Below are 111,895 nucleotides of genomic sequence, written 5' to 3'. Positions count from 1 at the left end.
CGCGACGCTGGCCACGAAGTCCAGGTCTCGGACCTGTATGCGATGCAATGGAAGCCGCAGCTCGACGCCGCCGATTCCACGGCTGCGCCCGCCGACGCGCCGTTCCACCCTTCGCTGCATTCGAAGCATGCCTTCGAAAACGGGCTGCAGAGCGATGACATCGCGCGCGAGCAGGACAAGCTGCGCTGGGCCGACGCCGTGATCCTGCAGTTCCCGCTGTGGTGGTTCTCGATGCCGGCAATCCTGAAAGGCTGGGTCGAGCGCGTCTACGCCTATGGCTTTGCCTACGGCGTCGGCGAGCACTCGGACCGGCGCTGGGGCGACCGCTATGGCGAAGGCAGCCTCGCCGGCAAGCGCGCCATGCTGATTGTCACCACTGGCGGCTGGGAGTCGCACTACAGCGCGCGCGGCATCAATGGCCCGATCGACGACATCCTGTTCCCGATCCACCACGGCATCCTGCACTACCCCGGGTTTGACGTGCTGCCGCCGTATCTGGTGTATCGGACCAGCAAGGTCGATGCGGCGCGCTTTGCGCAGATTCGCGAGGAGCTGGGCGAGCGGCTGGATGCGCTGGGGACGACTGCGCCGATTCCGTTCCGAAGGCAGAACGGCGGGGACTACCTGATCCCGCAGCTCACGCTGCGCGAGGAAGTGGCGCCGCGAGCCGTGGGCTTTGCGGCGCATGTGGACGGCGTGCGGCGCTGAGCGCGCGCCGCCCTCGTTACTCCGCCCGAATATCCGCCCGCGCCGCCACCGCCCGCACCTCCGGCAATTCCTTTTCCACCCGCGCCTTCACCGTCGCCCCATTGCCATAAGCCGGCGTCAACGCCAGCTCGACCATGCGCGCCTTGGTCGTCGGCGCGTTGGCAACGTCGGCCAGCGCCTTCTCCAGCTTCTGCAGCACCGGCGCGGGCAGGCCGGCGGGTGCCATCAGCGCGAACCAGGTGCCCATCTGGAAGCCGGGATAGCCGCTTTCGGCGACGGTCGGCACCTGCGGCAAGGCCGGCAGGCGCTGCGGCGACAGCACCGCCACTGGCCGGATCTTGCCGCCCTTGATCAGCGGCAGGGTTGCCACCACGGTATCGACGGCCACCGGCACCTGCCCGCCCGCGAGCGCGGTCAGGCTGGGGGCGCTGCCGTTGAACGGCACGTGCACCATGCGGATGCCGGTGGCGGCCTTGAGCATCTCCGCGCCGAAATGCACCGACGAGCCGGCGCCGAACGAGCCGTAGGAGAACTTGTCCGGGTTGGCCTTGGCCTGTGTCACCAGGTCTTTCAGCGAGGCGATCTGCGTGTCGGGGTTGGCCACCAGAACCAGGCTCATGTCGGCGACCAGGCCCAGCGGGGTGAAGCTCTTGATGGGGTCGTAGCCAAGGTGCTGGCGGATCGCGGGATTCAGCGTCAGCGTGGTGCTGGCCGCCAGCAGCAGCGTGTAGCCGTCGGGCGCGGCCTTGGCCACCTGGGTGGCGCCGATCACGGTGCTGGCGCCGGGCTTGTTCTCGACCACCACCGACTGGCCGAGCTTTTCGCCCAGGCCGACCGCCAGCAGCCGACCGAGCACGTCGGTGGCGCCGCCTGCCGCGAACGGCACCACCAGCCGCAGCGGGCGCTCCGGCCACGTTTGCGCCTGCGCGGCGGGCGCGGCGGACAGCGCCGCGGCCACGGCGGTGGCGCAGGCGAGAAACAGCTTCGGGGGCATTGCAGTCATCGTGATACTCCTGCCGGCAGTTGTAGGAATGGGAGCCAATCGGAATCGATGCGCAGTGGGGCTCAGCCCAGCCAGGGGCTGCGCACGCGCGAGAAGCCGCCGGCCTGGTCGTAGGCATGGCCCAGTTGCAGCACCGTGGCGTCGGCCTGCGCCGGGCCGATGATCTGGATGCCGGCGGGCAGGCCCTGCGGGCCGAAGCCGGCGGGCGCGGCCAGTGCCGGCAGCCCGGCCATGGTGGCCGGCACCACCGCCTGCATCCAGCGGTGGTAGGTGTCCATGTCGCGGCCGTCGATCGCATGTGGCCAGTCCCAGCCGGCGTCGAACGGGAACACCTGCGCGGCGGGCAGCACCAGGTAGTCGAAGCGTTCGAACAGCACGCGCAGCGCCTGGTACCACGCGCTGCGTTCGGCCATGGCCTCGTACACGCGCGTGCCCGGTAGCGCCAGGCCGCGTTCGATTTCCCAGATCGCTTCCGGCTTGAGCAGGGCGCGCCTGGCCGGGTCGTGGTACAGCGCCGCGTTGGCGCCCGCAACCGAGAAGCTGCGCAGGTCGATCCACGCGCGCCACAGCCGTTCCAGGTCGAAGTCGGGCAGCGCCGCGTCGATGGTGCAGCCGAGCGTACGCAGGTGCGCCAGGGCCTGCACGCAGGTGTCGAGCAGGCCCGCTTCGGTGGGCAGGTGCCCGCCCAGGTCGCCGAGCCAGCCGATGCGCACGCCGGTCCAGTCGCGTTCGGGCGGCAGCGCAAAGGTGCCGGGCGCCTCGTTGCGGCGCGTCAGCGGCAGCCGTGCATCGAAGCCGGCCTGCACCGACAGCAGCAGCGCCAGGTCCGGCACGTTGCGCGCCATCGGCCCGGCCACGCTGAACTGCTGGAAGAACACTTCGTCGCCCGGGCCGTGCGGCACGCAGCCAACTGAGGTGCGCAGCCCATAGACATGGTTGAACGCCGCGGGCGTGCGCAGCGAGCCCATCATGTCCGAGCCATCGGCCACCGGCAACATGTGCAGCGCCACCGCCACCGCGGCCCCGCCACTGCTGCCACCCGCGGAGCGGGTGGGATCGAATGCATTGCGGGTGGTGCCGTAGACCGGATTGTAGGTATGGCCGCCGAGGCCGAATTCCGGCGAGTTGGTGCGCCCGACAAAGAGCGCGCCGCCGGCGCGCATGCGCTCGAAGATCACCGCATCGGTATCGCTGACCTGGCCCGCAAAGATCGGCGAGCCCTTGGTGGTGACCATGCCCGCGGCCGGGCTGATGTCCTTCGGTGCCTGCGGAAAGCCGTGCAGCGGGCCGCGGCTGGCGCCGCGCGCCAGTTCGTCGTCCAGTGCGCGCGCCTGCCGGTGCAGCGCGTCGCGGTCCACCATGGCGACGATGGCATTGACGCGGGGGTTGTGGCGGTCGATCTGGCCGAGGAAGGCATCGAGCACTTCCACGCACGAGACGTCGCGCGCATGGATGGCGCGCGACAGCGCGACGGCATCGAGGTCGGTGATCGGGTCGGTCGAGGTAGCGGGGGTTTGGGCAGGCGCCATGCGCGGGGTCTCCGGTGATGTGTGGGAAAGCATACGGGCGACGCGTGCTTTCCCGCAATCGACGATTTTTTCAATTATCCTTGCGTAAAACGCAAACCGGCCGGAGCCCGCCCCATGTTGTCGCATCGTCTGCAGGACACCTCGCTGCGCTATTTCCTGGAAGTGGTCCGCAGCGGCTCGCTGACCGAAGCGGCGCAGCGGCTCAATGTCACCGTATCGGCGGTGAGCCGGCAGGTTGCCGCGCTCGAGGCCCTGCTCGGCGTGCCGTTGTTCGATCGCCGCCCGCGCGGGATGGTGGCCAGCGCCGCCGGCGAGCTGCTGGCGGCCTACGCGCTGCGCGGTGCGCTGGAAGCCGATCGCGTGGTGTCCGAGATCGCCGCGCTGCAGGGCCTGCGTCGCGGCCGGGTGCGCGTGGCCAGTTCCGCCGGGTTTGCGATCGAGTTCCTGCCGCGCATCATCGCCGAGTTCCGCCAGCGCTATCCTGGCCTGCAGTTCCACGTGCGCGTGGCGCCGCCGGCGGATGTGACCGGCATCGTGCTGCACGGCGATGCGGATATCGGCATCACTTACAGCCGCGCCGCCGAGCAGGGCATCCGCATCGCGCACCGGCAGGCGGCGCCGGTGATCGCCATCATGCGCCCGGATCATCCGCTGGCGCGCTTTCGCAGCGTCACGCTGGCGCAGATGCAGCCGTACCCGCTGGCGCTGCCCGAGGGCGATAACACCGTGCGCCAGCTGTTCGACCTGGCCTGCGGCGAGCGCGGCATGGTGTTCGAGCCGGTGCTGGTGACCAACCATTTCGAAACCCTGACCAGCTTCGTGCTGTACGGCGGCGGCCTGTCGATCTCGGGCAGCGTGACCGTGGGCGACCGCCTGCGCCGCGGCGAGCTGCACGCCGCCACCATCCGCGAACGCGGCATGCGCGGCCGTGCCATCGAACTGCAGACGCTGGCGGGCCGCACGCTGCCGGAGGGCGTGCGCGCCTTCCTGGGCTTTATCCGCGACAAGCTGGTGGCGGAGGCAGCGGGCTAGCCCGCGCGCTTGCGCCGCGCCTCCGGGCCCAGCACCACCCACGCCGGCGCATGGTCGCTGGGGTGGTCTTCGCCGCGCACCCAGCGGTCGACGCCGGCGTCGCGCAGCCGCGGCGCCAGGTCGGCGCTCAGCAGCAGGTGGTCGATGCGCAGGCCGGAGTTGGTCTGCCAGTGCCGGCGGAAGTAATCCCAGAAGGTGTAGATCGGCGCATCGGGATGGTGCTGGCGCAGCGCATCGGTCCAGCCCTGCGCCAGCAGGCGCGCGTAGGCCTCGCGGCTTTCCGGCTGCAGCAGGGCGTCCTTGCGCCAGGAGCGCGGGTTGTAGATGTCCTGGTCGGTCGGCACCACGTTGTAATCACCGGCCAGCACCACGGGGTGGCCGCTGTCGAACAATTCCTGCGCATGCGCGATCAGCCGTTCGAACCAGGCCAGCTTGTAGTCGAACTTGGGGCCGGGCTGCGGGTTGCCGTTGGGCAGGTAGAGGCAGCCGATCAGCATGCCCGCGACTGCCGCCTCCAGGTAGCGGCTGTGGCTGTCGTCGGGGTCTCCCGGCAGGCCGCGGCGCACTTCGACGGGTTCCGCGCCGCGCGCCAGGATGGCGACGCCGTTCCAGGATTTCTGCCCATGCCAGATCGCGCCATAGCCGGCGTCGCGGATCTCGCGCGCCGGGAAGCTTTCGTCGGCGGTCTTCAGTTCCTGCAGGCAGACGATGTCCGGCGCTTCGCGCGCGAGCCAGTGGCACAGCGCGCCTACGCGGCTGCGGATGCCGTTGATGTTGAAGGTAGCGATCTTCAGCGTGGACGTGGGCATGCGGTGCGGGCGGTGGCGGGATCCACAAAAAAGCCGGCGGAAGATTCCGCCGGCTGCTGGCCTTTATGCGCGCCAGGTGCTGCCCGTCGTGGTGCTGGTGGTGCTGCCGCCGGTCGTGGCGGTAGCGCTACCCACGCTGCCAGCGCTTCCCGAGCTGGTTGCGCTGCCCGCACTGCGAGCGCCGCTGGATGACTCGCCGTGGCGCTCGCTGTCGCGGCGCACGCGGATGTCGTTGTTGACGTCCTTGACGCCGTAGGTGCCGTCGGCCATGTCCTCGATGTAGTACTTCTGGCCGCGGTCGCGCACCGTGCCGGTCAGGGACACCACGCCGTCGTTGACATCGACGCTGACATCGCTCACGTCGACGCCGCGGGCGTAGCTGAGCCGCTCGCAGATCTGGTCGCGGATGCGCTCGTCGCTGCGCTGGTAGCCGCGCGGGCCGGAGCGCCGTTCGCGCTCGTCGGGCGTGCCGAACCAGTCGCCCACCACTTCGCCGATGCGGCGGCCCAGGTTGTAGAGCACGCCGTGTTCGCGGTCGTCGTCCCGATCATCGTCGCGATCTTCATCAGTCTCCCAGCCGCGCCGCTGTGCATACTGGCGATAGCCAGGACTGTGGCTTTGCACCGTGTAGCGGTGTTCTTCCTCTTCATCGTCGTCCGGGTCGGTCCAGTAGCGGCGGTCGCTGCGCAGGTCGCTGAAGTAGCGCTCGCGGCCTTCGTCGCGGGATGATCCGCGGCCCTCATAGCGCTCGCGCGACTGATAACGTTCGCGCGGCTCGCGGGCGCGTTCGGCGCTCTGGCGCCATTGCTGTTCCGCGTATTCGTCGTCGCGCTCCCAGGCCTGCGGGTCGCGCCATTCGCCGGCGCGTTCCCAGCCGTAGCCGCCGTTCAGGCCATAGCGCAGGTCGCTGCCGTAGCGCCCCTCGCGGGGATAGTCGGGGTAGCGGCTGGCGCCGTACTGCTGGTTGAATTCCCGGGCCGGGCGGGCGGGGCCGCCGTAGCTGGTCTGGCCCGGAGTCATTTGCTGGCGTCGGCGCTGCGCTTGCCAGCGGTCGCGTTCCGATTCCGGCTGCCAGTCATCGTCGTCCCATGCCTGGCGGCGCTCGCGCTGGTCGCGCGCTTCACGCTCATCGTAGTAGTAGCCCATGCTGATTTCCTGACAAGGTGACGCCCATGTGCGGAAACCGGGACAAAGTCGCGCCGGCACCGCGGGCGGATACCACCAAGGGGCAAGATTCGTACCGTGCGGCCAATTGCCTCGCGGGGCCCAGCGGACGGGAGCCGGGCGGACAGACGTCCGTGCAACGGTTTCAGAGCGTGTAAGGGATGCAGCCTTGGCGTCAGCGTGTGGCGTAGCCAGCACGCGGCGGGGCAGGCACAGGGGCAAGGAGCCCGGCGGCCGGGTCATGCCGGCCGCCGGCGCATTCCGCGCGGAACTGCTTACTTCTTGCTGGTCTTGGTCGATTTCGACTTGGTGCCGGTGGCGGCCTTCGACGGGGCGGCCGTGCTGGTGGCTGCCGTGCTTGCCGGTGCCGCTTCGATCTTCGACTTGGCGAAGGCGAAATAGCATTCCTTGTTGCTGCTGTTGGCCGACTCGGAATCGCTGGTCGCCAGCACGCCGGTCACGTTGATCTTGTCCCCGGCCTGCAGGTTGCTGATCTTCTTCTGGTTGACCAGCATCGCATCGCGCATCAGCGCCTTGCCGGTGCACTGCGGATTGACCGAATCCTTGAAGTAGACCGCGATGGTGTCGTTCGTGATGCTCAGGCCGTCGACCTTGGTGATGCGCGAGACCGTGCCCGATACCAGGATCGCCTGCGCGTCCCACTTCTTCTTCGCCGTGATTTCGTTCTTCTTCCAGTCGGCCCAGATGTCGCCCAGCGAAGCCGGCTTGGGGTCGGCCAGCATGCGGAAGTCGCCGCTGAGCACGTCGCCGGTGCCGTCGAGCACGCCGTTGATAGAGGACATTGCGCCATCCATCGATTCACAACCGGCCAGCAACCCGGCCAGGACCAGCCCTGCCATCAGTTTTCCCGTCTGCATTTTGCTTCTTCTCCAGGTCCGCCAGCTCTATCGGCTGACGCCGGGGCATTGTATGCGTACATCTGGCAAAAACCAACAGAACTGGCAGAAACGCCCTAACGCCGGTAAATGGGAGCAAATCCCCCGAATGGGGCTGGACCCGTGCCCCACGCCTCGCATCCCGCCCGCCACGCGGCCCCCCCCCAGAATATGGGTGGCCAAACGCGTGCGGGTGTGCGATCGGTACGGGCGGCGGCGTTTACCCTGAAGGGACCCGCCGGGCCGTCCGCGTGCGGACGGGATATGTCAGAATCCGCCGTCGTGCCGGCGCAACCTGCCCAGCCAGCGCACCGCGCGGCAACACAGGGGGCAGGGGCTCGCATCGCGGCGTGGCTCGGGAATACAGGCATGGCAAGCACAACAAGAGTCCTCATCGTCGAAGACGACCCCCTGGCGCTGCGCCGGCTGGTGCAGGCCGTCGACCTGCATGCGGCGCATGCCGTGGTGGCGGGCTGCGCCTCGACCGTGGCGGAGGCGCTGGCGTGGCTGGCGCAGCACCAGCCCGACGTGCTGCTGTGCGACCTCGGCCTGCCCGACGGCAGCGGCATCGACGTGATCCGCAACGCGCGCGAGCGTTATCCCGCCTGCGAATGCATGGTCGTGACCGTGTTCGGCGACGACCAGCATGTGCTGGCCAGCATCGAGGCCGGCGCCATCGGCTACCTGCTCAAGGACGAAACCACCGACCGCATCGCTGCCTCGATCGGCGAACTGCGCGCGGGCGGCTCGCCGATGAGCCCGCTGATCGCGCGCCAGGTGGTGAACCGGCTGCGCGGCGCCCCGCCGGAGGCGGCGCGCGATGCCGCCACCGGTGCACCTTCTGGCGCGGTGGTGCTGTCGGTGCGCGAGAACGAGATCCTGGACCTGATCTCGCGCGGCTATACCTATGCAGAAACCGCGCGCTACCTGGGGCTGAGCGTGCATACCGTGCAATCGCACATCAAGAATATCTACGGCAAGCTCGCGGTGCGCTCGCGCGGCGAGGCCGTGTTCGAGGCAGCCAAGCTCGGCCTGCTCAAGTCCCTGTAAGCGCGCCATGCCGTGCTGGCCGCCATCCCTGCGCACCGTGCTTGCCCTGCTGCTGGCGTGCGCCAGCCTGCTGCTGCCCGGCATGGCGGCGGCGGACACCATGGCGCTGGCCGAGGCCACGCGCTCGGCCACGCTCGCCGACGGCACGGTGCTGCCGGCGCGCGCGCTGACGCTGCCCGACTACTGGGACCGGGTGATGCCGGGCAAGTCCGGCACCGTTGTCTACGAACTGCGCTTCGACCGCAACTGGCCGGCGGCGGCCCCCGGCGGGCTGTTCGTGCCATGGGCCGGCGGCAGCTACGAGGTGCGCCTCAACGGCGTGCTGATCGCCGCCGGCGGGCGCCTGGACGCGCCGGCGTCGGCGCTGGCCAAGCGCCCGTATTACGTGGCGGTGCCGCCCGAGCTGGCCAACACGCACGGCAACCTGCTGCGCATCACCGTGGCCGCGCGCGCCTATGCGCGCTCGGGCCTGCTGCCAGTGACGGTGGGCCCGGCCGCCGAGGTGCGCGCGCAGTATGAGCGGGCGTTCCTGCTGCGCGTGGTCGGGCCGCTGATCGCGGCGGTGCTCAGCGTCGTGCTGGGCGGGCTGGCGCTGCTGATCTGGTGGCGCCAGCGGGATCCGCTGTTCGGCCTGTACGGGCTGGCCGAGGTGGCCTGGAGCGTGCGCCTGCTCGACTATTTCGTCGATGACCTCGCCATCCCGGCGGAAGTGCGCGGCTATATCGTCGCCGCCGCGCGCGAAGTGTTCCTGGGCGCCATCGCCAGGTTCTGCCTGCTGGTGATCCGGGTGCCGTGGCGCTGGCTGCATCGCACCCTCAACGCCTACCTGTGGCTGGCGCTGCCGGTGATCGCGCCGCTGGCCGCCATCTCGAGCCATCCGCTGGTGTTTCCGCTCAGCTGGCTGGTCAAGGTCGGCATCATCCTGACCGTGGCCGGCGCGATGGTGTGGGGCGCGCTGCGCCGGCCCAGCCGCGAGGCCACGCTGCTTGCCGTTACCGTGGGCGTGTCGGCGGTGCTGTTCCTGGCGGACTGGATCAAGGTCTGGCTGACCGGCGACTATTACTGGGTCCATTCGATGACCCGCTATGTCTCGGTGCCGTTCAGCGTGGTGATGGCGTGGATGCTGGTGGAACGCTACACCAGCGCGGTGCAGAGCCTGCAAAACGCCAACCAGGTGCTGACCGAGCGCGTCGCCCAGCGCGAGGCGCAACTGCGCGCGGCCTTTGCGCGCACGCAGAAGATTGCCGCCGAGGAAACCGTGCTGCGCGAGCGTGGGCGCATCCTGCGCGACATGCACGACGGGTTGGGCAGCCAACTGGTCACGACCCTGTCGATGCTGGAGTCGGGCAAGGCCAGCGGCCCGGAGGTGGCCACGCAAGTGCGGCATGCGCTGGATTCGCTCAAGCTTTCCATCGATGCGATGCAGGACACCGGCGGCGACCTGGCCGCGGTACTGGGCAACCTGCGCTACCGGCTGGGGCCGCGCATTGCCGATGCCGGTCTGGAAATCCGCTGGGAAGTCGAACGCCTGCCGGCGCTGCCGCATTTCTCCGCGCGCAAGGTGCAGGAGCTGCAATACCTGCTGCTGGAAGGCATCACCAACGTGCTGCAACACGCGGCGGCGCGCACGCTGACCGTGGCCGCCCAGCCGGACGCGCAGGCGATCCGCATCACGCTCGCCGACGACGGCCGCGGCTTCGATGCCGAGGCCCCGCGCGGCGGGCGCGGGCTGCGCAATATGCAGGTGCGCGCCGCGGCGATCGGCGGCCGGCTGCAGATCCGCTCGGCGCCCGGCGGCACGGCGCTGACGGTGGAGGTGCCGCTGGCACCGGCGCAGGGCGATGAGGCGGGCACGCCCGGCGAAGGGGCCGCGCCCGCGGCATAGGCCTGGTTCCGGCTCACTGCGCCGCGCGCTTCGGCAGCAGCCGCACCGCCAGCGCGGACAGCGCCGCGGCGGTTGCGAGCGCGGCCACGCCGGTCCAGCCGAAACGCGCCAGCACCAGGCTGCCGAGCGCCGCGCCGGCGGCCATGCCGGTGAACATGCAGACGAACAGCACCGCATTCAGGCGGCTGCGCGCGCCCGGGTCGATGCCATAGACGATGGTCTGGTGCGCGACCAGCGCCACCTGCACCCCCAGGTCGAAGCCGATGGCGCTGGCGCCGATCAGCCACAGCTGGGCCTGCGGCGGCAGCAGCGGGGTCAGCAGCATGGCGGCAAACGACGCCGCCGCCAGTGCCGCGCCCGCGCGGGTCACCCGTTCCGGGCCGCTGCGGTCGGCCAGGCGGCCGGCCAGCGGCGCACCCAGCGCGCCGGCGGCTCCGGCCAGGCCGAACGCGCCGGCGGCCTCGCTGCCCAGTTGGAACGGCGCGCCATGCAGCATCACCGCCAGTGTCGACCAGAACGCGCTGAAGCCCACCGAGAGCAGCCCCTGCGACAGCGCCGCGCGGCGCAGCGCGCCATGCTGGAGCCACAGCGCCACCAGCGAGGCCAGCAGGGCGCGATACGGCAGCGTCGTGGCCGGGGCAAAGCGCGGCAGCCGGCGCCGCGCCACCAGCGCGACCGCCGCGATGCTGGCCGCCGCCAGCACGAACATCGCGCGCCAGCCGAAGTGCGCGGCGACGAAGCCGCTGACCACCCGCGACAGCAGGATACCCAGCAGCAGCCCGGTCATCACGGTGCCGACCACCTTGCCGCGCTGCGCGGCCGGCGCCAGCGCGGCGGCCGCCGGCACGATGTCCTGCGCCAGCGTGGCGGACAGGCCCACCACCAGGCTCGACACCAGCAGCATGCCGATGCCCGGCGCCAGGCCGGCCATCAGCAGTGCGCCGACCAGCGCCACCGCCTTGGCCACGATGATATGGCGGCGATCATAGCGGTCGCCGAGCGGCGCCAGCAGCAGGATGCCCAGCGCGTAGCCGAGCTGCGTCAGGGTGGGGATGGCACCGGCGGTGGCGTCGCTGGCGTGCAGGTCCGGGGCCATCACGCCGAGCATGGGCTGGCTGTAGTACAGCGAAGCCACCGCCAGGCCGGCGCCGGTGGCGAGCAGCAGGACCAGCCGCGCTGGCACGGCAGGGTCGGCCAGCGTGGCGGCGGGCGAGGTTGCGGGAACAGGGGACATGGCGGGTTTGTGCGATTCGCAAAGAGGTTGGGATGGCCCGAAGTGTTGTCCACGCGCGCCGATTCTGGTAGACGTGCGGGGTGAACAATGGCTATACGAGACGCGTATGAAAGGCCAGCCAGCCACCAACCCGAGCGCCGCCCCCGCCGCCAACCGCGGCGCGCCCGGCGCCGACCGCATCGACCTGATGCAGACCTTCGTGCGCATCGTCGAGGCCGGCAGCCTGTCGCTGGCCGCCGCGCAGCTGCAGACCACCCAGCCCACCATCAGCCGGCGCCTGCAGACGCTGGAGCGGCTGCTGGGCGTGCGCCTGCTGCAGCGGTCCACGCATGCGATGAAGCTGACCGAAGATGGCGCGCGCTGCTACGAGCGCGCGCGCGAACTGGTGGCCGACTGGGCCCGCTTCGAGGCCGACGTGCGCGGCGTGGGCCACGCCCCCAGCGGCACGCTGCGCGTGGTGGTGCCGCACGCGTTCGGGCAGGAGGTGCTGGTGGGCTCGCTGGCGGACTACCTGCGGCAATATCCGCAGGTCGCGGTGGAATGGCTGCTGCACGACCGCACCCCGGACTTCATCGCCGAAGCCATCGATTGCGCGGTCCATGTGGGCGAGGTGCATGAACCCGGCCTGGTGGCCGTGCGCCTGGCGGAAGTGCCGCGCGCGGTCATCGCCGCGCCGTCGCTGTTCGACGGCAAGCCGCTGCCGCGCCGCCCGCAAGACCTGGAAGGCCTGCCCTGGCTGGCGCTGCGCACGTTCTATCGCAACGAGATCGTGCTGCAGCACCGGCAGACGCAGGCGCGCCAGGGCCTGTCCTTCGCGCCGCGCATGAGCACCGACAGCCTGTACGCGCTGCATGCGGCGGCCCGGCTGGGGCTTGGCGTAGCCGTCGGCTCGTCGTGGATCTTTGCCGACGACATTGCCAGCGGCCGGCTGTTGCACCTGCTGCCGCAGTGGCGGGCCGATCCGCTGCCGATCTACCTGATCTATCCGCATGCGCGCTTCTATCCGGCCAGGCTGCGCCTGTTCGCCGAGGCCATGCGGCACGCCATCCCGGCAACCGGCATGGTCGAACGGACGCGCGTGCCGCACGAGCGCGGCGCGGGCTGGATACCACAAGAGCGACGATAACGCCTATCCTGTATCGGCCACTACATCCGCCGCGGGCAATCCCGCGCCCCCCCACATCATGGTGCCAGCGTGATCCGCCGCGTCTTTCCCGGGTTTCGAACAAGGGGCCGCATGTTCGCGTTTGCCGCTGCCGTCGTGCTGCTTGCCCTGGCGGGCATCGTCGCCTACAACCTGGTGGGGGGCGAGAAACGCATCGAGCGCCGCCTCGACCGTCTCTACAGCCTGGAAGACCCGCAGTTCGCGCGCGAACTGGGCGTGCTGCTGGGCCCGCCGGTGGTCGAGGGCAACCGCTACCGCGTGCTCAGGAACGGCGACGAGATCTTCCCGGCGATGCTGGGCGCGATCCGCTCCGCGCAGAAGACCATCAACTTCGAGTCGTATATCTACTGGTCGGGCGATATCGGTCACGAGTTCGCGCAGGCACTGGCCGAGCGCGCCAGGGCCGGCGTCAGCGTCAAGGTGTTGCTGGACGCGGTTGGCAGTTCCAAGATCGACGAAGGCGCGCTGGCGCTGATGACAAGTGCCGGCGTGGATGTGCGCCGCTACCACCCGGTGCGCTGGTACACCGTCGGCAAGCTCAACAACCGCACGCACCGCAAGGTGCTGGTGGTCGACGGCAGGATTGGCTTTACCGGCGGCGTCGGCATCGCGCCGGAGTGGACCGGCCATGCGCAGGACCCCGGGCACTGGCGCGATACGCATTTCGAGGTGGAGGGGCCGGTGGTCGGCCAGATGCAGTCGGTGTTCCTGGACAACTGGATCAAGGTCAGCGGCGCGGTGCCGCATGGCCCCGACTACTTCCCCGAACTGGCGCCGGTCGGCAATGGCCGGGCGCAGATGTTCAGCAGCTCGCCGACGGGTGGCAGCGAGAGCATGGCGCTGATGTACCACCTGGCGATTACCGCGGCGGCGCGCACCATCGACTTGTCCGCGGCGTATTTCGTTCCCGACGCGCTCACGGAGAAGGCCCTGCTGGCAGCGCTGGCAAGGGGCGTCAGGGTGAGGGTGATCGTGCCGGGCGAGCATATCGACTCCGAAACCGTGCGCTCGGCGTCGCGCGCGCGCTGGGGCGAACTGCTGAAGGCCGGCGCGCTGATCGCCGAGTACGCGCCGACCATGTACCACTGCAAGGTGCTGATCGTCGACGACCTGCTGGTCTCGGTGGGATCGACCAACTTCGACAACCGCTCGTTCCGCCTCAACGACGAGGCCACGCTCAATATCCTCGACGCGGCGTTTGCCGCGCAGCAGACGCGGATCTTCGAGGAAGACCTGAAGCTGTCGCGGCCGATGACCTATGCGGCGTGGATCAAGCGTCCGTGGCGGGAACGCTTGCGCGACCGCCTGGCCTCGCTGATCGGCGCACAGCTGTGACCAGACCGGCAACGACGTAAAGACGGCCCGCCAACAGGGCGCCATGCCCCTGACTGGCGCGCCGTTTGCCCCACTTCAGCGCTTTTGCCGCACCGCATTTGCGCATCGTCAAAAACCCGGACATCTGCGCTTCAGCACCGCCGAACCGGGCCGATAGCAGGGGAAACCAAGCCCCTCTGCGACGATCCATGCCCGCCCTGTTCCTTCCCGCCGAGCGCCTGATGGCGCGCCTGAATATCCGCCGCAAACTGGCATTGATTGCCGTGCTGTTCCTGGTGCCGCTGGTCGGCGCGCTGTCCGTGGCGCTGCGCGACGCGGCGCAAGCGCGCAGCACCACCAGCCAGGAGATACGCGGACTGGCGGTGGTCGGGCACGCGCTTGACTTCATGCGCGAGACCCAGGTCCGGCGTGGCGCCGCGCATGCGGTGCTGTCGGGCAATGCCGCCTTCCGCGCCACCTTCGACAAGGCCGACGAAAAGGCGGCGGCCAACCTTGCCGCGCTGGCGCGCAGCATCGCGCAGAATCCCGGCTTTGAACTGGCGGCCGGCATGCGCCAGCTGGAGCAGGACTGGCAGCAGTTGCGCGCGCCAGGCCTGGACACGACGGCGGGGCCGCTGTTCGAGCGCCACAGCGCGCTGGCGCGGCAGACGCAGGCGTATATCGCCGATGTGGCCGAGCGCTCGCAACTGGCGCTGGACAGCGAGGCGGGCTCGTACTACCTGGTCAGCCTGCTGGCGGGACCGATGCCGCAACTGGCCGAGCAGAGCGCGCTGGCGCGCGGCCGCGGCGCCGGCATCATCGCGCAGGGCGGCTATGCCGATGCCGCACAGCAGGCGGGCCTGGGCGCGCTGGCCGGACAGATCCGCGCAGGGCTGGACACGATACGGCGCGATATCGCTCGCGTCGGCAAGGCAGCACCCGCTTACCGCACGCGCATCGATGCCGCGCTGGCACGGCTGGACGCGATGGACCGCTTCCACCGCACGCTGCAGGTGCGCATGCTGGGGGCGGCGGGCATCGACATCGAGGCCAGGGCCTATTTCGACGAAGCCACCGCCGCCATCGAAGGCGTGGCGGAAGCCAGCCGCGAGTTCGCCGCGATCGCCGCCGGGATGCTGGCGCAGCGTGCCGCGGCGCAGGCACGGCAGATCGCGTGGCTGGCCGGCATTGCGCTGGTGACGGTGGGCGCTGCGTTCTACCTGTTCATCGGCTTCAGCCGCGCCATGCGCGCCGACGTGCGCGAAGTCGCCGCGATGGTCGCGCGCATCAATGCCGGCGACCTGACCGCGGGGCTTGCCGTGCGCGGGCGCGACGAGCTGAGCGAGATCAAGCGGCACCTGCTGGCCCTGGCCGCCGGCTGGCGCACGCTGATCGGCGACACCAAGACCGGCGCGCACAACGTGCTGGCCGCGGCGGGCGAGATCGCGCAGGGCAATATCGACCTGTCGCAGCGCACCGAGCAGCAGGCGTCGTCGCTGGAGCAGACCGCGGCCAGCATGGAGCAGCTCACCGCGACCGTGCAGCAGAATGCCGGCAATGCCGCGCAGGCCAGCGCGCTGGCGCGCGAAGCCTCTGCCGCGGCGCGCGCCGGCGGCGACGCGGTCGGCCGCATGCAGCAGACCATGCATGCCATCGACGCCGACTCGAGGCGCATCGCCGACATCATCGCGGTAATCGACGGCATCGCTTTCCAGACCAATATCTTGGCGCTGAACGCGGCAGTGGAAGCGGCGCGCGCCGGCGAAGCCGGCCGCGGCTTTGCGGTGGTGGCCAGCGAAGTGCGCGGGCTGGCGCAGCGCGCCGGCGCCTCGGCCAAGGAGATCCGCATGCTGATCTCGCAATCCGGCGAGCGCGTGGCGGCGGGCAATACGCTGGCGCTCGATGTTGCCGCGACCATGGCCGGCACCGTCGCCGCCATCGGCCGAGTCACGGCGATGATGGACGAGATCAGCCAGGCCTCGCGCGAACAGAGCAGCGGCATCGGGCAGGTCAACCAGGCGGTGGCGCAGATGGACCAGGTCACGCAGCAGAACGCCGCGCTGGTGGAACAGGCGGCGGCCGCGGCGCAGTCATTGCGGGAGCAGGCGCTGCAGATGCAGCGGGCGGTGGCGGTGTTCCGCACCGACGCGGCGCCGGTCGGCGCCTAGCGCCGCAAGATCCAGATCACGATGGAGATGATCACCGAGACTACGATGCACGTGGTGATCGGAAAGTAGAAGCTGAAGCCGTCGCGCACCACATGGATGTCGCCGGGCAGCCGCCCCAGCGGCAGCTTCGACAACCAGGGCCAGGCGGCGCCGGCTGCCAGTAAGAGGCAGCCCAGGATGATAAGCAGGCGTTGCATGATCGGCGGTGGCGCGTGAGCGGTTGCGGTCCTGATGCGTTGGACCACTATCGGTCCGCGGGATTCCTCAGTGCCCCGCGCCCCGCTCATCCGGCCGCCTGGTGCGCTGCGGTGCACAGCGTGGCAGCTTCGGCCAGACAGGTGGAGTCGCTCTCCGGCACCTGCAGTGCCGTGTGCGCGTCGCCGACCACCGCGCCCACCACGATTACCGCCGGGCTGCCCAGTCCGGCCGCGAGCGCTTCTGCCAGCGTGCCCAGCGATCCGGTCCAGCTGCGCGCGTGCTCGCTGCCGGCGTGCATCACCACCGCCGCCGGCGTGCCGGCCGCCATGCCTGCAGCGAGCAGGCCGTCGCGGATCGCGGCGATGCGGCTCATGCCCATGTAGATCACCAGCGTGGTGCCGCTGCGCGTCAGCGCGTGCCAGTCGGGCGAGCCGTCGGCACTGGTATGGCCGGTGACGAAGGTCACGCCGTGGCAGTGCGCGCGATGCGTCAGCGCAATGCCCAGCGCCTGCGCGGCGGCCATGCCGGCGCTGATGCCGTTGATGATCTCGACCTGCAGGCCGTGGCTGCGCAGGAACGCGGCTTCTTCGCCGCCGCGCCCGAACAGCAGCGGATCGCCGCCCTTGACGCGCGCCACCGCGCGGCCGGCCAGCGCATGCTGCAGCGTCAGCTGCTGGATGCGCTGCTGGCTCACCGAGCAGCGCCCGCCGCGCTTGCCGACCCACTCGACGTGGGTGCCGGGGCTGGCATAGCCGGCCATTTCCGGCGAGACCAGGTCATCGACCAGCCAGACCTCGGCCGCGGCCAGCGCGCGCATGGCGCGTACCGTGACCAGGTCGGGGCTGCCGGGGCCGACGCCGACCAGCCAGACCTTGGCGGGCTTCAGCGGTGCTTGCATGTTGGACTCCTGCATTGGGATCGCGCCACGCGCTCAGTGGCTGGTGCCGGCCGAGCGCGTGGTCTTGTTGAAGACGTTGTACTTGCCGATGGGCTTGTCCATCGGCAGGCGCCTGACTTCCTGCAAGGTGGCGGCGTCATACACCACGATGGCGCCGTCGCGCTCCATCAGGCTGACCAGCGCGTAGCGCCCGTCGCGCGTGAACTCGACGTGCGCGGCGGTGCGCCCCGGGCTGGGCGTGACGCTGCCGACCACGCGCAGGCTTTGCTTGTCGATGACCTGCAGAGTGTCTCGTCTGGCGCTCATCATCGCGTCGGCCCAGGCGTAGGGCGTGCGCTCATGGCTGCGCAGGAAAAAGCCCGGGCCGTTGGTCGGCACGGTGGCGACGGTGTGCCAGTCCTGCATATCGATCACCGTGATACGCCCCTGGCCGAGGTCGGGCGAGGCCATCACCTCACGGCCGTCGCGCTGCCAGGTGATGCCGCTGCCCAGGTGCGGCATGCCACCCAGCGCCAGCGACGCCACCTTGCGGCCCTGCTGCAGGTCGATCACCTGGCCGCCACCCTGGCGCGAGGCCCCCAGGATATGGCGGTACGGCTGGTCGAAGAAGAAGTCGTCGAGCACCTCGTCCAGTTCGATCGCGCGCGGCTTCAGCAGCGCAGAAGGCGGCAGCGGCGCGCCGGCGGCGTCGGCATACGGAATCTCCCAGACCTCGGGGATGTCCTTCAGCGCGGCGATAAAGCCGTGGCGCGGCGCGGCATCGTAGACCGCGGAGACACGCGAACGCGCGCCGTTGCGCCCGGTAACGTCGATCACCCGCGCCAGCGACAGGTCCTCGGCATGCAGCAGCACCAGCGTGCGTGGCAGCGTGTTGCCGGCCAGCACCCAGCGCCCGTCGTCGCTGACGGCCACGTTGCGCGTGTTTAGGCCAACCCGGATCTCGGCCACATACGCCAGGTTCCACAGGTCGTATTTGCTGACCCAGCCGTCGCGGCTGGCCATGTAGACATAGCGGCCGTCGCAGCTGAACTTGGGCCCGCCATGCAGCGCGAAGCGCGTGGCAAAGCGATGGATCGGCGCCAGCCGGTCGCCGTCGAGCACGGTCATGTGATGGCTGCCGGCCTCGACCACGACGAACAGGTTCTGCGGGTCGGCGCTGAACACTGGCCGCGCCGGCAGGCTGCCGGGCGCGTGGTGCACGAGATGGCTGGCGCGGATGGCCTGGTCGTCCCACTGCGGCGTGGCGGCGGGCGCGGTACGCAGCCAGCGTGCCAGCGCCTGCAGCTCGGCCGCGGCCAGCGTGCCAGCGAACGCCGGCATCTGCGTGGCGGCGCGGCCGTCGCGCAGCACCGCATCGAGCTCGCCGGCGCGCAGGCGCTCCAGGCTTTCCGGCAGCAGCGCCGGTCCCATCGCGCCGAGGCGGTCGGCGCCATGGCAGGCGGCGCAATGCTGGCCGTAGAGCGCGGCCGGGTCGGCCGCCGTTGCGGCTTGCGCGACGCAGGCGAGCGCCAGCATGCCCAGCCATCGGATCAGCGCTGTCATGCCGCGACCTCCGCGCCTGGCGCGTGCGCGATCTCGGCATCGCTCAGGTAGCACCCCGGGTCCTCGGCCCATGGGTTGCCCGTCAGCGCAAAGGCGCGCACGCGCGTGTTGCCGTTGCAGATGGCGCGGTGCGCGCAGCCCGCGCAGCGTCCCTGCAGCGGACGCGGCGTGCTGGCCAGACCCGCCATCAGCGGATCGGCGCGGTCGGCCCAGATCTCGCCGAACGGCCGCTGGCGCACATTGCCCAGCGTCACGTGCCACCACATCGTGTCAGGATGGACATTGCCGAGGTTGTCGATATTGGCCACGCCGATGCCGGTGGCGTTGCCGCCCCAGCGCTCCAGCCGCTGGCGCATGTCGGCGACGCGGTGCGGAAAGCGGCTGGCAATCCAGTACAGCAGGTATACGCCGTCGGCGTCGTTGTTGCCTGTGACGAAGTCGCCAGCATGCCCCTGGCGCGCGCGCTGCCAGACGTGGTCGAACAGCCAGTCCAGCGCGGCGCGGGTGCGGGCATGGCGCGCGTCGTCGGCGCGATGGCTGCGCGCGCGCCCAGCATAGTTGAAGTGCGACAGGTAAAACTTGTCGATGCCTTCGCGCTCGGCCAGCGCCACCAGTTCGGGCAGCTGTGCCGCGTTGGCTTCGGTCAGCGTCATGCGCACGCCCACGCGCAGGCCAGCCGCGCGAGCCGTGCGCAGGCCTGCCAGCGCGTGCGCAAAGGCGCCGTCGCTGCGGCGGAAGCGATCGTGCGTGGCGGGCAGGCCGTCGAGGCTGACGCCGACGTAGTCAAAGCCCGCCGCCGCCAGCCGCGCCGCGTGGCCGGCATCTAGCAGCGTGCCATTGGACGACAGCGACAGGTGGAAGCCGAGCGCGCGCGCGTACCCGGCAATCTCGTACAGGTCCTGCCGCAGCAGCGGCTCGCCGCCGGACAGGATCAGCGCCGGCACGCGCGCCGCGCGCAGCTGGCCCAGCACGTCCAGCGCTTCGGCGGTATCGAGCTCGCCCTTGAAGTCGGTGTCGGCGGAGGTGGCGTAGCAGTGCCGGCAGTTCAGGTTGCAGCGGCGGATCAGATTCCAGATCACCACCGGGCCGGCGGGCTGGCGCGACGGCGGCACCGGGTTGGCATCGCGCAAGGCTTCCATGAAGCGGGACAGGCGGAACATGGCTGGGGCTTCCTATTTGTGTGTTTGGTCGGGGCTTGGGTGCGGTGGGGTGTGCGCATCGGCTGGCGCGAGCCGCAGCCCGGTCTTCTTCAGCACGCGGGTGGACCACAGCACGTCGTGCGCGCGGCAGGCGTCGCCCAGCAGCGCCGCGATGGCGGCGACTTGCGGCGCGGCCTCTTCGCGCGAGCGGGCATGGACCATTGCGAACAGGTTGTAGGGCCAGTGCGGCAAGCGGCGCGGACGCCGGTAGCAATGGCTGACGAAGGGCAGGGCGCCGATGCGCGCGCCGAGCGCATCGACGCTGGCATCGTCGACGTCCCACACGGTCATGCCGTTGGCGCGCCAGCCGATCCGGTAGTGGTTGGGCACGGCGGCGATGCGGCGCAGCACGCCGCGCGCCTGCATCGCCGCCAGGCGTGCGATGACTTCAGTCTCGGTCAGGCCCAGTTCCGCGGCGACCGCGGCGTACGGGGCCGATACCAGCGGCAGGCCGGCCTGGGTGGCGCGGATCAGCGCCAGGTCAGTGGGATCGGCAGCGTCGGCGGCGTCGGCGTCGGGCATCAGGCGGGCAGATAGAGGTTGACGAAGAACTCGCGTTCCTTGGGAAACGGCAGCACCTCGACCCCGGCCGCTGCGGCGATCCGCGCGAGCGCCGGCGCGACCTGCTCCGGCCGCGCCACCGCCAGCACGAACCACAGGTTCAGGTGGTGGCTGCGCGCGTAGTGGTGCGCGACCTCGGGGTGGGTGTTGATGGCGGCGATGACCGCTTCCAGCCGCGCGGCCGGCGCATGGCAGGCGCACAGCACGAAGCGGCCGCCCGCGCGCTCGACCTGGTACAGCGGGCCGAAGCGTGTCAGCACGCCGGTGTCCAGCAGCGCGCGCAGCCGCTCCAGCAGCACGGCCTCGCTGATGCCGAGCGCCGCGGCGGCTTCGGCGTACGGACGCGGCACCAGCGGCAGGCCGCGCTGCAGGGCGTTGATGATGCGGCGGTCGAGCGCATCGGGGGGATTGGCAGGATCGATGGCGTCGCAGGACGCGGCGGCGCCGTTCATGCCGGCACCTCGATGGCATAGCGCGTGCCGCGTTGCTTGTAGCAGTGAGTGCCGACCAGCACCGAGCCCGGCACCTGCTCCAGGCCGGCGGCGGCGCGGACCTGCGCCAGCGCGGGCCGCAGGTCCTGCGCGCTGCGGGCGTGGATCATCGCGAACAGGTTGTAGGGCCAGTCCGGCAACCGGCGTTCGCGGCGGTAGCACAGGGTCACACGCGGCTGCTGCGCCAGCCGCATGCCGATGGCGTCGACGCGGCCGTCCGGCACATCCCACACGCACATGGCGTTGTGGCGGTAGCCAAAGCGCCCGTGGCGCAGCACTACCCCCAGGCGCCGGATCACGCCTTGGGCCGACCAGTGCGCCAGCCGCTCGAGCACCTGCGGCACGGCCAGGCGCGCCTGCCGCGCCAGTGCATGGAACGGGCGCGGCGTCAGCGGCAGCCCGGCCTCCAGCGCCGCGACCAGGCGCCAGTCGTCGTCGTCCAGGGCCAGGGCAGCGGCAGGCGCCGCCAGCGTGGCGGCCCGGCGCGGGCGGGTGCCGTGCTGGCGTGCCAGCGGAAAGCCCAAGTCGATGTGGTACTCGCGCGCCATCGGCAGGTCTAGTGGTGGCAGGCCGGTCAGGTCGCCGATCGACGCCAGCGTGGCATCGAGCATGCCGCGTTCACGCGCGCCCGCGACAAACCACAGGTTGTACCGATGGCCGCTGCGCGCGTAGTTGTGGCTGACCGCCGCGCTGGCGCTGACGCGCGCCGCCACCCGGTCCAGCTGCGCCGGCGGCACCGACAAGGCGCCCAGCGTGCTGACGCCGATCACGTTGGGCGCGAACACGGCGCCGACGCGGCTGATGCGGCCGCTGCCGAGATCGCGCGCCAGCAGCGTCAGCAGCGCGTGTTCGCACAGTCCGGCTTTCGCGGCCAGCGCCTGGTAGGGCCGCGGCTGCAGTGGAAAGCCGCGCTGCAGCTGGTCGTAGAGGCTTTGCTCATTGAACATGGCGTGCCCTACATGCCGAAGCGCTGCGCGCGCGCGGTGAAGAAGATGCCGCTGGGATTGTCGGCCGGCAGCGTGGCCACGCGTTCCAGGGTGGCGGTGTCGTAGACCTCGACGCGGTTGTCGTCGCGGCAGGACAGCCACAGCGCCTCGCCCTTGGGCGTGAATTCCATGTGCAGCACGCCGCGGCAGGGGCGCAGCGTGCGCACCACCTGGCGCTTGGCGGTGTCGATCACCTGCACCGTGTCGTTGTGCGGGAAAGCGAAATTGACCCAGACCTGGCGCCCGTCGGGCCGCGCCATGGCGAACACCGGCTGGCCCGCCAGCGACACGCGCGCCGCCTCGCGCCAGCCATTGGCGGGATCGGCCACCAGCACTTCGTGGCGCCCGACCGCTGGCAGCCACGCCATGCCCTGCGCCATGGCCCAGCCGCGCAGATGCGGCATCTTGTAGACCGGCAGCGGCGCATTGCCGCGGCCATAGCCGGACAGGATGCGGCGCGCCTGCGGCGGCGCCTGCCACAGGTCGACCAGCGCCAGGCCGTCTTCGCCGAACAGGCCGGCCAAGTACCAGCGGCCGTCGGGCGTGACCAGTCCGTCGTAAGGCTCGCGGCCGGCGGGCAGGCGCGTGACCTGCGGCTGGCGCGGATCGCTGGCGTCGATGATCCAGATTTCGCCGGATTCGAACAGGCTGGCGGCAAAGCGCCGGCCGGGCAGGTCGGCCAGCCCGACCACCTTGGCGCGGCGCCCGTCGCTGCCGATGGCCGGCAGCTCTGCCAGCGGCGCCAGCGTCTGCGCGTCGAACAGCCGGATGCCGCCCGGCGCATAGTTCTGCGCGGCGACCACGCGGCCATCCTGCGAGATGGCGCCGCCGATGCTGTTGCCGGCCTGCAGCACGCGGTGGGTAATGCGCGCGCCAAGCAGGTCCACGCGCGTCAGGCCGCCGTCGCGGCCGAACACATAGGCGTAGCGCGCATCGCGCGAGAACACCACGCTGGCGTGGGACAGGTCGCCCAGACCTTCGACCGTGGCCAGTCGGGTCATGCCGGTGGTCTCGACGATCTGCAGCCGGCCCGCGGCGCGCTCCACCACCACGCCGAGGTCGCCGGTGCCGCGCATAGTGCTGGCGCAACCGGCGGCAAGCACGGTGATGAGCGCAGTGCACGCCGCCGCGGCCAGCCCGCGCATCAGTTGCCCTGCGGCGTGACGGCCGGCGGCTGGCCGGCCTGGAGTCGATCGATCAGCCATCGGGCTTCATCCTGCGTCATGAAAGGTTGCCAGGGCGGCATCGCCGTGCCGAGCCGGCCGTACAGCACCGTGGCTGCGAGGCCTTCTGGCGGCTTGCCCGCCAGGCTTGCGGATGTCAGCGGCGGGCCCAGCCCCCCGCGCAAAGTCATGCCGTGGCAGGCGCCGCAGTCATCGCGCAGCCAGTGCGCCAGCTGCGCCTGCCGCGCCGGCGCGGGCGGGTCCGCGGATGCGAGCGCGCTGGCGCACGCTGAGGCGACCAGCGCCACGGCAGCGGCGCGCAGCCATGCAATGCGGTTCAGAGGGAAAGAATCCATTTGGCCAGCGTGTTGGCGTCGGCCGCGCTGACGGCGTTGGCCGGCATCGGCACCGGGCCCCAGCGTCCGCTGCTGCCCTTCAGGATGGACTGGACCATCTGTGCCTGCGCGTCCTTCCTGCCGTTGTACTTGCCCTTGATGTCCTGGAAGGCGGGGCCGACCATCTTCTTGTCGATGGCATGGCACGCCAGGCAGGCCTTGCTCGACGCCAGGGCCTGGCTGGCGTGTGCCGGCATGGCTGTGCCGAATGCCAGCAGGCAGCCGAACGCCGCCAGCAGCGCACGCAGCGCGGTTTGTGTTCGCATGATGGTTTTCTCCATGGAAGGAACGCGGGGGACGTCGGCGGCCCTCGCCACGCCGGGGCGCAGCGAGGGCGCGGGCTCAGTAGACGTCGTGCTGCGTGTTGTAGGCGTTGAACTTGCCGGTCGGCGTGATCAGGCGCTTGTCCTTGATCACGGTCTTGAGCGTGCGGGTCTTGTCGTCGACCACCACCAGCGCGGACTCACCATCCTTGGTGCCCCACACCGAGAACCAGACCTCGTCGCCGGCCTTGTTGTATTCGGCCTGCACCACGCGCTTCGCGCCGCTGCCCTTCAGGTCGGCCCACTCGGCGATCGGCAGCACCTTGAAGCCGGCGTCGAGGTTGCGCGTGTCGAACACCGCGACCGACTGGTTGAGCTTGGCATCCGGATTCAGCGGCGTATCGACCCACAGGTTGGACGACTTGGGGTGGGTCTTGATGAAGAGCGAGCCCCCGCCCTGGCCCTTGACCGTCTGCACCACCTTCCACGCCTGCGCAGGGTGGCCGGCGGGGTCAGTGCCGATCAGGCTGATGGTCTCGTCGCCCAGGTGGCTGGTGGCCCAGACCGGGCCGAACTGCGGATGCGTGAAGTTGGCGCCGCGGCCCGGATGCGGGGTCTTGCCCACGTTGACCAGCGCAGCCAGCTTGTCTTCCTTGGTGTCGACCACGGCGATCTTGTCCGAGGCGTTGGCGGCGACCAGGAAGTAGCGACCGGTCGAATCGAAGCCGCCGTCATGCAGGAACTTGGCCGAGTCGATGGTGGTGGTCTTCAGGTTGGCCAGGTCCGAGTAGTTGACCATCAGGATCTTGCCGGTCTCCTTGGCGTTGATGACGAACTCGGGATGGAAATGGCTGGCCACGATCGACGCCACGCGCGGCTCGGGGTGGTAGTCGTTGTCGACGGTCATGCCGCGCGTGGACACCACCTTGAGCGGCTTGAGCGTGTCGCCCTCCATGATCACGTACTGCGGCGGCCAGTACGAGCCGGCCACGGCGTATTTGTCTTCGTAGCCCTTGTACTTGGAGGTTTCGACCGAGCGTGCCTCCATGCCGATCTTCACTTCGGCGACGATATCGGGCTTGGGCAGCCACAGGTCGATCAGGTCCAGCCGCGCGTCGCGGCCGATCACGTACAGGTAGCGCCCGGACGCCGACATGCGCGAGATATGCACCGCATAGCCGGTCTTGACGATATTGATGATCTGCTTGCTGTCGCCGTCGATCAGCGCCACCTCGCCGGCGTCGCGCAGCGTGACCGAGAACAGGTTGTCCAGGTTGTACTGGTTCATCTTCTGCGTCGGGCGCCTGGCCACCGGCACGATGTCCTTGCGGCTTTTCTCGATATCGGCCAGCGAGAACTCGGGCGGCGTCGGCGGGTCGAGCTGGATGTAGCGCGCCATCAGGTCGACTTCCTTGTCGGTGAGATCGCCCGAGGTGCCCCAGTTGGGCATGCCGGCGGGGCTGCCGTACTTGATGAAGGTCTTCAGGTATTCGGTGCCGCGCGCTCGCGTGATGTCCGGCGTCAGCGCCTTGCCGGTGGCGCCCTTGCGCAGCACGCCGTGGCAGCCGGCGCAGCGTTCGAAGTAGATCTGCCGCGCGTGGTCGAATTCAGCGGTGGTCAGGGTGGGGATGGCGGCCTTCTGTTCAGCCTTGTGTTCAGCCTTCTGGGCGGTCTTGGCGTCGGCCTTGGTGGCAGCGTGAGGCAGGCCAGGCCAGAGCGAGAGCGGCAATGCCGCGATTGCCGGATACAGCCAGTTTTTTGCTTTCATGGGGTGCCGTGGATCAGCGGTGGGAAAGCGATTTCGCGGTGCGCAGGCGGGTGTGGCCTGGACCTGTCGTCATGTGGCGATCATGCGCACACACTGCCGACATGGGATTGACTGGCATCAAACGAAGCAGGGAGGGTGGGAACGAAATGCGGAAGGTGGTGACGGTCGTTCCCGGCGGGCAGCGTGTCGCCGTGGCGGCGACACGCTCGATGCGGTGTGGCTCAGGTGCGGCCGAGGCGTTCGCGCGTGCGCGCAGCCACGTTCTGCGTCCACGGGAACGCGGACCAGTATTGCGCCATGAACTGTTCAATCTCGCCGCGCTGCCGCAGCGACAGGCCGATCATGTCGAGCCCTTCGATAAACATGCGGCGATGGCGTGCCGACAGTTCGAATGCGTGGTCGCCGGCAGGCGTGCGCACGCGCATGGCGTCGAGGTCGATGCTGACAGTGTTGTGGCTGTCCGCGTCCACGGCGTCCATCAGGCGCTCGATGACGTCGCGCGGCAGCATCACCAGCAGCAGCCGGTTGTTCATCGCGTTGGAGTAGAAGATCTCGCCGAAGCTCGGCGCGAGCACGGCGCGGATGCCGAACTGCTGCAGGCCCCAGACGGCATGCTCGCGGCTGGAGCCGCAGCCGAAGTTGGCGCCGCCCACCAGGATGCCGGTGCCGGCGTACTCGGGCCGGTTCAGCACGAAGTCCGCGCGCGGCGCGCCGCTGGCGTCGAAGCGGTGGTCGTACAGGATGCCCTGCGCCAGCCCGGATTTGTCGATGCCGCGCAGGAACTGCTTGGGAATGATCTGGTCGGTATCGAGGTTCTCGAAGCGGATCGCCGCCGCCTTGCCGGCGATGCAGGTCGTTTCAGGCATGGGAAATCTCCAGCTGGCGCACGTCGGTGATGGCGCCGGTCACGGCCGCGGCTGCCGCCATGGCCGGGCTCATCAGGTGGGTGATGGCGCCGCGTCCCTGCCGGCCCTCGAAGTTGCGGTTGGTGGTGGAGGCGCAGCGCACGCCGTCGCCGAGCACGTCGTCGTTCATGGCCAGGCACATCGAGCAGCCCGGCTGCCGCCATTCGAAGCCGGCCTCGATCAGGATGCCGGCCAGCCCTTCGCGTTCGGCCTGCGCCCTGACCGCACCCGAGCCGGGCACCACCATGGCCCTCACTCCCGCGGCCACCTTGCGGCCACGCACCACCGCCGCCACCGCGCGCAGGTCTTCGATGCGGCCGTTGGTGCAAGAACCGATGAAGACATGCTGGATCGCGGTGCCGGCCAGCGCCGCGCCCGGCTGCAAACGCGTGTACGCAAGCGACCGCTCGACCGAGCGTTGCCCGGCCTCGTCGGGCTGGTCTTCGGCAAATGGGATCGTGCCGGACACCGGTAACACCTGATCCGGGCTGGTGCCCCAGGTCACGTACGGCTCGACCTCGGCGGCATTGAAGGCGAACTCCAGGTCGAACGCCGCATCGGCGTCGCTGTGCAGCGTGGCCCAGTGGGCGAGCGCGGCGTCGCGCTGCGCGCCCGCGATGTCCGGCGCGCGGCGCAGCACGTAGTCGGTCGCCGCCGCGTCCGGTGCGATCAGCGCGCCACGCGCGGCCGCCTCGACCGTCATGTTGCACAGCGTGAAGCGGGCCTCGATGCTCAGCGCGCGAATCGCCGAGCCGCAGTACTCCACCACATAGCCGCGCGCCCCTTGCGCACCGATCGCGCCGATGATCTTCAGGATCAGGTCCTTGGCGGTGGTGCCGGCGGGCAGCGTGCCGTCGACGCGGATGCGCATGGTGCGGGCCATGCGGTAGACCAGCGTCTGCGTGGCCAGCACGTGTTCGACCTCGGAGGTGCCGATGCCGAAGCCCAGCGCGCCCAGCGCGCCGTAGGTGGTGGTGTGGCTGTCGCCGCAGATCACCACCATGCCGGGACGGATCATGCCGTGCTCTGGGCCGACCACGTGCTCGATGCCCTGAAGCGCATCGTTGGTGTCGAACAGCGGGATGCCATGGCGCGCGCAGTTGGCGTGCAGGTTGGTCGCCTGCAGCGCCGAGGCCGGGTCCGCGATCACGCGGATCGCGCCGGGATGGGTAGGGATGATATGGCTGACCACCGCGACGTTCTGGCCCGGCACCATCACGCCGCGCTGCTGTTCGTGCAGCCCGGCGAAGGCCTGCGGGCTGGTGTACTCGTTCATCAGGTGCAGGTCGCAGTACAGCAGCACGTTGTCGTCGTCGATCCTGGCGACGGTGTGCGCGTCGACCAGCTTCTGGTATAGCGTCTTGGGGGACATGGGGCCTGCCTTGTCAGGGGTTATCAAGGGTTATTCCGCGGTGATGCCGCGCTGCTTGATCAGCCTGGCCCACACCGGCATTTCCTTTTCCAGGCGCTGGCGTGCCGCTTCGGGCGTGGTCGGGTTGGGCTCGAAGCCTTCCCGGACCATGCGCTCGCGCGTTGCCGGCGACGCCAGTGCGGTGTTGAGGGCGGCGTTGAGTTTGTCGATCACGGGCCGCGGCGTGCCGGCCGGGGCGAACACCATGAACCAGGTCTCGAAGGCATAGCCGGGCAGGCCCGCCTCGGCCGCGGTTGGCACGTTCGGCAGCTGCGCCGAGCGCCGCGGACCGGTGACGGCGAGCGCCTTGAGCTTGCCGCCCTGCACATGCTGCTGCGCCGCGGAGATGACCGGGAAGCTCATGTCGACCTGGCCCGCGATGGTGTCGACCAGCGCGGGGCCGCCGCCGCGGTACGGCACATGGACGATGGCGACGTTGGCCACCGACTTGAACAGTTCGGCCGACATATGGAAGGTGCTGCCGTTGCCGGCGGAGCCATAGGTCAGCTTGCCGGGCGCGGCCTTGGCCGCAGCGATCAGTTCCTGCAGGTTGGTGGCGGGCACATGGTTGTTGACCACCAGCACATGCTGCGAACTGGCCACCATGCCGATCGGCGCGAGGTCCTTGAGGGTGTCGTACGGCATGCGCGGGAACAGGCCAGGGTTGATCGCCAGCGACACGGTCTGCAGGCCGATGGTGTAGCCGTCGGCGGCGGCCTTGGCGACGGCGTCGACGCCGATATTGCCGCCGGCGCCGGCCCGGTTCTCGACCACAATGGTGCCGCCCAGGCTTTTGGCCCACGCCTCCGACACCAGCCGCGCGGCGATGTCGGCGCTGCCGCCCGGGGCATAGGGCACGACCAGGCGCACCGGACGCTGGGGATAGTTCTGCGCCGCGGCGCTGCCGATCGATGCGGCGCAAAGCAGCAAGGCGGTGAGGCGGGCAACTTTCATGGGTGTCTCCTGTGGCGATGACTTGTTATGGAAGCCATCGTATCATTCACCTGGAGGCACATAATTCAAACTCGGTTACTTCTTTATTTCCTTTGTTTCACCAATGGACCAGCTCTCCGACGTCGCGTTCTTTGCCTGTATCAACCAGCACGGCAGCCTCGCCGGCGCGGCGCAGCAGCTGGGCGTGACGCCGCCCGCGGTCAGCAAGCGCCTGGCCGCACTGGAAGCGCGGCTGCGCGTGCGCCTGCTGCACCGGACCACGCGCCGCATCAGCCTGACGCCGGAAGGCGAAAGCTACCTGGTGGAAGGCGCCCGCATCCTGGCCGAGATGGAGGCGCTGGAACGCGCCATAGCTGGCACCGGCAGCACCCCGCACGGCTTGCTGAAGATCGGCGCCACGTTGGGATTCGGGCGCAGGCATATCGCGCCCGCGCTGGCAAGGTTCGCGCGCCGCTACCCGAACATCGAGGTCCAGCTATACCTCAGCGACCGGCCCCTGAACCTGGTCGAGCAGGGGCTCGACGCCATGATCCACTTCGGCGAGATGCCGGACGTGCGGCTGAGCGCGCGTCTGCTTGCCAACAACCGCCGGCTGCTGTGCGCGGCGCCGTCGTACCTGGCGGCGCATGGCGAGCCGTCAAGCCCGCGTGAACTGGCGCGGCACAACTGCATCTTCATCCGCGAGGCCGACGAGACCTTTGGCACCTGGCATCTGCGCCATGGTGCGCAGCAGGAGACCGTCAAGGTGCGCGGCACCATGAGCACCAATGACGGCGAGTCGGCGCTGGCGTGGGCGCTCGACGGCCAGGGACTGATCGTGCGCTCGGAGTGGGACGCGGCGGAGCACCTGCGCAGCGGTGCGCTGCGCCGGGTATTGCCGCAGTGGCAGTTCGCGCCGGCGGACATCCAGCTGGTGTTCCCGGCGCGCAATCATCGTCCCGACAAGGTGCGGGCGCTGGTGGATTTCCTGCTGGAGCACTTTGCCGGTCATCGCGCCGCGGGCGGCGGCAACAACGGCGCCAGCGCGTGGTAGGCCGCGGCCGGCTTCAGGTGGCTTCAGGCGGCTACAGCGCCAGTTCCGCGACACACGCAGCGGCGGCGCCCGCGCCCGGCATGAGGGCGGCCTGGTCGCGCAGGGCCAGGATAAAGCCGCCGACCTGCGCGACATCGTCCAGCGCCATGCATGGCAGCACGGTGTCCATGCGCGCGTCGGTGGCCAGCGCGATGATCGAGGGATCGCCCGGATAGTAGGGCGCGCGCCCGTGCGCGGGCCGGTAGACCTCGATGCGCGGGATGGCCTCGCGGCGGAATCCTTCCACCAGCGTGATGTCGGCCGGGCGCAGCCGCGCGACCTGCTCGGCCAGCGTCGGCTCGGCCTCGTCGGCCAGTTCGCGCACGATGGCGTAGCGATAGGGCGAGGCCACCATCACCTCGGCCGCGCCGGCGGCGCGGAAGCGCGCGCTGTCCTTGCCCGGCGGCTCGAGCTCGAGCGGGTGGTGGCTGTGCTTGACCACGTTGACGGTCAGGCCCTGGGCGCGGAACCACGGCAGCAGCGCCGTGATCAGCGTGGTCTTGCCGCTGCCGGAGGTGCCGGTGATGCCAAGGATGAAGGGATGCATGGGGTCAGCGTTCGCAGGGTTCGCAGGTTTCTGATTGGGCAGGCAGCGGGCACACCAGCGGCAGGAAGCTGTCGGCGCGCTGCGAATAGGCCAGCAGCGCGCCGGCCTGGAGATCGAAATACCAGCCGTGCAGCGTCAGCGCGCCGGCTTCCAGCGCGCGCCGCACGAACGGGAAGGTCTGCAGGTTGCGCAGCGACACCAGGATCGCCGCCTGCTCGCAGGCGCGCTGGCGCTGCGCGGCGCTGGCCCCGGCCATGGTTTCCTCCACCTGGGTCCGCGCCCGCGCGGCGATGCGCACCCAGGCGCCGAGGTAGTCGGGATCCTGGCCTTCGTCGGGCGCATGGTCGCCGGCGTCGGCGGGCTGCGCCAGCAGCGCGCGGATGCCGCCGCAGCCGCCGTGGCCCATCACGATGATGCGGGCCACGCACAGCTGCTGCACCGCGAACTGGATCGCCGCGGAGACGCCATGCAGGCTGCCCTCGTGGCGGCCGGTGCAGGGCGGCACCAGGTTGCCGATATTGCGCACGGTAAACAGCTCGCCCGGATCGCAGCCGAGCAGCAGGCCGGGGTCGACGCGCGAGTCGCTGCAGCCGATCAGCAGCGTCGGCGGACGCTGGCCGGTGCGCAGGGTGTCGAACAGCCCGGGCTCGTCGTCGAAATAGCGTTGCTGGAAGCGTTCGAAGCCTTTGAGCAGATGTTCGATGTGATGCACGGCGGCCTCCGTTCGCTACTGCACCAGCGGGCTGTCGGCGCCCTCGAGCTCGATGCCTTCGATGCGCGCGCGGCCGATCAGCAGGCTGGCGTACTGCTTCCAGGCGCGGTCGCGCGCGGCGGCGCCAAGGGCGCGCGCAATCTCGCCGCGCACCGCCTCGAACGGCAGGCGCGTGCCCGGGCAACGCTCGAGGATGCGCACGATATGGAGGCCATAACGGGTCTGCACCAGTTGCGGCAGCACGCCGTCGTGCTGGGCCGTGAACAGTGCGCGCTCGAACTCCGGCGCGGTCTCGCCGCGGAACACACGGCCCAGCCGGCCGCCATTGGCGCCGCTGGGGCAGTTGGACAGTGCGCGGGCATGGTGGGCAAAGCTGGCGGGATCGCCGCGCACCAGTGCCAGCGTCTGCGCCGCGACCTCGCGCAGCGCGTCCAGCGGCACACGGGGCGTGACCTGGAACAGGATATGGTCGGCTTCCACCCATTCGCCTTCGCGGAAGCGCTCGGGGTGGCTGTCGTAGTGGCGGCGGCAGCTGGCTTCGTCGGCTTCGGGCGTGGCGGCCTCGCGCGCCAGCAGCGCCTGCGCCAGCGCGTCGTCGTCCATGCCCTCGGTGTCCAGCCCGGTGCGCGCGGCTTCGGCCCGCATCAGCAGGCGCAGGATTGCCGAGATGGTGGCCAGCCGCGCCGGGTTGGCGGCGTCCTGATGGTGGTCCAGTTCGCGTTCGATATCGGCGTCGCGCAGTTCCACGCCGTTGACGGTGACAGGCATCGGGTTCTCCTTGTGCGGTGATGGCGCTCAGCGGCTGCGCACCAGCTGCCAGGCGCGGCCGAGGTAGCCGAGCGACGCAAAGCCGCTCCACACATGCACCAGCCGCGTGAACGGGAAGATTACGAACAGGGTCATGCCCATGAACAGGTGCGCCTTGAACAGCAGCGGGGCGTCGGCGATAAAGCCGGCGGCGTCGCCGCGCAGCGTGACGATGTGCTGGGCCCAGTTCATCAGCTGCACCATCATGTGGCCGTCCATGTGGCCGGCCGATTCGAAGATGGTGGACAGGCCCAGCAACAGCGTCGCCAGCAGCCACAGCAGCAGCACCTTGTCGCCGGTGCGGGTCATTGCGGACACGCGCGCATTGGTCAGCCGGCGGTGCAGCAGGATCAGCAGCCCGGCCAGGCACATGGTGCCCATCACGCCGCCGGCGGCCATCGCCACGCCCTGCTTGAAGCCGTGCGAGACGCCCAGCGCGTCCCACACCGCCACCGGGGTCAGCAGACCCACCAGGTGGCCGAAGAACAGGCCCAGGATGCCGACATGGAACAGGATGTTGCCGGTGCGCAGGTTGCCGCGGTACAGCACCTGCGAGCTGTCGCTCTTCCAGGTGTATTGCTCGCGCTCGAAGCGGGCGAGGCTGCCGAACAGGAAGATGGCAAGCGCGATGTACGGGTAGATGCCGAAGAGGAATTGGTGGAGGGTTGCCATGGTGTGTTAGCTCGGTAGGTGGACGGCAAGGCCGGGTGGTGGATTGCGTCGGTGGAGCTTGCTTTGCTGTCTTGATCTGCCAATTGGTTTCCCCTCTCCCCTCAGGGGAGAGGGCAGGGTGAGGGGTGGTTTAAGCACGGGCGCTTGGTGGAAGCTCCGGCCCTCTCCCCCGCCCCTCTCCCGCAAGCGGGAGAGGGGAGAAAACCGGCGGTCGGCACAGGCATGTCAGCAAGCCGCCGGAGCCGGCGCCGTGCCGCGCGGATAGAACTTCACCGCCTGCGGCCCGTTTTGCGGGGCCAGCAGCGGCTCCACGCCGTCGGCGCCCGGGCCGAAGGTTTCCAGCGCCTCGTCCATGTCCCGCACCGGCGGCTCCTGCTGCGGTTGCGGCTGCACGTCGGTGAGCGTGCGCAGCACGGCGAACACGCCGGCATAGGGACTCTGGTTGCGCGCGAGCCGGTCGCCGATCGCGGCGAGCACGTGGATGGCTTCGCCCAGCAGCTGTTCGGCGCGTGCCTCGTTGCCGTCGGCCGCGAGCGCGCCGAGGAACTCCAGGAACAGCGGCACGTAGTCGGGCAGCTCGGATGCCGCGGGCTCGAAGCCTTCGCGCCGGTACTCGTCAATCAGGTCGACCATGGCCTGGCCGCGGTCGCGGCTTTCGCCGTGCACGTGCTCGAACAGGTGCAGCGAGTGCGCCGGGTTGCGGTCGAAGGTGGCGACATAGTTTTCCTGCAGCGCGATCAGCGTCTCGCTGCGCAGCATGTCGGTCACCGGCGCCAGCAGTGCGCGCGCCTGCGGCCATTCGCCCAGCGCGGCGTCGATCTCGGGCAGCGCGTCGAGCAGTTCCTGCTCGGGATAGCCGAGCACGGCACTGAGGATGGGATAGAGGGGCATGTTGTTCTCCGGTTGGTTCGCGGGCGTTCAGCTCATCACGGCCTTCTTGCGCGACCTGGGCATGTCGACAAAGTGGACGCTGCCCTGCGGCTTCTTGCCGAACAGCGCGCCGTCCGAAGTGCCGCCCGAGCAGCCGTTGCCGAAGGTGAAGCCGCAGCTGGCCTTGTCGTTGAAGCTGTCCTCGACCATCTCCTTGTGCGAGGATGGGATCACGAAGCGGTCCTCGTAGTTGGCGATGGCCATGGTCTTGTACATGTCCTCGACCTGCGCGGGCGTCAGGCCAACTTGCTTCAGCACGTCGAGGTCCTGCACGCCGTCGACCACCAGCGAGCGCTTGTAGGCGCGCATCGCCAGCATGCGGTCCAGCGCCGACAGCACCGGCATCACGTCGCCCGCGGTCAGCAGGTTGGCCAGGTACTTGACCGGGATGCGCAGGCTCTTGACGTCGGGGGTGATGCCGTTCATCCCCATGTGGCCGGACTCGGCCGCCGACTGGATCGGCGACAGCGGCGGGATGTACCAGACCATCGGCAGCGTGCGGTATTCCGGGTGCAGCGGGAACGCGACCTTCCACTCGCACGCCATCTTGTAGACCGGCGACTTGCGCGCCGCATCGAGCCAGCTTTGCGGGATCCCCTGGCGCAGCGCCTCGGCCTGTACCTTGGGGTCGTGCGGATCAAGGAATACGTCGAGCTGGGACTGGTACAGGTCGCGCTCGTCGGCCACCGACGCGGCCTGTTCGATGCGGTCGGCGTCGTACAGCATCACGCCGAGGTAGCGGATGCGGCCGACGCAAGTCTCGGAGCAGACCGTGGGCTGGCCGGCCTCGATGCGCGGATAGCAGAACAGGCATTTCTCGGCCTTGCCGCTCTGCCAGTTGAAATAGATCTTCTTGTACGGGCAGCCCGAGATGCACATGCGCCAGCCGCGGCACTTGTCCTGGTCGACCAGCACGATGCCGTCATCCTCGCGCTTGTAGATCGAGCCCGACGGGCACGAGGCCACGCAGGCCGGGTTCAGGCAGTGCTCGCACAGGCGCGGCAGGTACATCATGAAGGTGTTCTCGAAGGTCGAGTACATCTCCTTCTGCACGTCGTCGAAGAGCTTGTCGCGGCCGCGCGAGCTGAACTCGCCGCCGAGGTCGTCTTCCCAGTTCGGGCCCCACTCGATCTTTTCCATCTTGCGGCCGGTCAGCACAGAGACCGGGCGTGCGGTGGGCGGGGTCTGCGACAGCGGCGCCTTCTGCAGGTGCTCGTAGTCGTAGGTGAAGGGCTCGTAGTACTCGTCGATCGCCGGCAGGTTGGGATTGGCGAACAGGTTCGCCAGGATCTTCAGCTTGCCGCCCTGGCGCGGCTCGAGCGTGCCGTCGGCGTTGCGCCGCCAGCCGCCCTGCCATTTGTCCTGGTTCTCCCATTCCTTGGGATAGCCGATGCCGGGCTTGGTCTCGACGTTGTTGAACCACGCGTACTCGACGCCGTCGCGGCTGGTCCAGACGTTCTTGCAGGTTACGGAGCAGGTATGGCAGCCGATGCACTTGTCGAGGTTCAGCACCATGGCCACCTGTGCGCGGATCTTCATGTCAGGCTCCTTCCTTTTCACTCAACTTCGCGTTCTTTTCCACGAGCGGCCCTTCCAGCCAGTCGACCTTCTTCATCTTGCGCAGGATCACGAACTCGTCGCGGTTGCTGCCGACGGTGCCGTAGTAGTTGAAGCCGTAGGCCAGCTGGGCGTAGCCGCCGATCATGTGGGTGGGCTTGGTCACCGCGCGCGTGACCGAGTTATGGATGCCGCCGCGCATGCCGCTGGTCTCGGCGCCCGGCACGTTCACGATCTTTTCCTGGGCGTGGTACATCAGGCACATGCCCTTGGGCACGCGCTGCGACACCACCACGCGCGCGGTCAGCGTGCCGTTGACGTTGAACACCTCGACCCAGTCGTTGTCGCGGATGCCGTTGGCCTTGGCCTCGGCTTCCGAGATCCATACGTGCGGGCCGCCGCGCGACAGCGTCAGCATGCGCAGGTTGTCCGAATACGTGGAGTGGATGCCCCACTTCTGGTGCGGCGTGATCCAGTTCAGCACCAGCTCGGGATTGCCGTTGGGCTTCTTGCCCAGCATCGGCGCCACGGTCTTGGTATCGATGGCCGGCTTGTACACGCACGCGCCTTCGCCGAAGTCCAGCATCCAGCGATGGTCCTGCCAGAACTGCTGGCGGCCGGTCAGCGTGCGCCAGGGGATCAGCTCGTGCACGTTGGTATAGCCGGCGTTGTAGCTGACCTCTTCCGATTCCAGCCCCGACCACGTCGGCGCGGAGATGATTTTGCGCGGCTGCGCCTGCACGTCGCGGAAGCGGATCTTGTCGTGCTCGCGCCCTTCGGCCAGGTGGGTGTGGTCGCGGCCAGTGATCTTCGACAGCGCTTCCCACGCCTTGACCGCGACGTGGCCGTTTGTTTCCGGCGCGAAGGTCAGGATCATCTCGGCGGCGTCGATTGCCGTTTCCAGCTTCGGACGGCCCTGGCTCACGCCAGGCTCCGTCACCGTGTGGCTCAGGTCGCCGATTTCCTTCACCTCGTGCTGGGTGTTCCAGTTGATGCCCTTGCCGCCGTTGCCGAGCTTGTCGAGCAGCGGGCCGATCGAGGTGAATTTCTTGTAGATGTCGGCGTAGTTGCGCTCGACCACCGTCATCGACGGCGCGGTCTTGCCGGGGATCAGGTCGCACTCGCCGGCCTTCCAGTCCTTCGGCTCGAACGGCTGGCCCAGTTCGCCCGGGGTGTCGTGCAGCAGCGGCGTGCACACCAGGTCCTTGCGCGTGCCCAGGTACGGGCCAGCGATCTCGCTGAACGTCTTCGCGATGGCCTTGTAGATCTCCCAGTCGGTCTTGCTTTCCCACAGCGGCTGCACGGCTTCGGACAGCGGGTGGATGAACGGGTGCATGTCGGACGTGTTGAGGTCGTCCTTCTCGTACCACGTTGCCGTCGGCAGCACGATGTCGCCGTACAGGCAGGTGGTGCTCATGCGGAAGTCGAGCACGGTCAGCAGGTCGAGCTTGCCTTCGGCGGCCGGGCGTACGGTGACTTCGCTCGGCGTGATCGCGTCGTTCTCGTCGCCGAACACGGCGTTCTGCGTGCCGAGCAGGTACTTCAGGAAATACTCATGTCCCTTGCCCGAACTGCCAAGGATGTTGGAGCGCCACACGAACATATTGCGCGGGAAGTTCGCCGGGTTGTCGGGATCGTCGCAGGCAAACTGCAGCGCGCCCGACTTCAGTTGCGCCACGGTGTAGGCGACCGGATCCTTGCCGGCCTGCTCGGCCGCATCGACCACGTCGAGCGGATTGGTGCCCAGTTGCGGCGCCGATGGCAGCCAGCCCATGCGCTCGGACTTTGCGTTCAGGTCCAGCAGCGACAGGCCGTCGTAGCGCTTGCGGTCGGCGGTCGGCGACAGGATCTCGTCGACGGCCAGCTTCTCGTGGCGCCACTGGCTGGTGTGGTTGTAGAAGAACGAGGTGCCGTTCATCTGGCGCGGCGGGCGCGACCAGTCCAGGCCGAATGCCAGCGGGGCCCAGCCGAACTGCGGGCGCAGCTTTTCCTGGCCGACGTAGTGGGCCCAGCCACCGCCGCTCTTGCCGATGCAGCCGCACATCATCAGCAGGTTGATGATGCCGCGGTAGATCATGTCGTTGTGGTACCAGTGGTTCAGCGCCGCACCGACGATCACCATGCTCTTGCCTTGCGTGCGGTCGGCGTTGTCGGCGAACTCGCGCGCCACCTGGGTTACCAGGCGCGCCGGTACCGAAGTGTGCTTCTCCTGCCAGGCCGGGGTGTAGGGCACGTCGTCTTCATACGACGCCGCCACGTTGGGGCCGCCCAGGCCCTGGTCGACACCGTAGTTGGCCATCTGCAGGTCGTACACGGTCGCCACCAGCGCGCTGCTGCCGTCGGCCAGCGTGATGCGGCGCGCCGGCACGCGTCGGCGCAGCAGCTCGTCGTGCTCCCCGCCGAAGTACGGGAAGCCGACCTCGACCACTTCGTCGCCATGGCCGAGCAGCGACAGGCGTGGCTCGACCGCGCGGCCGCTGCCGCCGTCCTTCAGTTCCAGGTTCCAGCGGCCGACCTTCGCGCCGTCGTTGTGCGCGGCTTCGCCCCAGCGGAAGCCGATCGAGCCGTTGGGCGCGACGATCTCGCCGGTGGCGTCGTCGACCAGCAGCGTCTTCCATTCCGGGTGGTTGGCTTCGCCGAGGTTGTCGGCCAGGTGCGAGGCACGCAGGAAGTGGTCGGGCACCAGCGTGTCGCCGTGCTCGCGCAGCAGCACCAGCATTGGCATGTCGGTGTACTGCTTTACATAGTCGCGGAAGTAGGCGGACTTGCCGCTGGCGTGGAATTCCTTGAGCACCACGTGGCCCATCGCCATCGCCAGCGCGGCATCGGTGCCTTGCTTCGGCGCCAGCCAGATATCGCCGAACTTGACCATCTCGCCGAAGTCGGAGGAGACGGCAACGGTCTTGGTGCCCTTGTAGCGCACCTCGGTGTAGAAGTGGGCGTCGGGGGTGCGCGTCTGCGGCACGTTCGAGCCCCACACCATCAGGTAGGTGGAGTTGTACCAGTCGGCGGATTCGGGCACGTCGGTCTGCTCGCCCCAGATCTGCGGGCTGGCTGGCGGCAGGTCGCAGTACCAGTCGTAGAACGACAGGCAGGCGCCGCCGATCAGGCTCAGGTAGCGCGCGCCGGCGGCGTACGACACCATCGACATCGCCGGGATCGGCGAGAAGCCGATCACGCGATCGGGGCCGAACTTCTTCACGGTGAAGGCGTTGGCCGCGGCAATCATCTCGGTGGCGGTGTTCCAGTCGGCGCGCACGAAGCCGCCCTGGCCGCGCACGCTCTTGTAGCGCGCCGCTTTCTTCGGGTCCTGGCTGATCGATTCCCAGGCTGCGATCGGGTCCATGGTCTTGCGCGCCTCGCGCCACATCTCCATCAGCCGGCCGCGGATCATCGGGTACTTGACGCGCTGCGCGGAGTAGACGTACCAGCTGTACGAGGCGCCGCGCGGGCAGCCGCGCGGCTCATGGTTGGGCAGGTCCGGGCGCGTGCGCGGGTAGTCGGTCTGCTGCGTTTCCCAGGTGATCAGGCCGTTCTTGACGTAGACCTTCCAGGAGCACGAACCGGTGCAGTTCACGCCGTGGGTGGAGCGCACGATCTTGTCGTGCTGCCAGCGGCTGCGGTAGCCGTCTTCCCACTTGCGGTCTTCGTTCACCACCGCGCCGTGGCCGTCCGCATAGGTGGACTTGACGCGCGACATGAACTTCAGTCGATCCAGGAAATGACTCATTTGCTTGTTCTCCGCGAGGCTATTCTGCGGGGCTCCGGCGGTTGCCCGGGAGCATTTGCAGGGACACCTCGAGCTTATGGGGGAGCGGGGCGGCGGCCAATTCGCTGGTGGAACAGCCGCCCGATGGCGATCGGGGGAGGTGTCCGGCGCGGGCCTAGTTCCGAAGAACTAGTCCGGCCGGCAAGGCGTTCAGCAGGGCATGGGGGCGTGGCGGCGCGCGTAGTACCACCACGTCACCAGCACGCAGCTGACATAGAAGGCGATAAAGCACATCAGGGCGGCATCGGGCGCGCCGGTCAGCTCCAGCGAGGTGCCGAAGCTCTTGGGGATGAAGAAGCCACCGTAGGCACCGATCGCGCCGGAGAAGCCCAGCACCGCGGCGGATTCCTTGCCGGCGTCCTGCAGCGCCTGGCGCTGCGCGGCGTCGCCCTGGCCCTTCGCGGCGCGCTGGCGCTCGGTCAGGAAGATCACCGGGATCATGCGGAAGGTCGAGCCGTTGCCGATGCCGGTCAGCGCGAACAGCGTGATGAAGGCCGCGAGGAACCAGGTGAAGTTGCCGCCGGCGCCGTCGTGCGGCAGCGCCGCCAGCACCGCGAACACCGCCGCGATCATGCCGACGAAGGTCCACAGCGTGACGCGCGCGCCGCCGAGCTTGTCGGAGATCCACCCGCCCACGGGCCGCGTCAGCGCACCGACCAGCGGCCCCAGGAAGGCGTAGGCGGTGGGGTTGACGCCGGGGAACTGCGACTTGGTCAGCAACGCCAGCCCGGCCGAGAAGCCGATGAACGAGCCGAAGGTGCCGACGTAGAGCCAGCACATCAGCCAGTTGTGCTTGCGCTTGAAGATCACCGCCTGCTCGGCGAACGAGGCCTTGGCGTCGGCGATGTCATGCATGCCGAACCACGCCGCCAGCGCCGACACCACGATGAACGGCACCCAGATAAAGCCGGCGTTCTGCAGCCACAGGTCGTGCGTGGCGCCATTGGCCTGGTATTGCTGCGGGTCGCCGCCGAGCGCACCGAATACCGCCAGCGACACCACCAGCGGCGTGACGAACTGCACCACCGACACGCCCAGGTTGCCGATGCCGGCATTCAGCCCGGTGGCCAGCCCCTTCTTCGCCTTGGGAAAGAAGAAGCTGATGTTGGCCATCGACGAACTGAAGTTGGCGCCGCCCAGGCCGCACAGCAGCGCCAGCACCAGCAGCGTGGGATAGCCGGTGGACGGGTCCCGCAGCGCGAAGCCCATGCCCAGCGCGGGAATCAGCAGCAGCGCGGTGGAGATCGCAGTGAAGCGGCGCCCGCCGAAGACCGGCACCAGGAAGGAGTAGAAGATGCGCAGCGTGGCGCCCGACAGCGCCGGCAGCGCGGTCAGCCAGAACAGCTGGTTCTTGGTGAACTGGAAGCCGGCGCGGTCGAGGTTGACCGCGACCACGCTCCACAGCATCCAGACCACGAAGGCCAGCATCAGCGCCGGGATCGAGATCCACAAGTTGCGGTAGGCGATGCGCTCGCCCTCGCTTTGCCAGAACGCCGCGTTCTCGGGCTCCCAGCGGGTCAGTACGGATGAGGTCATGATCAGTGTGCCTTGATGAAGAATGCGCGGAGGCGCGCGGGTGGGTCAGTGCCGCATCAGGCCGGCTGGGTCAGGCCGACGGCCTGGGCCTTGCGCTGGCGTTCGGCGCGGTGGCTGTAGTGCATCCACACCAGGCTCACGCACACGGTGCCGTACATCAGCATGAAGCAGCTGCTGCGGATGCCGGTCAGGTCGGCCAGCATGCCGAACAGGATCGGCAGCACGAATCCGCCCAGCCCGCCGGCCAGGCCCACCACGCCGGAAACCGCGCCGATGTTGTGGGTGAAGTCGTTGGAGATGAACTTGAACACCGAGGCCTTGCCGATGGCGAAGGCGATGCCGACCACGAACAGAAGGATGGTGAACAGCGTGGGCGTCAGCGCGATGCGGAAGGCCTGCGGGCCGCTGGTGGTCTGGATGATGAAATCGGTCTGCGGATAGCTGAGCAGGAAGAAGCCGACCCAGCTCACCCACATCACCCACCAGGTGGTGCGATGCGCACCGTAGCGGTCCGAGATCCAGCCGCCGATCGCGCGCAGCACGCCGCCCGGCAGCGAGAAGCAGGCGGCGAGGAAGGCCGCGGTCTTGATGTCGAAGCCGTATTCGCCGATGTAGTACTTGGTCATCCACAGCGACAGGCCGACATAGCCGCCGAACACCACCGAGTAGTACTGCGAGTAGCGCCACACGCGCGGGTCGCGCATCACCGCCAGCTGCTCGCGCCAGCCGGCGCTGGACTTGACCATGTGCGCGGGATCGCTGCGCGAGAACACCCAGAACAGCAGCGCGGTGGCCAGCATCGCCACCGAGTACACGCGCGGCACAATGGTCCAGGTGCCGGCCGCCAGGATCAGCGCCGGCGCGACGAACTTGGTCAGCGCCGCGCCCGAGTTGCCGGCGCCGAAGATGCCCATCGCCAGCCCCTGGCGCGAGCGCGGGAACCAGCGCGCCACGTATGGCGTGCCGACCGAGAACGAGCCGCCCGCCAGGCCGACGAACAGCCCCAGCACCAGCAGCTGCCACAGCGTAGTCGCGTACGAGATCAGCCAGATCGGGACCACGGTGGCCAGCATCAGCACGAAGAACACGATGCGGCCGCCGAAGCGGTCGGTCCACAGCCCCAGCGGCACGCGGATCAGCGAGCCGCTCAGCACCGGGGTGGCGGCGAGCAGGCCGAATTCGGTGTCGTTCAGGCCGAGCTGTTGCTTGAGTGGGATGCCGAGGACCGCGAACAGCATCCACACGGCAAAACAGATGGTGAAGGCAAAAGTACTGGACGCCAGTGTCATTGCGGCGCCGGGCGGGATCGGCTCGGGCGCGCGGGGTTGGGTGGCCATGGCCATGCTCCTGTGTCAACTTTGGCGGGGGTGATGCCAGAGTAGGGGCGGGCGCTGGTGCTGCCTATTCGCCGGCCGCACAGCGCGGGCGGGGGCGCTGACTGCCTTTGGAAGTAGTTCTACCGGGGGAGGTCGCCGGCGTAGCGGCAGTGCTATCGTGGGGACGACATGCGGCGCAGCGTTGGCGCCGCTGCGGCCGAGCGCGCGCCGCACCTTCATTGCTCTCCGGACATGGACACCATTCCCATCCTTCCCGCGCGGCGCACGCCGCCCTCCGGCAAGGCCCCCCCGGGCCCGCCGCCACGTGGCTTTGCCCTGTTCGCGCTGGGCTTCCGGCCGTTCTATCTGGGCGGCGCGGTGTTTGCCGCGCTGGCGATCGCGGCCTGGTCGGCAATGCTGGCGGGCATGCATTCGGTCGGTCCGTCACCAGTGCTGCCTGGGATGTTCTGGCATGCGCACGAGATGGTGTTCGGCTTTGGCGCGGCGATCGTGGTGGGATTCCTGTTCACGGCCGGACGTGCCTGGACCGGACAGCCCACGCCGACCGGCGCGGCGCTGGCCGTGCCGTTCGGGCTGTGGCTGGCCGGACGCGTGGGCCTGTGGGTGGTGCCCGGTATTGCGGCCTTTGTGGTCGCAGCCGCGTTTCTGCCGCTGGCGGCGCTGGCCTTCACGCGCACGCTGGTGCGCGGCGGCAACCGCCGCAACTATCCGCTGGCGCTCGCGCTATGGCTGCTGGCGCTGGCCGATATCGCCAGCCTGTGGTTGCAGGCGCGCGGCCATGACGCCGGCGCGATGGTGGCCTGCCGCGCCGGCGTGGCGCTGGTGACGCTGTTCGTGGTGGTGATCGGCGGGCGCGTGATCCCGATGTTCACCACCAATGCGATTCCCGGCTTCCGCTTGCGCCAGTACCGGCAGGTGGATCGGCTGGTGATTCCCGCTGCGGTGCTCGGGCTGGCGGCCGGGCTGCTGCCGCTGCCGGGATGGCTGGTGGCGGCGCTATCGCTGCTGGCGGCGCTGGTGCTGGGCGCGCGCGTGGCGGGGTGGCGCGGCCATGCGGTTGGCAACCGGCCGATCCTGTGGGTGCTGCACCTGGCCTACGCGTGGCTGCCGCTCGCGTTGCTGCTGCAGGCGCTCGGTGCGCTGGGACTGGTGATGGCCGGGCTGGCGACGCACGCATTCACGGTGGGTGTGCTCGGCGTGGCGATCATTGCCATGATCACCCGCACCGCGCTGGGCCACACCGGCCGCATGCTGGTGGCCGGCCGCGCCGAGACCGCGGCGTACTGGCTGGTGGCCGCGGCGGCGGTGTTGCGCGTGTTCGGGCCGATGGCCTGGCCCGCCGGCTACCTGCACTGGGTGTGGGGCGCGGGGGCATGCTGGGTGGCCGGCTTCGGGCTCTATGCGCTGACGTATGCGCCGCGGCTGGCGCGTCCGCGCGTGGACGGCAAGCCGGGCTGAAGCGCAGGGCGCAAGAAATCCGCGCGGGCGCTCAGGGGCAAGCCTGCGCCATCGGCGCGCGGGCGCGCGCGCCTTGTTCCAGCCTCACGCTCAGCCACGCCACCGCCAGCGCCGCCATCGGCGCCAGTGCGGCAACCCAGGGCAGTGCGGTCAGCCCCGGCCCGTGATCGACCACCACCCCGCCCATCCACGCGCCCAGGCCGTTGCCCAGGTTGAACGCGGCGATATTGAAGCTCGAGGCCAGATTCTCGCCGGCGCCGTGGGCGTGGCGCAGCACGCGCAATTGCAGCGGCGACACCGTGGCAAACGCCGCGACGCCGAGGATGCCGACGAAGGCCACCACCAGCACCTGGTTGTGGATGGCCAGCGTCATCGCCGCCAGCACCAGCGTCAGGGCCGCCAGCGTAGTCAGCACGGCGCGCGTCGGGGTGCGGTCGGCAAAGCGGCCGCCCAGCACGTTGCCGATGATCATGCCGGCGCCGAACAGCAGCAGAATCGGCGATACGGCCGCCTCGCCAAAGCCCGACACGCGCGTCAGCAGCGGCTGCACGTAGGTGATCACGGCGAAGATCCCCATCGACTGCAGCACCGTCATCAACAGTCCCAGCAGCACCTGCGGGCGGCCGATGGTGGCCAGCTCGTCGCGCAGCGCCACGCGCGCGCCGTGGTCCTGGCTCTTCTGCACCAGCAGCGCGATCACCGCCAGCGACAGCAGCCCGACCAGCGTCATGGCCCAGAAGGTCGAGCGCCAGCCCAGGTGCAGGCCCAGCCAGGCGCCGGCGGGCATGCCCAGCAGCGTGGCCAGGGTCAGGCCCGAGAACATCACCGAAATCGCCGAGGCACGGCGGTCCTCCGGCACCAGTCCGGTCGCGACCACGGCGCCGACGCCGAAGAAGGTGCCATGCGTGAGCGAGGTCAGCACGCGCGCGATCATCAGCGTGGTGTAGTCGGGCGCCAGCGCGCAGGCGGCGTTGCCGACGGTATAGATCACCATCAGCGCCAGCAGCACCGCCTTGCGCGGCATGCGGCGCGTCAGCAGCGTCAGCACCGGCGCGCCGGCGAACACGCCGAGCGCGTAGCCGGACACCAGCATGCCGGCCGCGGCGATGGTCACCTGCAGGTCGGCGGCGACCTGCAGCAGCAGGCCCATGATCACGAATTCGGCGCAGCCGATGCCGAACGAACCGGCCGTCAGCGCGTACAACGCCATCGGCAGCCGGGCCCGGGCGGGAGCGGCGAGGGTGGAAGGAGAGGAAGCCATGGTCGGAGAGGGGCGCAAGGGAGGACGAAGCCCGCAGTCTGGCCCTTTCCGGCTTCAGCAAAAACCGGCATGATCCATAATCAGTTTCAATAAATCATTGAGAATCATGGACCGGATCGGCGATATCGGCCTGTTTCTGCGCGTGCTCGACCTGGGCTCGATCAGCGCGGCGGCGCGCAGCCTGGACCTGTCGGTGGCGGTGGCAAGCCAGCGCCTGCAGCGGCTCGAACGCGAGCTGGGCGTGCGCCTGCTGCATCGCACCACGCGGCGGCTGCACGCAACCCCCGAGGGCGCGGTGCTGGCCGAGCAGGGGCGCGCGCTGGTGGATGACCTGGAGGCGCTGGGGGCGTCGCTGCGGCAGGCCGGCACCGGCATCACCGGCACCTTGCGGGTGACGACGTCGTCGTCGTTCGGGCGGCTTTACGTCTCGCCGCTGCTGCCGGAATTCCTGGAGCGCCATCCCGGGGTATCGCTCAGCGTCAACCTGAGCGACCACGTGCTGGACCTGGTCAGCGCGGGCTTCGACCTGGCGATCCGGATCGGCGCGCTCGACGACTCGGCGCTGGTCGCGCGCCGGCTGGCCAACAACCGGCGGCTGCTGTGCGCCTCGCCCGACTACCTGCGCCGACGCGGCACGCCGCGCACGCCGCAGGACCTGGCGGGGCACGATTGCCTGCTGCTGGTCGGCAGCCAGGGTCGGCAGGATGTCTGGCGGCTGGGCGATGGTGCCGGTGGCGAGATTGCCGTGCGCGTGCGCGGCCGGATCGAGGCCAATACCGGCGAGCTGCTGTCCGACGCGGCGCTGGCGGGCTTCGGCATCGCGCTGCATTCGGCCTGGCATGTCTGCGCCGACCTGCAGGCCGGGCGGCTGGTGCAGGTGCTGCCCGATTACCCGGTGGCCGACACCGGCATCTACGCGGTGATGCCGCAGCGGCGGCTGGTGCCGCCGCGCGTGCGCGCCTTCGTCGATTTCCTGGCCGAGCGCTTTGGCGACAACCCGCCGTGGGAGCAACCCCGCGGCGGGTGAGCCCGGCCCTCGCTACGCCGGCGGCTGGGCCGCGGGCATGGCGTGGCGCCGGTAGTCGCCCGGCGTCATGCCGGTCCAGCGGCGGAACGCGCGGAAGAACGAGTTGGCATCGTCGAAGCCGAGCCGGAACGCGATCTCGCCCAGCGACAGCGCACCTTCGCTCAGGTAGTGGCCGGCCAGCTCGCGCCGCGCGTCTTCGCACAGCGTGCGGAAGCTGGTGCCGGCGGCCATCAGCCGGCGCTGCAGCGTGCGCTCGCTGATGTCGAGGTGGCGCGCCACCGCGGCCAGGCTCAGGGCGCGGTCGCCGGCCAGCTGCTGCAGGGCGCTGCGCACATCGTAGAGCGAGGCCGCGGCCGGCCGCAGGTCGCGGCTGGCGGGGGGCGCCGCCGGGCTGGAGCGGTCGCGCGCCATCAGCCGCAGCGCCAGGTCGCGGCGGCCGAACACGATCGCGTCTTCGGGCTCCCCGAAGCGCACCGGGCAGTCGAAGGCTTCGGTATAGCGCAGGTGCCAGGCGGGCCGGCCGATGCGCAGCGATACCCGCAGCGGATGCAGCGGCTTGCGCGTGAAGCGCCGGCCGAAGGCCAGCAGCGAGCACAGCTCCATGTCGATGCGCGGCCGGCTGTCGGGCGCCTCGGGATCGCTCGGGCGGATGCAGACCCAGGCTTCGTCGCCCTGGCGGCGCAGTTCGACGCGGTCGCCGGCCAGCAGCTTCTGGTAGCGCGCGATGCGCCGCAAGGCCGTGCCCAGCGACGGGCCGGCCATCGCGGGCAGGCCGGCCAGGCCAAGCAGGTCGGGCGGCATCCGGCTGCCCAGCCACAAGCCGATGGCGGGGTCGCCGGTGGCGTGATAGACGGCCAGCAGCAGGTGGATGGCCTGTTGCGGGTCGGCCGCATGCGCGGCGGGTTGATGGTCGCAGGAGTCGGAGTCGGTGTCGGATTCCGGGGCAGGCGCGAGTGCCGATACGTCGTAACCGCCTTCACGCAGCGCGTGCAGCAGGTCACGAGGCAACGGCCCGGCCTGGATAGGCTCTTGTTGTGGCATCGTCGTTTTCTGGCTGGCAAGGTGGCGCAAGTGCGCCAGTGCAGCCCCCGGTACGAAAGAGATTACGCGGTGACGATGGCCCCTTCAAGGGCGCGGGGTGGCCGGAAGTGTGTGCCAGGCAGCTTAACGGACGCTCGGGGAGGCATCCCTGGATGCCAGGCGACAGGGAGGGTCGCGCCGCTACTGGCTTCGCGGGCCACTGCAACCCGTTGCCTAAATTTTGGGCAGTCCGGTGCGGTGGCGCACAGACCGGGGTTTTCGGACAGGGCGCGGCAGGATATCCACAGATTCTGTGGATATCACGTCGGAGTTTTCAACATGGGTTTGTGCGGCTGCCGGCGAGCGTCGGAAGCAGGTATGCTGTGCGGTTGACGGCATGGCGGGACGCCTCCGGCCACCGGCAGCCGCCGGCCAGTTGGGGTGGATCGCAGCGCGATCGGACCGCATCCATGTCCCATTTTTCGTCATTCTCCCGCCAACGCTGCACCAAAGCCGGCATCCACCTTTCGCGACTCCACCTGCCGCCGCCATGCGCCATGACCGGTCGTTCGCCTTCCCGCCCCGCCTTGCCGTGTTGCCGATGCTTGCCGCCGCCGTGGCGATGTCCGGCTGCGTGGCGCAGTACCGGGTGCCTGCGGGTGCGCCGTCCGCCAGCGTGAGGCTGGTGACCAGCACCGACGAAAACACCTCGTTCACCGTCGTCGATCCGGCCAGGTGCCCGGATCCGGCCCGGCCGCTGGTGCTGGCCGGGATGGGCAGGCAGTTGTCGGCGATGGGAAGGGAGCGCAGCCTGGACATGGCCGGGCGTTCGCCCGAGCCGGCCGCGCGCACGCGGGAACGATTGGTCGAGGCGGGACGGCGGATCTATGTGGCGGTGTCCTCGGCCGCCGCGCCGCCGCTGCCCGAGATGCGCTGCGCCGCGGGCGTGTCATTCGTGCCGGTGGCCGGCGCGCAGTATGAGATCCGCTACCAGCGGGACGAGACCGCCAGCCAGTGTTCGGCGCGGATATTACGCCTGCAGCCGCTGGCCGACGGCGGCGCGCGGCTGACAGCCGAACCGACGCAGCAGGGTTTCAGGGCGCTACGAAAGGATTATGTCTGCCAGACGTTGTGAAACCCGTCCGGGCCCCCCGGCTGCGGACGGGTTGGCCGGGCAGCGGGCAACCGGCGTGGCCCGCTGAGTCCCGGCGGCAGGGCTGGCTTACTGCTCGATCAGGAAGCGCTCCGGACGCTTGCCCAGCCAGGCCGGCGCACGGCCGCGGCCCGACCAGGTCTTGCCGGTCTTGGGATCCATGTACTTCGGGGGCAGGGCGGCTGCAGTCTTGCGCGCGCTGCTGCCGGCAGGACGGCCGCGCTTGCGCCGGGGCAGGATGTCTTCCGCGGTCAGGCCATATTCGGTCATCAGTTCGCGGATTTTATCGATCACGCCCGCCACTTCGTTCGCGCGCACCTCATTCAACTTGGCTTCCAGCGCTTCCTTCTCAGCCAGGAGTTGCTTGTATGTCGCCATTTATATCCCCTTTCTGCAATTAGGCCGCTGCATGGTACTAGAAATTCAGGTGACAGGGCACCTGAAAAAATTTTACAAAAAATAACGCAAATTGCACGGACAGATTGTCGGGACGCTGGCCGGCATCATTGTCATGCCGAATGCGGGAACGATTGCCGCAACCATGGCCGCGACATTGCCCGGCCAATGGTCGTTTTGCTGTGCCGGGTTTTCATTTTGTTGCCCTCATTCAGGGCAATCGAAATACGCGCGCCGCCCGGCTTTAGCGCCTAGACTGTTTGTCTGCGCCCCGCGCAGTGCCACGTCACGACTACCGGAGCCCCCTATGAGCCAGCAGATCTTTGTCAATTTACCCGTGCGCGACCTGCAAAAGTCGATAGCCTTCTTTACCCAGCTGGGCTTTTCCTTCAATCCGCAATTTACCGACGATACCGCGACCTGCATGATCGTCGGCGAGAACATTTTTGTGATGCTGCTTACCGAAGCCAAGTTCCGCAGCTTCTCGCCCAATGACATCTGCGATGCGCGCAAAGCCACCGAAGTGCTGGTTTGCCTGTCGATGGAAACCCGGGCCCGCGTCGATGAAATGGTCAATGCCGCGGTGCTGGCAGGCGGCAATACCTACAAGCCGCCAATGGACCTGGGCTTCATGTACGGCCATGGCTTTCAGGATCTGGACGGCCATGTCTGGGAGCTGGTGTACATGGATATGGCGGCAATGCAGGCTGGACAATAAGGGCCGGTGCCGGCCTGGTGAATTTCTGGCTCTTGAAGCCTGCAGGCCGGCGGCCAGGCTGGACGCCAGCGCCGTGCGCCATGCTGGCGAGAGGGCCGATCAGAGTCCGAAGTAACGCAGGTTGCCCTCGATGCGCGCACGTTCGTGTGCGGGAACGCGCGCCTCGGTGATCAGCCGCGCCAGGGCCTGCTTGCCCTGCTCCAGCGCGCCCACGTAATAGGCGCTCACGGCAAGCTCGTCCAGGGCGCGCCAGGCATAGACGGATTCGTCCACGAACAGGACGTCCGTGGGCCTGGCCAGGGCCGCAGCCTGCTGGGCAAACAAATGCGCGAGGGCGAACTCGCCGCGCAGGCGGTGGTAGCGCGCCAGCTCGCACAAGGGTTCGGCGCGGCTGGGGCGTGCCTGGTAGGCGTCCAGGTAGCCCTCGCGCACGGCTGCGGGGGCATCGCCACGGCGCTCCCGCAGCACGGCGATCTGGAAACGCGAGAACCAGACTTCCTCGTCCCATCCCCCCATGCCCGCGCGTTCGCCATAGGCCCGGATGCTTTCGTCCAGCCTGCCTGCATCGCGATAGCTCTGCGCCAGATAGAAGCGATAGCGCGCATTGGCCGGTTCCTTGCGAACGGCTTCCTCGAGCAGCACGATATCGCGCAGATAGGTGTCAGCGGCGCGCGCCCGCGCGCCATCGCGGGACACCACGATCGTCGCGCCTGGCAAGGGCTCCCAGCGGTGCGCCTGGTCTTGCGTCAGGTATTCGTGGACCACGCCTTCCCAGCGCCATGGCATGCCGGCAGGTACCAGGGCATTGCGCAAGTAATGCCAGCCGTCGAGTTCGCAGCGGAACTGATATCCGTGCTGGCGGAGCGTCGGCCAGCCGAATCCCGGCTCCATGCGCAGCGTTTCGTCGGCATCGATAAACAGCAGGTAATCGCTTTCGGCTGTCATCTCGGCTTTTGCCAGCGCCATCGCCTCATTGCGATTCTCCGCGAAATTACGCCAGGGCCGCTGGTGCAGCGTGCCGGGAATGCCGGCCATGACTTGCCGGATGCGTTCCTGCGTACCGTCGGATGATCCGGTATCAACGATGACCCAATGGTCGATCCATGCCTTGACGCTCTGCAGGCAGCGTGCAATCACCGGCGCTTCGTCCTTGACGATCATGTTCAGGCAGATGCGGGTCACCAGATGGGCCTCCATGGACGGAAATCGGCGAAAGCATACCGCTGAATCAAAAACAACACCCCTACCAGAGTGTGGACATGCGAGTCGTGCCGGGCGCTACCATGCACGCGCCCGGAACACGTCCACGTTTCCATCCACTGCGCCTTGGCATCCGCCGCAAATACATCCGGACTTTCCGCACAGGGCAGTGTGTCAGGCCGATTGCGGACCCAATGCGCGCCAGCAAACCAACAAAGGGGGTCAGAATCATGCATCAACACAAATGGGCTACCAGCCTGTCAACGGCTACCGCCATCCTCGTCGCAGGCTGCGGCGGTGGCGACGACAACAACGGCGGCGCGCCGGCCGACCCGGGGCGCCTGCCCACCGCCACCATTTCTGGCGTTGCCGCAACCGGCGCTCCCATCGTCAACGCAGAAGTCCTGCTCAAATGCGTTGCCGGCCAGGCTTCCACCACCACTGGCATCGACGGCAGCTGGTCGGTGCCGACCGCAGGCCTGACGCTGCCATGCGCCGGGCGGGTCCTGACCGCGGCCGGCATGCCGCTGCACACCTTGGTGCAGGGGCCGGGCAACACCAATATCACGCCGATCACCGAACTGGTGGTGGCGTCTGCTACAGAAAATCCGGACACCGGCGCCTTCTTCGCGGGTTTCTCGGCTGCTGCTGCCGCCGCCGCAGGCAACCGCCTGCAGCTTGCACAGACGATGGTCAAGCTGCGCCTGGCCAACCTGGGCGTAGAGGCTGACAGCCTTGACCTGCTCACCCAGAAGTTCTCGCCCCGACATGGCGACGCCTATGACGACCGGCTCGAGGCGCTGCAGGCGCGCCTGGCCGCCACCAACGCCTCGCTGACGGACGTGGCGGCGCAGCTGTCACGGGGTGATGTGGGTGCGCCGGGAGCGAGCGGCGCTACGGGCCCGCAAGGTGCCACGGGTCCGCAAGGCGCGACGGGTCCGCAAGGCGCGACGGGTGCGACAGGAGCAACCGGGCCCTCGGGCGCGACGGGCGCCACGGGAGCCATAGGGCCCGTGGGTGCAACTGGCGCACCTGGCGAAACGGGGGCAACCGGGCCAACGGGCGCGACCGGCCCGACAGGCGCGACAGGCGCGACAGGCGCGACAGGCGCAACAGGCACCGTGCCGGGACTTGGCACGCCAGGCGGAGCCGGCTCGTCGAGCGCCGGCGTCGATTGTGTCATCGGCACGGTATGGCTGACTGCCGCCCGCTGGGGCCAGGGCTTGCCGGCCGATGGCCGGATTCTGCCCATCAATCAGTACATGGCGCTGTTCAGCCTGCTGGGCAACACCTACGGCGGAGATGGCACGAGCAATTTCGCGCTGCCTAACCTGGGCGCAGTCACGCCCAACGGGCTGACCTACATGATCTGCGTCGACGGCGTCTATCCCAGTCCCAATTGACGCAAAGCTCCGGGCAGGCGCGTGCGTTGCGCCCGGAGCGCGCTAGCGGCGAAAAAAAAACAGCCCGGGAAAGCAGGAAGCCCGGGCTTGAAATCCACCTGGATCGCGGTGGAGGAGACATCTGGTTGTCAGCGTCCCGGCATTATCCGGGACGCGGTCATGTAGGGTGGCTTCAGATAGCCCAGCCGCCGGCGTAGAACGCCGCCAGCACCACCGCGATCGCCACGGTGCCGAGATTGAGCTTGCGCCATTCGCCGGCCACGATGCGGCCCACCACCAGGGTGCAGAAGCCGAGCATGATGCCGGTGACGATATTGCAGGTCAGCACGATGAACACGGCGCAGACCAGGCCGGCCAGCGCATCGACCAGGTCGTCCATGTGCAGGCGGCTGACGCTCGACAGCATCAGCAGGCCGACGTACATCAGCGCGGGCGCGGTGGCGTACGACGGCACCAGCGCGGCCAGCGGCGAGAAGAACATCACCGCCACGAACAGCAGGCCCACCACCACCGCGGTCAGGCCGGTCTTGGCGCCGGCGGCGACGCCCACGGTCGACTCGATATAGGCCGCGGCCGGGGCGCCGCCGAACATGCCCGAGAAGATCGAACTGACCGAGTCCGCGGTCAGCGCGCGCCCGCCGTTGTGGATATGGCCGTTGGCATTGAGTTGCCCGGCCTGCCCGGCGACGGCACGGATGGTGCCGGTGGCGTCGAACACCGCGGTCATCACCAGTGCCAGCACGCTCGGCAGCACCGCGGCGCTGAGCGCGCCGCGCACGTCCATGGCGCCGATCAGCGACTCGTGGCCCGGTGCGCTCAGCGACGGCAGCGCGAACACGCCGGTGAACTTCACCGCCGGATCGAAGGCCAGGCCCAGCGCCGAGATGGCGATGATCACCAGCAGGATCCCGCCCGGCACCTTGCGCCGCTCCAGCCCGAAGATCGCGGCCAGGCCCAGCACCGACATCACCACCGGGAACGAGGTGATCTTGCCCAGCGCCACCGGCAGGCCGGCATGCGTGTTCTTGACCACCAGCCCGACTTCATTCGAGGCGATCAGCAGCAGGAACAGGCCGATGCCGATGCCGGTGCCGTGCGCCACGCCGGCCGGCAGGTTGCGCAGGATCCAGCTGCGCACGCCGGTGACCGAGATCGCGGTGAAGATCAAGCCCATCAGGAACACCGCGCCGAGCGCGACCGCCGGCGACAGGCCCTGGCCCAGCACCAGGCCGAAGGCCATGAATGCGGTCAGCGAGATGGCGCAGCCGATGGCGATCGGCAGCTTGGCCCACAGGCCCATCAGCAGCGAGCCGAAGGCCGTTGTCAGGCACACCGCGACAAAGACCGCGCTGGTGTCGAAGCCGGCCTTGCCCAGCATGCCCGGCACGACGAAGACGGCGTAGACCATCGCCATGAAGGTGGTGACCCCGGCCACCACTTCCTGGCGCTGGGTGCTGCCGCGCGCGGTGATCTCGAAGAACGCGTCGAGCCGGCCTTTGACTTCCGGAACATGGGGAGCGTGGGGGCGTGCGGGATCGGCCTCCGCCGCGGACGACGGATAGGGTTGTTCGATCATGATGGGCTGTCTCCTTGCGGGCGCTGCAACGTCCGTCGTGCGGAACGTCGTCAGGCGGTCTCACGTGGTTCTGGTCTGGGCTGGAGGCGGAATCCTGGCCAACCCCGCTGTTATCGGTGTGCCGCTTGTCGGTGCCTTCTGTGGGCGTGATCCGGGCAAGGCTGAAGGCTAGGTGAGACGGCGCCAGCCATCATCACCGGCGCTCAATGCGCGGCATGTGCGATAAAGAATATCGAATGTGATGCCCTCGCATCTTCGAATGGCGAAGCCGCGTCAGGTGGCGTTTTCGGCGGCTGCCATTATCAGGCGGCGCATATACGGCCTATAGGGAATGACCCGGATGGCTGGCGGTCGACTTCTCTATACTAGGGATAACCCTGAATCGTCTCGCGATCCGGGCCGAATCCCGGCCAGATGTGCCTCACGAGACACTAAACCTGTTTCCCACCGGAAAGGAAGAACCGCCATGCAAGCACTCGCCGACACCCTTTATCGCCAGCCCGCCCAGTCCCCGGCTGACAGGCCCGCCGCAGCCGAGCCGGCGCGCGATGTCGCCTATTACGCCCGCATGGGCGGCGGCAAGTCGCTGGCCGCGCGCGTGCGCGCCTACTTCGCGCAGGGCTGGACGCTGTACGCGGCCAATGCCCGCGAGGCTGCGCCGATCCGCTGGCTGTAACGCCCCGCACGCTGCGTCAGTACATGCCCGTGCGGGCCATGAACGCCTCCAGCGTCCAGCCGCGCCCGAGCAGCAGCATGCGCGTATGCAGCCCGTCGCGCGTCGCGGCATCGACCGCATCGCCCAGCCACGTCAGCGTCTTGCTGCGCAAATCCACATAGCCCATGGCGTAGTCCGGGGCCAGCGCCTGCCATAGCGCGTGGGCACCCGCCGACTGCCGCGCGCCGCTCAGCAGGCATAGCCCGCCGTCCAGCGCCCACCGATAGAGCGCCCGCGCCAGGCCGCGGCGCTGGTAAGCAGGCGCAAACTTGCTATGCGGCGCCCGCACCCACGGATCGGCCCGCCGGCCGACCTCGATCAGCCGGTTGAAGACGGTATAACCGGCCAGCCGGCGCTGTATCACGTCTTCCACATACACGTAGTACTCGCCGTCCGCCTCGCGGTAGCGCAGGCGCAGTCCCGGCGCGCCCGCCGGCAGCGCGGGCATCGCATGGAGGCGGTCGCCCGGCCGGCCGATGCGGCCGTGCAGGGCGTCGAGTTCGCGCTCGATCTCGGCGGGGGCCAGCTCAACGTCGATGCGCAGTTCGAGCGCGCGCGGCAGCGCCGGCGCCGGCAGGCGCAGGGCATGGAAATTCGCCATGGCAGTCTCCGCCCCGCTCAGGAATTGAGGAGCAGGTAGAGGGCGGCGAGCGCCACCATGGCGCAGAAGGTACGGCGGTAGAGCGGTGACATGTCTGGCTTTCTCCTGGCTGCATGATCGAGCGGGTGCCGGATGGCATCCGCGACATGGGCCGTGCGGGAAAGCTCAGGGCTGGAGGGTGGCGCCCCGAACTGCCCGCACGGCCAGGAAAAGCACGGCGCGGCGGACCGGGTTGCAGGCGGGGAAGTGCCTGGCCAGGTCAAGGGCAAGGCCTTGCTGCGCGGCACGAGAGCGCACGCCTGCCGCCGGTTGGGCCGGGCGGTTCAGGGTGGCGAAACGGGCGAAGCAAGGCATGGAGACTGGGGGCGCAAGGGTGCGAAGGAACATTGCTTATGCCACACTTCATCGGGAATGTCCAGCCAAGTTGCCGGCTTCCGCGGTGAACTTCGTTTTACTTCGGTGGCTCGCGGCGCGGTGCAAGGGGGCTGGCAGCGGCCGTCGTCATCGTTCATTGTGAACACTGTCTACATGTACTAGACTCGGAAACATCGTTCACCCGGCCTTCTTGCAGGAGCCAAGATGACGACTTCCCCCACCCCCGAAACGGATACCGGCCCGGTCCGCCTGCTGGTGGCCACCACCAAGGGCGCCTGGTTCCTGACCAGCGACGCCGCGCGCCGCAGCTGGCAGATCGACGGCCCGACCTTCCTCGGCCATACCATCCACCATATCGTGCAGGACCCGCGCGACCCGTCGCGCCTGCTGATGGCGGCCCGCACCGGCCACCTCGGCCCGACCGTGTTCCGCTCCACCGACGGCGGCCGCAACTGGACCGAGGCGGCGCGCCCGCCCGCGTTCGACAAAGTGCCCGAGGGCGAGACCGGCCGCGTGGTCGACCACGTGTTCTGGCTTACCCCCGGCCATGCCAGCGAGCCCGGCACCTGGTACGCCGGCACCTCGCCGCAGGGGCTGTTCCGCAGTGCCGACCATGGCGCGAACTGGGAGCCGGTGCGCGGCTTCAACGATCATCCGATGTGGCGCGCATGGACCGGCGGCGAACAGGACGGCACCCCCGACGGCCCCAAGCTGCATTCCGTGCTGGTCGACCCGCGCGATGCGCGCCACCTGTATATCGGCATGTCCAGCGGCGGCGTGTTCGAGAGCACCGACGCCGGCGCCGACTGGAAGCCGCTGAACCGCGGCAGCATCGCCAATTTCCTGCCCGACCCCAACCCGGAATACGGCCAGGACCCGCACTGTGTGCTGCAGCATCCCGCCAACCCGGACATCCTGTACCAGCAGAACCATTGCGGCATCTACCGGATGGACCGCCGCGAAGGCGTGTGGAAGCGGATCGGCGAGGCGATGCCGGCCGAAGTCGGCGACATCGGCTTCCCGATCGTGGCGCACCGCCGCGACCCGCGCACGGTGTGGGTGTTCCCGATGGACGGCAGCGACGTGTGGCCGCGCGTCAGTCCGGGCGGCAGGCCCGCCGCCTATGTCACGCGCGACGGCGGCGAGACCTGGCAGCGGCAGGACCGCGGCCTGCCCGCCGAGCAAGGTTGGTTCACGGTCAAGCGCCAGGCCATGGCCACCGACGGCCACGATCCGGTGGGCGTGTACTTCGGCACCACCGGTGGCGAACTGTGGGCCAGCGCGGATGAAGGCGAGGCCTGGCAATGCATCGCCCGCAACCTGCCGCAGATCTATGCGGTCAGCGTGGCGCGTCCGGCCTGAGCGCCAGCCATCGCGCCGGAGGACTCACCATGCAGGTCCGTATCGCCACGCCGCTGTTCTCCTATACCGGACAGCGTGAATATGTCGAGGCCCGCGGCGCCAGCATCGCCGAGCTGCTCGACGACCTCGAGCGCCAGTTTCCCGGCATGCGTTTTCGCATCGTCGACGAGCAGGGCAAGCTGCGGCCGTATATCCGCGTGTTCGTCAACCGTACCCAGCTGATGCGTCTCGATGCGCCGCTGCGGGAGACCGACGAGGTCCATATCCTGCAGGCGCTGGCCGGCGGCTAGCCCCCCGGCCGCGGCACCGCTCAACTCCCCGTGCCCCTGGCCGATATCCAGTCATGAACCCTGCCGTGCGCCATCCGCCGCGGCCGCAGGCAGATGACAACGATGGCGGCAACACACCACACGCACGGCACGGGAGCAACGCATGAGCAGTTCCATGAGGGACATCGACGAACGGACTAACCTCACCAACAACAACCAGTTCGAGCTGCTGCTGTTCCGGCTCGGCGAGGCGGAACATTCCGGCCAGTCGGAACTGTTCGGCATCAACGTCTTCAAGGTGCGCGAGATCCTGGTGATGCCGCCGGTGACGACCGTGGTCGGCGCCGACCCGTCGATCCTGGGCATGGCCGATATCCGCGGGCAGGTGATCCCGGTGATCGACCTGCCGCGGCTGGTGGGCTGCAAGCCGCGCGGCGGCCTGGGCATCCTGCTGGTGACCGAGTACGCGCGCTCGACTCAGGGCTTCGCGGTCGAGGCCGTCGAGGAGATCGTGCGGCTGGAATGGAACCAGGTGCATTCGGCCGAGGCCAGCGTGCGCACCGGCCATGTGACCAGCATCGCCAAGCTGGAAGGCGGTGCGGATGGGGCCGAGGGCGGTGCCGAAGGCGCGCGCCTGGTGCAGGTCCTGGACGTCGAGCAGATCCTGCGCGACGTGCTGCCGACGCGCCAGCCGGACGTGGACCCTGGCGAGGTCGGCCCCCAGCTGCACCTGCGCCCGGGTGCCAAGGTGATCGCCGCCGACGACTCCGCGCTGGCGCGCGGGCTGATCGAGCAGGGCCTGAAGGCGCTGGGCGCGCCGGTGGTGATGACCAAGTCGGGCAAGGAGGCGTGGGAACTGCTGGACCGCATCGCGTCCGAGGCGGCCAGCCAGGGCCGGCCGGTCCAGGACGACGTGGCGCTGGTGCTGACCGACCTGGAAATGCCCGAGATGGACGGCTTTACGCTGACCCGCAAGATCAAGGCCGACAGCCGGCTGAAGTCGCTGCCGGTGGTGATTCACTCATCACTGTCGGGCGAAGCCAGCGAAGAGCATGTGCGCAAGGTGGGCGCCGACGCCTACGTGGCCAAGTTTGTCGCGAAGGAACTGGCCGACACCATCCGGGCGGTGCTGACTCGTTAAGCACGCCGCTACCAGGCTCAGCGGCAGGCACAAAATGCAAGCGCCCGCAACCATTCCCGTACGCCGGTTGGTTGCCTATAAAACGGGCACTCCAGCACGTTCCAGCGCGGGCGCGCCCTTCGCGGTTGTCAAGAGGGGGGATATCCACTGTTCCTGTGGATATTTTCTGTGGACAAGTCGGGGCCGCCGGTGCAATCCCGGCCGGCATCGCGCGATGCCGGCCGGGAAGCCCCGACCGCGGCGTGGCGCGGGCTCCGCGCCGCCGCGCTCCCTGGCGCCGCCGCTCCTCGCTCTCCCTGTCCTCGCCTCCCCTGCGCGGTTGCGCTACTTGGGCTGGGCCACCGTGCGCAGGTAGGGCTTCAGGGTCTTGAAGCCCTGCGGGTATTTCTTGCTGGCTTCCTCGTCCGAGACCGAGGTCGGGATGATGACGTCCTCGCCCGGCTTCCAGTTCACTGGCGTGGCCACGGTGTGCTTGGCGTTGAGCTGCAGCGAATCCAGCAGCCGCAGCACCTCGTCGAAATTGCGCCCCGCGCTCATCGGGTACACCAGCATCGCCTTCACCTTCTTGTCCGGGCCGATGATGAATACCGAGCGGATGGTGGCGTTGTCCACCGCGGTACGCGGGCCGCTGCCGCTGGCCTCGGGGTGGATCATGTCGTAGAGCTTGGCAACCTTCAGGTCGGCATCGCCGATCATCGGATAGTTGACGGTACAGCCCTGCGTTTCCTCGATGTCCTTGACCCAGCGCTGGTGGTCGCCCACCGGATCGATGCTCAGTCCGATGATCTTGGTATTGCGCTTGTCGAACTCGGGCTTGAGCCGGGCCATGTAGCCCAGCTCGGTGGTGCACACCGGCGTGAAGTCCTTGGGATGCGAGAACAGGATGGCCCAGCCGTCGCCGATCCACTCATGGAAGTTGATCTGGCCTTCCGTGGTCTCGGCGGTGAAATCAGGGGCTTGCTCGCCCAGTCGAATCGCCATGGTTGCGCTCCTTGCAGTTGGCTTGGTTTGGAATCGCGCGTTGCCGCGCACGCTTGCCCGCTATCTCTCTTATCCCGCTATCCGCTATCCCGCCATCGCTGCGCCGCTAGCGGAACACCAGCACCGGGATCGTGCTGTGGGTCAGCACCTTGTGTGTCTCGCTGCCGATCAGCAGGGCCTGCAGCCCGCGCTTGCCGTGCGACGACATCACGATCAAGTCGCACTCGCGCTGCTGCGCGCACGCGATGATGGCCTGCCAGGGATGGTCGTCGGTGGCGGTGATGGTGTCGCACGGCACGCCGGCCTGCGCCGCGGTCTGGCTGAGCGCGGCCAGGAAGGTGTCGGCGTGGCGCGCGGCTTCGGCGGCGAAGTTGGTCTTGGTGTCTTGCAGGCTGGTCAGCCGGTAGGTCAGCACGTGGTACTCGGGAAGCACATGGAGGCCGGTCACGCGGGCCCCGATGCGGCTGGCGAATGCCATCGCACGGTCCACCATGGCATCGGCGCGCGCGGAGCCGTCGGTCGGTACTAGCAGGTGCCTGTACATGATGAGCCTCCGCTTGCAGAGAGATACCGCGCCAGTCCGGCGCTGTCCGCGCACCGGCGGGCGAGCCAATCCAGTATAGGAATTGCGCGGCATAAGGAACAGGACACCGGGGCGACCGAGCGCGGCCACGAACATGGCCGACGGCGCGGCCGAACATTAACATCCTGTTATCATCCGATGCACCTGTACCCCCGCACCGATGGAAGGGACCGACGCATGATTGCGCTGCGCGAAGCTTGGCTGGCCGGATTGTTCCGCCGCGGCAACTGGCTGCCGAATCTGGTGTCGGGCGTGATCGTTGGGGTGGTGGCGCTGCCGCTGGCGATGGCGTTCGCGATTGCCTCGGGCGCCAAGCCGGAGCAGGGCCTGTACACGGCCATCGTCGCCGGGCTGGCGGTGTCGCTGTTCGGCGGCAGCCGGCTGCAGATCGCCGGGCCCACCGGCGCCTTTATCGTGGTGCTGTCCGCAGTGACGGCGCGCCACGGCATCGACGGGCTGCAGATCGCCACGGTGATGGCGGGGCTGATCCTGCTGGCGATGGGGCTGACAAGGCTGGGCAGCGTGATCCGCTACATTCCCGCGCCGGTGATCGTAGGCTTTACCGCGGGCATCGGCGTGATCATCTTTGTCGGCCAGTGGCGCGATTTCTTCGGGCTGCCGCCGGTGGCCGGCACGCACTTCCATGAAAAGCTCTGGCAACTGCTGCAGGCGCTACCGCAATGGCACCCGGCCACCACCGCGCTGGCGCTGGGCAGCCTGGCGCTGGTGTTAGGCGCGCCGCGCGTGCGCTGGCTGCTGCGCGTGCCGGGGCCGCTGGTGGCGCTGGTAGTGGCGACTGCGGTGCAGGCGCTGTTCCGCTTCGACGGCGTCGCCACCATCGGCACGGCCTTCGGCGGCCTGCCGCGCGGCCTGCCGGTGCCGGCCTTGCCGGACATCACGCTGGCGCGCGTGCTGGAGCTGGCCGGCCCGGCCTTCACCATCGCCATGCTGGGCGCGATCGAGTCCTTGCTGTCCGCGGTGGTGGCCGACGGCATGGCCGGCACCCGGCATGATTCCAACCAGGAGCTGGTCGGCCAGGGCATCGCCAATGTGCTGGCGCCGCTGTTCGGCGGGTTTGCCGCCACCGGTGCGATCGCGCGCACCGCCACCAATATCCGCAACGGCGGCAACAGCCCGCTGGCCGGCGTGGTGCACGCGCTCACGCTGGTGCTGGTGCTGCTGTTCCTCGCGCCGCTTGCGGCCAGCGTGCCGCTGGCCGCGCTCGCCGCGATCCTGTTCGTGGTGGCCTACAACATGAGCGAGATGCGGCAGTTCGCCCGCATGGTTCGGCGCGCGCCGCGCGCCGATGTCGCGATCCTGCTGATCACCTTTACGCTGACGGTGCTGACCGACCTGGTGGTGGCAGTCAATATCGGCGTGATCCTGGCCATGCTGCAGTTCCTGCGGCGCATGTCGGCATCGGTGGAAGTGGCACCCCAGCCCGCCGAGGCGGTGGCGCGCGAACTGGGCGATGCGGGCACCGGCGCCACGCGGATGCCGCCGGGCGTGCTGGTCTATGTCATCGACGGCCCGTTCTTCTTCGGCGCGGTCGAAGCGTGCGAGCGCGCGCTGGTGCAGACCCATACCGAGCCGCGGGTGCTGGTGATCCGCCTGGGCCGCGTGCCCTTCATGGACATGACCGGCCTGCAGACGCTCGAGGCGGTGATCGTCACGCTGCAGAAGCGCGGCGTCGCGGTGGTGCTGGCCGAAGCCAACCCGAGGGTCAGGGAAAAACTGGCGCGCGCCGGCGTGCTGGCGGCGCTGGGCGACGGCAACTACGCGGAGTCGCTGGCGCAGGCGGCGCAACGCTGCGCCGTGCTGGCGGAGGACAAGCCAGGCGCGGCCACCACCCCGCGCTGAGTTACTTCTTCTGGCGCGTGCTGCCCGCCGGCTTCGGCTTGGTGGCGTAATCCACGCCATGCTGCGCCAGGTAATCGCGGATCAGCTGGCGCACCACCTGCGACGGCGTCAGATCCTGCGCGGCGCACAGCGTTTCGAAGGCCTTCTTCTTGACCGGGTCGATCAGGATGGTCAGGCGGGCGGTCTTGGATTCCATGAGGGTGTGCGGCGGTCCGGGCCGGGGAAGGCGGCGCGATTGGATGGGGATTATATACACCGCCACCGCGGCACCGGCGGCCGTTCGCATGCTGGCGGCGTGCTCCCCTCTCCCGCCTGCGGGAGAGGGCCGGGGGAGAGGGCAGGCGCGAGGCAAGCACGATGCGCCTGACTTCGTGGCAGCTCCGGCCTTCTCCCCCACCCCTCTCCCGCTTCGCGGGAGAGGGGAGCGCATACCGGTGGCGCCAGTTTCTGCACAAGCGATAGGCAGGCCGGCGCCTGTTGCCTTGATCCTTATTCCGCCATCTCCAGATCCGCAATCACCGCTGCCAGGAAGCGCGCGGCTTCCCCGCCCGTGACCACGCGATGGTCGAAGGTCAGGCTCAGCGGCATCACCCGGTGCACCGCGGGCGCGCCGGCGGCCGCGACCACTTCGTCGCGCACGCGTCCGGCGCCCAGGATTGCCACGGTGGGCGGCACCACGATGGGCGCGGCATAGCGCCCCGCGATCATGCCGAAGTTGGACAGCGTGATGGTGTTGCCGCGCATCTCCTCCGGGGCGATGGTGCGTGCGCGGATGTCCGCACGCATCAGGTTCAGCCCTCGGCGCAGGTCGGCGGCGTCGCGGTTGCCGACATCGCGCAGCACCGGCACGAACAGGCCCTCGGGCAGGTCCGCGGCAATGCCGACGTCGATCTTCTTCAGCACGTGGCGGCGCCCGGTCTGTCCTTCATACCAGGCATTGAGGCCAGGCTCGGCGCGGCAGCCGGCCACCAGCGCGCGCACCAGCCGGATGGTGACGTCGGCGCCGGACTGCCAGGCGTGGATATCGGCGTCGTCCATCACGGTGGCGGCCGCCACCTCCGCCTGCGCGCGCGCCATGTTCTGCGCCATCGCGCGGCGCACGCCGCGCAGTTCTTCGGGCGCGCCGACATCCGCCAGCGTGGCGGCGACCCGTTCTACGTCGGCGGCGGTGACTACGCCTTCCGGCCCGGAGGCGGTGGCCATTGCTAGGTCCACGCCAAGCCGGCGTGCCAGCGCGCGCACCGCGGGCGTGGCCTTGACGCGCGCGGCCATGCCCGCCGCGGGCGCCGAGGTGCCGGGTGGTGCCGCTTCGCTGACGACATGCGTGCCGACCTGCACCGAACCGACCACGGTGCCGGCGTCGGCATCGTCTCCGGCACCCTCGAAGGCGACCAGCGGCGCGCCCAGGTGCACGATGTCGCCGGGCTGCGCGAACAGCTTGCCGATGGTGCCGGCATAGGGCGACGGGATTTCGACGATCGCCTTGGCCGTCTCCACCGACAGCAGCGGCTGGTCCGCGGCGACGGTGTCGCCGGTCTTGACGTGCCACGTCACGATCTCGGCCTCCTGCAGGCCTTCGCCCAGGTCGGGCAGCTTGAAGACTCTCATCGGTCCTCCTTGGCAGGCTTGAACGGTGTGCGCACTTGCTGACGATTACGCCGCCAGCGCCCTGCGGGCGGCATCGACGATGCGCGCGACGCCCGGCAGGTAGGTGTATTCCAGCCGCGCCAGCGGCACCACGGTATCGAAGCCGGTCACGCGCTGCACCGGCGCGGCCAGCGAGTACAGCCCGGCATCGGCCAGTTGCGCGGCGATCTCGGCGCCGAAGCCGGCGGTGCGCGGGGCCTCGTGCACGATTACGCAGCGGCCGGTGCGCGTGACCGCGTCCAGGATGGTCTGCATGTCCAGCGGCTTGAGCGTGGCCACGTCGATGACGGTCGCTGTCACGCCTTCGGCGGCCAGCGCGTCGGCGGCGGCCAGCGTCTCCTGCACCATCGCGCCCCAGCTGACCAGCGTGAGGTCGTTGCCTTCGCGCAGCGTGAAGCAGGTATCGAGCGGCAGCGCGGCGCCGTCGTCGGCCACCTCCTGGCGGAACAGCCGGTACAGCCGCGTGGGCTCGAGGAAGATCACCGGGTCCGGGTCGGCGATTGCCGCCAGCAGCAGCCCGTACGCGCGCGCCGGCGATGACGGCACCACCACGCGGATGCCCGGCATATGCGCAAACATCGCCTCCGGGCTTTCGGAATGGTGCTCGGGCGCATGGATGCCGGCGCCGCACGGCGAGCGCACCACCAGCGGGCAGGCCAGCCGTCCGCGGGTGCGGTGCCGCATGCGCCCGGCGTGGTTGATGATGTGATCGACCGCCGGATAGATGAAGCCGGTGAACTGGATCTCGGCCACGGGTTTGAGCCCCATCGCCGCCATGCCGATCGCCGCGCCGACGATGCCGCCTTCGGCCAGCGGCGTGTCCATGACGCGCGCGGCGCCGAAGCGCGCCTGCAGGCCCACGGTGGCGCGGAACACGCCACCGTTGACGCCGATGTCCTCGCCCAGCAGCAGCACATCGGGATCGTGCTCCAGCGCATGGGCCAGCGCCAGGTTGACTGCTTCGACCAGATTGATTTCCGCCATGGTTCGCTCGCTGTAGGCCGGTTCGATGGAGGAGTGCGGACGAGTGCGCGAACAGCGCCGGCTAGCCGTGCTGCCCCGGGAAGCGCCGCGCGATCTCCAGCTGCGCCTGCAGTTCGGCCGGCATGGCCGCGTACAGGCAGTCGAACATCGCCGCGGGGTCCGGCGGCGGCATTGCCAGGTAGGTTTCGACCGCCTGCGCCACCTGCTGCGAGCACGCCTTGACCAGCGCCTCTTCACGCGCCGCATCCCACGCGTGCAGGGCCAGCAGGTGGGTGCGCAGCCGCAGCAGCGGCTCGTGCTGCCAGTGCGCCTTGACGCTGGCCTCGTCGCGGTAGCGCGAGGCATCGTCGGCGGTGGTGTGGTCGCCCAGCCGGTAGGTGATGGCCTCGATCAGCGCGGGGCCGCCGCCGTCGCGCGCTCGCGCGATCGCTTCGCCGACGCGGTGGCGCACCGCGACCACGTCGTTGCCGTCGACCTGCTCGCCCGGGATGCCTGCGGCAATGGCCTTCTGCGCCAGCGTCTGCGCCGCGGTCTGGCCGCTGCGCGGCATCGAGATCGCCCACTGGTTGTTGTTGATCACGATCACCAGCGGCGCGCGCCAGGCGCCGGCCATGTTCATGCCTTCATAGAAGTCGCCCTTTGAGGTGCCGCCGTCGCCCAGCAGGCAGACCGCCACGCGCGGCTCGCCGCGCAGCTGGAAGGCGTAGGCGGCGCCCGCGGCGTGGCACACCTGGGTGCCGATCGGCACGCAGTTGGCAAAGTCATGCGGCGCCGCGCCAAAGCCGCTGCCGCGCTCGTCGCCGCCCCAGTAGAGCAGGCTCTCGGTCATGGTGACGCCGCGCACAAACTGCGCCGCGTGGTCGCGGTACGAGGGCACCAGCACGTCTTCGGGCCGCATGGCGTAGGCCACGCCCACGCCGATGGCCTCCTGGCCCAGCGCCGACGCGAACGTGCCGATCTTGCCGGTGCGCTGCAACGCGATCGCCTTCAGGTCGAACTGGCGCGTCAGCACCATCGCCTGGTACAGCGGCACCAGTGCGTCAGGGTCGCTGGCGAACGGTGGAGGGGAAGCAGTGGGGGGAGTGGTGTCGCCCGGCGGGGCAAGGTAGCGGGTATAGCCGATCTCAAAGCGCGCAACCGTGGACATGGCGGGTCTCTCGATGCGGTTGTCTCGACAGGATCCGCGCGGAGCGGGGCGAGGATCTTCGCAGCCCTCCGCGGCAATGATCGCGTTGTGATCCCTGCCGTGCTTTTTGGGCGCGGGGGACTTGAGCTTGAGTGTAGGGCATTTGCGCTGCCGGCGCGGCGTGAAATTGTCTTGCTGCGCACAATGCGGCGGCGCCCGCGCGGGCCGCCGCTCAGGCTTCGAGGTGCGGCTGCATCAGCGCGCGGAACCACTCCAGGAACACCGCGAGCCTTGCCGAGCGCTGGCGGCGGTGCGGATAGAGCAGCGACACCGGCATGCTCGCCGGACGCCAGTCGGGCATGACTTCCAGCAGCTGTCCGGTGTCGAGCAGGTGCTGCACGTCGAAGCGCGGAATCTGGATCAGCCCGATGCCGGCGAGGCAGCAGGCGATATAGCTTTCGGCATTGTTGACCGAGACGCGGGTCGCCACGTCGGCCTCGCGTCCGCTGCCATCGGCATCCAGGAATTCCCACGGCAGGTCGCGGCCGGTGCGGGGGCTGGCGTAGCCCACCGCGAGGTGACCGCGGCGCAGGTCAGCCGGATCACGGGGCTCGCCGTGTTCGCGCAGGTAGGCGGGGCTCGCGCAGTTGACCAGCGCGATCCGGCCCAGCGGTCGCACTACCAGGCTGCTGTCGGCCAGCACGCCGAAGCGCACCGCGCAGTCGACGCCCTCCTGCACCAGGTCGATGGCGCGGTCGCTGGAACCGAGCGACAGCTGCAGCCGCGGATGGCGCCGCAGCAAGGCGGGCAATGCAGGTGCCACCAGCCGGCGCGCGATGCGGCTCGGCATGTCAACGTTAAGACGGCCGCTGGCCTGGCGCTGGCCCGCCTGGAACAGCTGGTCGATATCCTCGACCTCGGCCAGCAGCGGGCGCAATCGTTCGAGCAATTGCGCGCCATCGGCGCTGAGCCGCACCTGCCGCGTGGTCCGGTGCAGCAGGCGCGTGCCGACCTGGGCCTCGAGGTCCTGCACCGCCGCCGACACCGACGCGCGCGGCAGCCCGAGCGCATGGGCGGCCTTGATGAAGCTGCCCATCTCGGCCACCTGCAGGAATACGCGGTACTGGTCGAATCTGTCCATACGCCTCGCTCGTCGATGGCGCAAGCATACCTGCAATGCGTGCGCGCACCGCGGCGGTGGCCTGCCTGGTGGCTTATTTGGTCGTGTACCCGCCGTTGATGAGGATGGTCTGGCCGGTGATCCACCAGCCGTCGCTGACCAGATGGCGGATAAAGGGCACCACATCCTCGATATGCGTCAGTCCCGTCGGCGAGAACGGCGACAGCGCGGCCGCGCTCTTGTGATAGGCCACGGCGTCGTCGCCTTCCTGGCCGTAGAAGAACGGCGTATCCATCGGACCCGGCCCCACCGCCGTCACCGAGATACCGCGCGCGCCGAACTCCTTGGCCGCGGCGCGGGTAAAGTGTTCGACCGGCGCCTTGGTGCCGGCATAGGCGGCATAGAAGGGCGTGAACGCGCCCAGCAGCGAGGTCACCAGCGTCACGATCTTGCCGTGGTCGTTGACGTGGCGGCCGGCTTCCTTCAGGAAGAAGAAGGCGCTCTTGGCATTGACGGCCGACATCTCGTCGTACTCGGCCTCGCTGATCTCGGCGAACGGCTTCTTCAGTACCTTGCCCACCGTGTTGATGGCGATATCGGGACGGCCCACCGCGGCCACGGCATCGGCAAACAGCCGCTCGACCGCGCCCGCGCTGGTCAGGTCCGCCTGCACTGCCACCGCCTGGGCGCCGCTTGCCTGGAGCGCCCTGACCGTGGTCTCGGCGTCGGCGCGCGAGGCCGCGCTGTGGTAGTGGATGGCGATGGCCCGCGCGCCCTGGGCGGCCAGGTCGCGCGCGATCAGCCCGCCCAGGTTCTTGGCGCCGCCGGTGATCAGCGCGACCTTGCCGCGGATGGAATGGTCTGCCATGGAAACTCTCCTGTGGATACGTCGAAGGAGGCTTCAGCTTAGGCGGCCGGGACTGCGGAATAAATCGGCGGCGACTGGATAGATCATCCAGGAAACCAGAACAATGCGCGCAGGGCTCAGCGCTGGTAGGGCGGCGGCACGAAGCCGGCGAAGCGCTGTTGCGTCACCGCCTTGAATTCGGCGGACTGGTAGGCCTCGCGGATGTCCCTGACGAAAGGCTTGTTCAGGTCGGCGGTCTTCACCGCGACCAGGTTCATGTAGTAGTCCGGAATCCTCTCCAGCGCCAGCGCCGAAGTCAGCTTCAGGCCCGAGGCCAGCGCATAGTTGCCGTTAACGAAGGCATAGTCGACATCGTCGAGCGAGCGCGGCAGCTGCGCGGCTTCCAGCTGGACCAGCTTGAGCTTGTGCGGGTTGGTATCGATATCGCGTTCGCTCGCGCGGATCGGGTCGGTGCCGGGCTTGAGCGTGACCCAGCCGATCTGCTGCAGGATGGCGATGGCACGCGCCAGGTTGGTCGGATCGTTCGGCAGCGACACGGTGTTGCCCGGCTTCACCTCGGCCAGCGCCTTGTGCTTGCGGCTGTAGATGCCGATCGGCGCGGTCGGTACCTGGATCACGTCGCTCAGCGCCAGCTTGCGGTCGGCCGAGAATTTCTTCAGGTAAGCCACGTGCTGGAAGGCGTTGGCGTCGATGGCACCGTCTGCCAGCGCCAGGTTGGGCTGCACGTAGTCGCTGAACTCGACGATGGTGACCTTGTAGCCGCGCTGTTCCAGCACCGGCTTGATGCCATAGCGGATCTGGTCGGCATACGGACCGGCGGTAGCGCCGAAGCGGATTTCCTTCTTGTCCGGATCGGCCGCGCCGGCGCCTTGCATCACGCCCAGCGCCAGCACGGCTGCCGCCAGTCGCGCTGCCAGGCCGAATTTCCCGTATTGCATCGGATGCTCCCCTTTGATGTGGTGGTGTGGCCGCGGCGTCGCGCCGTGGCATCGGGCCATTGTATGGAAAAGCAGCCAATGGACGAACGAGCGTTTACGCATGGCGATATGCCCGGGCGGAATAAGGCCTACGCTGTAGGAACGCGTCACTGCGTCTGCAAGCCATGGGAGGCCGCCATGCCCGAACAACTGACCAAGCATCCCGACGTCACGCTCCAGGTGCTGCGCAGCGCCGGCGCCCGCTGCGGCGAGGGCGAGACCCAGGCCATCCTGCGCAGCTGTCCGCCGGCGCGCTTTTGCAAGCTGCCGGGCGGCGAGGTCTGCGTGTATGGCCTGGATGGCGCGCCGACGATGACGCAGTTCACCGCCGCCGACTGGCAGTCACTCGCGCCGCTGGCGCGCGGCGGCGCCGATAATGTTGGCGCGGCCGCATGGAGTGGCATGGCGGTGGCGGTGTTCATTGCGGGGTTGGTGGCCGGTGCGCTGGCTGCCGCAGTGCTGGCGCGCTGGCGGCGCGGCCGTCACCGGGGCTAGCAGCGGCTGGCGTGTGGTTTTCGCTGGCATGGTGTTTGCGGCGATTTCCCGGCCATGACACCGCTGCCGTCCGCTTCCGACCACTTCCGCCTGCTTGAGAACGGCGAGGAGTATTTTCCGTGCGTGTTCGACGCCATTGCGCGCGCGCGCGAAAGCGTACTGCTGGAAACTTTTATCCTGTTTGAAGACGAGGTAGGCCACAAATTGCACGCGGCACTGCTGGCGGCCGCGGGCCGCGGCGTGCGTGTGGCGCTGACGGTGGACGGCTTCGGCTCGCATGACCTGTCGCCGGTCTTTATCGCGGAACTGGTCGACGCAGGCGTGCAGTTCTGCACATTCTCGCCGCGGCCGCGGCTGTTCGGCGTGCGCACCCACATCTTCCGGCGCATGCACCGCAAGCTGATCGCGGTCGATGCCGAGGTGGCTTTCGTCGGCGGGCTTAATTTCTCGACGCAGCATCTGTACCAGTTCGGGCCGCTGGCCAAGCAGGACTATGCGGTGGAAATCCGCGGACCCTTCGCGCGCCAGGTGCACGACTTCCTGGTGCGCGCGATGCCAGGCGTGTGCCCGCCGCCTCCCATGCCCGAGACTGTGGCCGAACGCGAGGGGCCGGATCCGCGCATGCAGGCCGCACGCGCGAGCCTGGTCACGCGCGACAACCACCGCCACCGCAACGACATCGAGTTTGCCTACCTCGACGCGATCCGCGCGGCGCGGCGCGAGGTCATCATCGCCAACGCGTACTTCCTGCCGGGCTACCGGCTGCTGCACGCGCTGTGCGAGGCCGCCGCACGCGGCGTGCGGGTGCGGCTGCTGTTGCAGGGCAAGCCCGACATGCCGTGGGTGGCGCGCGCCGGCGGCCTGCTCTACGCCCATCTGCAGGACGCCGGGGTGGAGATCCTGGAATACGTCGAGCGGCCCTTCCACGGCAAGGTCGCGGTGGTCGATGACAACTGGGCCACGGTCGGCTCCAGCAATCTCGACCCGCTGAGCCTGTCGCTGAACCTCGAAGCCAATCTCGTGATCCGCGATGAAGCCTTCGCGTGCCATCTGCGCGGCCGGCTCGAAGCGCTGATCGGCGCGCGCTGTCGCGCGGTGCCGCCGGGGCTGAAGTCGCCGCGCAACCGCCTCGATGCGCTGGGCGCGACGCTGATGTTCCACTTCCTGCGCCGCTTTCCGGCCTGGGCGGGCTGGCTGCCGGCGCATGCGCCCCGGCTGGTGCAGCCGATCCCGGGCGGGCGGCGCAACGCACGGCGCGTGGTGGTGTTGCGCGGAGGCGCGGAATGACGGGCGCCGAGGCCCTGACCGCCATCCGCCAGCATGCGCACTGGCCGGCCTGGCGCCGTGCCATCGGCATCCTGTTCATTGCCGCCGTGCTGGCGCTGATCGCGCGCAAGCTGGGCACCATCGACTGGAACGCGGTGCTGGAAGCGCTGCGCGGCTTCAACGCGCGCACGCTGCTGCCGGCGGCCAGCTTCGTGGCACTGAGCGGGTTGCTGTACAGCCAGTTCGACGTGCTCGGCTGCCGCTATGCCGGGCACCCGCTGCCGCTGCGCCGGGTGATGGCGATCTCCTATGTCAGCTACACGCTCAGCCTCAACCTCGGCGCCACGCTGGGCGGCGCGGGCGTGCGCTACCGGCTGTACTCGCGCGCGGGGCTGAGCGCGCCGCAGATCTGGAGCCTGTTCGTGGTGGTGGTCACGACCAACTGGCTCGGCTATGCCGTGCTGGCAGGCGCCATCCTCGCCGGCGAACTGGTAGTGCTGCCGCCGGAGTGGGGCATTCCCGCGGCGCTGACGCGGGTGCTGGGCGTGCTGATGCTGGCGGTGCCGGCCGCTTACCTGGCGGCGTGCGCGCTATGGCACGGCCGCCACCGCACCGTGCGCGACCACGACATCTATATGCCCACGGTGCGCTTCGCAGCGTTGCAATGCGCGCTGTCGGCGGCCCACTGGATGTCGATGGGCGCGATCCTGTACGCGCTGCTGCATACGCATGCAACGTATTTCACCGTGCTCGGCGTGCTGCTGGCGTCCGGCCTGGCCGGCGTGGTGGTGCGCATCCCCGGCGGGCTGGGCGTGATCGAGACCGTGTTCCTGACCATGCTGGGCGACCAGGTGCCGCACGGGCTGCTGCTCGCGGCGCTGATTGCCTATCGGGCGCTGTATTACCTGATTCCGTTGATGATCGGGGCGGTGAGCTATTTCGTGCTGGAAGCGCGGGGCAAGCGGGATGGCGGGTAGCCGTGCAAGCGTGATTGGCGAAGGCCGGCGCCTGCCCTCTCCCCCGGCCCCTCTCCCGCGCGCGGGAGAGGGGAGCAAACCAGCGGCAGCGGATGGGCGAGGGCGGGAGGTCAGGCCGCGGCCAGCGCGCGGTCCAGGTCTTCGATCAGGTCGTCGATATGCTCGATGCCGATCGACAGCCGCACCATGTCTTCGCTGACGCCGGCCGCCTGCAGTTCTTCGGCGTTGAGCTGGCGGTGCGTGGTCGACGCCGGGTGGGTGGCCAGCGACTTGGCATCGCCGATATTGACCAGCCTCGTGAACAGCTGCAGCGCATCGAGGAAGCGCGCACCGCCTTCGCGGCCCCCCTGCTTCAGCCCGAACGACAGAATGCCAGGCCCGCGCCCGCCCAGGTATTGCTGCACCAGCGCGTGGTCGGGGTGATCCGGCAGGCCGGCAAAATTGACCCACGCCACCTTGGCGTGCTGCTGCAGGTGGCGTGCGATCGCCATCGCATTGTCGGTGATGCGGTCCAGCCGCAGCGCCAGGGTTTCGATGCCCTGCAGGATCAGGAACGCGTTGAACGGCGACAGCGCCGCGCCGGTATTGCGCAGCGGCACCACGCGCGCGCGGCCGATATAGGCGGCCGGCCCCAGCGCTTCCGTATAGACCACGCCGTGGTACGACACGTCCGGCTCGTTCAGGCGGCGGAAGCGCTCCTTGTGCTGGGCCCACGGGAATTTGCCGCTGTCGACGATGGCGCCGCCGACGCTGTTGCCGTGGCCGCCGAGGTACTTCGTCAGCGAATGCACGACGATATCGGCACCATGCTCGAACGGCCGGCACAGGTAGGACGACGGCACCGTGTTATCGACGATCAGCGGCACGCCGTGGTTGTGCGCCACGCGCGCGATCGCGGCGATATCGACCACGTTGCCAAGCGGGTTGCCCACCGATTCGACGAACACGGCCTTGGTGCGCGCGTCGATCAGATCGCCGAAGCTCGACGGATTGCGGCCATCGGCAAAGCGGGTCTCGATGCCGGATTGCGGCAGCGTGTGCGCCAGCAGGTTGTAGGTGCCGCCGTAGAGCTGGCTGGACGAGACGATGTTGTCGCCGGCCTCGGCAATGGTCTGGATCGCATAGGTGATCGCCGCCATGCCGGACGCCAGCGCCAGCGCGCCCACGCCGCCCTCGAGCGCGGCCAGGCGCTGCTCGAGCACATCGTTGGTCGGGTTCATGATGCGGCTGTAGATATTGCCGGCCACCTTCAGGTCGAACAGGTCCGCGCCATGCTGCGCGTTGTCGAAGGCATAGGCGACGGTCTGGTAGATGGGCACGGCCACCGCGCGCGTGGTGGGATCTGGCGAATAGCCGCCATGGACGGCCAGGGTTTCGAGTCTCATCGTGTTTTCTCTGTTGTGTGCCGGACCGGCGCGTCGGGGCAGGTCCCGCGTTGGCGCCGGGCATGCCGGGACGCCATGCCGGCGCACCGTGCCGTGCGATGGTAACAGCGCCGTAGCGCATGTCGCCGCCATGGTCGCCCACTGCCGGTGCGCGCCGCAAGGAAGGTTATTGCATGTGGTTATGCGCGGTGTAGTGCCAGAGGGCGAGACAGCGACGGGCGATCCGATATGCAATAAGCGGATAAGCGTCGGCGCTTTGATTCGTTGACCGTGCCGGCGCTGGCTCCCTACAGTGCAAGCTTGTACGCGGCATCCCGGATGCCGCATCGGCTTCCCCCGTATGCCAGAGTTTGCCATGACGACTGCAACCGCCCACCCTCAAGCTTCGCGCCAGCAGAGCGCTGCGCCGGCCACCGCATTTCCCGCTATCGCCGCGGGCAGCTTCGAGATCCGGCCGCTCGACGCCCCGCTCGGCGCCGAAGTGATCGGACTGGACCTGTCGCAACCCCTGGCGGAAGCAGACTTTGCGCGCATCCATCGCGCCCACCTCGACCACCACGTGCTGGTGTTTCGCGACCAGCGCATCACGCCCGCGCAGCAGATTGCCTTCAGCCGCCGCTTCGGCCCGCTCCAGACCCACGTGCTGCACCAGTTCCAGCTGCCGGGCCATCCCGAAGTGCTGGTGGTCTCCAACGTGGTCGAGGACGGCAAGCCGATCGGGTTGGGCGATGCCGGCCACTTCTGGCATTCGGACCTGTCGTACAAGGAGCGGCCCAGCCTGGGCTCGCTGCTGCATGCGCGTGAGCTGCCCGCCGAAGGCGGCGATACGCTGTTCGCCAACATGCACCTGGCGTGGGAGACGCTGCCGGCAGCGCTGCAGCGCGCCGTCGATGGCCTGCAAGCCGAGCACACCTACCTGGCGCGCTATGCCGAACTCCAGCAGCGCAGCCCGTGGCGGCCCAACCTGACGCCGGAGCAGGTGGCGCAGGTCAGGCCGGTGCTGCAGCCGGTGGTACGGACCCATCCGGAAACCGGGCGCAAGGCGCTGTTCGTCAGCGAGCACTTCACCACGCGAATCGTCGGCCTGCCCGAGGACGAAAGCCGCGAGCTGCTGGACCAGCTGTTTGCGCACAGCGTCAGGCCCGAACACCTCTACCGCCACCACTGGCAGCCGCACGACCTGGTGTTCTGGGACAACCGCTCGCTGCTGCATCTGGCGGCGGGCTGTCCGCCGCATCTGCGGCGCGTGATGTACCGCACCACCATCGAAGGCGACGTGCCGCGCTGAAGGCGGCATCGCCATCGCCAGTCATCCCCTTGGCGTTCGTTTGCGCGGACGCCAGTCCAACGCATGCCCCGGAGTCCTGAACATGTTCTCTCGTCTTTCCCGCAAGCTCGGGCTGCTGGCGCTCAGCGCCGGCCTGGCCATCACCGGTACCGCGCACGCCGAAGGCAGGCTGCGCATTGCCGAACAATTCGGCGTGGTCTACCTGCTGCTCAACGTGGCGCGCGACCAGCAACTGATTGAAAAACACGGCAGGCAGCAGGGCGTCGACATCAAGGTCGAATGGACCCAGCTGTCCGGCGGCGCCGCGGTCAATGACGCGCTGTTGTCGGGCGCCATCGATATCGCCGGCGCCGGCGTGGGGCCTTTGCTGACGCTGTGGGACCGCACCCATGGCAAGCAGAACGTGCGCGGCGTGGCCTCGCTGGGCAACTTCCCTTACTACCTGGTCAGCAACAACCCCAAGGTCCGCACCATTGCCGATTTCACCGACAAGGACCGCATCGCGCTGCCGGCGGTCGGCGTCTCGGTGCAGTCGCGCGTGCTGCAACTGGCCGCGGCCAGGCAGTGGGGCGACAAGGAGTACAACCGCCTGGACAAGTGGACCGTGGCGGTGCCGCATCCGGATGCGGCCGCGGCCATCATCGCCGGCGGCACCGAGATCACCGGCCACTTCGGCAACCCGCCGTTCCAGGAGCAGGAGCTGGCCGGCAACCCGAATGCGCGCATCGTGCTGAACTCGTACGACGTGCTGGGCGGACCGAGCTCGTCCACGGTGCTGTACGCCACCGAGAAGTTCCGCAACGACAACCCGAAGACCTATCGCGCCTTTGTCGATGCGCTGGCCGAGGCCGCCGCCTTCGCCACCGCCAATCCTGAAGCCGCCGCTGATATCTACCTGCGCCAGAGCAAGGCACGCACTGACCGAGCGCTACTGCTGCGGGTGCTGAAGAACCCGCAGGTTCAGTTCCGCGTCGCGCCGCAGAACACCTTTGCGCTGGCGTCGTTCATGCATCGCGTCGGCGCGATCCGCAACCAGCCCAAGTCCTGGCAGGACTATTTCTTCCCTGACCCGGTCACCGCGCAAGGGAGCTAAGCATGGCCACCCACAACCTGCGCGTGGTCTCGGACCGCGCCGCGCCGCTGCTGCAGGTGGACGGCGTATCGCTGGAGTACCGCACCCCCGAGCGCATCGTGCGCGCCACGCATCGCGTCAGCTTCGACGTGCACGCGGGCGATCGCTTCGTGCTGCTGGGCCCTTCGGGCTGCGGCAAGTCCACGCTGCTGAAGGCGGTGGCGGGTTTCGTCGCGCCCAGCGAGGGCGAGGTCCGGCTCGAAGGCCGGCGCGTGCAGCAGCCTGGCCCCGACCGCATCGTGGTGTTCCAGGAGTTCGACCAGCTGCCGCCGTGGAAGACCGTGCTGCAGAACGTGATGTTCCCGCTGCGGCACGCGCGCGGCTTGTCGCGCGCCGCCGCGCGCGAAGTGGCGCAGGACAGCCTGCACAAGGTGGGCCTGTCCGAGTTTGCCGGCGCCTATCCGCACACCCTCTCCGGCGGCATGAAGCAGCGTGTGGCGATCGCACGCGCACTGGCGATGCGGCCCAAGGTGCTGCTGATGGACGAACCCTTTGCCGCGCTCGACGCGCTGACGCGCCGGCGCATGCAGGAAGAACTGCTGGCGCTCTGCGATGACGCCGCGCTGACGCTGCTGTTCGTGACCCATTCGATCGAAGAGGCGCTGGTGGTGGGCAGCCGCATCCTGCTGCTGTCGCCGCATCCGGGGCGCGTGCGCGCGGAGCTCGACAGCCACCAGTTCAGCCTGGCCAGCCAGGGCAGCGCCGAGTTCCAGGCCGCGGCGCAGCGCATCCACGGCCTGCTGTTCGACACGCCCGCCACCGTGACGCCGCCGCCGGCGCGCAGTGCGGCAGCGCGCTGAAACCCGACATTGCACATGACCCAACCCTCCCTCAACCTGGCCGGCCCGCTGCGGCCCGAATACGAGCGCGAGCCCGAACCCTTCACCGAAGCCCCGCTGGCGCGCGCTCTGCCGTGGCACCAGCGCGCGTGGCAGCAAGACTGGCTGCACAAGGCGCTGATCCTGCTGGCGCTGGGACTGATCTGGGAGGCGGTGGCGCGCATCCAGGACAACGACCTGCTGCTGCCCTCCTGCCTGGCCACGCTGCGCGCCTTTGGCGCGGCGGTGGCCAGCGGCGAACTGCCGGGCAAGGCGGCGATCTCGCTGTCGGTGCTGCTGCGCGGCTATGCCGCCGGCATCGTACTGGCGTTCGTGCTGACCTCGCTGGCGGTATCGACACGCCTCGGACGCGACCTGCTGGACACGCTGACCGCCATGTTCAACCCGTTGCCGGCGATTGCGCTGTTGCCGCTGGCGCTGCTCTGGTTCGGGCTTGGCACCGGCAGCCTGGTGTTCGTGCTGATCCATTCGGTGTTGTGGCCGCTGGCGCTGAACATGTACGCCGGCTTCCGCGCGGTACCGCCGACGCTGCGCATGGCCGGACGCAACTACGGCCTGCGCGGGCTGCGCTATGTCGCGCTGGTGCTGGTGCCGGCGGCGCTGCCCGCGATCCTGTCCGGGCTGAAGATCGGCTGGGCCTTTGCCTGGCGCACGCTGATCGCCGCCGAACTGGTGTTCGGCGCGTCGTCGGGGCAAGGCGGGCTGGGCTGGTTTATCTTCCAGAACCGCAATGAGCTCTATACCGACCGCGTATTCGCCGGGCTGGCCGCGGTGATCCTGATCGGGCTGCTGGTCGAGGGACTGGTGTTCACCACGCTGGAGCGCCTGACGGTGCGCCGCTGGGGCATGCAGCACTAGCCTTGTCTGATGCCGCGGGGGGCGGCCAGGGCAATGCGCTTACATAGTCGCCTGCCGCACCCAGAATGCCGCGCCAACGCGCACCGCGCAGCGCTCGCACTGCCGCTCGGCTTCCGTATGTCGCCGTGCGCGGGTGCTGGCCTGGACCTGCTCCCAGATCTCGAGCATGGCGCGAATCTTGGGCAAGGCATTGAACCCGGCCGCGGTCGGCAGCCAGCCCGTGCCGCAGGGCTGGAACAGCGGCATGCCGAGCGCGGCCTCGAGCTGGCGCAGCTGGTAATGGAGCCGTTGCGGCTGGATGCCGAGCGCCTGGGCGGCGCGGCCGGCTTCGCGATGCTGCATCAGCGCGACAAAGACACGCAGGGAGAGAAAAGAGACGCGCCGGTTGATGAGTCGGTAAGCCATGCCCATGTCATGGCCGGGGGGCGGTCTCGCGCTTGCGCGCTGCTACGGGTCCCCGGCGGATCGAAGTGGATCGATCGTAGCGGCGCGGCGCGGGGCAGGTGAGCACCCGGATTCAGAAATGCAGCGCGGAATCTTCCGGAGAGGCGTGCGGCAGCGACGCAGTCAGTGCATCGGCAACTGGCCGATCGCGGTCAGTGCCAGCACCACGTCGGGCGACAGGCGGCGTTCGCTGCACGGCACGCCCGCGGTTTCAAGCGTGGTCCACAGGTCGGCGTCGCCGGTGACGATGCGTTGCCGCAGCTGGGCCAGGTATGCATATTCCGCGGAGGTCAGCGGCCGCGGGGCGCTGCGCAGGTCGTCCAGGATGGCACCAAGCGAGAGTGCGGGAACGGTCATACCAAGGTCGGGAATAGCACGGCGATGAGACATTGCGGCGGAAACAGCAGGATGGTGCGGAGTTGAGCAACGCATGATTCTATCCATCCGGTGGAGCGGCCGCTAAAGCAAAAGCCGGGGCGATTTACCCCGCTGATACCGCTTGCAAAGTCAGGAGTGGCGAATAGGCTAAGCGCGGGGCACGCGATGTGGCGCATGCGTTGTCCACAGCATGCAGAACGCGCTTGCGCGAACGCGTGCTCCGGCCGAATGGCGGGTATGGGTGTTGCAGAAAAACGCCACCATGCTAGCGTGCGTGCGTCGAATCCACCGCACATGCCCCTGCAGGGAGCACGCATTGACAACCCCCGGAGCGTTCTATACGGTGGCGCATCGTTTCGACCCAACGCTTCCAGGGTTCATCACCCGCCGCCCGACATGCCACGCAAAGCCGCACAGGTTTCCGAAGCCGACAAGCACGCCGCCGCCGGCGGCGCCATCGCCGTGGACCGGGCCCTGTTCGTACTCTCGGTGTTCCGGCTGGGCGATGGCGCGCTGGCGCTGGCGGAACTGGCGCAGCGCAGCGGCCTCTACAAGAGCACGCTGCTGCGCCTGCTGGCATCGCTGGAGCATGCGGGGCTGGTGCTGCGCCATGCCGATGGTCGCTATGGCCTGGGGCCGGAGGTGGCGCGGCTGCACGCAGTCTATGCCGCGTCGTTCTCGCTTGAGGCGGTGGTGATGCCGGCGCTGCGTGAACTGGTCAACGTGACGCGCGAGAGCGCTGCCTTTCATGTCGAGCAGGGCGAGCACAGGCTGTGCCTGTACCGCGTCGATTCGCCCCAGCCGGTGCGCGACCACGTGCGCGCGGGCGAACTGCTGCCGCGCGACCGCGGCGCCGGTGCGCGCGTGCTGCGCGCCTTCGCCGGCGAGCCCGGCGAGCTCTATGACCGGATCCGGCAAGACGGCGTGGCAGCGCTGGTCGGCGACCGCAGCCCGGATCTTGCGGGGGTGTCGGCGCCGGTGTTCGGCCCGGGCGGCGTATTGGCCGGCGCGCTCACGCTGACCTGCCCGGCGGCCCGCTACCGCGACGGTTTCCGCGACGACGTGCTGCAGGCCGCGCGCTCGCTGACGCGCGCGCTCGGCGGCACGGCGCCGCACGCCGCCCCGGGTTCGGCCGTCGCGGACTTACCGTAAACCCGGCCGGGTGCAGCGCACCCGACCCGGCTTGCTGGGGGTGCCAAGCTGGCGCCGGCACCGGCTATCATGCGGCTGGCATGAAAAACAGCGCACGTCACATCTGGTGAACTCAGCGCCCGCATGCCTCGCGTCGCGCCCCGTGTCCCGATGCCAGCCGATCGATATTGACGGCAGGCGGACGGCATCCTTGAGGAAATCCCTTGCACCTGGACCAGCAGACCATTGCGGTGGTGATGATGGTGTTTTTCTGCGGCACGCTGATCATTGCAGCGGGGCTGGTGTTTGCGCTGCGCGCGAGCACGGCGGGGCGGCTGTGGGCCTTCGGCCATGTGCTGGTGTCGGCCGCGGGGCTGGCGCTGGCGGTCAGCGCGGCCAGCGGCACCGGGCAACTCGGCACGCTGGGCGCATTCGCCTTCGTCGCCGGCTGGCTGCTGATCTACCGCGGCGTGCGTGTCTACTACGGCGTGCCGGCGCATCCGGGCGCGCTGGCAGGAGCGGGCGCCATCGTGCTCGGCCTGATGGCGGCCTCCAGCGGCCTGCCCGAAGGCCCGCAGCTGGTGCTGCGCATCGTCTATGGCGTGCTGGCGCTGGTGTCGCTGGCGACCTTCGCCACGCTGGCGCGCGCCGGGCGCGGGCGCCGCAGCATCGGCGCGCCGCTGGTGCTGGTGGCCAGCCTGGTGCAACTGGCCACGCAGCTGGCGGGCTTCAGCCATGCCATGAGCCTGCCGCCGGGCGGTGCGGCCGCGGCGCCGCTGACCCTGTTCTTCGCCGGCCCGGCCGGTTCGGCGTGGGTGCTGGCGCCGCTGATCGCCACGCTGCTGGGACTGTTCGGCTTTACCGTGATGGCGATGGAGCAGATCGTCGCGCACAACGAAAGCGGCGCGCGCATCGACGCCCTGACCGGCCTGCTTAACCGCGGCGCGCTGGAGATGTCGGCGCTGTCGCTGGTGGCGCGCTGGCAGCGTGACGGCCAGCCGCTGTCGTGCCTGGTGATCGATATCGACTATTTCAAGCAGGTCAACGACAGCTGCGGCCACCACGCCGGCGACGCGGTGCTGCGCGAAGTGGCGCAGGCGCTGGACAACTCGCGCCGCGCCTCGGATGTGGCCGGGCGCTACGGCGGCGAAGAGTTCTGCGTGCTGTGCCCGCATACCGACGAGCAGCAGGCCTCGGCACTGGCCAACCGCGTGCTGCGCAAGGTGCATGCGATCGCCTTGCCCGCCGGGCGCGGCCATGCCAGCGTCAGCATCGGCGTGGCGCAGCTGCGCGGCGGCGCGGGCAGCCGGGAGGCGCTGTGGCGGACCCTGTTCGCCGATGCCGACCGCGCGCTCTACCACGCCAAGGCGCATGGGCGCGACCGCTATGTGCTGGCATCGTCGATGGCGGAGCCCGCCGCCGGCACGGCGGTTGCACCGCTGCTGGAGCCGGCGCCCGACCTGGCCGGCTGAGCGCAGGATCCGTTTCTGCCGGGCCTGCTTATGCGGGCAAGTCCGGTTCCGGCACGTCGCGCGGCGGTGCGCCGTCATAGCGCCACAGGAACTGGCGCGGCATCGGGCCCTTGTTGCGCCCGCCCTCGCACTGCTGCTCCCATGCGTGCGCGAGGATGCCGACCGAGCGCGACAGGCAGAACAGACCGCGCGCCAGCGGCGCGGCAAAGCCCAGCTCGGCGTAGATCACCGCGGTGGCACCATCGATATTCATCGGGATCGGCTTGCCCCGCCCGGAGCCAAGCGCCGCCTCGACCGCGCACGCGATGCCCGCGTAGCGGCCGCTTACCACGCCATCGTCCGCGGCCCGCGCGACCAGCGCCAGCAGCCGCGGCGCGCGCGGATCGACCGGATGGAAGCGGTGGCCGAAGCCGGCAACGTACTTGCCGTGCAGATCGCGGTAGTGCCGCAGCGCGTCGTCGACGGCCAGCGCCATCGTGCTGCCGGCATCCAGCCGCTGCGCCACGTCCTGGTACAGCGCCACCGCTTGCTCACCCGCGCCGCCATGCACGTCGCCCAGCACGTTGACGGCCGACGCCATGGCATTGTTCAGTCCCACGCCGCAAGTCGCGGCCATGCGCGCGATGGCGATGCTGGGCGCCTGCGGGCCATGGTCGACGGCAGCCATCAGTGCCGCGTCCAGCAGTTCGCCCTGGCCCGGCCCGGGCAGCTCGCCGCGCAGCATCAGCCAGATCATCTGCGCGAACGACACCCGGCCGATCAGTTGCTCGATCGGGTAGCCACGGTAGCGGATCTCGCCCGGGCGCATGTCGATGATGCCGGTGTGCCACCAGTCCTGCGACAGGCGCTGGCCGGCATCCATGCCGTCGTCCTGTGTCCGGCTGCCGCTCATATCGCACCCTCCCGGTTCAGTGCATCGATGTCCGCATCGCTGTAACCCAGGCCGCCCAGCACCTGGCGCGTATGCTGGCCCAGTTGCGGCGGCGGCGTGTCGACCGCCGGCGCTTCGCGGTTGAGCTTGAAGCCGGTGCGCACCACGCGGATGTCGCGGCCCACGCCGGGGGCATCGGCAAACTCGCCGATCATGCCGCGCTCGCTGACTTGTGGATGGGCCAGCGTCTGCGGCACGTCCAGCACCGGCCCCGCCGGCACGCCGGCCGCGGTCAGCAGCGGCCACCACTCGGAAGCCGGCCTGGTTGCCAGTTCGGCTTCGAGCGCCTGCGTCAGCGCGGCCCGGTTGGCCAGCCGCGCCTGCCGCTGCGCGAAGCGCGCATCGTCAGCCAGTGCCGGGCGGCCCACCACGCGGCACAGCGCTTCGAACTGTTCCTGCTTGTTGGCGGCGATATTGAGCAGGCCGTCGGCGGTGCGGAAGGTGCCGGACGGGCTCGCGGTCATGTTTTCGTTGCCCATCGGCGTGGGCGCCCGGCCCGCGATCAGGTGGTTGGATACCGCCCAGCCCATCGTGGCCAGGGTCGCCTCGAGCATCGATACGTCGATGAAATAGCCCTCGGTGCGCCCGGTGTCGGCCAGCGCCGCCGACACCGCCAGCGCCGCGGTCAGCCCGCCTATGGTGTCGGACACCGGATAGCCCACCCGCAGCGGCGCGCTGTGCGCGTCGCCGGTGATCTGCATCACGCCGGACATGCCCTGGATGATCTGGTCATAGGCGGGGAGGCCGGCGAGCGGCCCGTCCTGGCCGAAACCCGAGATCGCACAGTAGACCAGCCGCGGGTTGTCCTGCTTCAGGGTTTCATAGCCCAGTCCCAGGCGTTCCATCACGCCCGGCCGGAAGTTCTCGACCACCACGTCGGCACTTTGCACCAGCTTGCGGAACACGGCCTTGCCACTGGCGTGCTTCAGGTTCAGGGTGACCGACTGCTTGCCGGGGTTCTGCGCCAGGAACGACACGCCCATCAGGCGCTGGTTCAGCTCCGGGTCCGCGCCCAACTGGCGCGCCAGGTCTCCGCTGCCCGGGGTTTCGACCTTGATCACTTCGGCGCCGAGGTGAGCCAGCTGGTGGCAGCAGAACGGCCCGGCCAGCACATTGGTGAGGTCGAGCACGCGGATATTGCGTAACGGTTTTTGCATGGCGGGGGTCAGATCTCCGTGGCACGGTGCATTCCGTACAACAGAACAACGATCTTTTATAAAGAACATGCGCAGCATAGGAGCCCCTCCCCATCCATGTCAAGGTTGGCTTCGGTCGCGCCGCCGGCATGGCGGTCGGAGCCGACAGGCACGGACCCGGTCGCTGCCCTACAATAGCGCCCCCGCCCGCAACGGCCTTGCGCCGCGCGGGCCACTTTGCTGGCAGGAAAATGGAATCGAAGATGTCAAACGCATGCGGCCTGGATTTCGGCACGTCCAATTCGACGGTGGGCTGGAGCCGCCCGGACAGGGCGGCCGCGCTGCTGCCGCTGGAGGATGGCAAGGCGACGCTGCCGTCGGTGATCTTTTTCCATGCCGAGGACCCGCTGGTCAGCTACGGCCGCGCCGCGCTGGGCGATTACCTGGCGGGCTACGAGGGCCGGCTGATGCGCTCGCTCAAGAGCTTGCTCGGCACCTCGATGATGGACGACAGCACCGAGGTGATGGGCCAGGCCATGCCGTTCCGCAAGCTGCTGGCGCATTTCATCGGCGAGCTGAAGTCACGCGCCGAGCAGGCCGCCGGCACCGGCTTCTCGCGCGCGGTGCTGGGGCGTCCGGTGTTCTTTATCGACGAGGACCCGGTGGCCGACCAGCTGGCCGAAGACACCCTGGCCGGGATCGCGCGCGAGGCGGGCTTCAGCGAGATCGCGTTCCAGTACGAGCCGATCGCGGCGGCCTTCGACTACGAAGCCGGCATCGCGCGCGAGGAGCTGGTGCTGGTTGCCGATATCGGCGGCGGCACCTCGGACTTCTCGCTGGTGCGGCTGTCGCCCGAGCGCGCCGCGCGCAGCGACCGGCGCGACGACATCCTGGCCAACGGCGGCGTGCACATCGGCGGCACCGATTTCGACCGCGCGCTCAGCCTGGCGCGCGCAATGCCGCTGCTGGGCCTGGGCAGCGCGCTGCGCAACGGCAAGGCGATGCCGTCGAGTCAGTATTTCGACCTGGCCAGCTGGCACACCATCAATCTGCTCTATACGCGCAAGGCGTGGTCGCTCGTGATGGACAACTATCGCGACGCCGCCGACACGGTCAAGCTCGACCGCCTGGTGCGGCTGATCCGCGAGCGCGCCGGGCACTGGCTGGCAATCCAGGTCGAAGCCGCCAAGATCGCTCTGTCGGACACGGGCAGCACCGAAGTTGACCTGCACCGGCTGGAATCGGGCCTGTCGCTGACCATCACGCGCGACGAGTTCGATGCCTCGATCGACAAGCTGGTGACGAAGACCGAGCAGACCGTGCACAAGCTGCTCGCCGACGCCGGCGTGCGCGGCGCCGCGGTCGATACCATCTTCTTTACCGGCGGCTCCAGCAGCGTGCCGCTGCTGCGGCAGCGGCTGGCAGCGCTGCTGCCCGAGGCGCGCTGCGTGGAAGGGGACCGGTTCGGCAGCATCGGCAGCGGGCTGGCGCTGGATGCGGTCAGGAAGTTTGGGTGAGGGAGTGGTTTCAGGTTTGCTCACCTCTCCCGCTTGCGGGAGAAGGAGAGTAGCCCATCAGAAGTCAGCTTGCTGCGAGCGCATGTCGCGCAGGCCAAAGGCATCGCCCAGCGCCAGCCTTGCCGCCCGCAACGCCCCGCGTGCGGCCGCGGCGTCGCCGGCCAGGCGCAGCAGCGCCGGCAGTTCCTGCGGCGCACGCAGCAACCCGCCCAGCACCGCGGCCACATCGGTCTTGCCGTCATCACCCATGCCAGCCGCGGCGGCTGCCGGTACGGCGCGCGAAGCCGGATCGATAACCACCCGGCAAGCCGCGAACGGCAGCCGGCACGCCGACGCCATGCGCGCGGCCAGGTGCGATTCCATGTCGACGCACAGCGCGCCCGTGGCCCGGTGCAGCGAGGCCTTGGCGGCCACCGTCAGGACCGGCTGGTCGGCCCCGGCCGCGGTGCCGATGCGGGCGTGCGGCAGCGCCGCGTGCATGGCGCGCGTCCAGATGGTGTCGGTGTCGTAGCGCTCGCCGGGCGCGCACACCGCATCCGCCAGCACCACATCGCCGGGCGTTAGCGTCGGCTCCAGCCCGCCCGCCACGCCAAAGCTGAGAATGCCCATGCAGTGCCGGCTGGCCATTGCCGACACCTCTTGCTCCAGTGCCAGGCCGCGCACGCCGTGCACCACGCGGCAATGCGGCCCGGCCGCGATGCGCGCCTCGAACGCCATGCCGGTGACGACCAGCACGAACGGCGCCGTTACAGGCCCCACGATACCTGGCCGCTCTGGCCCATCTGGCCGCGTTGCAGGTTGCGGTAGCGCGCCAGCGCCCACAACGGAAAGTAGCGCGCATAGCCGTGGTAGCGCAGGTAGAACACGCGCGGGAAGCCCACCGCGGTAAAACGTGGCTCCTGCCACAGGCCGCCGGGCTGCTGTGTGCGCAGCAGGTAGTCGATGCCGCGCGCCACCGCCGGATGCTGCGCGGCGCCCGCCGCCATCATTGCCAGCAGCGCCCATGCGGTCTGCGAGGCCACGCTGGGCGCGGGCTCGTAGCCGTGGTAGTCGAGCCGGTAGCTGCTGCCGTCCTCGCCCCAGCCGCCGTCGGCGTTCTGGATCCGGGCCAGCCACGCCACCGCGCGCTGCAACTCGGGCGCTGTGGGCGGCAGGCCGGCGGCGTTCAGCGCGCACAGCGCGCTCCAGGTGCCGTAGATGTAGTTGGTGCCCCAGCGGCCGAACCAGCTGCCGTCGGGCATCTGCTCGGCCAGCAGGTAGCGCAGCGCGCGCGCGGCGGGCTCGCTCTTGGCGGGTGTGGCGCCGGTCTGGCACAGCATCGACAGGCAGCGCGCCGACACGTCCGCGGTGGGCGGGTCCAGCAGCGCGCCGTGGTCGGCAAAGGGGATGTTGTTCAGGTACAGGTGCGTGTTCTCGGGCTCGAATGCGCCCCAGCCGCCGTTGCCGCTCTGCATGCCGACGATCCACTCGGTGGCGCGCGCCACCGCCTCGCCGTAGCGCCCCGGCGCATCGTGCGCGCGCATGAAGCGGTCCATGGCGGCGGCCACCACCGCGGTGTCGTCGACGTCGGGGTAGTAGGCGTTGGCGTACTGGAAGGCCCAGCCGCCGGGGCGCACCAGCGGGCGGCGCACCGCCCAGTCGCCGCGCAGGTCCAGCACCTGCAGCGGCCTGAGCCAGTCCAGCGCGCGCCCGGCGGCCTGCGCCGCGCGCGCATCGCCAGTTTCCAGCAGCGCGTGCGTGGCCAGCGCGGTATCCCAGACCGGTGACAGGCAGGGCTGGCAATAGGCTTCGTCGCCGTGCTCGACCAGCAGGCGCTCTAGCGAGCGCCGCGCCACCGCGCGCGCCGGATCGTCGGGCGGCACGCCCAGCACGTCGAACATCATCACGCTGTTGGCCATCGCCGGGAAGATCGCGCCCAGCCCGTCCTCGCCGTTGAGTCGTTCGCGCACGAAGCGCTGTGCCGCGGCAATGGCGCGCCGGCGCAGCGTGCGCGGGAACAGCGGTTCGGCCACGCGCAGCAGTGCATCGAGCCCGCGGAACACCGTGTACCAGCCGGCATGCTGGTGGGGCGCGCGCGGCGGCAGCCCTACCGTGTGGCAGTTGCCGACGAAGAGTTCGTTGATGCCGACGCCGCGCGGGTTGCGCGCCTGCGGGCGCAGGCTGTTGAGCACCAGCAGCGGCACGATCACCGTGCGGGCCCAGTACGAGACCTTGGACAGGTGGAACGGAAACCAGCGCGGCAGCAGCATGATCTCCACCGGCATCATTGGCACCGCCTTCCATGGCAGCACGCCGTACAGCGCCAGCAGCGTGCGCGTGAACACATTGCTGGCCTCGGCGCCGCCCATGGCGTGGATGGCCTGGCGCGCGCGCTGCATCGGCGCGGACTGCGGATCGTCACCGGCCATCTTCAGTGCGAAATACGCCTTGACGCTGGCGCTGACGTCGGAGCGGCCCTGATGGAACAGCGGCCAGCCACCGTCCGGGTTCTGGATGCGGCGCAGATAGCGCGCCATGCGCGCCTCCAGGTCGAGGTCAGGGTCTTCGCCGAGGTAGTGCACCATCAGCACGTATTCGGCGGGGATGGTGGCGTCGGCTTCGAGTTCATAGACCCAGTGGCCGTCGGGGCGCTGCTGGTGCAGCAGTGCGTCGAGCGCGCGGTCGATGCCGTGGTCGAGCGCCGGCGCGGGCAGGCGCGTCGCCGGCGCTTGCTGCGGGCCGTCCGGCTGACGCGGCGCGGAATCGGCCTGCGGCGCGGCGTTGGCAAAGGCGGTCTCGTTCATCGACATGCAGCCTCCTTGTACCGGCGCCCGGCGTGGCCGGGCCCGGCTTGCATGGGCTCGCCGCGCTCAGCCAATGGCGTGGCGCAGCACGATCCAGAGCAATTGCGCGCGCGGCAGGCGCACGCGCTGGCGCGGCGCCCGCCAGCCCTGCGCGCACAGCCGCGCCAGGATGCGGTGGTAGACCTCGGCCATGATGCGCGGCGAACGCACCTGGCGTGCCGGGCAGCGCGCCATGATCGCCTCGGCCTGGGCGTAGTGGGCCTGGGCTTCGCGCGCCACGGCGGCGCACGCCTGGCCCAGTGACGGGTGCGCGGCCACGGCTGCGGGCGTGGCGGCCGCGAGGTCAATGCCGGCCGCCGCCAGCGCCTCGGCCGGCAGGTAGAGCCGGCCGATGGCGGCATCCTCGTCGATATCGCGCAGGATATTGGTCAGCTGCAGCGCGCGGCCCAGGTGGTGCGCCAGCGCGATTCCGCACTCCGTCTCCATCCCGAACACGCGCACCGCCAGCCGGCCCACCGCACTGGCCACGCGGTCGCAGTACAAGTCGAGGGTGGCAGCGTCGGGCGCGCGGATATCCTGCACCACGTCCATGGTCATGCCGTCGATCACGGCGAGAAAGTCGGCTTGCTGCAGATTGAAGGCGCGGATCTGCGCGCACAGCAGCTGCAGCGGCGCGGGCGGGTTGCCGGCGTAGCAGGCGTCGAGGTCGCGGCGCCAGGCGTCGAGCGCGGCCAGGCGCTCGGCATGCGGCGCGTCGCCGTCGGCGATATCGTCGACGGCGCGGCAGAACGCGTAGATCTCGAACATGGCCTGGCGCTGTGCTGCCGGCAGGATGCGCAGCGCGGCATGGAAGGAGCTGCCCGCCGAGGCGGCGGGGCCAGCCTGGCCGCCGACGGCGGCACGGCTGTCTGAAGCTGCGATCTGAGTACCGGCCACGTAACTCCTCGACACGCTGCTTACCATCCCGCGCCGGCCGCGCGGCGTTGGCGCGCAACCCGCCCGGGAGGTGGTTGTGGGTCGGGCGATTATAGCAATTTCACCTGCAACGGCGCGGGCCCAACCGTGCTGCAGTACGGCACTCCTAAAACAAAAAGCCCCGCAACGCTGCGGGGCTTTGGTGCCGGCTGGTCCGTCGGACCAGCCCGGGCCTCACCGGTATCAGAGGGCCTGGATCTTGGTGGCTTGCTCGCCCTTCTGGCCCATGGCCTTGACGTAGCGCACCTTCTGGCCTTCCTTCAGCGACTTGAAGCCATTGCCTTCAATTGCGGAGAAGTGCGCGAACAGATCGTTGCCGCCTTCATCCGGCGTGATGAAGCCGAAGCCCTTGGCGTCGTTGAACCACTTAACGGTACCGGTTTCCATGTCTATCTCAACCTTGAATTTCAAAATGAGCGAAAACGCTCGTTATACACCGTGTGCAACGCACCCAGCGGATCGGTTTTATCTTCCCCGCCAGCGCATTCCATATGACTTCGATATGTCGCTGTCGTGACAACCGAAACCGTCACGGAACGACAACACCAAATGACACACCGAATGGGCGCTGCACAAGTGGGAATCATTCTGCCGAATTTTCCCGGTGTGTCAATCAGGCTAAGCGCCTAATCATGATGAGAGGTTCCGACAGGAGATATTAGCGTTTTCTACTTCAGTACCGGTTCAGTGAATTCCCTGATTTTTTATTGTCGCGTTTGCCTGTGCGTGCACCGCAGGCGGGCCGCGTGCCATGTTGTCGTGCATAATGGGCTGCCGCCCGCTGCAAGCTGGTGCCATCTTTTTTACAAACTTTTACGGCACCGATCCTACCGCGTTCGGGTGAGGCCAGTCCGGCGCGGATATAACATTATGCGGATAAACCACAATACCCGTGACCGCGGGCAGGTTATCCATGTCAATACATGAGTCAATGGCCTGCATGCGCGTCCATACATAAGAGAATGAACGCAAAGATTTCATGTTGTGGCAAAGCGGGCGTCCGGAAAGCTGGTAACGGACAGTGACGTCGCCGGGCGCAGCGCGGACTATCTTTCCCAGGCTTGCTGCTGCGCCGGTGGCGCGACCATGGGGCCCACGCCGGCAGCGGTTAACGTGCAAGCCAGCTCCATGTCTCCTTTTCGGGACAATTGTTGACAATACGGCCCCGGGGGCTGCTCTAGCATGCGGAGGCCGGATACCATCGGACTTTTCCGAATTGACGGTCAGAACCAGGCGCGCGCGGTCGCGAACCGCCTCTAAAATGTCTGGCACCGTGCACTTCGGGTGCGCAAAATAAAGGGAAGCACGCTGTGAATCGACTGGGGGAAGCGCAAGGCCGCCGGCGCGGCCGGGGTGGTTGCACCCCAAGCCGGGCGGGATGGTTGGCTTGGCTAAGGCATCTGGCGCAGCGCGCTGCGCTGTTGCTTGCCCTTGGAACGGCGGGGGCCGCCGCGGCACAGCCGGCGTCCGGCGCTGCGGCATCCGCTCCGGCCATGCCGTCGATCGCGCTGCACTACGGCGCCAAGCCGCCGGTCGACGCGCTGCAGGCCTTCGATATCGCCGTGGTCGAACCCGACAGCGGCTTTGACCCGCGTCAGGTCGCCACCCCCGCGACCGCCTGGTTTGCCTATGTCAGTGTGGGCGAGGTGCTGGAAGGCCGCTCCTACTTCAAGGACATCCCCAAGAGCTGGTTCGTCGGCCGCAACGATGCGTGGAACGCGCCGGTGATCGATCAGGCGGCCGACGGCTGGCCCGCCTTCTATGTCGACAAGGTGATCGCGCCGCTGTGGGCGCGCGGCTTCCGCGGTTTTTTCCTCGATACCCTGGATTCGTACCAGCTGGCCGCCAGGACCGACGCCGAGCGCGCGCGCCAGGAAGCCGGCCTGGTGCGCGTGGTGCGCGCGATCAAGGCGCGCTACCCCGACGCCCGGCTGATCTTCAACCGCGGCTTCGAGATCCTGCCGCAGGTGCATGGGCTGGCGTATGCCGTCGCCTTCGAGTCGCTGTTCCGCGGCTGGGACCAGGCCAAGGGCCGCTATGTCGAGGTGCCGCAGGCCGACCGCGACTGGCTGCTGGCACAGGCGCGCACCATCCGCGAGCAATACCGGCTGCCGGTGGTGTCGATCGACTACTGCCCGCCGGCGGACCGCCGCTGCGCGCGCGACACCGCGCGGCGCATCCGCGCGCTGGGCATCACCCCCTATGTGGCCGATCCCGGCCTGCAGACCATCGGCATCGGCAAGGTCGAAGTGCTGCCGCGGCGCGTGCTGGTGGTGCAGGAGCGCGGCCCGGGCGTGGCGATCGACCAGTCCGAGGGCGTGCGCTTTGTCTCGATGCCGCTCAACTATTTGGGCTACCGCGTCGAGTTCGCCGACACCAGCGAGGAACTGCCGGAGATCGGGCCCGACCGTTATGCCGGCGTGGTGATGTACCTGACGGGCAAGGTCACGGCGCAGCCGGGCCGTTTCCACACCTGGGTGCAGGCGCGCATGGCGCAGGGCATGCCGGTGGTGTTCCTGAACGACTTCGGCACCAGCGTCACCGGCGCGGTGGCGCGCGGCTTCGGCCTGAAGGCGGTCCGGGGGCGCGTGTCGGGCCCGGTCGAGGTGCTGGCCAAGGACCCGATGATGGGCTTCGAGATGCCGGTGGCGCCCGACCGCAACCAGGCCGAGGCGATCCAGGTGCCAGACGGCGACGGCTTTCGCTCGCTGCTGCGCCTGCGCTCCGGCACGCTGACCTATGACGCCGCGGCCATCACGCCGTGGGGCGGCTATGTACTGGGGCCGTATGCCGTGCACGAGAGCGGCATCGGCACCGCCGACAGCCGCTGGGTGGTGCAGCCGCTGGACTTCCTGCGCGAGGCGCTGCGCCTGCCCGCGATGCCGGTGCCCGACGTCACCACCGAGAACGGCCGGCGCCTGCTGACCATCCATATCGATGGCGACGGCTTTGCCTCGCGCGCCGAGATTCCCGGCGGCGGCTTCTCCGGCGAGGTGCTGTTGCGCGAGATCTTCGACCGCTACCGGCTGCCGATGACCATGTCGGTGATCCAGGGCGAAGTCAGCCGCGATGGCATGTACCCGAAGCTCAGTGCCGAGCTCGAGCCGATCGCGCGCAAGATATTTGCCCGGCCCTATGTCGAGGTGGCCAGCCATACCTTCTCGCACCCGTTCGAATGGGGGCGCACGGTGCCCACGCAGGGTGGCAAGGCTGCGGCGGGCGCGGGCGACGAGGCCTTTCACCTGAACATCCCCGGCTACACCATGGACCTGAACCGCGAGATCGGCGGTTCCATCGACTACATCAACCGCACCCTGGCGCCCGCCGGCAAGCCGGTCAGCCTGCTGCTGTGGTCGGGCGACTGCCAGCCGCCGGCCGAGGCCCTGCGCCTGACCGACCAGGCCCGCGTATTCAATATGAACGGCGGCGACACGCTGATCACGCGCAGCAATCCCAGCTGGACCGCGATCGCGCCGCTGGGCATCCACAAGCCGGGCGGCACCTTCCAGGTGTTTGCGCCCAACCAGAATGAGAACGTCTACACCAACCTGTGGCATGGCCCGTTCTACGGCTTCGAACGCGTGATCGAGACCTTCGAGCTGACCGACCGGCCGTATCGCTTCAAGCCCGTGAACATCTACTACCACAGCTACTCCGGCACCAAGGCGGCGTCGCTGAAGGCGCTGCGCAAGGTCTATGACTACGTGCTGGCGCAGCCGCTGCTGCCGTTGCATTCGACCGATTACGTGCGCAAGGTGCTCGACTGGCAGGAGATGGCGGTGGCGCGCGAGGTGGGCGACGGCAGTGCCGGCAATGCCGGCAGTAGCGGCACGCAATGGATCGTGCGCGGCGACGGCAACCTGCGCAACCTGCGCTGGAGCGGCGCGGGCCTGCCCGATGTTGCCGCGGCGCAGGGCGTGACCGGGACCTCGCCGGCGCCCGGCGGCGGCGTCTACGTGCACCTGGACGGCGGCGATGCGCGCTTCGCCGTGCGCGACGCCGCCGCCCTCACGGCGGCCGCCACGCCGCAGCTGGTGGAAGCCAGCGGCATCGTGCGCGACTGGTCGCAGCGCGACGGCGTCACCCGTTTTGCCTTCAGTGGCTACTTCAAGCCGTTCTTCCGCCTGGCCAACGCGGGCCATTGCCGCGTCAGCGTCGATGGCAAGGCCGTGGCGGCCGTGCGCGAGCGCAACACGCTGCGCGTCGATACCGCCCCCGTGACCGACCCCAATCATGTCAGGCAACAAGTCGAAGTCCGCTGCGCCGGCTGAGCGCGAGCGGCTGCTGCCGCCGACGCTGGTGCTGACCTTTACCGCGATCGTGGGGATCGGCCTGGCGCTGATGTTCCCGCGCGAAACCCTGCGCGAACGGCTGCTGGGGCAGGGCCGCACCATCGACGGGCTGACCATGGCCTACCTGGAAGCCTGGTGGAAGGTCACGCCCGACGATCCCGCCTTCATGGGCGTGCTGGCCGAGCAGTACGCGCGCACCGGCCGCCTGGAAGAGGCTCAGGCCATGCTGGAGCGGATGCAGGCGGTGCAGGGCACCGACCTGTCGGGCCAGGTGCTGCGCACGCGCATCGAGATCACGCAGCAGCGCGCCTGGGCCGCGCTGCCGGAAACGGCCGAGCGCGAACAGAACCTGGTGCAGCTGCGCCGGCTGCTGGACCAGGCCGCCGGCCGCCGCTGGAGCGTGGCGGACCTGCAGGCGCTGGCGACGCAGGCGCGCCAGGCCGGCGCGGATGCGGCGATGCGCCGGTTCTATACGGCGCTGGCGAGCCAGGACCGCAACAACGCGGCATTCTGGAACCGCCAGCTGGCGGAGATGGCGATTGCCGGCGGCGACTACCGCGATGCCGCCAACGCACTGTTCGCGCAGCAGGCGGCCGCGACCACGCTGGCCGAGCGGCGCGCGCTGTTCCTGAAGGCGGTGCAGACCCTGCAGTCCGGCAACCTGCTGGACGAGGCGCTGGCGCAGGCCGAGCGCCACGGCGGCAAGCTGCTCGACGACCCCGAGGTGCTGCGCTACCTGACCCGGCTGGCGCTGGCGGCCAACAAGCCGGAGCAGGCCAGCCGCTATGTCGAGCGGCTGCTGAAGGTGTCGGCGCGGCTGCGCGATGCCGGCCATGCGGAGCGGGCCGCGCTGGCGGTGCACGAGGCCGAAGTGCGGCGCATCGCCGCCAGCCAGCCGTGGCACGAGCGCGGCGTGGTCTTCCTCGACGGGCCGCGTGGCCTGGCGCTGCGCGAGGCGCTGGCCGCCTCCGGCCAGCTGGGCGTGCGCAGGATCGCGGCACAGGAAGCTCCGTCCGCGCAGCCGGATGATACGAAGTTCAATGCCGACGACTACGAACTGGCCTATCGCGTGTTCCTGGCCGCGGGCAAGCTCGACCAGGCCCAGCATGTGGCCGAGACCGCGGTGCGCCGGCTGCCGGGCGAGCCGGTCTGGCGCGAGCGGCTGGCGCAGGTGGCGGAATGGAACCGCCAGCCGGCGGTGGCACTGAAGAGCTGGCTCGACTATGCCCGCGCCACCAACGACGAGCGCGCGTGGGACGCGGTGATGCGGCTCGCGCCGGGGCTGTCCGACGATCGCGCCTACCTGGCCGCGCTGCGCCACCGCGCGGGCGGTTCGGACCTGAAGACGGTGGACCAGGTGGTGGCCGCCTATGAACGCCTGGGCGAGCCGGAAGAGGCCATGCGCTTCCTCGAAGGCCTGAGCCGCGGCCCGAAGGCGCGCGAGATCATGGAACGCCACGCCGCGCTGGCCGAACGCGCCGGCAAGGACGAGCGCGCCTTCCAGCTCTATACGCAACTGCAGCAGCGCTTCGGCCCGCGCCCCGCCTACGCGCTCAAGCTGGCCAACCTGCTCTATGTGCGCGGCAGGCTGCCACAGGCGCTGGACGCGATGCTGCCGGCGCGCGCCGCCGCGGGTCCGCGCGACCTGCTGTTCTGGCGCACGCTCACCGAGCTGGCGCGGCTCAACCAGCGCGACGACCTGCTGCAGGACGGCTACCGGCATCTGATGATGGCGGCCGCGCAGACCCGCGACGAGCACTGCCGGCAACTGCCGGAGGGCCCGGCGCGCAACGACTGCATGGCCGAGGTCCGCGCCACGCAGCAAGCGGACTTCTCCAACCTGATCGCCTACTACGACAGGACCCCGATCGACGCCGGCCGCATCGCCGAGGCCGACTGGCGCCGCAGCGCCAGCCCGGCCTCGCTGGAGCTGGCGCTGTACTACTACACGCGCGCCCACGCCTACCGCCGCATCGAGCGGCTGCTGCAGGACATGAGCGCGGAGCAGCGCCGCGCCGCCTGGCAGTCCAGCCGCTTCCTGATGCGGCGCGCCGAGTACTACCGCGTCACGGGCCAGCGCGAGCAGGCCCTGGCGGACCTGCGCCATGCCGCGGGCCTGCCGGACGCCGACAGCGAAACGCTGGCGGCGCTGCTGTGGACGCTGGTCGACCAGGGCAGCGATACCGAAGTGCGCGCGGTGATGCGCCGCCTGCAGGACCAGGCCGAGGACAATCCCGACCTGTGGGGCGCCTTCGCCGCCGGCCATATGCGCTTCCACGACGGGCGCGCGGCGCTGCATTACCTGCGCAAGCTCAACGATGGCAAGAGTGCCGATCCGCTCTGGCTCAGCCTGCTGGCCGACGCCTATGAAGCCATCGGCCAGGCGGACATGGCCTGGCGCGTGCGCCGCCAGGCGTGGATCGACCTGCAGCGCGGCTGGGCCCGGCGCGGTGCCGGGGATGCGCGCATGCGCCCGGATAACACCGACGGCGACGAGGAACACGAGAACGCATCGGGCGCGCCGCCGCGCGCTGACCTGCGCCGCCAGACCGTGGCGCTGGGGCAGATCTTTGCCTCGGGCGAGGTCTCGCGCGCGCTGGTGATCCAGATGCTGCGCGCCGACCGCGCTTCCACGGCGGCGCGAGAAGTGAGCCCTCCGGCCGCGGGGGCGCCGTCGCAGCTGGGCGAGATCGAAGGACTGCCGTCGCTGCGCGAGCCCGCCCCCGCCGAGGTCTTGCGCGACGCGGCGCGGCGCGAGGCCGCATTGTCTGCCGCGGGACGCGATGCGGCGCTGGCGTGGGCGATGTCCGCCGAATCGAACGAACTGGCGCGCGGCTGGCTGGCGCGCCAGTACGCCAGCAGGCTGCAGCGCCCGGCCTATGCCGAGGTGGCGATCGCGCTGGACCGGCAGGACCTGAACAGCCTGGACCGCATCCTCGAGCGGCAGGCGGGTCGCGTGCCCGTGGCGAGCCAGATCGAGGCCAACCAGCGGCTGGACCGCCTGGGCGCGGCGCAGACGCTGGCCTATGAGACCCAGGAGCGGGCCCGCTCCGATGACGCGCTGCAGGAAACCCTGCGCGAAACACTGCTGTTCAACGCCCAGGCGATCGAGCCGCGCGTGCGCTTCCTGCACCAGAAGCCGCTGGAGTTCACCGAAGGCAGCCTGGCCGGCGGCGTGCGGCTGTGGGATGGCTATGACCTGAACCTGCGCGGCACCTGGCGCGACCAGCGCAGCACCGATCCGCGGCAGCTGGCCAACGTGCCGTCGTCGGACCGGCGCGCCGACCTGTCGCTGGGCTACCGCGACAGCAACCAGCGCTGGCGCGCCACCGCGGGCTACCGCGAGGGCCTCGACACCATGGCCACGGCGCGCTTCTTCGGCGAGTGGAACCAGCAGGGGCGGCTGCAGTTCAGCACGCTGGCCGGGCTCAACCAGCCGGCCGACGAGTCCGCGCCGCTGCGGGTGGGCGGCGCCAAGGACGTGCTGGGACTGGGCGCGACGTGGCGCTTCAGCCTGCGCGAGTTCGTCGGCGCGCGCATCGAGTACAGCCGCTTTCGCGGCCAGGACCGCAGCACGCTGGGTCACGGCGTGGTCTATGACGTCGAGGCCGGCTACAAGATCCGGACCGCGTATCCGGACTACACCGTGCGCGTGGTCGCCACGCACGCCAGCTACAGCACGCAGGGCGGCAGCCTGACGCCGCGCCAGGCCGCGCTGGTGCCGGCCGGCGATGCCGCGACGCCGGCGTTCTACATGCCGCAGGGCTTCACGCAGGCTGGCGTGCTGTTCGGCTTCGGCACCGAGCTGCTGGACGAATACACGCGCAAGTGGCGGCCGTTCGGCGAGATCGGGCTGTTGCACGACACCCGCGCGCGGCAGAACTTCCGCGTGCAGGGCGGCGTGGCGGGCTCGGTGTTCGGCAACGACCACCTGGCGCTCTATGTTTCGCACGAGACCGCGGCGCGCAATGGCGGGCGGCCGATGACGGAACTGGGATTGCGCTACCGCTGGCTGTACTGAGCGCGGGGCGCATGGCAGGACAGGCGGGGCATCAACAGATATGGCAATACGGACAAAGGGGATGAACATGAACAAGCAAGGCACGGGCATGACGGGCATGACGGGCAAGACGGTGGCGAGGCGGCTGGCGGCATGGTGCGGCGCGCTGGGCGCGGCGCTGTGGCTGGCGGGCTGCGCGGTGACGGACGTCGGCCGCGCGCCGGCGCTGGCGCGCGGCGAGACCATCGCGGTGCTGCCGATCGTCAACTACACCGAGACGCCGCAGGCCGGCCTGCGCGCCGAAGCCATCGCCGAGAGCCTGCTCAAGACTGGCGGCGTAGCCAGCCTGAAGCGCTATCCCGCCTCGCTGAACCCGGAAACGCTGTTCGAGCCGGCCGAGCGCGAGGCGGTGGGCAAGGCGCTGGAATGGGCGCGCGCCGAGAAGGCCCGCTATGCGCTGACCGGCGCGGTGCAGGAATGGCGCTACAAGGTTGGCGTGGATGGCGAGCCGGCGGTCGGCATCTCGCTGCAGCTGCTCGACGTGAACAGCGGCGAAGTGGTGTGGTCCGCCACCGGCAGCGACAGCGGCTGGAGCCGCGCCTCGCTGTCGGGCACCGCGCAGAAGCTGCTGCGCCGCCTGCTGGCGCCGCTGATGCAGGGCTGATGAATGGCTGAGGTGAGGGTGGCGTTGATCGGCACGGCGCCGCGCCAGCGCGGCGATGGATGGTTGGAGCAAGGGGATGAGCGTGGCCAAGACGGCTGACAACACCTATCGCGCGCGGCAGGGACAGGGTATTGGCCTGGGCGGGCGCTATGCGCGCCTGCTCGCGCCCGCGGTCACCGGACCCGCCGCCGCGGTGGAACTCGTAGTGGCGATGCTGGCCGCGCTCGGCCTGGCCTGGCTGGTGCTGCCGCAGAACCCGTTGCTGCTGGGCATGGGCTTTCCATGGGCCTGGCTGCTGCCGGTGATCCTGGCGCTGCGCTACGGCACGCTGATCGGCGTGGGCAGCGTGCTGATGCTGCTCGGCGCCTGGTACCTGTACCACCAGACCGGCGTGATGCCCGGTCCGTTCCCGCGCCTGTTCTTCCTGGGCGGCCTGCTGCTGGTGCTGGTAGCCGGGCAGTTCGGCGATATCTGGGGCACGCGCCTGGCGCGGGCGCGCGCCGTGAACCGCTACCTGGACGAGCGCTTGGCGGCGCTGACCAAGAATCACTACCTGCTGCGCATCTCCCACTCGCGGCTGGAAAACGACCTCCTGGCGCGGCCCACCACGCTGCGCGACACCCTGTCGCAACTGCGCGGCGTGGCGCTGGAAGAGGCCGCCCGCGGCGGCCACGTGCTGGCCGGCGCGCAGCCGGTGCTGCAGGTGGTGGCGCAGGCGTGCCAGGTGGAGGCGGCCGCGCTCTACGCCTGCGATGGCGAGCGCGTCGAGACCGAGGCCGCGGCCAGCATCGGCCCGGCCTTCACGCTCGATCCCACCGATCCGCTGGTGCGCCACTGCCTGGACACGCGCCAGCTCGCCCACCTGCGCGCCGACGGCCTGCAGCACGATGCGCGCACGCGCTACGTGGCGGTGGCGCCGGTGCTGGCGGGCTCCGACCACCTGATCGGCCTGCTGGTGGTCGAGCGCATGCCGTTCCTGTCGCTGAACTATGAAAACCTGCAGATGCTGATGGTGCTGCTGGGCTACTACGCCGACGGCGTCGAGCATGCCGGCGCCACCCGCACCATCCTGGCGGCGCTGCCGGCGTGCCCGTATCCGTTTGCGCTGGACTATGCGCGCCTGTCGCGGCTGCAGCGCGAGACCGGCATCGACAGCTCGGTGGTGGCGCTGGTGTTCGACACCGATCCCGAGCGCGATGCGCTGTTCGAGCAAGTGGTACGCAGCCGGCGCGCGCTGGACGTGGCCTGGCCGCTGGTCAACCCCCACCATCGCGCCATGCTGACGCTGATGCCGCTGTCCGATGCGCAGGCCGTGGCGGCCTACCTGGTGCGCATCGAAGACATGCTGCGCGCGCAGTTCGGCACCGATTTCACCCGCGCCGGCATCGGCGTCTACTCGCTGGCGGTGCCCGCGACCGGTGCCGAAGAGGCGCTGGTCAAGCTGCTGCGCCGGGCCCAGGTGGACGGCACGGCGGCGCGGCCGGCACCGGCAGACGGGAAAGCGCCCCATGTTTAAGCTCGGCGCCGGCGGCCTGGCCGCCCAGATCGCCGCGCTGGCGCTGCTGGCGCGCGCCGGCAACAGCACCGCGCTGCTGCTGGCGTTTTTCGGCATGCAGGCCGTGGCCGCGGCGCTGACGGCGCTGCTGCTGTGGCGCCTGCTGCCGCGGCGCTTGCGCGTGCCGTTCGCGTGGAGCTACGGCTTCCTGGCGCTGTTCTGCTTCTTCGTGCCGCTCGGCGGCGCGCTCGTGTGCGTGGGCAGCTACCTGCTGTCGAAGCTGTTCCCGCGCCGCGTCGACACCAGCGGCATCGGCACCGTGGGCCTGCCCGAATTCGTCACGCACCTGATGTCGCGCGTCACGCATGGCGGCGGCGCGCGGCTGCGGGCGCAACTGGGCAATGCGCGCGCGCCGCTGCCGGAGCGCATGACCGCGCTGGTGGCGATGCAGTCGATGCCGGCGCGCACCGTCAGCCCGGTACTGCGCGAGCTGCTGGCCGACAGCGCCGACGATATCCGGCTGCTCGCCTACGGCATGCTGGACGGCGCCGAGAAGCAGCTGACCCAGCAGATCCTGGCCGAGCTGCCGCGGCTGGAAGCCGCCTACAGCCCGGGCGAGCGCGCCGAGATCAGCAAGCGCCTGGCCGACCTGTACTGGGAACTGATCTACCAGAACCTGGTGCAGGGCGACGTCTACCGCTATACCGCCAGCCAGGTCGAGCGCTACGCCAGCGCGGCGCTGTCGCACGACGACGGCATTGCCTCGCTGTGGTACATGCGCGGACGCCTGGCGCTGGCGCGCAACGCCCCGCGCGAGGCGCGCGCCTGGCTGCAGCGCGCCGAGGCGCTCGGCTTCGCGCGCGAGCGCGTGCTGCCGCACCTGGCCGAAGCCGCCTACCTGGAACGCGACTACGCCGCGGTGCGCCAGTTGATGGCATCGTTTGACAGCCCCTCGCCGCTCCCGCTGGTGCGGCCCCTGCTGCGGTACTGGCAATCATGAGCGAGATCCTGTTGAAAGCGGCGTCGGCCGACGTCATGCTGCTGCTCGAAGGCACCTTCCCGTACGTAAGCGGCGGCGTGTCGAGCTGGGTCAACCAGATGATCCGCGCGTTCCCGGAGCTGCGCTTTGGCATCGTCTTCATCGGCAGCCGGCGCGAGGACTATGGCGACATGGCCTACCAGCTGCCGGCCAACGTGGTGCACCTGGAAACGCACTACCTCTATGACTTCCCGCCGCCGCCGCTGGCGCAGGGCCGCAGCGGCGACGCGAAGGCGTTCGACGCCGCTGACCGCCTGCACGACCTGCTGCGCGAGCCGGGCCGCGAGGCCGAGGCCGGCGCGATGATCCGCGAACTGATGCCGGCGCTGCGCGAGGGCGGCGCGCTGGGCGAGGACGCGTTCCTGTACAGCCGCCGCGCCTGGCAGACCATCACCGACCAATACCGGCGCTTCTGCACCGACCCGTCCTTCACCGATTACTTCTGGACCGTGCGCATCATGCACAAGCCGCTGTGGCAGCTGGTGCGGATTGCCGACGGGCTGATCCCGGCGCGCGTCTACCACACGGTCTCCACCGGCTATGCGGGCTTTCTCGGCGCGCTGCTGCGCCACCGCAACCAGCGCCCGCTGCTGGTGTCGGAGCACGGCATCTATACCAAGGAACGCAAGATCGACCTGTTCCAGAGCCAGTGGATCCGCGACAACCGCAACGTGTTCGAGCGCGACATCTCCCAGATCAGCTATTTCCGCGAGCTGTGGGTGCGCTTTTTCGAAACCCTGGGCCGGGTCTGCTATGACGCCGGCGACGACATCGTCGCGCTGTACGAAGGCAACCGCCGCCGCCAGGTGCAGGACGGCGCGCCCGAGGCGCGCACGCGCAGCATTCCCAACGGCATTGACCTGCCGCGCCTGGCGCCGCTGCGCGCGCGGCGCCAGCCGGGGGTGCCGCCGGTGCTGTGCCTGATCGGCCGGGTGGTGCCGATCAAGGACGTCAAGACCTTTATCCGCGCGATGCTGACGGTGGTGCGCGAATACCCCGAGGCCGAAGGCTGGATCGCCGGCCCGGAGGACGAAGACCCCGAATACGCGCGCGAATGCCGCAGCCTGGCCGAAAGCCTGGGGCTGGGCCAGAAGGTGAAATTCCTCGGCTTCCAGCGCATCGACGCGCTGCTGCCGCAGGTGGGCGTGCTGGTCCTCAGTTCGATCAGCGAAGCGCTACCCCTGGTGGTGCTGGAAGGCTTTGCCGCCGGCGTGCCGTGCGTGACCACCGACGTGGGCTCGTGCCGCGAGCTGCTGTTCGGCCTGCCCGGCGAGGACGCCGCGCTGGGCCCGGCGGGCGAGGTGGTGCGCATTGCCGATCCGGCCGCGCTGGCCGCGGCCGCGCTCGGGCTGCTGCGCGAGCCGGCGCGCTGGCAGGCGGCGCAGGCCGCGGGCGTGGCGCGCGTGGAGCGCTACTACACCCAGGAGCGCATGGTGGGCAGCTACCGCGAACTGTATCAACGGCTGATGGCGCGGGCCGACGGCGCCGCGCCCGACGCAGCCCGGCACGGCGGCAATCCCGCGCGCTGCCCGGTCCACGGAGGAGCCTGAGCATGGCTGGCATTGGATTCGAGCTGCGCAAGATGCTGCGGCGGGACAACCTGTCCGGCATGCTCAGCGCCTACGCGTATGCCGGCATCATCAGCTCGGGGCCGTGGATCCTGTCGATCGTCGGCATCCTGCTGATCGGCATGCTGAGCCTGCCGTTCGTGGTGCCGGGCACGCTGATCACGCAGTTCCAGGTCTCGGTGACCTACCTGATCGCGGGCAGCCTGATCCTGACCGGGCCGATGCAGCTGTCGTTCACGCGCTTTACCTCCGACCGGCTGTTCGAGAAGCGCGACCACCTGATCCTCAGCAACTACCACGCAGTGGCGCTGCTGGCCACGGTATTGTCGGGCGGCATCGGCGTGGCGTGCGCGGTGTTCAGCTTCGGCGAGCAGTCGGTGCTGTACCGGCTGCTGATGGTGGCGGGCTTCGTGGTGCTGAGCAATATCTGGATCGCCGCGATCTTCCTGTCGAGCATGAAGCAGTACAAGGCCATCGTGTGGACCTTCCTGCTGGGCTACGCGGTCTCGGTGGCGGCCGCGCTGGGGCTGCGCGGCTACGGCATGGAAGGGCTGCTGGGCGGGTTCGTCGCGGGCCAGCTGTGCCTGCTGACCGGCATGGTGACGCTGATCTACCGCAACTACACCAGCCGCCAGTTCATCTCCTTCGAGGTGTTCCGGCGCCGCTATGCCTACCCCAGCCTGGTGGCGATCGGGCTGCTCTACAACCTGGGCATCTGGATCGACAAGTTCATGTTCTGGTACGCGCCGTCCACCGGCCACCAGGTGATCGGCCCGCTGCGCGCGTCGATCATCTACGACATCCCGGTGTTCCTGGCCTACCTCGCCATCATTCCCGGCATGGCGGTGTTCCTCGTGCGCATCGAGACCGATTTCGTCGAATACTACGACGCGTTCTACGATGCCGTGCGCGGCGGCAGCTCGCTGGAGCATATCGAGGACATGCGCAACACCATGGTCCAGACCATCCGGCTGGGCCTGTACGAGATCGTCAAGGTACAGGCGATCGCCGCGCTGCTGCTGTTCGCGGTGGGCACGTGGGTGCTGCGGCTGCTGGGCATTTCCGAGCTGTACCTGCCGCTGCTGTACGTCGACGTGATCGGCGCCAGCCTGCAGGTGGTGCTGCTGGGCGTGCTCAACATCTACTTCTACCTGGACCGGCGCCGCGAGGTGCTGCTGCTGACCGCGCTGTTCGTGGTGCTGAACTGCGCCCTGACGCTGGTGACGCTGCAGCTGGGGCCGGCCTGGTACGGCTATGGCTTCGCGGTGTCGCTGCTGGTGGTGGTGGCGCTGGCGCTGGCCATGCTGGACCACAAGCTGGAGCGGCTGGAGTACGAGACCTACATGCTGCAATAGCGCGCGGCGGGCGGCGATGGTGCCGGATGGGACCGATGGTGCCCGGTGGGCACGCCGGCGCACCCCACCTCGGGGCGTCTCGACGGAATGGGCCGCGATTAGGTAACATTGCGGCAGCCGGCGGGCTTCGGCCTGGCCCGCCGGTTCAGATCGACGGCCGCGCCCCCCTTGCCAGGGCGAAATACAAAGAATGACTTGCCGGCCGAGCCGTCGACACGCCGTGGCAGAGACCGCAGTTGCAGTCGGAAGCTGGCAGAAGGGTGTAGAGGTATGCGAATTGCATCCGTGGAGGATGATCCGGATCAGGCCGAACTGATCCGGCAGATTTTGGGCGAAGCCGGTTTCGAATGCGAATCCTTCGCCAACGGCGCCGACTTGCTGCGCGCGCTGCGCGAGCGCGCCTACGACCTGCTGCTGGTCGACTGGCAGCTGCCGGGCACCAGCGGTTATGAACTGGTCAGCTGGGTGCGGCAGAAGTCCGGCAACATGCCGCCGATCCTGTTCGTTACCAGCCGTACCGCCGAATCCGATATCGTCGACGGCCTGGCGGTGGGCGCCGACGACTACATGCTCAAGCCCATCCGCGCCGGCGAGCTGGTCGCGCGCGTGCGCTCGCTGCTGCGCCGCGCCTACCCGGAGGCCGCGCAGGAAGTCGAACTGATCCGGCGCGGCAACTACACCGTCGATACCCACGCGCGCACCATCACCGTCGGCGCCGAAGCCGCGGTGCTATCGCCGCGCGAATATGAGCTGGCCCTGTTCCTGTTCCGCAATACCGGGCGCCTGCTGGCGCGCGAGGTGATGGAGCAGGCGGTGTGGGGCCGCGCCATGGGGGCGGGGTCGCGCACGCTCGACACGCATATTTCCCGCTTGCGCCTGAAGCTGGCGCTGCGTCCCGAGAACGGCGTGCGGCTGACCTCGGTGTATTCGCACGGCTATCGTTTCGAAGAGATTTCCGCGGCAGAAGCGCAGGCGGATGAGGACCGCGATGCGTAGGGTCGTGCGGGGTATCGCGCTGGCCGTGCTGGCCGGTGCGGCAGTGCCCGCGCAGGCCGGGCCCGCGGGCGCGCAGGGCGCCGACTTTATCTACGTGGTGGAACCCGGCGATACGCTGATCGGGCTGGCCTCGCGCTACATGGCATCCGAACAGGGCTGGCGCACGCTGCAGCGCCTGAACGGCGTGGCCGATCCATACCGGCTGGTGCCGGGGTCGCGCGTGCGCATCCCGCTGAGCCAGATTCCGGAGCAGGCGGCGTCGGCGCGCGTGGTCTACGTGAGCGGCGAGGTGCGCGCCAACGGACGGCCGGTGCAGGTCGGCATGACCCTGGACGAAGCGGCGCGCATCGAGACCCCGGCCGGCGGTTCGGCCACGCTCGAACTGCCGGACCGCACCCGCGTCACCCTGCCGCCCGGCACCACGGTGGCGGTGAACCGGCTGCGCACGTTTGCGCGCAGTGGCCTGGTCGACACCGTGATCCGCATCGACAAGGGCGCGGCCGAGACCCGCGTGGCGCCCGAGGGCGGCGGGGTCGGCCGCTTCGAGATGCATACGCCGATGATGGTGACCGGCGTGCGCGGCACCCGTTACCGCGTTTCGGCCGACGCCGGCGGCAGCCGCAGCGAGGTGCTGCAAGGCCGCGTCGGCGTCAGCGCCGCGCGCACAAGGTCCGCAGCGGCACCGGAGCGCGCGATGACCGCGGCGGCGTCGCTCGAGGCTGGCTATGGCATCGGCGTGTCGGCGGGCGGCAGGCTGTCGCAGCCGGTGGCGCTGCTGCCGGCGCCGGCCTTGCTGCCGCCGAATGAAATCGTGCTGGGGCCGTCGTTCGAGGCGGCCTGGCAACCGGTGCCGGGCGCCGTAGCCTACCGCGTGCGGGTGGCACGCGATGCGGCGCTGAGCGAACTGGTCTGGACCGGCACCGCCAGCGGCGCCGATGCCGCCCGGGTGCGGGTCGAGGGCCTGCCGGAAGGCACGCTGTACCTCAGCGTCAGCGCCATCGACCGGCACCAGCTGACCGGCCATGACGCGCAGGCGCCGGTCTCGGTGCGGCTCAACCCGCCGGCACCGTTCACGCAGCAGCCCGCCGCGGATGCGGTGCGCTATGCCGATGCCGTCAGCTTCGAATGGGCCACGGTGCCGGGCGCCGCCAGCTACGAGCTGGCGCTCGCCACCGATGCCGCCTTTAGCCGCGACGCCGCCGTCCACGCCGCCGCCGCGTCGCCCGCGGCGCGGGCGCTGGCGCCGGGCCGCTGGTGGTGGCGCGTGCGCAGCGTCGATGCGGCGGGCCTGCCGGGCCCGTGGTCGGACGCGGTGCCGTTCCGCGTCGAGCCCAAGCCGCCGGTTCCCACGCTGCAGGACGACGGTGGCGCGCTGCACATCGGCTGGCCCGATGGCGGCGGCGGCCCCGGCTACCGGGTGCAGCTGGCGGCCGATGCGGGCTTTGCCACGCTGCTGGCGGACGAACACACCGCCAGCAACGCCATCGACCTGCCGCGCCCCGCGCCGGGCGTCTATTTCATCCGCGTGGCGCGCGCCGCGCCCGGCGTGGCGCCCGATCCGGCCGCGTTCTCGGTGCCGCAGCGCATTGAAGTCATCGCCATGCTGCGCGACGGGCAGGGCGGCGCAATCGGCTCGGGCGACCGGCCGGACGGCGGTGGCCGCATCCGGCTCCACTGACGCACCCGCCGCCCCGGGGGCGCGCGCGCAGCCGCCTGCGGCGGGGCGCGCCTTCGGCCAGCGCACGCTGGTCGAATGGTGCCTGCTGGCCGCTGCGGTGCTGGCGCTGGTGATGTTCGCGGCGCGCCAGGGCTGGACCGAACGCGCCGACCTGGCCGCCTACGACATCGCCATCGGCGCCCAGCATCATCCCGCCCGCGACGACATCGTCATCGTCGGCATCGACGACGCCAGCATCACCGCCATCGGCCGCTGGCCGTGGCGCCGCGCGGTGCTTGCGCAGCTGATCGAACGCATCGCCGCGGGCGGCCCGCGCGTGATCGGCGTCGACGTGATCCTGTCCGAGCGCGATACCCGCTATCCGCAAGACGACGCCGTGCTGGCGTGCAGCATGGCGCTGGCCGGCAACGTGGTGCTGCCGGTGCTGGCCGAGCCCGGCCCCGCCGGCATGCTGGTGCGCTATCCGCTGGCCGGGCTGGGCGCCGCCGTCGGCCATATCAACATGGTGGTCGATACCGACGGCGTGGCGCGCCAGGTCTACCTGCGCGAAGGCCCGCACCCGGTGGCCGCCGCCGGCGTGCCGCACCTGGCCGCGGTGATGGCGGGTTTCGGCCGCGCGGGCGCGCTGCCCGAGGGCGTGCGCCACGAGCCGGCCGTGGTCACCGAAGCCAATGGCTGGGAACGCAGCGGCCGCCTGCGCATTCCGTACGCCGGCCCGCCCGGCACCTTCGCCCGCGTGTCGGTGCGCGACGTGCTCGATGGCCACGCCGATCCGGCCATGTTTGCCGGCAAGGCGGTGCTGATCGGCGCGCTTGCCACCGGCATGGGGGACGTGCTGCCGACACCGGTCTCGCGCGATGGCCGCGGCATGAGCGGCGTGGAGATTTTGGCCAACACGGTGCAGGCGGTGAGCGACGGCGATGCCATTGTCGCGGTGTCGCCGGCATGGCAGGCCGGCGGCACGCTGCTGGCGGTGCTGCTGGCGGCGCTGGCGGCGCTGCGGCTGCCGCCGCGCGGCGCGCTGGTCGCCACCGGGCTGCTGCTGGCCGGCCTGCTGCTGGGGTCGCTGGCGCTGCTGGCGCTGGCGCGGCTATGGTTTGCCCCGGCCGCCGCGGTGCTGGGCTGCGTGCTGTTCTATCCATTGTGGAGCTGGCTGCGCCAGGAAGCGGCGCTGCGCTTCCTCAGCGACGAGCTGGCGCGGCTCGAGCGCGAGCCCGGCGTGATGCCCGCGCCGCGCCACGCCGGCGCCACCCTTGACAGCCGCATGCGCGCCGTCTACGGCGTCAGCGCGCAATTGCGCGGCCTGCGCCGTTTCCTCTCCGACGGTTTGGAAAGCCTGCCCGATGCCACCGCCATCTGCGACCTGGATGGCGGCGTGCTGCTGGCCAACCGGCGTTGCGTGACGCTGGCCCCGGCGCTGCTGGCGCGCGTACCGGAGGGACCAGCGGAGCCGGGCCTGCCGCGTCCCGGCATCCGCGCGCTGATCGAGGCGGTGTGCCCGGCACCGGCACCGGCGCTGGCCTACTGGCAGGCACTGCACGATCGCTACGCCGGCGCACCGGTGCCGTCAGCGCCGGTGCCCGAGGGCGGCATCGAAGTGTCCGGGCGCGGCGACCGCCGCTACCTGCTCCATGGCGCGCCGCTGCATGGCGAATCCGGCGCCGTGGCGGGCCTGATCGTCAGTGTGATCGACATTACCGCGATCCGCCTGGCGGAGCGCCAGCGCGAGCAGATGCTGCGCTTCCTGTCGCACGACATGCGCTCGCCGCAGGCGTCGATCCTGGCGCTGATCGAACTGGAGGAACGGCGCGCGCGTCAGGCGGGCACCAGCGCCGCCACGCGGGGCGCCACCAGCGCGGGCGATGCCGCCGCGGACAGCGGCGTGCTGGCCCGGATCGCCGCGCATGCGCGCCGCACCCTGACGCTGGCCGACGATTTCATCAGCGTGGCGCGCGCGGAGTCGAAGGCGCTGGCGTTCATGGAGGTGGAGCTCGGCGGCCTGGTGCTCGACGCCACCGACCAGCTGTGGGCGCTGGCCAAGACACGCGAGGTGTCGTTGCAGATCGACCTGCCCGACGAGCCCGCGGTGCTGCAGGGCGAACCCGCATTGCTGGTGCGCGCCATCGCCAACCTGGTCAGCAATGCGATCAAGTTCAGCCCCGCGGGCGGGACCGTGACGGTGTCGCTGACGCGTGAGGCAGAGCGCTTCGTGGTGGCCGTGCAGGACCATGGGCCGGGCATTTCCGAGGCCGACCAGGCCCGGCTGTTCGAGCCGTTTGCGCGGCTGCACGAAGGCCAGCAGGGCGCGCCCGAAGGGACCGGGTTGGGCCTGGTGCTGGTGCGCGCCGTGGCCGAGCGGCATGGTGGCCATGCCAGCGTGCGCAGCCAGGCCGGCATGGGTGCCGTGTTCCGCATCGAGCTGCCGTTTGCCGCGGCCTCGCAGCCTGCCTCGGTATGACGTGATCGCGGCCACGGGACGCGTTTCGGGGCACTGCCTGTTACGGCCGCCGACACAATTGTTGGCAGTCGCAAACGGGGGATTTGCGTAGCATCGGAGCACCGCTGGAGCCGCATCCGGTGGTCTTCACGCCCACGCCAGCTCCCCCACGGCTGTAACTGGCGTGGGCGGCTTTTTTTGCCCACGCGTGAGGCCCGGCTAAGCGCGAAACGTCAGGGTAAAGCGCGTCTTGCCTGCCTCTGACGACACGCCGATTGCGCCACCGTGCGCGGCGACGATGGCCTGCGTGATCGCCAGCCCCAGCCCCAGTCCCGCGCCATCCGATTCGGGCCGCGCGCGCGACTTGTCGGCGCGGAAGAAGCGGTCGAACAGCGCAGGCAGCAGTTCCGGCCGGATGGTCTCGCCTTCGTTCTCGACCACCACCTGCACCGCGTCGGCACCCGGCGTGATTTCCACCACGATGCCCTTGCCCGCGGGCGTATGCCGCAGTGCATTCGACAACAGGTTGCTCAGCGCCCGGCGCAGCATCAGCCGGTCGCCGGTAATGCGGCCGCGGCCGCGCAGCGTGAGCCGCACGCCCTTGTCCTCGGCGAGCGCATCGTAGAAATCGAACAGCGCCTCGACTTCATCCGCCACCTCGATCGGTTCCGCGCTGGGCAGCGTGATGCCGTGCTCGGTCTTGGCCAGGTACAGCATGTCCGAGACCATGCGCGACAGCCGCTGCAACTCTTCCACGTTCGACGCCAGCACGTCGCGGTAGCGCGCCGCATCGCGCGGCTGCGACAGCACCACCTGGGTCTGCGTCATCAGGTTGGTGATCGGCGTGCGCAGCTCGTGCGCGAGGTCCGACGAGAATTCCGACAGGCGCGCGAAGTCGCGCTGCAGGCGCTCCAGCATCGCGTTGAGGGTGGCGGCCAGGTCCGCCATTTCCACCGGCACGGTCTCGACCGGCATGCGCTCGTCCAGCTTGTGCGCGGTCACGGCGCGCGCGCGCGAGGCCATGGTGCGCAGCGGCGACAGCCCGCGGCGCGCCGCCCACCAGCCCAGCAGCCCGCTCGCCAGCGCCGCCAGCGTGCCGTAGAAGGCCAGCGTGTTGCGGAACGCGTGCAGGAAGTGGTCATGCAGCGCCGTGTCCATGCCGACCAGCACCTGCAGCGCGCCGGGCTGGCCGCCGGCGGGTGCGACCGCAAGCTGCGCGCGCAGGCCGCGGTAGGTCTGGCCCTGTTGGTCCCAGGCAAAGGCGTCGTTTCCTGCCGGCGCCTGCGCGGCGGCGGCCAGCGCCGGGCGGAAATCGAAATCCCGCGTGGCGTACAGGCGCTTGCCATCGGCGCCACGCACTTCGGCGACGAAGCCGGCATGGTGTTCCAGCGCCGGACCCAGCCGTTGCGGCAGCGACGCCGCGGGGCCGTCGGCGGCGATCTTTTCGATCAGCCGCACGTTGTCAGCCAGCACCGCGTAGTCCTCGTCGGCGAAATGATCGTCGATCGCCAGCCAGATCAGCACGCCCAGGCCCAGCAGCACCGCCGCCGACGACAGCGAGAACAGGATGGTTAGCCGCGCCGTCAGCGACAGCCGGGGCTTCATGTGGGCTGCCCGTCGTGTGCCGGCGTGTCTGCTTCGTCGGCGGCTTCGGGCGCTTCCAGCACATAGCCCATGCCGCGCACGGTCTGGATCAGGCGGGCCTCGAAGCCGTCATCGATCTTGGCGCGCAGGCGCCGGATCGCGACGTCGATGACATTGCTGTCGCTGTCGAAGTTCATGTCCCACACCTGCGAGGCGATCAGCGAGCGCGGCAGCACCTCGCCGCGGCGGCGCGCCAGCAGCTCCAGCAGCGCGAACTCCTTGCTGGTCAGCGTGATGCGGCGCCCGGCGCGCGTGGCGCGGCGGCGCGTCAGGTCCAGCACCAGGTCTGCCACCTGGATACGGTCCAGCGTCATCTGCGCGGTGCCGCGGCGCAGCAGCGTGCGCACGCGGGCGAGCAGTTCCGAGAAGGCGAACGGCTTGACCAGGTAGTCGTCGGCGCCCAGCTCCAGCCCCTTGACGCGGTCGGCCACGCTGTCGCGCGCGGTCAGGAACAGCACCGGCACCGGGTTCTGCCCCGCGCGCAGCGCCTGCACGATGCGCCAGCCATCCACGTCCGGCAGCATCACGTCCAGGATGATCAGGTCGTAGGGCTCGGTCATGGCCATGTGCTGGCCGTCCAGGCCGTTGCGCACCAGGTCGACGACGAAGCCCGCCTCGGTCAGCCCCTGGCGCAGGTATTCGCCGGTCTTGGACTCGTCCTCTACCACAAGCAGTTTCATCAGCACTTTCCTTATGCGATCGGGCCGGCCGATCGCTCCTTCACGGCCAGGCAACTCTACGCCGGCGTTGCCGGCGCCAACATGACCGCAAGATTACCGGATTGTCATGTTCCGGTCAGACCTCGGTAGGGTGGCGCTGGCTACGCTTGGCATGCCAACTAACCGAACCCACGTGACATGCGACGCCATCCAAGCCCCGGCCGCCCAGCGCTGCCTTTTTTGCTGCCTGATCCGCTCTCCGGATTGCCCGACCTGCGGCGCCGCCGCTTCGTGCAGGGGCTGGCCGCCGGCGGCGTGGTCGCCGGCCTGGGCGGGTTTGGCGCCAGCGCCTGGGCGCAGCATGCCGGGCACGGCGGCAGCGGCGCGCGCGACGGGCAGCCCGCCCCGGCGGGCAGCGGTGCCGGTCCGGTGCTGCGCGGCACCGAGTTCGACCTGGTGATCGGCGAATCGCTGGTCAACTACACCGGCAAGCCAACCATCGCCACCACCATCAACGGCATGCTTCCCGGCCCGACGCTGCGCTGGCGCGAGGGCGACACCGTCACCATCCGCGTGACCAACCGCCTGCGCGAGGCCACCTCGATCCACTGGCACGGCATCATCCTGCCCTACCAGATGGACGGCGTGCCCGGCATCAGCTTCCCGGGCATCCCGCCCGGCGAGACTTTCACCTACCGCTTCAAGGTTACGCAGACTGGCAGCTACTGGTATCACTCGCATTCCGGCTTCCAGGAGATGACCGGCGTGTACGGCGGCATCGTCATCGATCCGGCCTCCGGGCACGAGCGCGCGCACGCCGACCGCGACCATACCGTGCTGCTGTCGGACTGGACCGACGAAGACCCGATGCGGGTGCTGAACAAGCTCAAGATCCAGGGCGACTACTACAACTACAACCAACCCACGGTGGTCGACTTCTTCCGCGACGTGTCGCGTGACGGGCTGAAGCAGGCGCTGGACAAGCGCCGCATGTGGAACCAGATGCGGATGAGCCCGACCGACCTGGCGGACCTGTCCAGCGCCACGCTTACCCACCTGGCCAACGGCGTCACGCCCGCCGGCAACTGGACCGCGCTGTTCCGCCGCGGCGAGACCGTGCGGCTGCGCTTTATCAACGGCTCGGGCAATACCTTCTACGACGTGCGCATCCCCGGGCTCAAGCTGCGCGTGGTGCAGGTCGACGGCCAGGACATCGAGCCCGTCACCGTCGACGAATTCCGCTTCGGTCCCGGCGAGACCTGCGACGCCATCGTGAAGCCGCAGGACGACGCCTACACCCTGTTCGCGCAGTCGATGGATCGCACCGGCTATGCGCGCGGCACGCTGGCGGTGCGCGAGGGCCTGTCGGCGCCGGTGCCCGCGCTGGACCGGGCCGAATGGCTGACCATGACCGACATGATGGGCGCGATGACCGGCCATGGCGGTCACGGGGGCCATGGGGGCCAAGGTGGCCACGCTGGTCACGGTGCCCACGCCGGCCACGCCGGGCATGGCGCGATGCCGATGGCGGGCATGGACCACGCCGGCATGGACCACAGCCAGCACGCGATGGCGCCCGCCGACGCGCTGCGGGTGCCCAGCAAGACCGCGCGCCATGCCCGCACCGAATACGGCGCCAGCACCGACATGCGCGTCGACATGGCCCGCACCAACCTGGACGACCCCGGCATCGGCCTGCGCAACAACGGCAGGCGCGTGCTGACGCTGGCCGACCAGCACACCATCGGCGGGGCCATGGATGCGCGCGGGCCGGGGCGCGAGGTCGAGCTGCACCTGACCGGCAATATGGAGCGCTATACGTGGTCGTTCGACGGCGTCGAGTTCGGCAAGTCCACGCCGATCTACTTCAAGCATGGCGAACGGCTGCGCGTGATCCTGCACAACGACACCATGATGACCCACCCCATGCACCTGCACGGCATGTGGAGCGAACTGGAGGCGCCCGACGGCAGCTTCCAGGCGCGGCGCCACACTATCCCGGTGCAGCCGGCGCAGCGCATCAGCTTCCTGGTCACGGCCGATGCGCTGGGCCGCTGGGCCTGGCATTGCCACCTGATGCTGCATATGGATGCGGGCATGTTCCGCGAAGTGGTGGTGGCGTGATGAAGCAAGCCGAACTCTCGATTTTTATGCCCGGATACAAGAAGACCATGCTGGCCGCGGCGCTGGCGCTGGGCGCCATGGGCGCAGCCTTTGCGCAGGACCCGCATGCCGGCCATGCGCACGGCCACGGCCAACCGGCCGCGCCTGCCGCGATGCAGGGTATGGACCATAGCCAGATGCAGGGCATGGACCATGGCCAGATGCAAGGGATGGACCACGGCCAGGTGCAAGGCATGGACCAGCCGGAGATCCAGACCATGGACGGCGCCAACGCGCCGCCGCAAGAGGCGGCCCCGGCGATGGACCATGGCGACATGAAGATGCAGGGCGGCAGCGCGCCTCCCGACGCGCGTGACCCGCACGCCTATTCCGGCGGCTACCAGCTTGGCGTCGGCCAGTACGCGCTGGGCGACAAGCGCCAGCTGGTGATGGCCGACGAGCACCTGTTCGCCTCGGTGCTGGTCGACCGCCTGGAGTGGGCCCATGCCAACGGCAGCAATGCCGCCGCCTACGAGGCGCAGGCATGGTTCGGCAACAGCTTCGACAAGCTGGTGCTCAAGGCCGAGGGCGAGGCCGCGCATGGCAAGCTGCATGAAGCCCGCACCGAACTGCTGTGGGGCCACGCCGTGGCCAGCTACTGGGACACCCAGCTGGGCCTGCGCAACGACACCGGCAGCGGGCGCCCGGGGCGCAACTGGCTGGCGTTCGGCATGCAGGGGCTGGCGCCGTACTGGTTCGAGGTCGATGCCACCGCCTATGTCGGCACCAGCGGCCGCACCGCGTTGCGGCTGTCGGCGGAATACGAACTGCTGCTGACGCAGCGCCTGATCCTGCAGCCGCGCATCGAAGCCAATCTGTATGGCAAGAACGATCCCGAAGTGGGGATCGGCAGCGGCTTGTCCAACGGCACCGTCGGGCTGCGGCTGCGCTATGAGTTCAGCCGGCAGTTCGCCCCGTATATCGGCGTCGAGCGCTACCAGACCTTCGGCAATACCGCGGACATGATCCGCACCGCGGGCGGCAAGTCGGGCGAAACGCGCTTCGTCGCCGGCGTCCGCGTGTGGTTCTGACGCGGTCGCCCGGACCATCACACTTCTACATCCCTCAGCGGAGACCATCATGCATGCCAATCGCCCCCTGATCCACGCCATGATTGCGGCCACTGCCGCGCTGGCCAGCAGCCTTGCCTTCGCGCATCCCAAGCTGGAATCGTCGACGCCCGCCGACAAGGCGGAGGTGCCCGCGCCGCAGAAGATCGAGCTGCGCTTCTCAGAGAACCTTGTCACCCAGTTTTCCGGCGCCAACCTGGTGATGACCGGCATGCCGGGCATGGCCAACCATGCGCCGATGAAGATGGCCGTGAAGGTCTCGGGCAGCGATGACCCCAAGACCATGGTGATCACCCCCTCGCAGCCGCTGCCGCCGGGCAGCTACCGGGTGGACTGGCGCGCGGTCTCTTCCGACACCCATCCCGTCAATGGCAACG

96 protein-coding genes (2 of these 96 only partly in view) are annotated in these 111,895 nt (G+C 69.5%); 41 read left to right on the top strand and 55 right to left on the bottom strand.

Annotation, left to right across the window (positions count from 1 at the left end):
- On the top strand, positions 1-708 hold the 3' portion of the coding sequence (locus ACEI37_RS04555) for an NAD(P)H-dependent oxidoreductase (protein ID WP_373377543.1). The gene continues 81 nt to the left of window position 1, outside the view; only the last 708 of its 789 coding nucleotides appear in the window; the start codon falls outside the window, past its left edge; the stop codon is at positions 706-708.
- A 16-nt stretch (positions 709-724) separates the two neighbouring features.
- Here ACEI37_RS04555 and ACEI37_RS04550 read toward each other — a convergent pair whose 3' ends face one another.
- Together ACEI37_RS04550 and ACEI37_RS04545 are read right to left on the bottom strand one after the other, a co-directional pair.
- Entirely contained in the window at positions 725-1,711 is a 987-nt protein-coding gene (locus ACEI37_RS04550; protein WP_373377542.1) for a Bug family tripartite tricarboxylate transporter substrate binding protein, read from the bottom strand.
- Between the two features lie 62 nt (positions 1,712-1,773).
- Positions 1,774-3,240 carry an amidase gene (locus ACEI37_RS04545; RefSeq protein ID WP_373377541.1) on the bottom strand — a complete coding sequence of 489 codons (1,467 nt, stop codon included), beginning with the start codon at positions 3,238-3,240 and terminating at the stop codon, positions 1,774-1,776.
- Between the two features lie 114 nt (positions 3,241-3,354).
- Here ACEI37_RS04545 and ACEI37_RS04540 point away from each other — a divergent pair, with 114 nt between their 5' ends.
- Complete coding sequence (locus ACEI37_RS04540) at positions 3,355-4,272, top strand: LysR substrate-binding domain-containing protein (protein ID WP_373377540.1); 918 nt, start codon at positions 3,355-3,357, stop codon at positions 4,270-4,272.
- On the opposite strand, the gene xth is transcribed toward ACEI37_RS04540, so the two are convergent.
- From xth to ACEI37_RS04525, 3 genes are all read right to left on the bottom strand, one after another.
- Entirely contained in the window at positions 4,269-5,081 is an 813-nt protein-coding gene (xth, locus tag ACEI37_RS04535) for an exodeoxyribonuclease III (protein WP_373377539.1), read from the bottom strand. The genes ACEI37_RS04540 and xth overlap by 4 nt on opposite strands.
- A gap of 63 nt (positions 5,082-5,144) precedes the next feature.
- On the bottom strand, positions 5,145-6,227 hold the full coding sequence (locus ACEI37_RS04530) for a BON domain-containing protein (RefSeq protein ID WP_373377538.1): 1,083 nt from the start codon (positions 6,225-6,227) through the stop codon (positions 5,145-5,147).
- A 293-nt stretch (positions 6,228-6,520) separates the two neighbouring features.
- Positions 6,521-7,048 (bottom strand): hypothetical protein, encoded by a 528-nt coding sequence (locus tag ACEI37_RS04525; RefSeq protein WP_373377537.1) that lies wholly within the window; start codon positions 7,046-7,048, stop codon positions 6,521-6,523.
- 462 nt (positions 7,049-7,510) lie between these two features.
- Here ACEI37_RS04525 and ACEI37_RS04520 point away from each other — a divergent pair, with 462 nt between their 5' ends.
- Entirely contained in the window at positions 7,511-8,191 is a 681-nt protein-coding gene (locus ACEI37_RS04520) for a response regulator (RefSeq protein ID WP_373377536.1), read from the top strand.
- Positions 8,192-8,228: 37 nt separating this feature from the next.
- A complete protein-coding gene (locus ACEI37_RS04515) occupies positions 8,229-10,076 on the top strand; it encodes a sensor histidine kinase (RefSeq protein ID WP_373377535.1) in 1,848 nt (615 codons plus the stop codon).
- A gap of 13 nt (positions 10,077-10,089) precedes the next feature.
- Here the strand turns inward: ACEI37_RS04515 and ACEI37_RS04510 are convergent, their stop codons facing one another.
- On the bottom strand, positions 10,090-11,310 hold the full coding sequence (locus ACEI37_RS04510; protein ID WP_373377534.1) for an MFS transporter: 1,221 nt from the start codon (positions 11,308-11,310) through the stop codon (positions 10,090-10,092).
- Positions 11,311-11,416: 106 nt separating this feature from the next.
- On the opposite strand from ACEI37_RS04510, the gene ACEI37_RS04505 reads away from it, so the two are divergent.
- The 3 genes from ACEI37_RS04505 (at position 11,417) to ACEI37_RS04495 (ending at position 15,957) form a co-directional block, all read left to right on the top strand.
- Complete coding sequence (locus ACEI37_RS04505) at positions 11,417-12,436, top strand: LysR family transcriptional regulator (RefSeq protein WP_373377533.1); 1,020 nt, start codon at positions 11,417-11,419, stop codon at positions 12,434-12,436.
- 111 nt (positions 12,437-12,547) lie between these two features.
- Complete coding sequence (locus ACEI37_RS04500; protein ID WP_373377532.1) at positions 12,548-13,810, top strand: phosphatidylserine/phosphatidylglycerophosphate/cardiolipin synthase family protein; 1,263 nt, start codon at positions 12,548-12,550, stop codon at positions 13,808-13,810.
- Between the two features lie 188 nt (positions 13,811-13,998).
- A complete protein-coding gene (locus tag ACEI37_RS04495; protein WP_373377531.1) occupies positions 13,999-15,957 on the top strand; it encodes a methyl-accepting chemotaxis protein in 1,959 nt (652 codons plus the stop codon).
- Here ACEI37_RS04495 and ACEI37_RS04490 read toward each other — a convergent pair.
- From ACEI37_RS04490 to ACEI37_RS04425, 14 genes are all read right to left on the bottom strand, one after another.
- Complete coding sequence (locus ACEI37_RS04490) at positions 15,954-16,154, bottom strand: DUF2905 domain-containing protein (protein WP_373377530.1); 201 nt, start codon at positions 16,152-16,154, stop codon at positions 15,954-15,956. The genes ACEI37_RS04495 and ACEI37_RS04490 overlap by 4 nt on opposite strands.
- An 86-nt stretch (positions 16,155-16,240) precedes the next feature.
- Positions 16,241-17,053, bottom strand: coding sequence for a uroporphyrinogen-III C-methyltransferase (gene cobA, locus ACEI37_RS04485; protein WP_373377529.1), 813 nt, complete (start codon positions 17,051-17,053; stop codon positions 16,241-16,243).
- Positions 17,054-17,086: 33 nt separating this feature from the next.
- Positions 17,087-18,595, bottom strand: coding sequence for a cytochrome D1 domain-containing protein (locus tag ACEI37_RS04480; RefSeq protein WP_373377528.1), 1,509 nt, complete (start codon positions 18,593-18,595; stop codon positions 17,087-17,089).
- A complete protein-coding gene (nirJ, locus tag ACEI37_RS04475) occupies positions 18,592-19,755 on the bottom strand; it encodes a heme d1 biosynthesis radical SAM protein NirJ (protein ID WP_373377527.1) in 1,164 nt (387 codons plus the stop codon). The genes ACEI37_RS04480 and nirJ overlap by 4 nt, the downstream gene beginning before the upstream one ends.
- 12 nt (positions 19,756-19,767) lie before the next feature.
- Entirely contained in the window at positions 19,768-20,316 is a 549-nt protein-coding gene (locus tag ACEI37_RS04470; RefSeq protein ID WP_373377526.1) for an AsnC family transcriptional regulator, read from the bottom strand.
- Positions 20,316-20,807 (bottom strand): Lrp/AsnC family transcriptional regulator, encoded by a 492-nt coding sequence (locus ACEI37_RS04465; RefSeq protein WP_373377525.1) that lies wholly within the window; start codon positions 20,805-20,807, stop codon positions 20,316-20,318. Before ACEI37_RS04465 ends, ACEI37_RS04470 begins: the two co-directional genes overlap by 1 nt.
- Positions 20,804-21,793, bottom strand: a complete 990-nt coding sequence (locus ACEI37_RS04460; protein WP_373377524.1) for an Lrp/AsnC family transcriptional regulator — start codon at positions 21,791-21,793, stop codon at positions 20,804-20,806. The genes ACEI37_RS04465 and ACEI37_RS04460 overlap by 4 nt, the downstream gene beginning before the upstream one ends.
- Positions 21,794-21,801: 8 nt before the next feature.
- Positions 21,802-22,977: a cytochrome D1 domain-containing protein gene (locus ACEI37_RS04455; RefSeq protein ID WP_373377523.1), complete on the bottom strand. Its 1,176-nt coding sequence runs from the start codon at positions 22,975-22,977 to the stop codon at positions 21,802-21,804.
- Entirely contained in the window at positions 22,977-23,351 is a 375-nt protein-coding gene (locus tag ACEI37_RS04450) for a cytochrome c (protein ID WP_373377522.1), read from the bottom strand. The genes ACEI37_RS04455 and ACEI37_RS04450 overlap by 1 nt, the downstream gene beginning before the upstream one ends.
- Positions 23,333-23,656, bottom strand: a complete 324-nt coding sequence (locus tag ACEI37_RS04445; RefSeq protein ID WP_373377521.1) for a c-type cytochrome — start codon at positions 23,654-23,656, stop codon at positions 23,333-23,335. The genes ACEI37_RS04450 and ACEI37_RS04445 overlap by 19 nt, the downstream gene beginning before the upstream one ends.
- Positions 23,657-23,732: 76 nt before the next feature.
- Positions 23,733-25,421, bottom strand: coding sequence for a cytochrome D1 domain-containing protein (locus ACEI37_RS04440; protein ID WP_373377520.1), 1,689 nt, complete (start codon positions 25,419-25,421; stop codon positions 23,733-23,735).
- 221 nt (positions 25,422-25,642) lie between these two features.
- On the bottom strand, positions 25,643-26,287 hold the full coding sequence (leuD, locus tag ACEI37_RS04435) for a 3-isopropylmalate dehydratase small subunit (RefSeq protein ID WP_373377519.1): 645 nt from the start codon (positions 26,285-26,287) through the stop codon (positions 25,643-25,645).
- Positions 26,280-27,698 carry a 3-isopropylmalate dehydratase large subunit gene (gene leuC / locus ACEI37_RS04430; protein WP_373377518.1) on the bottom strand — a complete coding sequence of 473 codons (1,419 nt, stop codon included), beginning with the start codon at positions 27,696-27,698 and terminating at the stop codon, positions 26,280-26,282. Before leuC ends, leuD begins: the two co-directional genes overlap by 8 nt.
- Positions 27,699-27,728: 30 nt before the next feature.
- Positions 27,729-28,691, bottom strand: coding sequence for a tripartite tricarboxylate transporter substrate binding protein (locus ACEI37_RS04425; protein WP_373377517.1), 963 nt, complete (start codon positions 28,689-28,691; stop codon positions 27,729-27,731).
- Between the two features lie 103 nt (positions 28,692-28,794).
- Between ACEI37_RS04425 and ACEI37_RS04420 the strand changes: the two genes are divergently transcribed.
- Positions 28,795-29,724, top strand: a complete 930-nt coding sequence (locus ACEI37_RS04420; RefSeq protein ID WP_373377516.1) for a LysR family transcriptional regulator — start codon at positions 28,795-28,797, stop codon at positions 29,722-29,724.
- A gap of 31 nt (positions 29,725-29,755) precedes the next feature.
- Here ACEI37_RS04420 and mobB read toward each other — a convergent pair whose 3' ends face one another.
- The 9 genes from mobB to ACEI37_RS04375 all read right to left on the bottom strand — a co-directional run bounded on the left by mobB (position 29,756) and on the right by ACEI37_RS04375 (position 41,630).
- On the bottom strand, positions 29,756-30,310 hold the full coding sequence (mobB, locus tag ACEI37_RS04415; RefSeq protein WP_373377515.1) for a molybdopterin-guanine dinucleotide biosynthesis protein B: 555 nt from the start codon (positions 30,308-30,310) through the stop codon (positions 29,756-29,758).
- 4 nt (positions 30,311-30,314) lie between these two features.
- Positions 30,315-31,022 carry a carbonic anhydrase gene (locus tag ACEI37_RS04410; protein WP_373377514.1) on the bottom strand — a complete coding sequence of 236 codons (708 nt, stop codon included), beginning with the start codon at positions 31,020-31,022 and terminating at the stop codon, positions 30,315-30,317.
- A gap of 15 nt (positions 31,023-31,037) precedes the next feature.
- Complete coding sequence (locus ACEI37_RS04405) at positions 31,038-31,790, bottom strand: peptidylprolyl isomerase (RefSeq protein WP_373377513.1); 753 nt, start codon at positions 31,788-31,790, stop codon at positions 31,038-31,040.
- 27 nt (positions 31,791-31,817) lie between these two features.
- Entirely contained in the window at positions 31,818-32,501 is a 684-nt protein-coding gene (narI, locus tag ACEI37_RS04400) for a respiratory nitrate reductase subunit gamma (RefSeq protein ID WP_373377512.1), read from the bottom strand.
- A gap of 225 nt (positions 32,502-32,726) precedes the next feature.
- Positions 32,727-33,392: a nitrate reductase molybdenum cofactor assembly chaperone gene (gene narJ / locus ACEI37_RS04395; RefSeq protein WP_373377511.1), complete on the bottom strand. Its 666-nt coding sequence runs from the start codon at positions 33,390-33,392 to the stop codon at positions 32,727-32,729.
- A gap of 27 nt (positions 33,393-33,419) precedes the next feature.
- Entirely contained in the window at positions 33,420-34,970 is a 1,551-nt protein-coding gene (gene narH, locus ACEI37_RS04390) for a nitrate reductase subunit beta (protein ID WP_373377510.1), read from the bottom strand.
- A gap of 1 nt (position 34,971) precedes the next feature.
- Entirely contained in the window at positions 34,972-38,718 is a 3,747-nt protein-coding gene (locus tag ACEI37_RS04385; RefSeq protein WP_373377509.1) for a nitrate reductase subunit alpha, read from the bottom strand.
- 189 nt (positions 38,719-38,907) lie between these two features.
- Entirely contained in the window at positions 38,908-40,293 is a 1,386-nt protein-coding gene (locus ACEI37_RS04380; protein ID WP_373377508.1) for a NarK family nitrate/nitrite MFS transporter, read from the bottom strand.
- Between the two features lie 56 nt (positions 40,294-40,349).
- A complete protein-coding gene (locus ACEI37_RS04375) occupies positions 40,350-41,630 on the bottom strand; it encodes a nitrate/nitrite transporter (protein ID WP_373377507.1) in 1,281 nt (426 codons plus the stop codon).
- 231 nt (positions 41,631-41,861) lie between these two features.
- Between ACEI37_RS04375 and ACEI37_RS04370 the strand changes: the two genes are divergently transcribed.
- Positions 41,862-43,088, top strand: coding sequence for an NnrS family protein (locus tag ACEI37_RS04370; protein ID WP_373377506.1), 1,227 nt, complete (start codon positions 41,862-41,864; stop codon positions 43,086-43,088).
- 31 nt (positions 43,089-43,119) lie between these two features.
- On the opposite strand, the gene ACEI37_RS04365 is transcribed toward ACEI37_RS04370, so the two are convergent.
- Complete coding sequence (locus tag ACEI37_RS04365) at positions 43,120-44,349, bottom strand: MFS transporter (RefSeq protein ID WP_373377505.1); 1,230 nt, start codon at positions 44,347-44,349, stop codon at positions 43,120-43,122.
- 106 nt (positions 44,350-44,455) lie between these two features.
- On the opposite strand from ACEI37_RS04365, the gene ACEI37_RS04360 reads away from it, so the two are divergent.
- A complete protein-coding gene (locus ACEI37_RS04360) occupies positions 44,456-45,376 on the top strand; it encodes a LysR family transcriptional regulator (protein WP_373377504.1) in 921 nt (306 codons plus the stop codon).
- Positions 45,377-45,388: 12 nt separating this feature from the next.
- On the opposite strand, the gene ACEI37_RS04355 is transcribed toward ACEI37_RS04360, so the two are convergent.
- Entirely contained in the window at positions 45,389-46,417 is a 1,029-nt protein-coding gene (locus tag ACEI37_RS04355) for an AraC family transcriptional regulator (RefSeq protein ID WP_373377503.1), read from the bottom strand.
- Positions 46,418-46,946: 529 nt separating this feature from the next.
- On the opposite strand from ACEI37_RS04355, the gene ACEI37_RS04350 reads away from it, so the two are divergent.
- Positions 46,947-47,531 (top strand): hypothetical protein, encoded by a 585-nt coding sequence (locus ACEI37_RS04350; RefSeq protein ID WP_373377502.1) that lies wholly within the window; start codon positions 46,947-46,949, stop codon positions 47,529-47,531.
- 87 nt (positions 47,532-47,618) lie between these two features.
- Here ACEI37_RS04350 and ACEI37_RS04345 read toward each other — a convergent pair whose 3' ends face one another.
- The gene (locus ACEI37_RS04345) at positions 47,619-47,927 is read right to left on the bottom strand and encodes an H-NS histone family protein (RefSeq protein WP_111516681.1); all 309 of its coding nucleotides are present in this window, start codon (positions 47,925-47,927) and stop codon (positions 47,619-47,621) included.
- A gap of 325 nt (positions 47,928-48,252) precedes the next feature.
- Between ACEI37_RS04345 and ACEI37_RS04340 the strand changes: the two genes are divergently transcribed.
- The gene (locus ACEI37_RS04340; RefSeq protein WP_373377501.1) at positions 48,253-48,663 is read left to right on the top strand and encodes a VOC family protein; all 411 of its coding nucleotides are present in this window, start codon (positions 48,253-48,255) and stop codon (positions 48,661-48,663) included.
- Between the two features lie 99 nt (positions 48,664-48,762).
- On the opposite strand, the gene ACEI37_RS04335 is transcribed toward ACEI37_RS04340, so the two are convergent.
- The gene (locus tag ACEI37_RS04335; RefSeq protein WP_373377500.1) at positions 48,763-49,860 is read right to left on the bottom strand and encodes a glycosyltransferase; all 1,098 of its coding nucleotides are present in this window, start codon (positions 49,858-49,860) and stop codon (positions 48,763-48,765) included.
- A gap of 233 nt (positions 49,861-50,093) precedes the next feature.
- Between ACEI37_RS04335 and ACEI37_RS04330 the strand changes: the two genes are divergently transcribed.
- A complete protein-coding gene (locus ACEI37_RS04330) occupies positions 50,094-51,266 on the top strand; it encodes a tail fiber protein (protein WP_373377499.1) in 1,173 nt (390 codons plus the stop codon).
- A 172-nt stretch (positions 51,267-51,438) separates the two neighbouring features.
- On the opposite strand, the gene ACEI37_RS04325 is transcribed toward ACEI37_RS04330, so the two are convergent.
- A complete protein-coding gene (locus ACEI37_RS04325; protein ID WP_373377498.1) occupies positions 51,439-52,842 on the bottom strand; it encodes an NCS2 family permease in 1,404 nt (467 codons plus the stop codon).
- A 466-nt stretch (positions 52,843-53,308) separates the two neighbouring features.
- Between ACEI37_RS04325 and ACEI37_RS04320 the strand changes: the two genes are divergently transcribed.
- Complete coding sequence (locus tag ACEI37_RS04320) at positions 53,309-53,518, top strand: hypothetical protein (protein WP_373377497.1); 210 nt, start codon at positions 53,309-53,311, stop codon at positions 53,516-53,518.
- Between the two features lie 16 nt (positions 53,519-53,534).
- On the opposite strand, the gene ACEI37_RS04315 is transcribed toward ACEI37_RS04320, so the two are convergent.
- On the bottom strand, positions 53,535-54,158 hold the full coding sequence (locus ACEI37_RS04315) for an N-acetyltransferase (protein WP_373377496.1): 624 nt from the start codon (positions 54,156-54,158) through the stop codon (positions 53,535-53,537).
- A 579-nt stretch (positions 54,159-54,737) separates the two neighbouring features.
- Here ACEI37_RS04315 and ACEI37_RS04310 point away from each other — a divergent pair.
- The 3 genes from ACEI37_RS04310 (at position 54,738) to ACEI37_RS04300 (ending at position 57,305) form a co-directional block, all read left to right on the top strand.
- Positions 54,738-55,895, top strand: coding sequence for a glycosyl hydrolase (locus tag ACEI37_RS04310; RefSeq protein ID WP_373377495.1), 1,158 nt, complete (start codon positions 54,738-54,740; stop codon positions 55,893-55,895).
- Positions 55,896-55,924: 29 nt separating this feature from the next.
- On the top strand, positions 55,925-56,185 hold the full coding sequence (locus tag ACEI37_RS04305; RefSeq protein ID WP_116296932.1) for a MoaD/ThiS family protein: 261 nt from the start codon (positions 55,925-55,927) through the stop codon (positions 56,183-56,185).
- 142 nt (positions 56,186-56,327) lie between these two features.
- The gene (locus ACEI37_RS04300; RefSeq protein ID WP_373377494.1) at positions 56,328-57,305 is read left to right on the top strand and encodes a chemotaxis protein; all 978 of its coding nucleotides are present in this window, start codon (positions 56,328-56,330) and stop codon (positions 57,303-57,305) included.
- A gap of 324 nt (positions 57,306-57,629) precedes the next feature.
- On the opposite strand, the gene ACEI37_RS04295 is transcribed toward ACEI37_RS04300, so the two are convergent.
- Positions 57,630-58,286, bottom strand: a complete 657-nt coding sequence (locus tag ACEI37_RS04295) for a peroxiredoxin (RefSeq protein ID WP_373377493.1) — start codon at positions 58,284-58,286, stop codon at positions 57,630-57,632.
- A gap of 106 nt (positions 58,287-58,392) precedes the next feature.
- Positions 58,393-58,830, bottom strand: coding sequence for a universal stress protein (locus tag ACEI37_RS04290; RefSeq protein WP_373377492.1), 438 nt, complete (start codon positions 58,828-58,830; stop codon positions 58,393-58,395).
- 216 nt (positions 58,831-59,046) lie between these two features.
- On the opposite strand from ACEI37_RS04290, the gene ACEI37_RS04285 reads away from it, so the two are divergent.
- Entirely contained in the window at positions 59,047-60,729 is a 1,683-nt protein-coding gene (locus ACEI37_RS04285) for a SulP family inorganic anion transporter (protein ID WP_373377491.1), read from the top strand.
- A 1-nt stretch (position 60,730) separates the two neighbouring features.
- On the opposite strand, the gene ACEI37_RS04280 is transcribed toward ACEI37_RS04285, so the two are convergent.
- The 7 genes from ACEI37_RS04280 to ACEI37_RS04250 form a co-directional block, all read right to left on the bottom strand.
- Positions 60,731-60,925: a ribbon-helix-helix domain-containing protein gene (locus ACEI37_RS04280; RefSeq protein ID WP_018006421.1), complete on the bottom strand. Its 195-nt coding sequence runs from the start codon at positions 60,923-60,925 to the stop codon at positions 60,731-60,733.
- A gap of 293 nt (positions 60,926-61,218) precedes the next feature.
- Positions 61,219-62,337: a dihydrolipoamide acetyltransferase family protein gene (locus ACEI37_RS04275; protein WP_373377490.1), complete on the bottom strand. Its 1,119-nt coding sequence runs from the start codon at positions 62,335-62,337 to the stop codon at positions 61,219-61,221.
- A 45-nt stretch (positions 62,338-62,382) separates the two neighbouring features.
- Positions 62,383-63,360 (bottom strand): alpha-ketoacid dehydrogenase subunit beta, encoded by a 978-nt coding sequence (locus ACEI37_RS04270; protein ID WP_373377489.1) that lies wholly within the window; start codon positions 63,358-63,360, stop codon positions 62,383-62,385.
- 61 nt (positions 63,361-63,421) lie between these two features.
- On the bottom strand, positions 63,422-64,507 hold the full coding sequence (gene pdhA / locus ACEI37_RS04265; RefSeq protein WP_373377488.1) for a pyruvate dehydrogenase (acetyl-transferring) E1 component subunit alpha: 1,086 nt from the start codon (positions 64,505-64,507) through the stop codon (positions 63,422-63,424).
- A 211-nt stretch (positions 64,508-64,718) separates the two neighbouring features.
- Positions 64,719-65,627, bottom strand: coding sequence for a LysR family transcriptional regulator (locus ACEI37_RS04260; RefSeq protein WP_373377487.1), 909 nt, complete (start codon positions 65,625-65,627; stop codon positions 64,719-64,721).
- 73 nt (positions 65,628-65,700) lie between these two features.
- Positions 65,701-66,474 (bottom strand): SDR family oxidoreductase, encoded by a 774-nt coding sequence (locus ACEI37_RS04255; protein ID WP_373377486.1) that lies wholly within the window; start codon positions 66,472-66,474, stop codon positions 65,701-65,703.
- 116 nt (positions 66,475-66,590) lie between these two features.
- Entirely contained in the window at positions 66,591-67,412 is an 822-nt protein-coding gene (locus tag ACEI37_RS04250; RefSeq protein WP_373377485.1) for a MetQ/NlpA family ABC transporter substrate-binding protein, read from the bottom strand.
- 177 nt (positions 67,413-67,589) lie between these two features.
- Here ACEI37_RS04250 and ACEI37_RS04245 point away from each other — a divergent pair, with 177 nt between their 5' ends.
- From ACEI37_RS04245 to ACEI37_RS04235, 3 genes are read left to right on the top strand one after another with little or no spacing between them, the layout of a single operon-like run.
- Positions 67,590-67,946, top strand: a complete 357-nt coding sequence (locus tag ACEI37_RS04245; RefSeq protein WP_373377484.1) for a hypothetical protein — start codon at positions 67,590-67,592, stop codon at positions 67,944-67,946.
- A gap of 54 nt (positions 67,947-68,000) precedes the next feature.
- On the top strand, positions 68,001-69,233 hold the full coding sequence (gene clsB / locus ACEI37_RS04240; protein ID WP_373377483.1) for a cardiolipin synthase ClsB: 1,233 nt from the start codon (positions 68,001-68,003) through the stop codon (positions 69,231-69,233).
- The gene (locus ACEI37_RS04235; protein WP_373377482.1) at positions 69,230-70,189 is read left to right on the top strand and encodes a lysylphosphatidylglycerol synthase domain-containing protein; all 960 of its coding nucleotides are present in this window, start codon (positions 69,230-69,232) and stop codon (positions 70,187-70,189) included. The genes clsB and ACEI37_RS04235 overlap by 4 nt, the downstream gene beginning before the upstream one ends.
- Positions 70,190-70,299: 110 nt before the next feature.
- Here the strand turns inward: ACEI37_RS04235 and ACEI37_RS04230 are convergent, their stop codons facing one another.
- Complete coding sequence (locus tag ACEI37_RS04230) at positions 70,300-71,574, bottom strand: O-acetylhomoserine aminocarboxypropyltransferase/cysteine synthase family protein (protein WP_373377481.1); 1,275 nt, start codon at positions 71,572-71,574, stop codon at positions 70,300-70,302.
- Between the two features lie 355 nt (positions 71,575-71,929).
- Between ACEI37_RS04230 and ACEI37_RS04225 the strand changes: the two genes are divergently transcribed.
- The 4 genes from ACEI37_RS04225 to ACEI37_RS04210 all read left to right on the top strand — a co-directional run bounded on the left by ACEI37_RS04225 (position 71,930) and on the right by ACEI37_RS04210 (position 75,691).
- Positions 71,930-72,862 carry a TauD/TfdA dioxygenase family protein gene (locus tag ACEI37_RS04225; RefSeq protein WP_373377480.1) on the top strand — a complete coding sequence of 311 codons (933 nt, stop codon included), beginning with the start codon at positions 71,930-71,932 and terminating at the stop codon, positions 72,860-72,862.
- 82 nt (positions 72,863-72,944) lie between these two features.
- Positions 72,945-73,955, top strand: coding sequence for an ABC transporter substrate-binding protein (locus tag ACEI37_RS04220; RefSeq protein WP_373377479.1), 1,011 nt, complete (start codon positions 72,945-72,947; stop codon positions 73,953-73,955).
- A 2-nt stretch (positions 73,956-73,957) separates the two neighbouring features.
- Positions 73,958-74,794, top strand: a complete 837-nt coding sequence (locus tag ACEI37_RS04215; protein WP_373377478.1) for an ABC transporter ATP-binding protein — start codon at positions 73,958-73,960, stop codon at positions 74,792-74,794.
- A 15-nt stretch (positions 74,795-74,809) separates the two neighbouring features.
- Positions 74,810-75,691 (top strand): ABC transporter permease, encoded by an 882-nt coding sequence (locus ACEI37_RS04210; protein WP_373377477.1) that lies wholly within the window; start codon positions 74,810-74,812, stop codon positions 75,689-75,691.
- A gap of 39 nt (positions 75,692-75,730) precedes the next feature.
- On the opposite strand, the gene ACEI37_RS04205 is transcribed toward ACEI37_RS04210, so the two are convergent.
- Together ACEI37_RS04205 and ACEI37_RS04200 are read right to left on the bottom strand one after the other, a co-directional pair.
- Entirely contained in the window at positions 75,731-76,096 is a 366-nt protein-coding gene (locus ACEI37_RS04205) for a LysR family transcriptional regulator (RefSeq protein WP_373377476.1), read from the bottom strand.
- Between the two features lie 162 nt (positions 76,097-76,258).
- Positions 76,259-76,492: an IclR family transcriptional regulator gene (locus ACEI37_RS04200; protein WP_231942684.1), complete on the bottom strand. Its 234-nt coding sequence runs from the start codon at positions 76,490-76,492 to the stop codon at positions 76,259-76,261.
- A 417-nt stretch (positions 76,493-76,909) separates the two neighbouring features.
- On the opposite strand from ACEI37_RS04200, the gene ACEI37_RS04195 reads away from it, so the two are divergent.
- Both ACEI37_RS04195 and ACEI37_RS04190 read left to right on the top strand, forming a co-directional pair.
- Positions 76,910-77,665, top strand: coding sequence for an IclR family transcriptional regulator (locus tag ACEI37_RS04195; protein ID WP_373377475.1), 756 nt, complete (start codon positions 76,910-76,912; stop codon positions 77,663-77,665).
- A 203-nt stretch (positions 77,666-77,868) separates the two neighbouring features.
- Positions 77,869-79,116: a diguanylate cyclase gene (locus ACEI37_RS04190; RefSeq protein WP_373377474.1), complete on the top strand. Its 1,248-nt coding sequence runs from the start codon at positions 77,869-77,871 to the stop codon at positions 79,114-79,116.
- 28 nt (positions 79,117-79,144) lie between these two features.
- Here the strand turns inward: ACEI37_RS04190 and ACEI37_RS04185 are convergent, their stop codons facing one another.
- A complete protein-coding gene (locus ACEI37_RS04185; protein ID WP_373377473.1) occupies positions 79,145-80,008 on the bottom strand; it encodes a citryl-CoA lyase in 864 nt (287 codons plus the stop codon).
- Complete coding sequence (locus ACEI37_RS04180) at positions 80,005-81,204, bottom strand: CaiB/BaiF CoA transferase family protein (RefSeq protein WP_373377472.1); 1,200 nt, start codon at positions 81,202-81,204, stop codon at positions 80,005-80,007. Before ACEI37_RS04180 ends, ACEI37_RS04185 begins: the two co-directional genes overlap by 4 nt.
- A gap of 230 nt (positions 81,205-81,434) precedes the next feature.
- Here ACEI37_RS04180 and ACEI37_RS04175 point away from each other — a divergent pair, with 230 nt between their 5' ends.
- Positions 81,435-82,700, top strand: coding sequence for an Hsp70 family protein (locus ACEI37_RS04175; RefSeq protein WP_373377471.1), 1,266 nt, complete (start codon positions 81,435-81,437; stop codon positions 82,698-82,700).
- A 57-nt stretch (positions 82,701-82,757) separates the two neighbouring features.
- Here ACEI37_RS04175 and ACEI37_RS04170 read toward each other — a convergent pair whose 3' ends face one another.
- From ACEI37_RS04170 to ACEI37_RS04155, 4 genes are all read right to left on the bottom strand, one after another.
- Complete coding sequence (locus ACEI37_RS04170; protein ID WP_373377714.1) at positions 82,758-83,417, bottom strand: phosphorylase; 660 nt, start codon at positions 83,415-83,417, stop codon at positions 82,758-82,760.
- Between the two features lie 29 nt (positions 83,418-83,446).
- Positions 83,447-85,489 carry a squalene--hopene cyclase gene (gene shc / locus ACEI37_RS04165; protein WP_373377470.1) on the bottom strand — a complete coding sequence of 681 codons (2,043 nt, stop codon included), beginning with the start codon at positions 85,487-85,489 and terminating at the stop codon, positions 83,447-83,449.
- 60 nt (positions 85,490-85,549) lie between these two features.
- The gene (gene hpnD / locus ACEI37_RS04160; protein WP_373377469.1) at positions 85,550-86,419 is read right to left on the bottom strand and encodes a presqualene diphosphate synthase HpnD; all 870 of its coding nucleotides are present in this window, start codon (positions 86,417-86,419) and stop codon (positions 85,550-85,552) included.
- Between the two features lie 222 nt (positions 86,420-86,641).
- Positions 86,642-86,845: a cold-shock protein gene (locus ACEI37_RS04155; RefSeq protein WP_010810931.1), complete on the bottom strand. Its 204-nt coding sequence runs from the start codon at positions 86,843-86,845 to the stop codon at positions 86,642-86,644.
- Positions 86,846-87,951: 1,106 nt separating this feature from the next.
- On the opposite strand from ACEI37_RS04155, the gene ACEI37_RS04150 reads away from it, so the two are divergent.
- From ACEI37_RS04150 to ACEI37_RS04105, 10 genes are all read left to right on the top strand, one after another.
- Positions 87,952-90,729: a bifunctional glycoside hydrolase 114/ polysaccharide deacetylase family protein gene (locus ACEI37_RS04150; protein WP_373377468.1), complete on the top strand. Its 2,778-nt coding sequence runs from the start codon at positions 87,952-87,954 to the stop codon at positions 90,727-90,729.
- Positions 90,692-94,771 carry a tetratricopeptide repeat protein gene (locus tag ACEI37_RS04145; protein ID WP_373377467.1) on the top strand — a complete coding sequence of 1,360 codons (4,080 nt, stop codon included), beginning with the start codon at positions 90,692-90,694 and terminating at the stop codon, positions 94,769-94,771. The genes ACEI37_RS04150 and ACEI37_RS04145 overlap by 38 nt, the downstream gene beginning before the upstream one ends.
- A gap of 67 nt (positions 94,772-94,838) precedes the next feature.
- Complete coding sequence (locus tag ACEI37_RS04140) at positions 94,839-95,414, top strand: penicillin-binding protein activator LpoB (protein WP_373377466.1); 576 nt, start codon at positions 94,839-94,841, stop codon at positions 95,412-95,414.
- Positions 95,415-95,490: 76 nt separating this feature from the next.
- Complete coding sequence (locus ACEI37_RS04135; protein ID WP_373377465.1) at positions 95,491-96,930, top strand: PelD GGDEF domain-containing protein; 1,440 nt, start codon at positions 95,491-95,493, stop codon at positions 96,928-96,930.
- Positions 96,923-97,909: a tetratricopeptide repeat protein gene (locus ACEI37_RS04130; RefSeq protein WP_373377464.1), complete on the top strand. Its 987-nt coding sequence runs from the start codon at positions 96,923-96,925 to the stop codon at positions 97,907-97,909. Before ACEI37_RS04135 ends, ACEI37_RS04130 begins: the two co-directional genes overlap by 8 nt.
- Positions 97,906-99,498: a GT4 family glycosyltransferase PelF gene (gene pelF / locus ACEI37_RS04125; RefSeq protein WP_373377463.1), complete on the top strand. Its 1,593-nt coding sequence runs from the start codon at positions 97,906-97,908 to the stop codon at positions 99,496-99,498. Before ACEI37_RS04130 ends, pelF begins: the two co-directional genes overlap by 4 nt.
- Before the next feature lie 2 nt (positions 99,499-99,500).
- Positions 99,501-100,871 carry an exopolysaccharide Pel transporter PelG gene (pelG, locus tag ACEI37_RS04120; protein WP_062803613.1) on the top strand — a complete coding sequence of 457 codons (1,371 nt, stop codon included), beginning with the start codon at positions 99,501-99,503 and terminating at the stop codon, positions 100,869-100,871.
- A 270-nt stretch (positions 100,872-101,141) separates the two neighbouring features.
- Positions 101,142-101,867, top strand: coding sequence for a response regulator transcription factor (locus ACEI37_RS04115; RefSeq protein ID WP_373377462.1), 726 nt, complete (start codon positions 101,142-101,144; stop codon positions 101,865-101,867).
- Entirely contained in the window at positions 101,860-103,545 is a 1,686-nt protein-coding gene (locus tag ACEI37_RS04110) for a FecR domain-containing protein (RefSeq protein ID WP_373377461.1), read from the top strand. The genes ACEI37_RS04115 and ACEI37_RS04110 overlap by 8 nt, the downstream gene beginning before the upstream one ends.
- On the top strand, positions 103,523-106,003 hold the full coding sequence (locus ACEI37_RS04105; RefSeq protein WP_373377460.1) for a CHASE2 domain-containing protein: 2,481 nt from the start codon (positions 103,523-103,525) through the stop codon (positions 106,001-106,003). The genes ACEI37_RS04110 and ACEI37_RS04105 overlap by 23 nt, the downstream gene beginning before the upstream one ends.
- Before the next feature lie 198 nt (positions 106,004-106,201).
- Here the strand turns inward: ACEI37_RS04105 and ACEI37_RS04100 are convergent, their stop codons facing one another.
- Both ACEI37_RS04100 and ACEI37_RS04095 read right to left on the bottom strand, forming a co-directional pair.
- The gene (locus tag ACEI37_RS04100) at positions 106,202-107,587 is read right to left on the bottom strand and encodes a heavy metal sensor histidine kinase (protein WP_373377459.1); all 1,386 of its coding nucleotides are present in this window, start codon (positions 107,585-107,587) and stop codon (positions 106,202-106,204) included.
- A complete protein-coding gene (locus ACEI37_RS04095; protein ID WP_373377458.1) occupies positions 107,584-108,306 on the bottom strand; it encodes a heavy metal response regulator transcription factor in 723 nt (240 codons plus the stop codon). Before ACEI37_RS04095 ends, ACEI37_RS04100 begins: the two co-directional genes overlap by 4 nt.
- 177 nt (positions 108,307-108,483) lie before the next feature.
- On the opposite strand from ACEI37_RS04095, the gene ACEI37_RS04090 reads away from it, so the two are divergent.
- The 3 genes in view from ACEI37_RS04090 to copC are tightly spaced (at most 49 nt apart) and all read left to right on the top strand, a layout consistent with a single transcriptional unit that may run on beyond the window.
- Complete coding sequence (locus ACEI37_RS04090) at positions 108,484-110,409, top strand: copper resistance system multicopper oxidase (protein ID WP_373377457.1); 1,926 nt, start codon at positions 108,484-108,486, stop codon at positions 110,407-110,409.
- Positions 110,409-111,479, top strand: a complete 1,071-nt coding sequence (locus ACEI37_RS04085; RefSeq protein ID WP_373377456.1) for a copper resistance protein B — start codon at positions 110,409-110,411, stop codon at positions 111,477-111,479. Before ACEI37_RS04090 ends, ACEI37_RS04085 begins: the two co-directional genes overlap by 1 nt.
- Before the next feature lie 49 nt (positions 111,480-111,528).
- Positions 111,529-111,895 carry the 5' portion of a copper homeostasis periplasmic binding protein CopC gene (copC, locus tag ACEI37_RS04080; protein ID WP_373377455.1) on the top strand. 20 nt of this gene lie beyond the right edge of the window, so the window shows 367 of its 387 coding nt (coding positions 1-367); the start codon lies at positions 111,529-111,531; the stop codon falls past the right edge of the window.

The sequence above is a fragment of the Cupriavidus nantongensis genome, from assembly GCF_041726985.1.
Taxonomy (GTDB): domain Bacteria; phylum Pseudomonadota; class Gammaproteobacteria; order Burkholderiales; family Burkholderiaceae; genus Cupriavidus; species Cupriavidus nantongensis_A.
Note: the sequence above shows the minus strand (reverse complement) of the source record. Positions and strands in the feature narration are given on the sequence as shown.

Bases quoted from the DNA above. Each gene is read 5' to 3' on its own strand.
- ACEI37_RS04550 (WP_373377542.1), bottom strand. From the start codon at position 1,711: ATGACTGCAATGCCCCCGAAGCTGTTTCTCGCCTGCGCCACCGCCGTG.
- ACEI37_RS04545 (WP_373377541.1), bottom strand. From the start codon at position 3,240: ATGGCGCCTGCCCAAACCCCCGCTACCTCGACCGACCCGATCACCGAC.
- ACEI37_RS04540 (WP_373377540.1), top strand. From the start codon at position 3,355: ATGTTGTCGCATCGTCTGCAGGACACCTCGCTGCGCTATTTCCTGGAA.
- xth (WP_373377539.1), bottom strand. From the start codon at position 5,081: ATGCCCACGTCCACGCTGAAGATCGCTACCTTCAACATCAACGGCATC.
- ACEI37_RS04530 (WP_373377538.1), bottom strand. From the start codon at position 6,227: ATGGGCTACTACTACGATGAGCGTGAAGCGCGCGACCAGCGCGAGCGC.
- ACEI37_RS04525 (WP_373377537.1), bottom strand. From the start codon at position 7,048: ATGTCCTCTATCAACGGCGTGCTCGACGGCACCGGCGACGTGCTCAGC.
- ACEI37_RS04520 (WP_373377536.1), top strand. From the start codon at position 7,511: ATGGCAAGCACAACAAGAGTCCTCATCGTCGAAGACGACCCCCTGGCG.
- ACEI37_RS04510 (WP_373377534.1), bottom strand. From the start codon at position 11,310: ATGTCCCCTGTTCCCGCAACCTCGCCCGCCGCCACGCTGGCCGACCCT.
- ACEI37_RS04505 (WP_373377533.1), top strand. From the start codon at position 11,417: ATGAAAGGCCAGCCAGCCACCAACCCGAGCGCCGCCCCCGCCGCCAAC.
- ACEI37_RS04500 (WP_373377532.1), top strand. From the start codon at position 12,548: ATGTTCGCGTTTGCCGCTGCCGTCGTGCTGCTTGCCCTGGCGGGCATC.
- ACEI37_RS04495 (WP_373377531.1), top strand. From the start codon at position 13,999: ATGCCCGCCCTGTTCCTTCCCGCCGAGCGCCTGATGGCGCGCCTGAAT.
- ACEI37_RS04490 (WP_373377530.1), bottom strand. From the start codon at position 16,154: ATGCAACGCCTGCTTATCATCCTGGGCTGCCTCTTACTGGCAGCCGGC.
- cobA (WP_373377529.1), bottom strand. From the start codon at position 17,053: ATGCAAGCACCGCTGAAGCCCGCCAAGGTCTGGCTGGTCGGCGTCGGC.
- ACEI37_RS04480 (WP_373377528.1), bottom strand. From the start codon at position 18,595: ATGACAGCGCTGATCCGATGGCTGGGCATGCTGGCGCTCGCCTGCGTC.
- nirJ (WP_373377527.1), bottom strand. From the start codon at position 19,755: ATGTTCCGCCTGTCCCGCTTCATGGAAGCCTTGCGCGATGCCAACCCG.
- ACEI37_RS04470 (WP_373377526.1), bottom strand. From the start codon at position 20,316: ATGCCCGACGCCGACGCCGCCGACGCTGCCGATCCCACTGACCTGGCG.
- ACEI37_RS04465 (WP_373377525.1), bottom strand. From the start codon at position 20,807: ATGAACGGCGCCGCCGCGTCCTGCGACGCCATCGATCCTGCCAATCCC.
- ACEI37_RS04460 (WP_373377524.1), bottom strand. From the start codon at position 21,793: ATGTTCAATGAGCAAAGCCTCTACGACCAGCTGCAGCGCGGCTTTCCA.
- ACEI37_RS04455 (WP_373377523.1), bottom strand. From the start codon at position 22,977: ATGCGCGGGCTGGCCGCGGCGGCGTGCACTGCGCTCATCACCGTGCTT.
- ACEI37_RS04450 (WP_373377522.1), bottom strand. From the start codon at position 23,351: ATGGATTCTTTCCCTCTGAACCGCATTGCATGGCTGCGCGCCGCTGCC.
- ACEI37_RS04445 (WP_373377521.1), bottom strand. From the start codon at position 23,656: ATGCGAACACAAACCGCGCTGCGTGCGCTGCTGGCGGCGTTCGGCTGC.
- ACEI37_RS04440 (WP_373377520.1), bottom strand. From the start codon at position 25,421: ATGAAAGCAAAAAACTGGCTGTATCCGGCAATCGCGGCATTGCCGCTC.
- leuD (WP_373377519.1), bottom strand. From the start codon at position 26,287: ATGCCTGAAACGACCTGCATCGCCGGCAAGGCGGCGGCGATCCGCTTC.
- leuC (WP_373377518.1), bottom strand. From the start codon at position 27,698: ATGTCCCCCAAGACGCTATACCAGAAGCTGGTCGACGCGCACACCGTC.
- ACEI37_RS04425 (WP_373377517.1), bottom strand. From the start codon at position 28,691: ATGAAAGTTGCCCGCCTCACCGCCTTGCTGCTTTGCGCCGCATCGATC.
- ACEI37_RS04420 (WP_373377516.1), top strand. From the start codon at position 28,795: ATGGACCAGCTCTCCGACGTCGCGTTCTTTGCCTGTATCAACCAGCAC.
- mobB (WP_373377515.1), bottom strand. From the start codon at position 30,310: ATGCATCCCTTCATCCTTGGCATCACCGGCACCTCCGGCAGCGGCAAG.
- ACEI37_RS04405 (WP_373377513.1), bottom strand. From the start codon at position 31,790: ATGCCTGTCACCGTCAACGGCGTGGAACTGCGCGACGCCGATATCGAA.
- narI (WP_373377512.1), bottom strand. From the start codon at position 32,501: ATGGCAACCCTCCACCAATTCCTCTTCGGCATCTACCCGTACATCGCG.
- narJ (WP_373377511.1), bottom strand. From the start codon at position 33,392: ATGCCCCTCTATCCCATCCTCAGTGCCGTGCTCGGCTATCCCGAGCAG.
- narH (WP_373377510.1), bottom strand. From the start codon at position 34,970: ATGAAGATCCGCGCACAGGTGGCCATGGTGCTGAACCTCGACAAGTGC.
- ACEI37_RS04385 (WP_373377509.1), bottom strand. From the start codon at position 38,718: ATGAGTCATTTCCTGGATCGACTGAAGTTCATGTCGCGCGTCAAGTCC.
- ACEI37_RS04380 (WP_373377508.1), bottom strand. From the start codon at position 40,293: ATGACCTCATCCGTACTGACCCGCTGGGAGCCCGAGAACGCGGCGTTC.
- ACEI37_RS04375 (WP_373377507.1), bottom strand. From the start codon at position 41,630: ATGGCCACCCAACCCCGCGCGCCCGAGCCGATCCCGCCCGGCGCCGCA.
- ACEI37_RS04370 (WP_373377506.1), top strand. From the start codon at position 41,862: ATGGACACCATTCCCATCCTTCCCGCGCGGCGCACGCCGCCCTCCGGC.
- ACEI37_RS04365 (WP_373377505.1), bottom strand. From the start codon at position 44,349: ATGGCTTCCTCTCCTTCCACCCTCGCCGCTCCCGCCCGGGCCCGGCTG.
- ACEI37_RS04360 (WP_373377504.1), top strand. From the start codon at position 44,456: ATGGACCGGATCGGCGATATCGGCCTGTTTCTGCGCGTGCTCGACCTG.
- ACEI37_RS04355 (WP_373377503.1), bottom strand. From the start codon at position 46,417: ATGCCACAACAAGAGCCTATCCAGGCCGGGCCGTTGCCTCGTGACCTG.
- ACEI37_RS04350 (WP_373377502.1), top strand. From the start codon at position 46,947: ATGCGCCATGACCGGTCGTTCGCCTTCCCGCCCCGCCTTGCCGTGTTG.
- ACEI37_RS04345 (WP_111516681.1), bottom strand. From the start codon at position 47,927: ATGGCGACATACAAGCAACTCCTGGCTGAGAAGGAAGCGCTGGAAGCC.
- ACEI37_RS04340 (WP_373377501.1), top strand. From the start codon at position 48,253: ATGAGCCAGCAGATCTTTGTCAATTTACCCGTGCGCGACCTGCAAAAG.
- ACEI37_RS04335 (WP_373377500.1), bottom strand. From the start codon at position 49,860: ATGGAGGCCCATCTGGTGACCCGCATCTGCCTGAACATGATCGTCAAG.
- ACEI37_RS04330 (WP_373377499.1), top strand. From the start codon at position 50,094: ATGCATCAACACAAATGGGCTACCAGCCTGTCAACGGCTACCGCCATC.
- ACEI37_RS04325 (WP_373377498.1), bottom strand. From the start codon at position 52,842: ATGATCGAACAACCCTATCCGTCGTCCGCGGCGGAGGCCGATCCCGCA.
- ACEI37_RS04320 (WP_373377497.1), top strand. From the start codon at position 53,309: ATGCAAGCACTCGCCGACACCCTTTATCGCCAGCCCGCCCAGTCCCCG.
- ACEI37_RS04315 (WP_373377496.1), bottom strand. From the start codon at position 54,158: ATGGCGAATTTCCATGCCCTGCGCCTGCCGGCGCCGGCGCTGCCGCGC.
- ACEI37_RS04310 (WP_373377495.1), top strand. From the start codon at position 54,738: ATGACGACTTCCCCCACCCCCGAAACGGATACCGGCCCGGTCCGCCTG.
- ACEI37_RS04305 (WP_116296932.1), top strand. From the start codon at position 55,925: ATGCAGGTCCGTATCGCCACGCCGCTGTTCTCCTATACCGGACAGCGT.
- ACEI37_RS04300 (WP_373377494.1), top strand. From the start codon at position 56,328: ATGAGCAGTTCCATGAGGGACATCGACGAACGGACTAACCTCACCAAC.
- ACEI37_RS04295 (WP_373377493.1), bottom strand. From the start codon at position 58,286: ATGGCGATTCGACTGGGCGAGCAAGCCCCTGATTTCACCGCCGAGACC.
- ACEI37_RS04290 (WP_373377492.1), bottom strand. From the start codon at position 58,830: ATGTACAGGCACCTGCTAGTACCGACCGACGGCTCCGCGCGCGCCGAT.
- ACEI37_RS04285 (WP_373377491.1), top strand. From the start codon at position 59,047: ATGATTGCGCTGCGCGAAGCTTGGCTGGCCGGATTGTTCCGCCGCGGC.
- ACEI37_RS04280 (WP_018006421.1), bottom strand. From the start codon at position 60,925: ATGGAATCCAAGACCGCCCGCCTGACCATCCTGATCGACCCGGTCAAG.
- ACEI37_RS04275 (WP_373377490.1), bottom strand. From the start codon at position 62,337: ATGAGAGTCTTCAAGCTGCCCGACCTGGGCGAAGGCCTGCAGGAGGCC.
- ACEI37_RS04270 (WP_373377489.1), bottom strand. From the start codon at position 63,360: ATGGCGGAAATCAATCTGGTCGAAGCAGTCAACCTGGCGCTGGCCCAT.
- pdhA (WP_373377488.1), bottom strand. From the start codon at position 64,507: ATGTCCACGGTTGCGCGCTTTGAGATCGGCTATACCCGCTACCTTGCC.
- ACEI37_RS04260 (WP_373377487.1), bottom strand. From the start codon at position 65,627: ATGGACAGATTCGACCAGTACCGCGTATTCCTGCAGGTGGCCGAGATG.
- ACEI37_RS04255 (WP_373377486.1), bottom strand. From the start codon at position 66,474: ATGGCAGACCATTCCATCCGCGGCAAGGTCGCGCTGATCACCGGCGGC.
- ACEI37_RS04250 (WP_373377485.1), bottom strand. From the start codon at position 67,412: ATGCAATACGGGAAATTCGGCCTGGCAGCGCGACTGGCGGCAGCCGTG.
- ACEI37_RS04245 (WP_373377484.1), top strand. From the start codon at position 67,590: ATGCCCGAACAACTGACCAAGCATCCCGACGTCACGCTCCAGGTGCTG.
- clsB (WP_373377483.1), top strand. From the start codon at position 68,001: ATGACACCGCTGCCGTCCGCTTCCGACCACTTCCGCCTGCTTGAGAAC.
- ACEI37_RS04235 (WP_373377482.1), top strand. From the start codon at position 69,230: ATGACGGGCGCCGAGGCCCTGACCGCCATCCGCCAGCATGCGCACTGG.
- ACEI37_RS04230 (WP_373377481.1), bottom strand. From the start codon at position 71,574: ATGAGACTCGAAACCCTGGCCGTCCATGGCGGCTATTCGCCAGATCCC.
- ACEI37_RS04225 (WP_373377480.1), top strand. From the start codon at position 71,930: ATGACGACTGCAACCGCCCACCCTCAAGCTTCGCGCCAGCAGAGCGCT.
- ACEI37_RS04220 (WP_373377479.1), top strand. From the start codon at position 72,945: ATGTTCTCTCGTCTTTCCCGCAAGCTCGGGCTGCTGGCGCTCAGCGCC.
- ACEI37_RS04215 (WP_373377478.1), top strand. From the start codon at position 73,958: ATGGCCACCCACAACCTGCGCGTGGTCTCGGACCGCGCCGCGCCGCTG.
- ACEI37_RS04210 (WP_373377477.1), top strand. From the start codon at position 74,810: ATGACCCAACCCTCCCTCAACCTGGCCGGCCCGCTGCGGCCCGAATAC.
- ACEI37_RS04205 (WP_373377476.1), bottom strand. From the start codon at position 76,096: ATGGCTTACCGACTCATCAACCGGCGCGTCTCTTTTCTCTCCCTGCGT.
- ACEI37_RS04200 (WP_231942684.1), bottom strand. From the start codon at position 76,492: ATGACCGTTCCCGCACTCTCGCTTGGTGCCATCCTGGACGACCTGCGC.
- ACEI37_RS04195 (WP_373377475.1), top strand. From the start codon at position 76,910: ATGCCACGCAAAGCCGCACAGGTTTCCGAAGCCGACAAGCACGCCGCC.
- ACEI37_RS04185 (WP_373377473.1), bottom strand. From the start codon at position 80,008: ATGAGCGGCAGCCGGACACAGGACGACGGCATGGATGCCGGCCAGCGC.
- ACEI37_RS04180 (WP_373377472.1), bottom strand. From the start codon at position 81,204: ATGCAAAAACCGTTACGCAATATCCGCGTGCTCGACCTCACCAATGTG.
- ACEI37_RS04175 (WP_373377471.1), top strand. From the start codon at position 81,435: ATGGAATCGAAGATGTCAAACGCATGCGGCCTGGATTTCGGCACGTCC.
- ACEI37_RS04170 (WP_373377714.1), bottom strand. From the start codon at position 83,417: ATGGCGTTCGAGGCGCGCATCGCGGCCGGGCCGCATTGCCGCGTGGTG.
- shc (WP_373377470.1), bottom strand. From the start codon at position 85,489: ATGTCGATGAACGAGACCGCCTTTGCCAACGCCGCGCCGCAGGCCGAT.
- ACEI37_RS04155 (WP_010810931.1), bottom strand. From the start codon at position 86,845: ATGGAAACCGGTACCGTTAAGTGGTTCAACGACGCCAAGGGCTTCGGC.
- ACEI37_RS04150 (WP_373377468.1), top strand. From the start codon at position 87,952: ATGCCGTCGATCGCGCTGCACTACGGCGCCAAGCCGCCGGTCGACGCG.
- ACEI37_RS04145 (WP_373377467.1), top strand. From the start codon at position 90,692: ATGTCAGGCAACAAGTCGAAGTCCGCTGCGCCGGCTGAGCGCGAGCGG.
- ACEI37_RS04140 (WP_373377466.1), top strand. From the start codon at position 94,839: ATGAACAAGCAAGGCACGGGCATGACGGGCATGACGGGCAAGACGGTG.
- ACEI37_RS04135 (WP_373377465.1), top strand. From the start codon at position 95,491: ATGAGCGTGGCCAAGACGGCTGACAACACCTATCGCGCGCGGCAGGGA.
- ACEI37_RS04130 (WP_373377464.1), top strand. From the start codon at position 96,923: ATGTTTAAGCTCGGCGCCGGCGGCCTGGCCGCCCAGATCGCCGCGCTG.
- pelF (WP_373377463.1), top strand. From the start codon at position 97,906: ATGAGCGAGATCCTGTTGAAAGCGGCGTCGGCCGACGTCATGCTGCTG.
- pelG (WP_062803613.1), top strand. From the start codon at position 99,501: ATGGCTGGCATTGGATTCGAGCTGCGCAAGATGCTGCGGCGGGACAAC.
- ACEI37_RS04115 (WP_373377462.1), top strand. From the start codon at position 101,142: ATGCGAATTGCATCCGTGGAGGATGATCCGGATCAGGCCGAACTGATC.
- ACEI37_RS04110 (WP_373377461.1), top strand. From the start codon at position 101,860: ATGCGTAGGGTCGTGCGGGGTATCGCGCTGGCCGTGCTGGCCGGTGCG.
- ACEI37_RS04100 (WP_373377459.1), bottom strand. From the start codon at position 107,587: ATGAAGCCCCGGCTGTCGCTGACGGCGCGGCTAACCATCCTGTTCTCG.
- ACEI37_RS04095 (WP_373377458.1), bottom strand. From the start codon at position 108,306: ATGAAACTGCTTGTGGTAGAGGACGAGTCCAAGACCGGCGAATACCTG.
- ACEI37_RS04090 (WP_373377457.1), top strand. From the start codon at position 108,484: ATGCGACGCCATCCAAGCCCCGGCCGCCCAGCGCTGCCTTTTTTGCTG.
- ACEI37_RS04085 (WP_373377456.1), top strand. From the start codon at position 110,409: ATGAAGCAAGCCGAACTCTCGATTTTTATGCCCGGATACAAGAAGACC.